The sequence below is a fragment of the Sphingomonas hylomeconis genome, assembly GCF_025370105.1.
GTDB classification, from domain to species: domain Bacteria; phylum Pseudomonadota; class Alphaproteobacteria; order Sphingomonadales; family Sphingomonadaceae; genus Sphingomonas; species Sphingomonas hylomeconis.
In genome coordinates this window covers 171,391-286,733 of record NZ_JANQBK010000005.1, presented here as the reverse complement: position 1 = coordinate 286,733, position 115,343 = coordinate 171,391, and the positions used below count along the sequence as shown (strand labels likewise).

Sequence of the window (115,343 nt, the reverse complement as noted above, 5' to 3'; positions counted from 1 at the left end):
GGTGCAGCGCCAGCCGACCAACTGGACCGCGATCCTGATGTTCGGCGGGTTCGTCGCGATCACGCTGTGGATCACCGGCGCGGCGGCGCGGCGCACGCGCACGGTTTCGGATTTCTATACCGGGGGCGGGATCACCGGGTTCCAGAACGGCCTCGCGATGGCGGGGGATTATTGCTCGGCGGCGTCGTTCCTCGGCATCACCTCGCAGATCTTCAACGATGGCTATGACGGGCTGATCTATGCCATCGGTTTCCTCGTCGGCTGGCCGATCGTGCTGTTTCTGGTCGCCGAAAAGCTCCGCAACCTCGGGCGGTTCACCTTCGCCGATGTCGCCTCCTATCGCTTCCTGCAGGGCCCGGTGCGCAGTTTTTCGGCGATCAGTACGTTGTTCGTCGTGTCCTTCTACCTCATCGCGCAGATGGTCGGCGCGGGGCAGTTGATCCAGCTCCTGTTCGGCCTGCCCTATCTCTATGCGATCATCGCCGTCGGCGGGCTGATGATGGTCTATGTCCTGTTCGGCGGGATGCGCGCGACCTCCTGGGTGCAGATCATCAAGGCGGTGATGCTGCTGTGCGGCGCGACCTTCCTGGTGGTCGGCGTGATGGCGCATGTCGGCTTCTCGTTCGAGGCGCTGTTCGCCAAGGCCGTCGCGGTGAAGACCAAGCTCGCGCTCGAAAGCGGCCTGTCTGCGGGCGATGCCGCGGCGAAGGGCCGCGCGATCATGGGGCCGGGCGGATTCATCAAGGATCCGATCTCGGCCTTGTCGTTCGGCTTCGCGCTGATGCTCGGCACCGCCGGGCTGCCGCACATCCTGATGCGCTTCTTCACCGTGCCGGACGCGCGCGAGGCGCGCAAATCGATCATGTGGGCAACGGTGTGGATCGGCTATTTCTACGCGCTGACCTTCATCCTCGGCTTCGGCGCGATCGTGATGATCTCGTTCAATCCGGAGTATGTCGATGCGGCGGGCGCCCTGCGCGGCGGCAACAACATGGCGGTGATGCACCTCGCGCATGCGATCGGGGGCAACCTGTTCCTCGGCTTCATCTCGGCCGTCGCGTTCGCCACCATCCTCGCAGTGGTCGCCGGGCTGACGCTGTCGGCCGCCTCGGCGATCAGCCACGACATCTATGCCAGCGTGCTGCGCAAAGGAGCCGCCGATCCGACGAAGGAGCTGCGTGTGTCGCGCATCACCACGATCCTGCTTGGCATCTCGGCGATCATCCTCGGCGTGGTGTTCGAGAAGCAGAACGTGGCGTTCATGGTTAGCCTGGCCTTCGCCCTGGCCGCCTCGGGCAATTTCCCGGTGCTGGTCATGTCGCTGCTGTGGAAGGGCTGCACCACCAACGGGGCGGCGTGGGGCGGGGCTATCGGGTTGCTCGCGGCGTTCGGGCTGACCGTGCTGTCGCCGGTGATCTGGGTCGCGGTGTTTGGGTTCAATCAGGCGATCTTCCCGTACAGTTCGCCGGCGCTGTTCTCGGTGCCGGCCGGCTTCCTGGCGATCTGGCTGATCTCGGTGCTCGATCGATCGCCCCGCGCGGCACTCGACAAGGCCGCTTATCCCGCGCAGCGGCTGCGCTCCGAGACCGGGATCGGGGTGCACGAGGCGGCGGCGCACTGAGCCGGCCGTGCAGCGGCCGGCGTGCCTCGGCGCAGCGCCACGCGATTTTGCGGGACTGAGCGCGATTTGGGGCTAAGGGGCTGGCTCGGATCTCCCCTGTGCCCGCGTCTTGAAAGTCTCCGTCCGCCATGCGTCGCCTTGCCCTGCCGTCGATCGCCCTGATCCTGCCCGTGCCCGCCTTCGCGCAGGACATGCCGGCCCCGCCGCAGGAGGACATCATCGTCCTGGGCAGCGGCCTGCCGCTTCCGCCGGGCACGCCGGCCTATGGCGCGGCGATCATCGATCGCGCGCGGCTGGTCGACGAGGCGTCCGACCGCGTCGAAAACGTGCTCAAGGACGTCGCCGGCTTCCAGGAATTCCGCCGCTCGGACAGCCGCTCGGCCAACCCTTCCGCGCAAGGCGTCACGCTGCGCGCGCTGGGCGGCAATGCCTCGAGCCGAGCGTTGGTGCTGCTCGACGGCGTGCCGCTGGCCGATCCCTTTTTCGGCTATATCCCGTTCACCGCCTTGTCCGGCGACCGTCTGTCCGGCGTGCGGATCACGCGCGGCGGCGGGGCGGGGGCATTCGGCGCGGGCGCCGTGGCGGGAACGGTCGATCTGGTCAGCGCGACGCGGTCCGATCTGCCGACGGTGTCCGGCAGCGCCTTCTATGGCAGCAACGATGCGATGAGCGTTTCGGGGGCGGTGTCGCCCGATCTGGGCGGCGGCTATGCCACGATCTCGGGCCGGTTCGAGCGCGGCGACGGCTTCTTCACCACGCCGCGCGAGCAGCGCGTCGCCGCGACGTCGCGCGCGCGCTATCGTGACTGGTCAGCCGGCCTGCGCACGGTCGCGCCGCTCGATGCCCAAACCGAACTGCAATTTCGCGGGCTGCTGTTCGGCGACAATCGCACGTTGCGCTTCCGGGGCGCCGACAGCTCCTCCGAGGGCGCGGACGCCAGCGCGCGGCTGGTGCATCGCGGCGCCTGGAAGATCGACGCGCTGGCCTATGTCCAGGCGCGCAATTTCAGTAATCGCGTGGTCAGCTCGAGCAACTTCCGCCTCACGCTCGATCAGCGCAACACGCCGTCCACCGGCATCGGCGGCAAGATCGAGCTGCGTCCGCCGGTTGGGCCGGACCATGTGCTGCGCATCGGCATCGACGCGCGGCTGGCGGAAGGCGAATTGTTCGAGGACGCCTATAGTACGGCGACCGGCCTGGTGACGGCGCGACGCAACGCCGGGGGCAGGACCAGCACCGCCGGGCTGTTCGTCGAGGATGACTGGACGATCGGCCGGCTGGTGCTGACCAGCGGCGTGCGCGCGGACCGCTGGACCATCAGTGACGGCTTCTACCGCGAGCGCGATGCCAGGAACGTGCTGGCCGCGGGCAGCCGCCGCTATGCCGATCGCGCTGGTACCGAGGCGACCGGCCGGGCTGGCGCCTTGTTCAGGGCGAGCGACGCCATCGCAGTGCGCATGGCCGGCTATACCGGCTTCCGCCTGCCGACCCTTAACGAACTGTACCGGCCGTTCGTCGTGTTCCCGGTCACCACCCAGGCCAATGCCGATCTTGGCCTGGAAAAGCTGCGCGGGGTCGAGGGCGGGGTCGATCTCACCCCGGCGCCAGGCGCCCGGATCGGCGTCACCGTCTTTTACAACCGGCTGGCAGGCGCGATCGCCAATGTCACCATTGCCAGCAACCTGCGCCAGCGTCGCAACGTCGACGCGGTAATTGCCAAGGGGATCGAACTGACCGCCGGATATGCGCACGGCCAAGTCTCGCTCGACGCATCCTACGCCTATAGCGACGCGCATGTCGCGGATGCCGGTGCGCTCCACGGCTTCACCCCGGCGCAAAGCCCGCGTCATGCGGCCAGCGCGACCCTCGGCTGGGCGCCGGCGCCGCGCTGGTCGCTGTCGGGCACGATGCGCTATGTCGGCAGACAGTTCGAGGACGATCTCGAGACGGACGTGCTGCCCGCGGCGCTGACCGTGGATGGTGCGGCGCGCGTGCCGGTATCCCGGCACGTCTTGATCGTCGGTCGCGTCGAAAATGCCTTCGACGCACGCGTCGTGACGCGCAATCAGGCGGGGTCGATCGATCTCGGCACGCCGCAGACATTCTGGCTCGGGATCCGGCTTAACTGAGCGGGCCGATCGCTCCCTTCAATCGAGCAGTTCGCGGACCTTGGCGGCCAGCGACACATAGGTGAACGGTTTGGGCAACAGGTCGAGCCCCGGTTCGAGCCGCCCATCGCGCACGATCGCGTCGCGCGTATAGCCCGATGTGTAGAGGATCCTGAGCGAGGGTTGCAGGATGCGGGCCTGTTCGGCCAGCTCGCTGCCCGACATTTCGGGCATCACCACATCGGTAAGCAGCAGATCGATCGCCGGTTCGCCGGCGACGATCGTGCGCAGCGCGGTCGGCCCGTCCGGCGCCTCGACGACGCGGTAGCCAAGCTCGCGCAGGATTTCGACCGTATAGGTCCGCACATCCTCGTCATCCTCGACCACCAGGATCGTCTCCGAGCGGTTGCCCGGGTCGATCGCCACGCTGCCGTCCGGCGCCGGCTGATCCGCCACCGTCATCGATCGTGGCAGATAGATGCTGATCGTCGTTCCGGCGCCGAGATCGGACTGGATCTCGATATGGCCGCCCGATTGCTTGACGAAGCCATAGACCATCGACAGGCCGAGCCCCGTGCCCTTGCCGACATCCTTGGTGGTGAAGAACGGATCGAACACCTTGGTCGCGGTGTCGGGCGACATGCCGATGCCGGTATCGATTACCACGATCGCGACATAGGCGCCGGGGGCGACATAGGAGGGCAGGCTGGCCGATGGCTCGATCACCAGGTTGCGCGCCTGGATCGTCAGGTCGCCGCCGCGCGGCATCGCGTCGCGCGCATTGACCGCCAGATTGAGGATGGCGTTTTCGAGCTGGTTGGGATCGACCTCGATCGTCCAGAGCCCGGGATCGGTGCGGACGTCGATCGCGATCGCCTCGGTGATCGAGCGGGTCAGCAGATCCGCCATCCCGCCGAGCAGCCGCGCGACATCGGTCGGCTTGGGATCCAGCGGTTGCAGGCGCGAGAAGGCAAGCAGGCGCTGCGTCAACGCCGCGGCGCGCTCGGCGCCCTTCTGGGCATTGTCGAGCGAGCGGCGCACGCGCGGATCCACGGCCGACCCCAGGCGCCGGGTGACGGTATCGATATTGCCGATGATGATCGTCAGCAGATTGTTGAAGTCGTGCGCGATCCCGCCGGTCAGTTGGCCCACCGCTTCCATCTTCTGGGCCTGACGCAGCGCATCCTCTGCCTGGCGGCGTTCGGCGATCTCGGCCCGCACGCGCGCCTCGAGCGTGTCGTTGAGTTCCTGCAACCGCGCCTCGGCCCGCTTGGCCGCGGTGACGTCGTAGAGCACGCCGGTAAATCGATAGCCGGCGGTCGCACTGTCGCGCTGGATTTCGCCGCGCCGCGCGACCCAGCGCTCTGCGCCATCGTCGCTGCGGCGGATGCGGAACTCGCCGTGCAGCGGTTCGATACCACCTACGCCGTGCTGGTCGGCCTCGGGAATGATCGGGGGTTCGCCCGGGCAGATCAGGCTGTTGATCGTGCGCACCGGCAGCGTCCGTGCCGGGTGCAGCCCGAGCAATTTGCAGAATTCGGTCGAAACGGTAGCGGTGGCGAACCCATCGACATATTCGAATGTGCCGACCCCGCCGGCGCTCTGTGCGATGCGCAGCCGTTCCTCGGTGCGCTTGCGCTCGGTCACGTCGATCAGCAGGCCGGTGAAGCGGACCGGCGCGTCCTGCGCATCCAGATGGCCCTGGCCGCGGCCGTGCATCCAGCGCACCGTGCCGTCGCCGGTTTCGACGCGGAATTCCTTCGAGAAGACTTCCGCACCGCCAAGAATGCCGGCGACGGCGATCTTCATCCTGGCGCGATCCTCGGCGTGGATCGCCGCAAAGAAGGTCCCGGTCGGCACGCCCTCGCGGCCGGCCTGCGCCGTCAGCCCGTACAGCTCGGCGAAGCGTTCGTCGAAATACAGCCGCTTGCCGGGCACATCCCAGTCCCACGTGCCGCTGGCGCCGGCGGCGGCCAGCACCGCGCGCAGCCGTTCGTCGGCGTTCTCGCCGTCGACCGGCGTATCAACCATCGGTACCGACGACCCGGACAATGAATTCGTCGAGCAACAGCTTGAGCGCGTTGAGCGAGGGCAGATCCATCAGCATCGCGATATAGCCGCGGATGTCACGTTCGCGGATCGCGAAGTCGATATACAGGAACAGCACCAGACCGTCGGACGGCGATCCCTCCCACACGTCGAACAATTTGGCGCCGTCGCCGCGCAGCACTTCCGGGATGGTCATCGATAGCGAACGCTGCAGCATGTTGGCCATCGTCGCCAGGCAGCTGTTGAGAATCACGTTGCCGGTCTCGGCAAGGGCCTCGCCCTCGATGTCGAGCACTTCCTGGGCGCTGAGCGCGTCGCCGGTAACCGCGCGGACCAGCTCAAGACTGTTCGATTCGGGGAAGATGAGCAGCGCGCGGCCGCAAAACGGGCCGTCGAAATCCTGCCGGACCGCAACGAGCTCGGCGATCTCGCGCTCGCCGATCAGCCGCGCGGCGCGGCGCTGCGTGACCACTTCGATCGCCGGAACGGACAGATGGACCTGCGCACCGACCATCTTGCGCAGGTTGGACGCGGCGCGGCTGACGCCGATATTGACGATCTCGGTCAGCGCATCGGTTTCGAGTTCGCTCAGCGCGACCGCGTCCGGGATCATTGCTTGGTGCGCAATCGCAAGGCGGCTCCGGAGACGAACCCCTTCAGCCCGTCTGCGGTCACCGGCTTGGGCACGAACGCCGCGCCGACCGCGCGTGCGCGCGCGATCACCTCATCCTGCACATTGGCGGTGATGATCGCCAACGGCATGTCGGGATGCAGCGCGCGGAGCTCGGCGGCGAAGACCAGTCCGTCCTTCTCGCTCATGTTGAAATCGATCAGCGCCAGATCGATCTGCTGGGTCGCGAGCAGCGCATGCGCCTGTTCCGCACTATTGGCCTCGACCCGCTGCCATTCGGGCTGCAATTCGTTCAGTGCTTTGGCGGCGACGATCCGGGCCAGCTTGCTATCATCGACGATCATAACGGTGAGAGGCATTGAATACTCCGGTACAGCCGGTCAGACGGACCGGTCGTTTCGTCCATAGAACATTCACGCCGCTACCGGTAGCGGCCTTTCATTCCGGTGACCGCGCCAGCACCGGCACGATGAAATCGCGCAGGAAGGGATCGCCGGGCGGCGCAGCGATCGGGCGACGGGCGGCGAGCAGCACCTGCACGACGGCGAGATGCAGCCGCGTGCACTGCGCCAGATCGATCGCCGCAGCCGGCTGATCGAGGAGCAGCGCCAGCAACGTCTCGGCATCCTCGACGGCACAATCGCCGTCCAGCCGGACCACGCCGGTATCCAGCCGCACCGTCATGCGATGAGCACCGGCAGATCGAGCACCAGCAACACGCTGCCGTCGCCGAGCAGGGTGGTGCCGGCCACGCCAGGAATATGGGCCAGCAACCCCGCTTTGGGGCGGACCAGACCATCGATCCGTGCGCCGAAGCCATCGACGATGATGCCGACCGGCTCGACCTCGGTCTGCGTGACGAGCAATTTGGTAACGGACACCGGTTCGGGCGGCGTCGTAGGCTCCTTGCCGCCGAGCAGGGCGGCAAGGCTGAGCACCGCCACGGTGCGATCGCGCAGCACGCAGGCGCGGCCCGACCCGACCGGCACGATCCGCGCGCTGGGCACGCTGGCGGTCTCCAGGATGCTATCAAGCGGTATGCCGTAGCGTTCCTCCCCGCAGCGCACGATCAGCAGCCGGGTCAGGATCGCATCGAGCGGCAGGCGCAGCCGGATCGCGCTGCCCTGGCCGACGATGCTGCTGATATCGACCCGGCCGCCGAGCCGTTCCACCACCGTGAGCACTGCGTCCATGCCGACGCCGCGGCCGGAGATGGCGGTGACCGCGCTGGCAGTGGAGAAGCCCGGCGCGAAGATCAGCCGCAACGCCTGCGCGTCGTCGAGCGCGTCGGCGGCCTCGCGGGCCAGCACGCCGCGCGCCACCGCCACCGCGCGCAGCCGGGCCGAATCGATCCCGGCGCCGTCATCGGCGATCTCGATCACCACCGCATCGCCCTCGCGCCGCGCGGCAACGGTAAGCCGGCCATGGTCTGGCTTGCCGGCCTGGCGCCGCGTTTCGGGAGGTTCGATCCCGTGATCGAGCGCATTGCGCACGATGTGCAGCAGCGGCTCGAACAAGTCGTCGGCGATGGATTTGTCGATCTCGGTCTGCTCGCCGGCAATCTCCAGCGTCACGCTCTTGCCGAGCGCGTCGGCGATCTCGCGCACGAGCCGCGGCAGCCGTCTGAGGCTCGGTCCGATCGCGACCATGCGCACGTCGCTCACCGCGCGGCCGAGATCGCCGACGGCGCGCGCGAGCGTGGCGTGCGCCGCGCGGATCCGCGCTGCAACCCGCGGCTCGGTGCGCGCGATCTCGTCGGCCAGATGGGCCAGGGCATTGTTGGCGACGATCAGTTCGCCGACCCCGTCGGCTAGGGCGTCGATCCGCGCGCCATCGACCCGGAGCGGCGCGGCGCGCGGCGGCGCCGGGGCCGCGGGCGCGGTGCTCAGCGGAGGCCGGGCCGGGGCGGGCGGCGCGACGGCGACGATCTCGACCTGATCGATGACGAAGCGCAAGGCGCGGCGCAGCTCGGCCAGCGGCGCCCCGCTGATGCCGGTAAGCGTGACCATACAATCGAACGGCGTGAGCGCGTCCAGCGCCGGCCAGTCCGTGGCCGGCATGATCTCCAGCACGCGGAGATCGGCAATCGCGGCGACGATCGCCAGCGGATCGTCCCCGCGGAAAAAGCAATCGCCGTCGGGCCGGTAGCGGAACGCGACCAGTGCGCCGTCCCCCAGCGCGTGCGCATGCGCCGCGAGCAGCGCCTCAAGCCACGGCGCGGGCGCCGTGGGATCGATCGCCGCCGGCGCGTCGCTGCCGCCCGCCATCCCCGCCATCCCCGCGATCAGCGCGTCGGCCGCCGCGTCGGCGCTGTCGGGCAGCGCGCCATGCTGCGCCATCGCGTCGATCCAGGTGTCGGTCTGGTCGATCAGCGCGACCAACGTCGCGAGGTCAGCCGCGGTCAGCGTCTTGGTGCCCGCGCGCATGCGCTCGAGCAGATCTTCCGCCGCGTGCAGCGCCCGCCCGGCGGCGGCCATATCGAAGATCGCGACCGAGCCCTTCAGCGTGTGGATCGCACGGAACGCGCTGTCCATCGCCGCGCCGTCGCCGCCGTCCCGCGCCAGGGCGGTAAGATCGTCCTCGGCCTGCGCGATCAGCTCGCGCGCCTCGACCAGGAAATGGGGCAGCAGATCGTCCATCACGGCTTGCGATAGACGATCGCGTCGTCCAGCCGCACCAGCGTGAAGCGATCGCTGATCCGCGCCATGGATTCGCTGTGGCCGAGGCAGAGATAGCCGCCGGGATTGAGGCAGTCGTAGAGGTTCGCCGCGGCCGCCGCGCGCGATGCATCGTCGAAATAGATCAGCAGGTTGCGGCACAGGACGACATCGAACTTGCCCTGCGCGGCGACGCTGGCGGGATCGACGAGGTTGGCGGCGGTGAAGTGCACGGATTCGCGCAGATCATCGATGATCTTGCGGCTATGGCGCTGCTCGGGTTCGAAATAGGCCTCGCGCACCGCATCGGGCAGGCGCGCCAGCGAGCGGGCGTTGAAGCGCCCGGCCGCGGCCCTGGCGACGGCCGCCGTGTCGATGTCCGAACCGACGATCTCGATGTTGTACGCATCGACCAGCGGCCAGTTCTCCAGCAGCCAGAGCGCGATCGAATAGGGTTCCTCGCCGGTCGAGCAGGGCATCGACCAGATGCGCACGAGATCGCCGGGGCGGCGCTGCCGGACGATCTCGGGCAGGATCGCGTTGCTGAGCGCCGCAAGCTGGTGCTCCTCGCGGTAGAAATAGGTTTCGTTGACGGTGAAGGCGTTGACGATCTGCTCGGCCTCCGCCCCGGTATCGGCGAGCGCGAGATAGGCGCGGACGTCGCGCGCGCCGGTCCGCGCGATGCGATCGGCGATGCGGCGTTCGATATAATAGCGCTTGCTCTCGCCGAACGTCATGCCGGTGTGGCGATAGATCAGCCGCGAGACGCGCTCGAGGTCGTCGGCCGAGAGAATGGCGGGCGCACGCGCGGCCGGCGCGGTGTCGGTCATCGTCGGACCAGCTGGGCGACGAGCGCGGGCGCGATGCGATCTAGCGGGACGATCGTGGTGGCGCCGCCGCTGCGCACCAAGGCGCCAGGCATGCCCCAGACGATCGCGCTCTCCTCCGCTTCGGCGATGACATGACTGCCGCGCGTCTTCAGCTTGGTCATCTCGTCCGCTCCGTCGGCCCCCATTCCGGTCATCAACACGCCGACGACCCGATCGGGCCCGTACAGCGTTGCGGCGCTGGCGACGAGCCGATCGACGCTGGGATGCCAGTGGAAATCGGGGCTGCTCGGCGCGGCCATCGCGACGATGCCGGTGGCGCGGCGGGCGAGGATGAGATCGGCGTCCCCGCGGCCGATATAGGCACGGCCGGGCGCGATCGGCGTCGCGCGGGCGACCTCGCTGACGTTCAGCGCGCACAGCCGGTCGAGCCGCCGGGCGAGCGGGCCGGTAAACGACGCTGGCATGTGCTGCGCGACGACGATCGGCCAGGGGAAGTCGCCCGGCAGCGCGGCGAGCAGTGTTTCGAGCGCGGGTGGCCCGCCGGTCGAGCAGCCGACCAGGACGACGCCGTCGGCGGCCGAGGCGGTCGACGGCAGCGCTGCGGCGGGGCTCTCGCGGCGCGCATGCTGCAGCCGGATCCGCTCCGCCAGCCGCCGCGCGCGCGGCAGCCGCGCACCCGCTGCCGCGCGCACCTTGTCGATCAGCAGCGGCGCGAGCTGGTCGATCACCAGCGACATCGCGCCGGCCGGCTTGGCGATGAAATCGACCGCGCCCAGCGCCATCGCTTCGAGCGTCTCGTCGGCGCCCTGCGCGGTCAGCGCGGAGACCATTACCACCGGGGTCGGACGCTCGAGCATGATCCGGTCGAGGCAGGCGAGTCCGTCCATGCCGGGCATATGGATGTCGAGCGTGATCACCTGCGGCTGGAAAGCGTGTACCTGCGCGATCGCCTCCTCGCCGCTGCGCGCCACCGCCACCGTGAAGCCCGCGGCGGCGAACAGATCGCCGAGCAGCCGGCGCATCAGCGCGGAATCGTCGACGACCAACAGCCGGATCATGCCGTCGCCCGCCCGCCCATCGCCGCAATCAGGTCGCGTTCGGCGCGATCGAGCAGTTCGCCGGGCGACACGATCAGGATCATCGCCGCGCCGTCGTCCGGCGTGGCGATGCGATCGAACACGCGCGTCTCGTCCGCGCCGAGCTCGGGCGCGGGCTGGATCGCGGCGCGCGGCAGGCGCACGACATCCGACACCGTATCGACGACGAAGCCGGCAAGCGTCCCGTCGAGCGCAACCACCACCACGCGGCGGCGTGGGCCGCTGGCGGCGACGCCGAGGAAGCGGCGATGCTGATCGATCACCGGCACGATCTGCCCGCGCAGGTTCATCACGCCTTCGACGAAGGCCGGCGCGCGCGGCAATGCGGTGAGCGTGGCGGGCAGGGCGGTGACTTCGCTGACCACGCCGATCGGCAGGCCGAACTGCTGCCCGCCAAGCTGGAAAAGCAGGAATTGTTCGCTGTCGTCGCGATCGTCACCGGTCATGATGGTCTCCTCGGCAGGCTGCGGCGCCAGGGGCAGATCGGCGTGCAGCAACTGGTCGGCAGCGAGCACCGAAACCAGCCGCTGCCCGTCATCGAGCCGGCAGATCGCCTGCACGCGTGCCTCGCCGCCGTCGCCGCGCGCGAGCGCCGCCGGGAGCGCGTCGATCGCCGCCGGATCGACGCGCAGGATCGCGCGCACCCCGTCTACCATGAGCCCGATCTGCCGCGTGCCGATCCGCACCACGACGACCCGCTGTCTGCCGGCGCTCGCCGTGCCGCGCGGCAGGCCGAGCAGGCGATCGAGCGCGAGCAACGGCAGCAGCTGGCCGTGCAGCGCGATCGTGCCCACCACGACCGCGTCGGCATCGGGCAGCAAGGTGATGGCGTCGGGCAGGCGCATGACGCGGTCGATCCGGTCGAGCGGCAGGGCGAATTCCTGCCCGGCGGCGAGAAAACCGAGCAGCACGACCCGCGCCGCTTCGGCGGTCGGTGCGCGCTCGATCACCGTGCCGATGCCGAGCGTGCGGTCGATCGCGCGCGGCGCGCCGAAGATGGGCTCGAGCAGCGCATCGGGGTCGAGGAGCGCGGCCGCGTCGTCGCCCGTGCCGGGGGCAGCGACCATATCGACCAGCAGGCCGAGCGGATCGGCGCGATCGAGCACGATCACCCAGCTGGCGGCGCTCGCCGCCTCGTCGATCAGCGTCGCGAGCGAAACGATCGGCAGCACCGTGCCGCGCAGATTGGCAAGCCCGGCCAGGCTGTCGGGTGCCAGCGGGACGCGCGTCAGCACCGGTCGACGTGCCACTTCGCGGACGCGCTCGAGCGGGAGCGCGAAGCGCTGCGTGCCGACACGGAAGCTCAGCCGTCGCCCGATCGCCGTCACCGGATCAGGCCGACTTGTCGAGCAATGCACCCGCCAGCGAGGCGATGTCCTCGATCGCCACGGCGAGCGCCTCGGCGGCCTGCGCCTGCTGCCGCGCCGCGCTGCCCGCCTCGCGCGCGGCCGCGGCGGCTTGCTCGGCGGTGGTGGCGATCTGCAGCGTGCCGCCCTGCACCTCGCGCACCGCACGGAACATCGCTTCGGCACCGTGCAGCGTCGCTTCGCTCGCGTCGCGCGCCGCTTCGAGATCGCCGACGATCTGCCCGAACCGCTCGACCACCGCGCGATTGCGCACCTCCTCGTTCTCCGACGCGCCGACCGTCTGATCCAGATCGCGCCGGACGATGGCGATGCCATCCTGAATCGCCCGCACCACATCCTTGGCGCGCTCGGCATTGCTGCCCGCGTCGCGCGCAAGATTGCGGATATCGCCGGCGACGGTGGCGAAACCGCGCCCCGCGTCGCCGGCGCGCGTCGCCTCGACCGCACCGCTCACCGCCAGCATGTTGGTCTGCACGGCAACCAGCGCGAGCGCATCGGTGATCTTCTCGATCCGCCGGGCCGTTTCGGCCAGGCCGCCAACCAACGTCAGCAGGTCGCGCGTTTCGGCAAGCGACATTTCCACGCCGGTGGCGAGCGCGCCGATCGTGTCGCTGCCGCGCCGCACCGAATCGGTAATTGCGGCGATCCGCGCCAGCGCGGCGGTCGAGCGTTCCTGCGCCGCCAGCGCGGAGCGCTCGATCTGCGTCATCGCGCTGCTTGCCTGTTGCGTGGCCGCGGCCTGGATCTGCGCACCGCGGCCGATCTGCTCGACCGCGACGAGGATCTGGCTGGATGCGCCGGACAGTTCCTGCACCGTGGCGGAGAGTTGCTCGGCGGCGGCGGCAAGCTCCTCCGCGGCGGCGGCGCTCTGCCCCTCGTCGTGCAGCCGATCGGTCTGTTGCGACAGCGCTTCGGCAGTCTGCTGGCTCTGATCGAGCGATTCGCTCTGCTGCTGCACGGCCTGCTGCGCTTCGGCCGCGGCGGCGGATTGTTCCTCGGCCGCGCTGGCAACCTGTTCCGCGCCGCGCTGCGCCTCGCGCGCCGCGCGGTCGGCCTCGATCGAGGTCAGCAGGATGGCTTGCGCGCCCTCCACCACCAAAGCGAGATCGCCGCGCGCCGCATCCAGCGCAGTGACCACGGTACGGCCCGAACCGGCCTGATCGACGGCCAGCGCCGCAGCGCTACGCACGCGATCGGCGACGGTACGAACTTCGTCCGACACGTTCAGCGCCAGCGACTGGATCTCGCCCGCGCTGGTTTCCGACGATTCGGCCAGTGCGCGGACTTCGTCGGCGACGACCGCGAACCCGCGCCCGTCGTCGCCGGCGCGCGCGGCCTCGATCGTCGCGTTGAGTGCAAGCAGGCTCGTCTGGTCCGAGATATCGGCGACGGTCTGGCCGATCTCGCCAATATCGCGCGCCGCCTGTTCGAGCGCGGCGATAATCGTCACCGAGCCGGTCTGGCGTGCCGCGCCGAGCTCGATCGCTGCCACCGCGCCATCAATCTGGACGTTGATCTCGACGAACGCGGCCTGGACCAATTCGGCCTGGCGTCGCGACAGTTCGGCGCGGTCGCGCGCATCGCCGAACCCGCTGGCCAGCGCACCGATCAGTTCGAGCGACTCCTGCGCGGCACCGGCGGCCTCCTCGGCGCCGCTGGAAATCTGGTCCATCGAGCGTTGCAGCTCGGCCGCCGCGGCAGCGGATTCGGCGAGGCCGCTGGCAAGTTCCTGCGTTGCGGCATCGATCCGTTCGGCGGCGCTGGCGGGGCGGCGCGCATCGCGCCGTTTGGCGCGCGGCGCAGGGGCGGGTGCCGGCGCGGCGACGTCCGTCGCTGCTGGCATGTCGCGTGAGGGTCGGGCAGCGATCTTCGACGTCTTCACCAGGGCCATGGACAGATCTCTATTGAGGAACGAGCAGCGGCTCTACCTGAGCGCGGTACGCCGCGCCAGCCGCGCCAGCCGCTGAGCGGCTGCCGCGACTGTCCTACGACACGGCGGTGCCTGTAGCATTCGCCGCACTCCAGCCTCGTGCCGCGCTGTAGTGCCTGCACCCGGAGGCGGTGGGCATGGTCGTCGACCGGTCTCCGCCGGTGCGCTCGATCCTAGCGTGATCGACGCCTGCCAGGCAGCCGCGCGACGCTGTCCTCGGCAGCGAGCTTGCGCCAGCGGTCGAACCGCTCCGGCGTCAACGCGCCGGTCGCCAGGCCGGCCTGGACCGCGCAGCCCGGCTCCACGCCGTGCGAACAGTCGGAGAAGCGGCAATCTTCCGCGGCCAGCGTGAAATCGTCGAAGATTTCGGCGATGCCGCTGGCTGCGTCGGGCAGTTGCAGTTCGCGCATGCCGGGCAGGTCCAGCAGCCAGCCGCGCTGTTCCAGGCGATGCATGCGCCGCACGGTGGTGGTATGCCGCCCCGTATCGTCTTTCGCGCGGACCGCCTGCGTGGCGATGCTGTCCGAGGCGCGCAACGTATTGACCAACGTCGATTTGCCCACGCCCGACGAGCCGAGAAAGGCAACGGTCCTGCCTGGGCCGCACCAGGCGGCGAGGCGGGCGACCTGCGCGGGATCGCGGCCATCGACGGCTTCGACGTGCAGGCCCGGCTCGATCGCGCGCGTCGCGGCGACGAAGGCTTCTGGCGTGTCGGTCAGATCGGTCTTGGTCAGCACCACGACCGCATGGACCCCGACCTCGCGCGCGAGCACGACATAGCGTTCGAGCCGCGCGACGTTGAAATCCTGGTTGCACGAAGCGACGATGAACACGCTGTCGACGTTCGCGGCGATCATTTGCTCCTTGTGCGGATCGCCCGGTGCGCGCCGCTTGAACAGGTTCATCCGGTCGAGGACGCGGATCGGCTGCAGCGTCTCGCGATCGATCAGCAGCCAGTCGCCGATCGTCGGATGCGCGTCGGTCGGCTCAGCCCCGGGAATATAGGGTTCGATCAGGTGGTGCGCGCCGGCACCGGACACTTCGATCTTGCCCCGGTGCACCGCCATGACGCGTACGGGTTCGGCGCCGGGCATGTCCGCGGGGCCGAGCTGGTCGCTGAAATGTGCCCTCCAGCCGAGCTCGATAAGCGTCGTTTCGGTTACTGTCATAAGCGGATTGAGCATCGTCCCGCCGCCTACACCAATTTTCGGTCACCCGATATGGGCGTGTCAGGCAGCAAATGGGATAGCAACCGAACCGTCAATCGCCCATCGTGGCGATACGCGGACCTCACGAGCAAATCGCTGCCGCGGCCGGCATGGGGGCGGATGTGCCGGCCTGTTCGACTACGCCGCCCCCTGCCGCGCGTATGGCTACAGGCGGCCGCGGATGCCGAAGAAGAACGAGCGGCCGGAATATTCGTAGAAGTTCGGCACGTTGCCATAGGTGTTGAAGCGCTTGATCGCCGAGCCGAGCAGGTTCGAGCCCTGGCCGTAGATCGAGATATTGTCGGTCAGGTCATAGGACAGGCTGGCGGACATTTCGTGATAGCCGTCTTCCTTGACCGGCAGATAGCCGAGATTGCCGGACTGGGCATATGTGTAGCGCGACTGATAGCTGTACGAGACCTGCGCACCGATGCCGTTCTTTTCGTAGAACAGCTTCGTGTTGGCCGAAAACGGGATCGCGCCGGGCAGGCCGGTGGTCACGTCGCCCGAGGTGGCGCGCGAATGGTTGTAGGTCAGGTTGGCCTGCACGCCCAAACCGTTGTCGAGGAAATATTGCCCACCGACCTCGAGGCCATAGACCTTGGCGCTGTCGCCGTTGATCACCTGATATTCGACGAAGTCGAACGCCTGTTGCTGATTGGCGGGCTGCGCGCTCGGCGTAATCGTGACGTCAACCGGCACTGTCGAGACGAAATTGGTGATGTGCTTGTAGAAGGCGGCTGCCGTCAGCGCGAGGCGGTTGGTCGGGTAATATTCGAACGATACGTCGAACTGATCGGCGCTGGTCGGCTTGAGATTGGGGTTGCCGGCATCGTAGATAATAAACGTCCCCGACTGAGCCGAGGTCGCGTCCTTGGCCGGCGAGAGTTCGCCAAAGCTCGGTCGCGAGATCGCCTGCGATGCGGCGAGGCGCACCCGGAAGCCGTCGGCCAAGTCGTAGGAAAAGTTGGCCGCCGGGAGCAGGCGCAGATAATCGCCGCCGCCGTTGATCGCTTCGACCGGATTGAAGTTCACGTCGTTATCCTGCGTGCCGACGCGCGGGATGATGCTGGCGATCGTCGCGCCATAACCGGTCGACGAGACCTTGGTGGCGACCAGTCGGGCGCCGATCTCACCACGCCAGCGCGGCCCGGCAAGGTTGAACTGGACGTAGCCGGCCCAGGTCCGCTCGTTGATACGATAGGAAGCAGGCAGATCGGGCTGCACGATCTGCGTGGAATAGCCGGCGGGGTAGGGCGACAGGGCACAGCCGGGGATCGGCGTGCCGGTGGCGTCGAGGCAACTGTTGGGATCGAGGATCGCCGGGTTGTTGTCGGCCCGCGACAGCGCCGCAAGATAGGTATCGATGTTGAAGGACGGGAAGTTGCGCGGGAAATTGCCCGGTAGCTTGTCCAGGATGCCGCCGGTGCTCGCCTGCACCACCGACGCCCCCAATTGGCCGAAGGTGAAGGGGTAGCCGCAATAGTTGCACGACGTGGTGTACTGATTGTCGATCGTGTCGACGGTCTTGCGACGATCGGTCCACGCGCCGCCGAAGGTGATCGACTTGAACGTGTCATTGTCGACCTCATAGGTCAGGTCGAGTTTCGCGCCCTGCGTGCGATCCTGGATGTCCTGGCCCTGGATGCCGATATAGTGGGCGCGGAAATCGTCGTTGGTTGCCGCGGACAGGGGGCGGCCACCGGGGATCGAGATGTCGAGATCCGGAATGCTGCCGTCTCGCGTCGCGAAGGTAGCGGAGGCGCCGGTGATGCCGGCGACGACGAAGCGGTTCTGCCCGCCGCTATTGTCGCGTGCCTTGCCGTAATAGCCGTCGATGGCGACCTTCAGCCGATCCGCCGGCTGCCAGTCGATATGACCGCCGAACTGGTAGGTCTCGCTGTTACGCGGCTCGTCGGTGGTCAACACCTCGGCGACGAGATCGTTGACCTTGAAGCCGGTGACGACGTTGTTGGCGTCGACCGTGATCGATGCGGGATCCCAGCGCAGCGAGCCGTCGTCACCCAGTGGGTTGAGATAGTTGGACGAGCGGTAATTGTGCTGCGTGACGTTGAACTGGCTGTAGATGCCGTCGATCGTCACTTCGAACGTGCTGGACGGCTTCCACTGGAACGCGCCCGCTGCGCCGATCCGCTCGCGCTCGCCCTGCACGGTGCCGACGCTGTAATAATCCGGCCAGATATAGGCCGGGCCGTCTTTGTTGGGATCGACTTTGCCGTCGCGGTTAAAGTCGACACCGTACGCCGCCTCGGTGCCGTCGGTGATCGAATATTCGCCGAGATTGTCGGTGCGGAACTTGTACTTGTTGTAGCTGGCGCCGACCATCACGCCCATCGTGTCGTTGGCGAAGGTCGTGCTGATCACGCCGGTGACCTTGTAGCCGCCCTTGTCGACCAGGTCGTTATACTGACCCTCGACCGAGCCCGACGCGTGCGTGCCAGTCCGATCGAGCGGACGCGCCGTACGCAAGTTGATATTGCCGCCGATGCTGCCCTCCAGTTCGGACGATCGCACCGCCTTGGACACTTCTGCGCCAGAGATGATTTCCGAGGGGAGGACGTCGAAGGCGAACGAACGATCGGCGCCATCGGTCGGCAAGATGCGGCCGTTGAGCGTGGTGATCGCGAAATTCTCGCCAAGGCCGCGCACGGTAACCGAACGGCCTTCGCCGCGTCCGTCACGCCCGACGGTCACGCCGGGAATGTTCGCCAGCGCTTCGGCGACATTGCGGTTGGGGAACTTGCCGAGTTCCTCGGCCGAAATTGCATCGATGATCGTCTCGGCATTGCGCTTGGCCTGGATCGACCGCAACAGGCTGCCGCGAACGCCGCGCACGACGATATCGTCGCCGGCGTCGGCGCCGTCGGTAGCGTCGGTTTGCTGGCCCGGGTCAGTCAGCACAGTGGCGGGGTCGAGCTCCGCAGTGGTCGGGTTGGCTGGAACGGTCTGGCCGAGCGCGGCGGGGGCGGTCAACAATGCGGCCGCACTCACGCCTGTGAGCACCATCGTCCGCCACGTCAGTCGCTGCGTCATCGCCAATTCCCCTTGAGCATGCACGTGACCGTCTTCGAACCGATCCATGCGATTTATTGCGTTTGGGTATCGCGAACGTAGCGAAACTGTCAAATAGAAAAGAAACGAAACTTACCGCTTTGTTGTGCGCGCGAATGTTGGCTGATATGCGTCAGCCCAAAGGAGGATACCCCATGTCCGTCACTCGGGACACTAGCGGCCGGCGACAACAGATCAGCGCGTTGGTACGCGAACGGGGGAGCGTGCAGGTTGTGCCGCTCGCCGCCCGCTTCGGCGTGTCGATGCAGACGATCCGCAAGGATCTGCATTATCTTGCCAAACGCGGCGTAGCCGAGCGTTCCTATGGCGGCGCGATTTCGACCGACGCGGTCAATGTGGTGGCCGAACCGCCGGTCGAAGCCAAGCGTGCGATCAACGTCGACGAAAAGTCGCGGATCGGCGCGCTGGCGGCGGCAATGGTCATGCCAGGCGATTCGGTGGTGCTCGATTCGGGCACGACCGCGCTGCAGATTGCGCTGCACCTGGCAGACATCGACGACGTCACCGTGCTGACCAACGATCTCGACATTCTCTGTGCGCTCGCAGGCAAGGAGCGGATCAACGTGGTGATGCTGGGCGGCACGTTGCGCCGCCGCAACCGTGCCTTCTACGGCGCGCAGACCGAGAGCGCGCTGGACGAGTTGCACGTCGACAAACTGTTTCTGGGAGTCGATGGGTTCGATATCGAGCGCGGCATCACCACGCACTACGAGCCGGAGGCCGCGCTCAATCGCAAGATGGTCAAGGCCGCGGGGCAGGTGATCGCGGTCACCGACCGATCCAAATTCGGGCGGGTCTGCCTGCACCGGATCATCAACGTGGGCGAAATCGACGATCTGGTGACCGATGGCGCCGACGATGCGATGCAGGCCGCTGCCGACCGACTGGGCTTCCGCCTGCACGTCGCCTGAAGCAGCGCTTCCATCGGCCGGAGCGGGGTCGGTCGTGACAATGCCGCCGTGCGCTTACCCTTTGAGCTTGAAGAACCGTCGCGCATTCTTCCAATAGATTTTGTCGATCACCTCACGCGGCAGATCCAGGCCCTTAGCGTCAGCCTTGATCGCCTCGACACGCTGGCCAAGCGGCGTCGCCAGATAGCGCCAGTCCGCGCGCCACACCTGATCCGCTTCCTTTGCAAAATCGCCGGTGGTCGGCGGGTTCTGCGCGCGTGCCGCGGGGTCGGGCGGGCTGTCGGTAAGATCGGTGCCGTAGAGGATGCGATCCTGATATCTGACGAAGAAAGCACGTACTTTCGCGATATCGGCGTTGGATTGAACCTGCAGATTGGACATCCGCGCAGCCAGATCGACCACGGTGTTGGGATAAGCATCGAAGAAGCGTGCCAGCTCGTCGACGCTCCATTCCAGGCTCGCCATATGGGCGCCATCGAACGCTAGCCGGGGATGCCGCGCCACGAAGCGGTCCCGCGCCGCCATCAGCGCCTCGTAGCTTGGTTCCTCGGGGTGAAGGTACATGTAATATTCGGGATGCGCCTTGAAATAGGACCGGTCATTCTCCGTCGTCATCTGATCAAGTGGCAGCCAGCAATTCTTCGGCTCGGCCTGGTGCGCGATCAACGGAATGCCGCGCTTTTCGAGATGCGCCATCACCCCGTCGAAGCGCGGATCATCGAGGAACACCCGCTTGCCGGCGGCATCGGTCGCGACCATCCCGATATTCTTCCACACTTTTACCGCCACCGCACCACGCGCGAACGCGGCGTCCAGCGCGGCATTGGTGCGCGCGGTCCAGCCCGGCGTTCCGAAGCCTTGCATCGATAAAGTGGTGGCAAAATGGAAGTGCGCAGCGTCTTGCGTGCGCATCTGCCGGGCGATCGTCGCCTGAAGAGCGAGCGGCGGGAAATCAGGATAATCGACGTTGATCGATAGCAGTTCGACACCGTCACGCTTCGCCACGGCAAGAAAGCGCGGATCGATGATATTGGCATGGACGTGTGCGTCGAACTTGCGCACCCGCGCAAAGTCCGCCTCGGTATAGCCCGGCGTTGGTACGGTAGCGCCGACGAGCAAGGCCGAGCCCGCCAATAGAAGTATCGCCTTCAACGATCGCATCCTCGATCTCCCAACAATCCAAACGAAACGAAACAAAACGATATATTAAATTGCGAATAGGGTTTGCGCCGCCCCCGGCGATCGTGCAACATCTTTCTCCACGGTCGCGCATACGCTCGAACGGCCGGTCCCAGGGGAGCCCATCCTATGCTGTCGAACCTCGTCGATCGTCGTGCCCTGATCGGCCGGATGATGGCCAGCGCCGCGCTGGTGTCCGGGCCCACGCTGACCGCCCGTGCTTGGGCTGCGGCGCCGGCCGGCGTGAAGGTCGGCGACGGCACGCTAACGATAGAATTCGACACCGCGATGCGATCGTGCCTGTCCTACGCCGGTAAGGCGATCACTCCACTGGCGTCCGGCGAGGCGCTGTTGCTTGCCGACAATCGTCCGCTCGATCGCTTCCTGTTGCTCGATCATGATGAGGCGAAGGTGTCCGGCCGACATGGCCCCGGGCGTCGCCACCGGCTGCGTGCCACCGCGGGCGGCGCCGTCGAGCAGCACCTCGATATCACCTTTCTGGATCGCTATCCCGGGCTGGCACTGTACGAGACGCGCTATCGCAACACCGGCACCGTGCCGCTGGCCATCGCCGGCTGGCGCGTTGCGACGCACGATCTGCACAGCGATGCTGCCGGCGCCTACAGCTTTGCCGGCGCTTCCTATCCCGATCGCCGCGACTGGATCCAGAAGGTCGCGCCCGGCTTCGAGCAGCGCAATTTCATGGGTATGAACGGCTCGGATTATGGCGGCGGCACACCGGTCGCGGTGGTGTGGCGCCGCGATGCCGGGCTGGCGGTCGGCCATGTCGAGACGGTGCCGCGGCTGGTGTCGCTGCCGGTGGCCGCGCAGCCGGGCGGGACACGGCTTGGCTTGTCCGGCGACGAGCCGACCCTGCTTGCGCCCGGCGCGACGCTGACCCTGCCGACAGCGTTCGTGATGGCGCATGACGGCGACCATTTCCGCCCGCTCGATGCCTATCGCCGGCTGATGGCGGAACGCGGCATTGCCGCCCCGGCAATCCCCGAATCGAGCTACGGCCCGATCTGGTGCGCCTGGGGCTATGAGCGCAATTTCACTCCCGAGCAGGTGTACGGAACCTTGCCCAAGGCCCGGGAACTCGGCTTCGAATGGGCAGTGATGGACGATGGCTGGCAGACGTCGGAAGGCGACTGGAAGCTCGACCGTAAGAAATTCCCGCGCGGCGATGCCGACATGAAGGCGTTCGTGAAGCGGATCAAAGCGGATGGCATGCGCCCGCGGTTGTGGCTCGCGCCGCTGGCGGTCGACCCCGGCACCGATATGCTGCGTGATCATCCCGAAATGCTGATCCTGGATCGCGACGGCGCGGCGCAGAATGTCAGCTGGTGGAATTCCTTCACGATGTGTCCGGCCTATCCACCGGTAGTCGATTTCTTCCGCGCGCAGGTGCGCCGGATCATCGGCGACTGGGGTTATGAAGGGCTGAAGCTCGACGGCCAGCATCTGAACGGTGTCGCGCCTTGCTACAATCCCGCGCACAACCATGCCCGGCCCGAGGAGTCGTTCGAGAAATTGCAGGATTTCTGGAAGGCACTCTACGACGAGGCGATGGCGATCAATCCGCAGGCAATCATGGAGATTTGTCCATGCGGCGACAGCTTCGCCTTCCATAACCTGCCGGCGACCAACAACACGCCCGCATCAGACCCCACGTCGTCATGGCAGGTGCGACTGAAAGGCAAGACGTTCAAGGCCCTGATGGGCCCTTCCGCGCCTTATTCCGGCGACCATGTCGAACTCAGCGACGGGCGCAACGATTTCGCTTCGACCTACGGCATCGGCGCCATCCCCTCGACCAAGTTCACCTGGCCGAAGGACGTGCCCAACCCGACCGATCCGTTACCGCCGGGTGGTTATGTGCTGACCCCGGAGAAGGAGGCGTTGTGGCGCAAGTGGATCGATCTGTACCGCGCCAACATGCTGTCCAGGGGCCGCTATCTCGGCGGGCTCTACGATATCGGCTTCGACAAGCCGGAGGCGCACGCGATCGAGCGCGACGGCGCGCTGCATTATGCCTTCTATGCCGACAAGTGGGACGGCGCCCTGACGCTGCGTGGGTTGGGAGCGGGGCGTTACACGCTGACCGACAGCTTTACCGGCAAGCCGCTCGGCACGGCCAGCGCGGCGCGCAATCGCATCCCGGCCAAGTTCGAGCATTTCCTGCTGGTCAGCGCCACGCCCGAAGGTAACAACGCATGACCGCTGCCGTCGCACCGTCGAGCCGCGCCTGGCTTATCAACGCGCTCGTCACGGTCGTGTTGTGGGGCGTTTGGGGCGCCTTTTCCGGTCTGTCGCCGCAGCACGGTTTTCCGGAGACGTTGGTCTATTGCGTCTGGGCGCTGACGATGATCCCGCCGGCGCTCGTCGTGCTGGCGCAGGCCGGCTGGCGGCTCGATACCTCGCCACGCGCGATCGGTTATGGCCTGGCGATCGGGCTGTTGGGCGCAGGCGGGCAGATGGTGCTGTTCTATGCGGTCGCGCGGGGCCCCGCCTATCTGATCTTTCCGATCATCTCGCTGTCGCCGATCATCACCATCGCCATGTCGTTCGTGCTGATGCGCGAACGCACCGGGCGCCTGGGTGCGCTGGGCATCCTGCTCGCGTTGCTGGCGCTGCCGACGTTCGATTTCGCGCCCGGCAGCGGGGGCGGGGCCTCGGCCACGTGGCTGATCCCGGCAATGGTCGTGATGGCGTGCTGGGGCGTGCAGGCCTATTTCATGAAGGCCGCCAACCATGTCATGCCGGGCGAAAGCATCTTCGTTTACATGATGCTCTCGGGGCTCGTGCTGATCCCGGTCGCCTGGGCGATGACCGACTTCGGTCGGCCGATCAACTGGGGCCTCGATGGCCCATGGCTTGCCGCGCTGATCCAGGTGCTCAACGCGATTGGCGCGCTAACGCTGGTCTTTGCGTTTCGCTACGGCAAGGCGATCATCGTCGCCCCGCTCGCCAATGCCGGAGCGCCGCTCGCCACCGCCTTACTGTCGCTCGTGATCCTCGGGGTGGTGCCGGGCCCGCTCAAGACGGTCGGCATCGTTCTCGCGTTGGTCGCCTCGTTGCTCCTGGCGATCGAGCCCGATGCCAAAGACCCAAATTCGGAAGGCGAAACAGCTTAGTTTCGTTATATTTCGATTTGTTGTTTTCGTACGGCTATTGAGATACAGGCGATTCCTGAAGGAGCCGGTGTGCAAGCAATTCTAGACATGGTGCTGCGGCACAAGGCGGGCGAGCGGGTCGGCGTGACCTCGGTATGCTCGGCCCACCCGCTGGTGATCGAAGCGACACTGCGCCACGCGCTTGTGACCGAGCAGCCGATCGTGCTGATCGAGGCGACCTCTAATCAGGTCAATCAGGATGGCGGTTATACCGGCATGGTACCGGCCGATTACCGCGACTTCGTGCAAGCAATCGCCCAGCGGGTTGGCTTTCCGCTAGACCGGCTGGTGCTCGGGGGCGATCATCTCGGGCCCAATGCCTGGACCGCTGCGCCGGCAGCGGAGGCGCTCGCCAAGGCTGAGGTGATGATCGCGGATTATGTCCGCGCGGGGTTCCGCAAAATCCATCTCGATTGCTCGATGAGTTGCGCCGACGATCCCGTGCCGCTGCCCGAACAGACGATCGCGGAGCGCGCGGCGCGCCTGTGCCGTGTGGCGGAGGATGCCTTCGCGGGCGAGCCGCTTGACGCGCCCGTCTATGTCATCGGCACCGAAGTGCCGGTGCCGGGCGGCGCTGCCGAGGATCTCGAGGAACTGGCGGTGACCACGCCCGAGGCGGCGATCGCGACGATCGACATGCACCGCGACCTGTTCCGCGCCGCCGGCCTCGACAGCGCGTGGGACCGGGTGATCGCCACCGTCGTACAGCCCGGGGTCGAGTTCGATCACGACAAGGTGGTCGACTACCGGCCGGATCGCGCGACCGCGCTGAGCCGTGCGATCGAGCCAGTCGAGCATCTCGTATTCGAGGCGCATTCGACCGATTATCAGACGCCGCAAGCGCTCGCCGCTTTGGTGCGCGATCATTATGCGATCCTGAAGGTCGGGCCTGGCGTTACCTTCGCGCTGCGCGAGGCCCTGTGGGCGCTGGATGCGATCGAGGCGGAAACCGTGCCCGTAGCGGATCGTGCCGACTTGCGTACGGTGACGCTCGCGCAAATGCACGCCGAGCCGGCGAATTGGCGCAAATATTACCATGCCACCGGCGCCGCGCTCGATTTCCAGCTGCAATACAGCCTGTCCGATCGCATCCGTTATTATTGGCCGGATGCCGCGATCGCTGCCGCACAGGAAAAGCTCTTCGCCAATTTGCGCCAGGTGCCGCCGCCGCTGGCGCTGGTCAGCCAATATCTGCCGCTCGGCTACGCCGCGCTGCGCGCCGGCCAAGCGACACGCGATCCTGCCGATCTCGTCATGGCGCATATCGCCGCCACGCTGGACGCCTATCATGGAGCCTGCTTCCCCGATGCCTGAGACCCTGTTCGCCGCCAACACGGACGACACGTCCTGGACCCGCCGCGAAATCGAGCAGCAGCCCGAAACGCTGCGTGCGACGCAAGCATTGCTACGTACGCATCAGACCGAGATCGAGGCGTTCGTCGCACCGTTGCTGGCCCGGCCCGAACTGCGCATCGTGCTGACCGGGGCTGGTACGTCGGCGTTCATCGGCGAATGCCTGGCGCCGTGGCTGTCCAAGATCCTGCACCGCCCGGTCGAGGCGATTGCCACTACCGACATCGTCAGCGCACCGTCGCTCTATCTCCGCGCCGACGCACCGACCTTGCTCGTCTCGTTCGGCCGATCGGGGAGCAGCCCGGAAAGCGTCGCTGCGGTCGATCTGCTCGATGCGCAGGTTACGGAGGCGCATCACCTGGTGATCACCTGCAATGCCGAGGGGGAGCTAGCCACCCGTCGCAGCGGCAATACGCATGTCGTCGTGCTGCCCGAGGCGACGCATGATCGCAGTTTCGCGATGACCTCGAGCTTCAGCGCGATGATGCTCGCGTGCCTGTCGATCCTTGGCGGCATCGATGCGCTGGACGCACGCGTGCCGGCGATCGCCGCTGGCGTGGAAGGCGTGCTGGCGCAGTGCGAACCGCTGGTCGCCGATCTTGCCACCCGAGGGCTGACCCGCGTCGTCTATCTTGGCAGCGGCATCTTCAAGGGGCTTGCGCGCGAGGCGGCGCTGAAGCTGATGGAGCTGAGCGACGGCGCAGTCGTCACGGCGTTCGATACCGCGATGGGCTTCCGCCACGGCCCCAAGACGATCATCAATGCGCAGACGTTGGCGGTGGTGTTCGTATCGAACGATCCGCTGACGCGCCGCTACGATCTCGATATCGTGGCCGAGCTGCGCAGTGACGGGCATTGCGGCGCGCTGGTGGTGATTTCCGCCCAGCGTGACGACGGCGCGGATATCACGATCCCCGGGATGGAAGGAGCGGCAGATGCCGACCTGCTGTTTCCGTTCATCGTGCCGGCGCAATTGTTCGGGCTGCACGTATCGCTCGCCTTGGGCCTCACCCCCGATCGCCCCAATGCCAGCGGCACCGTCAATCGCGTCGTGCAGGGCGTGCGCATCTACCCCGCGGCATGATCGTCCGTCCTTACTTCCTGGGTGTCGACGGCGGCGGCACCAAAACCGAGTTCGTCTGCATCGACGCCGTCGGCAGCGTCGTCGCACGGGCGGTGACGGGCACGACATATCATCTCGAAGTCGGGCTCGACGAGGCCGTGATCCGGCTCGAGCAGGGGATCGCCGCGATCTGCGCTGAGCTTGGCATCACGCCGGCTGGGTTCGGCTACGTCTTTTTTGGCTTGCCCGCTTATGGCGAGGACAGCGCGATCGACCCGCAGCTGAATGCGGCGTGCGGGCGGCTGCTCGGTCATGATCGCTATGTCTCGGGCAACGACATGGTGTGCGGTTGGGCCGGATCGCTCGGAGCCGAAGACGGGATCAACATCGTCGCCGGCACCGGCTCGATCGGCTATGGTGAATATCAGGGCCGCGGTGCACGGATTGGCGGCTGGGGCGAGATATTTGGCGACGAGGGGTCAGCCTATTGGATCGCGATCCAAGGCCTCGCCTTGTTTTCGCGGATGAGCGATGGCCGCGCGCCGAAAAGCCTGCTGCATGGCATCATCATCGATGCGCTCGCGTTGCGCGAGGATCTCGACCTGTGCCAGCGGATCATGGGGCCGACGGCAATGGGCAGGGGGCAGATTGCCGCGCTTGCCGGTCTGGTGTCGCGCGCGGCCGCCGAGGGCGATGACGCAGCGCATGACATTCTGAGGTCAGCGGCGCGCGAACTCGCCGCGCTGGCAATCGGGCTGCGTGCCGTCCTCCGGTTTCCTGATGGGGTGCGCGTGCCGCTGTCCTGGTCGGGTGGCGTGTTGTCGAAGGAACCGTTGGTGCGCGACGCCTTTGCCGCGCAGATCGAGGGTACCGGCATTTTCGAGCTGATCGAGCCGCGCCATGCGCCGGGCTATGGTGCGGCGCTCTATGCCCGCAAGCTGGCCTCCATCCGCAACAATACCGGCCGGTCGTAGCGCACGGGCGGCCGATAGGCGGTTTGCGAATTGTCCAGCCGCCCGATCAGACATTACCGATGACGTTCGCTTTACGCGCGAAAATCGCGGACTGGCGTGACGGCCGTTACGCCGCTGCTTATGGCTAGTGGACCTGGAAGCTGAGGTGCCCGCCGCGTCGATCCACCTTGGCACAGCAGCCCATGCCCCGCTGGACAGCGGCGCAGGATCGCTTACCCAGCGGAACACTGTCTCCTGCGCCGGCGCCGGGGCGATAAGGATCGTCTGTTGATTGACTTCAATCCGCTCTATTCGTCGGCAGGCCTCGGCGTGGGCCTTCTGGTCGGCCTGACCGGCGTCGGTGGCGGATCGCTGATGACGCCCTTGCTGGTGCTCGCATTCGGCTTCCACCCCGCGACGGCCGTCGGCACCGATCTCCTCTACGCCTCGATGACCAAGGCAGTGGGCACCGCGGTGCATGGGGCCGGCGGCACGGTCGACTGGCGTATCGTGCGACGCTTGGCCGCAGGCAGCGTTCCCGCGGCAGTGCTCACCTTGGCATGGCTGCGCTATCTGGGGTCGCAGGGAGGGACGACCGACTGGCTGACGCCCCTGTTGGGCGTGGCGCTGCTGGCCACCGCCGTCGCAATGGTGTTTCGCCACCGCATCGTCGGCCGCTATGCAGCGCAGTTCGCGGAGATCGCGCCGCAGCGGATCGGCTGGCTGACGACGGCGCTCGGCGTCATGCTCGGCATCATGGTGTCGCTGACCTCGGTCGGCGCGGGCGCGCTGGGCATGACCGCGCTGCTGCTGCTATATCCAACGCAGCCCGCCAGCAGGTTGGTCGGCTCCGACATCGCCCATGCCGTGCCGCTGACGCTGATCGCCGGCATCGGCCACTGGGCGCTCGGTTCGGTCGACGTCTCGCTGCTCCTGTCGCTATTGGCTGGCTCGATTCCCGGTATCGTCATCGGCAGCCTGGCCTCGCGGCGTCTGTCGGATCGAGCGCTGACGCCGCTCCTCGCCGTGACGCTGGCGCTGGTCGGAATCAAATTGGTCTTGTAATCGATCGCTGACCGCGCGCGCCGCCCGCGGGAGCGCCGCGGGCGGCGAGGGGCTCAGGCCTTTTCGACCGCGATCTTGCGGCTTTGCTTCACCGCGCCCTTGTCCTTGGCCAGTGTCACGGTCAGCACCCCGTCCTTGACCTTGGCGGTGATCGCGCCGGGGTCGACATCGGGCGGTAATTTCATTTGGCGTGCGAAAGCGCCGTAACGTCGTTCGCTCAACATGAATCCCCCGTCGCGGCGATCTGCCTCTTCCTTCTTCTCGCCCGACACAAACAGGATGCCATCCTCGACGGTGACCTCGACGTCCTGTTCGGAAAGGCCGGGCAGTTCGGCGGTGAGCCGATAGTCATGCTCGCCCTCGACCATGTCGAGCGCCGGCATCGGCAGCAACGAGCGCATCCCGAAATCGAACGCGCTGCGCGCCGGACGGCCGAAATCGTCAAACAGCCGGTCGATCTCCGTGCGCAACCAGCCGATCGGGGCGCCGAAGGGGCTCAGCGCATCGCGGGGGATGGGTTGGGGTTTTGCAGGCGTGTCCACTACGTCGTTCATCGTCTGGTCTCCAATCAGGCCCCGCGGGGCGGCGTCAAAGAGGCGATATCCGTATGGCGGCGGCGCCCGCGGCTCCATTCGTAGATTCACGGAGCGCTGCGCCGCGCCGGATTACGGGTAAACCACAATAGCGACACCGGCCCGCCAACCGGCAACATCGCGGCGGATCTTACGGGGAGACACGATATGCACGGCCGGTCCCGACAGGTGATGGTGCTGGGTGGCGTCAGCGCGGCCGCGGCGCTGGTGTTCGCCGCCAACGGGCAGCGCGCGGGCAGGACGCCGGCCGACTATTGGATGACCGCCGAAACGACATCGGGGATCGGTGGCATGATAAGCGGGCGATCGACGCGCGACATGATGTCGGCAATGCTTGGCCGGGGGGGCGGAGGCGCACGCTTCGCGCATACGCTGCGCCTGCAACTGGGATCGCAGCAGCGCCCATCGAGCGAGCCCGCTGCCGAACATCTGCCGCCCGGAGCGCTGGCGGTCGGGCCGAGCCTGCCGCTCGTCTCGCCCCGCCGCGACCAGGCATCCGAGCGGCCCGAACCGGGATCGCCCGGTCACTATGAACGACCGCGCGGACGCATCCTCATCTTTTGGGGATGCGGCGAGCATGCCCGCAGCGGCCAGCCGGCGATCATCGATTTCGCCACGCTGACTGCCGGCAAGGCGGCACCGCTGTTCCGCGGCGTATCGCTGCATCAGGCGACCGCGCCGTCGCCGGCGCGCTTTGCCTCATATGGTGAATGGCCCAACGCGCGGCTTGCTCGCGACGTGCCGCCGACCGGCTCGCTGGTCGGCGAACATGTCGTGCGCGGCAATTATTCACCGGAGCTCCGCTTCACGATCGGGCCGGCACAGGATTTCCTCGGCCCGGTCCGCTTGGGTGCCAGCGCGACGGCGGCATCGGGGGCGACATCGGGGGCGGCATCGGGGGCGTCGCCAATTACCTGGCAGCCGATCGGCACCGCACAGGGCTGGTTCGTCAGCACGATCGGCGGCTCCGCCAGCGGCGACATGGTGATGTGGAATTCCAGCGAGGTGCAGACCGCGGACCTGTCGGCCGATTTCATCGCCGGCGCCGATGCCGCACGGCTGGTGCAGCAACGCGTGTTGCTGCCGCGCAGCGCGGATCGCTGCACGGTGCCAGCCGAAGTGATCGCGGCGGCACCCCAGGCGATGCTCAGCATCACCGCTTATGGCAGCGAGGCCAATTGGAGCTATCCGCCGCGCCCGCCGCGCGCACCGGCCGGCTGGCAGCCGGACTGGACCGCCAAGCTGCGCACCAAATCGACCTATCGCGGCATGCTGGGGATGGCGATGCCGGAGATGGACGTGGAAGGCGCGGCAGCTGGCGACCGGGACCGGCCGGCGGCAAAGAAGCGCAAGCGGTCGATCTTCGACAAATTGGACAATCTGGTTCCGCGCTGACGGTGCGTCACATCCCACCGCCTGCTGCCGTGCGGCGGCACGCCCGATCCGGAAAGACCCTGCGATGCTGATCGATAGACGGCAGATCCTGATCGGCGGCGGCGCGGCGGTTGCGCTCGGCGCCGGCGGCACCGGGCTTGCGCTGAACGGCATGGGAGCGATGGCCGACTATGATGCCGCAGCGGCGGCGGCACGTGCGGCGCTGATGATCGATCCCTCGCTCCACGCGCTGGTCCGTTTCGCGACGCTGGCCGCCAACGGCCACAATAGCCAGCCGTGGCGGTTTCGCATCGGCACGGAACGTATCGACCTGCTGCCTGACTTCACGCGCCGCACGTCGGTGGTCGATCCGGACGACCATCATCTGTTCGTCAGCCTGGGCTGTGCGACAGAGAATTTGCGGCTCGCCGCCGCCGCCGCTGGCCGGCGTAGCGAGATTGCGCCGCGATCGGGCACCGAATACGCAATCGGCTTCAGCTTTCACCCCATGAGGCCGACGCAAGATGTGTTGTTTGCGGCGATCCCGCACCGTCAATCGACGCGCGGCGCGTTTGACGGCCAACCCTGCACGACTGCCGAACTACGGCTGCTGATGGCCGCGGCCGCCCTGCCGGGGGTCGAAATCACGCTGCTCACCGAACGCCGCGCGATCAACCGGGTGCGCGATCTGGTCATCGCGGGCAATACGGCGCAATTGAACGACCCCGCCTTCCGCGGCGAACTCAAGCGGTGGCTGCGGTACAATCCGCGGGAGGCGATCCGCCATGGCGACGGATTGTTCAGCGGGGCAAGCGGCAACCCGTCGCTGCCGTCCTGGGCCGGGCCGATCGCATTCGACCGGCTGATGACCGCACAAGATGAGAACAAGCGGCTCGACAACCAACTCGCAACCTCCGCTGGGCTGGCGATCTTTGCAGGGGCAGGCGCGGATCGCGATCACTGGATCGAGGTGGGGCGGGCGTGCCAGCGTTTTGCGCTGCAGGCGACCGCGCTGGGGCTGAAATGCGCGTTCGTGAACCAACCCGTCGAGGTCGTCCCATTGCGGCCCGCACTGGCATCGTTGCTGGGGATGGCCGGGCGGCGGCCCGATATCGTCATGCGGTTCGGCCGTGGTGCAGCGCGCCCGTTTTCGCTGCGACGACCGGTTTCGGCGGTGCTCGATCCGCAGATGGCCTGAGCCGTGCCTAGGCGTCTGCCTTGCCAAGCCCGGCGGCGAACGCGACGCGCAACGCATCGGACAGGCTGCGCGCCTGCAGCTTGGTCATGATATTGGCGCGGTGAACCTCGACGGTACGCGGTGAAATGCCGAAATCATAGGCGATCGTCTTGTTGGGCAACCCCTGCGCCAACCCATCGAGTACCTCGCGCTCGCGCAGCGTCAGCCCGGCAATGGCGATCGCGGCGCCGGCGGCACGCATCGCTTCGGACTCAGCGCGATCGAGCCGCTCGAACGCTGCCGCGATCGCGGTGAGCAACACCGCTTTCTCGAACGGTTTTTCGATGAAATCCACCGCGCCCGCCTTCATCGCGCGGACCGCGATCGAAATGTCGCCGTGCCCGGTCAGGATGATCACGGGCATCGCAATGCCACGCTCGTTCATCGTTTGCTGCACCTGCAACCCGTCCATCTCGGGCATGCGCACGTCGAGCAACACGCACCCGTGCTGCGCGTGCCGCGCCTCCCTGAGGAAGGCGACGCCCGACGGCCAGGTTTCGACCAGAAAGCCGGATGTCTTGAGCATGAAACTGGCCGACCGTCGGATCGCGTCTTCATCGTCGATGATATGGATCAACCGTTGTTCAGTCATGCGCCATCTCTGCTTCTGCCTGCAACAGGGTAAAATGAAATGCCGCGCCGCCCAACGAGCTCGGCTCGGTCCAGATATGCCCGCCATTGGCCTCGACGATCGTGCGGCAGATCGACAGGCCGAGCCCCATGCCGTCGCTTTTCGAACTGTTGAAGGCGCGGAACAGCGTGTCGGCAATAGCGGGCGTAATGCCGGGGCCGGAATCGCATACGCTGACACGGACCAAATCCGCTCCCTGTCGCTGGCTGGTGATCAACAGCCGGCGACATTCGGATGTCGCCATCGCCTCGATCGCGTTGCGCATCAGGTTGATCAGCACCTGCTGTATCTGGATCTTGTCGACATACACCGTGCGGGCCGCGGGATCGAGGTCGATTGCAACCTCGACGCCGCGTTCGCGCGCCCCGATCAGGCCGAGCTTGCCGGCCTGAGCGACCAGTTCGTGCAGATCGGTCACCGCGCGCTCCAGGTCGCCGCGGGCGACGAATTCGCGCAACCGGCGGACGATATTGCCGGCCCGGATCGCTTCCGTCGTCGCCTCGTCAAGCGCCTCGCGGATCGCGGGCAGATCGGCGGGCTGTGGATCGTCGAGCAGATCGCGCACCCCTTGGGTATAATTGGCGATCGCGGTGATCGGCTGGTTAAGCTCGTGCGCCAGCGTCGAGGCCATCGTGCCCATCGCACTGACGCGTGCGACGTGGATCAGATCGGAGCGCAGCGCCTCGATCCGCTCTTCGGCGGCCTGTTGCCCGGTGAGGTCGCGGATGAACCCCGTGAACACGCGTTGCCCGTCGGCATTCGCCTCGCCGACCGACAATTCCATCGGAAACGTCGTGCCATCCCGTTTGCGCCCGGTGACCGTACGCCCCTTGCCGATGACCTTGCGTTCGCCGGTGCGCAGATAATGGAGCAGATAGCGGTCATGCGCCTCGCGATCGGGCGATGGCATCAGGCAGGCGATGTTCTGCCCGAGCATTTCGTGTTCGGAAAAGCCGAACAGGGTTTCCGCGGCGCGGCTGAACGACAAGGTGCGGCCGCGCTCGTCGATGACGATCATCGCATCGGGCACGGTGGCGAGGATCGAGGCGAGATGCGCGGCATTGGCCTTCAGTGCATGTTCGGCGGCGCGCTGGCTGGTGATGTCGCGGATCACCTTGCCGAAGCCGCGCAACCGGCCGGCCTCGTCGCGCAGCGCCGTGATCGATACATGGGCGAGGAATTCCGAACCATCCTTGCGCTGCCGCCAAGCATCTTCCTCGAACCGGCCGACCCGCTCGGCGATCTCGAGATCGGCGGTCGGCTTGCCGGAGTGCAAATCGGCCGGCGGGTAGAAGAGGCTGGTATGCGCGCCGATCGCCTCGCTCTCGCCCCAGCCCTTGAGCCGCTCCGCGCCCTTGTTCCAGAACGTGACCCGCCCATCGGTATCGAGCATGTAGATGGCATAGCCGATCGCGCCGTCGATCAGCAGATTCAGTTCGTCGGTCGAGACAGGATCGGGCGCGCGACCAAGGGCGGGCGCAACGGTGCTGCGGCGCAGCCTGTTCAGCAACGTCATCCACCATGCAGGCCGAGCGCTTGGCTCCCCGGCAAAAGGCGTTCGCGAGGCCATCTTGCGCAACCGTAACGGATTCTGCCGCTGGTACGACAACCTAAGTTAAGCCATCGGCTTGACCGCTCATTCGTCCTCGCGCGGCGCGGCGGGAACGGGCGGGCGGCGCCCGATCGAATCCGGGATGATCAGCACGGTCGCGCCGGGCGCGAGAATGGCGCGCAGGATCGGCTGGAATGCTGCCGGCGGCGTGATATCGGCTGCGCTCAGCGCTGGCATGGGCGCCGTGCTCCCGATCGGCAGCGCGACCCGGCTCCAATGGTCGCCGGACGGGCCGGTGGAGTCGAACAGGAACAACAGCGGCTGCGCGATGTCTGCAGCTATCCGTACGTCCGCGGTGCCGATCTCGCGGCCGTTGCGCAGCACGACGAGCATCCGATCCGCCACGCTCACGACGATCGACACCGGCCCGGTCGGCGCGCGCTCCGGATACCAAACATAACTCCCTGTTGCTTCGGTATCGCCCGCCGCTGTCGGCAGCGGCGCGGTCGTCGGCGCGAGCGCAGGCAGGGCATCCTGTGCGACGACCATCACGGTCATGCCGAGGCGGGTCTCGGCGTACAGCAGGCGCGCGAATTTCTTCGGCAGCCTGATGCAGCCATGCGAGGCCGGGTAGCCGGGCAGCACGCCACCATGCAACGCCACCCCGTCCCAGGTCAGCCGTTGCATGTAGGGCATGGGGGCGTTTTCGTAGAGGCTGGAATAATGCTCAACCTGCCTTTGCAGCACGGTGAAAACACCGGTTGGCGTGCGATGACCGTCGCGTCCGGTGGACACGGTGGTGATCCCGATCGGCAGCCCGTTGCGATAGAGGATGCCGCGCTGCGTGGTGACGTTGACGATCAGCAGGATCGGCCCGGCCGGTGCTACCTGCGGCGCCCAGAGATACTCGCCGGGCTTGAGACGCTCGACCGCGGACTGGACGGTGACCCGGTCGAGCGGGGCCGGCGGAGGCGTTGCTTGCTGCGCTGCGAGCGGGGCGGACAGCAACAGCAGTAGCGGCATCAGCAAACAGGCGAGGCGCAGCCCGGCGCGGCCGGTCACAGCCGCTCGGTGTGCAGCAGCGCGCGCTGGCGCTGGTGATGACGGTTGCTGAGCAAGTGCGAGCAGGTCCGCCGGGCACGTTCGCGCACGTCGGCAAGGCATTCCGCGACATATTGTTCGGACACGCCCTCGACGATCGCATCGAAATGGACATGCCCGCCTTCTTCCAGCGCGAAGATCGTGGCGAGATAGGTGTCGAGCGCCTGGCGGATCGACACCCATTGGCCATGTTCCTCGAGCCATGGGCGGGTCGAGGCCGAGCTGCTGAAGCTCATGAAGCGCTTGCCGTGCAACAGTCCGTGGGAGCTGCCGGCAACGATGTCGCGCGCCGAGAAGCCGGCGCCGAGCACGCGATCGATATAGCCCTTGATGATCGCCGGGGGCAGCCCGTACCACAAGGGATAGACGAGCGTGATGACCGAGGCGTCGCGCACCAGATCGATCTCGGCGACGACGTCCGCTGCGGGTGCGGTGCCGCGGCGCCCGGGGCGCTCGTCGGCCTTGAGCAACGGATCGAAGTGCATGGCATAGAGATCGCGGACGACCGCCTGCTGGCCGCATTCGATCACCGCATCGCGATAGGCGTTGGCGACGGCATGACTGAAGCTCGCGGCATCCGGATTGCCCAGCACGATGACGTGCGAGATATCGCGCGGGGCTGCGCTGGGACGCGCTGCACGCGTCACAGCAGCACCGCGATCAGCTCAAGCGCGACGATGCAGCCGAGCACCGAGCCGCCCAGCGCGACGCGCGGCTGGCGATGCGCCAGCGCGGCCATCTGGTGCGAGAATATCGTCAATTTGTCTGCCATGTCGGCCTCCGTACGGTGCGGCAACAAGGATGCGGCGGGGCGGCGCGCGCCGACATACGGTTGTATACGGATGGAACGCGCGCCCCATCGGCGCGACATGGCGCTGCCGGCGCGAACCGCGCCGCGCCCGGAGACAGGCCATGACGATCCGCAACCTCGGAACCCTGCTGCACCCGCGCGCCATCGCCGTGATCGGCGGATCGCGCCGCGCCGGCGCGCTGGGGACGCTAGTGCTCGACAATATCGTTGCGGGCGGGTTTGCCGGGCCGATCGTCGCGGTCAATCCGAAGCGGGTGGACTGCGACGGGGTGGCGTGGTGCAGCGATATCGCCGGCCTGCCCGAGACGGTCGACCTGGCGGTGGTGGTGACCCCGGCGGCGACGGTGCCCGGCATCATCGCCGAACTCGGCGCGCGCGGCGTGAAGGCGGCGGTGGTCATATCCGCCGCGCTGCAGGACGAGGCGGCGCGGCAGGCGATGCTCGATGCGGCCAAGCCGCACCTGCTGCGCATCGTCGGGCCGAATTGCCTCGGCATGCTGATGCCGCATGCGCGGCTCAACGCGTCGTTCGCGCCGCGCCGCGCGACGCCCGGCACGCTCGCCTTCCTGTCGCAAAGCGGCGCGCTGGTCACCGCGATGCTCGACTGGGCGGCGGACAAGAATGTCGGTTTTTCGGGCGTGGTCTCGGTCGGCGACATGGTCGATGTCGATCTGGGTGACCTGATCGACGTCTATGCCGCCGATCCCAAGACGGAGGCGATCCTGCTCTATGTTGAGGGCGTGACCGATCCGGCGAAATTCCTGTCGGCGGCGCGCGCCGCATCGCGCATCAAGCCGGTGATCGCGATCAAGGCGGGCCGATCGGCCGCCGCCGGCAAGGCGGCAATGTCGCATACCGGCGCGCTGGCGGGCGCCTACGACGTCTATGCTGCAGCGTTCGAGCGCGCCGGGATCATCCTGGTCGAGACGCTGGAGGGGCTGTTCGATGCCGCGCAGATTCTGTGCCGGTATCGCCCGACCTGCGGCGACCGCCTGGCGATCGTGACGAACGGCGGCGGGGCCGGGGTGCTGGCGACGGATGCCCTGCCGGCCGCGGGCGGATCGCTCGCCCGCCTGTCCGAGGCCACGATCACCGCGCTGGACCGGGATCTTCCCCAGGGCTGGTCACGCGCTAACCCGATCGACGTGGTGGGGGATGCGCGCCCCGACCGGTTCGCGGTGGCGACGCGCGCCGCGCTCGACGATCCGGGGACGGATGCCTTGCTGGTGGTGCATTGCCCGACCGCGGTGGCGACCGGCGTGGAGATCGCCACCGCGGTGCTCGCCGGGCTGCCGCCGCAGCGCCCGAACGGCAAGCCGGTGATCGCGTGCTGGATGGGCGGCCAGAATGCTGCCAGCGTGCGCGACCTGTTCACCGCGGCCGGCATACCGCTGTTCGACTCGCTCGACGACGCACTGGGCGCGTTCCGCCATCTGCGGCGCGCCACGGCGGCGCGGCAGGCGCTGCTGCGCGTGCCCGAGGGGACGACCATCGCGCCGGCCGATCGCGACGGCGCCCGCGCCATCATCGCCGGTGCGCGCAGCGACGGGCGCACCGTGCTGAGCGCGGTCGAGGCCAAGGCGCTGCTGCAGGCCTATGGCATCCGCACCGTGCCGGCGCGCTTTGCGCCAAACGCCGATCGCGTGGCGCGCGCCTGCGACGGACTGGCGCCGCCTTATGCGGTGAAGCTCGTCTCGCCGCAGCTGACCCACAAATCGGACGTCGGCGGCGTCGCACTGGACATCGCTTCGCCCCAAGAAGCGGCAACCGCGGCGGCGCGCATGGCGGTGCGGATCGGACGCGACCATCCCGCGGCGACGATCAGCGGGTTCGAAATCTCGGCGATGGTCGATCGCCGCGACAAGCACGAGCTGCTCATCGGCATTGCCGACGATGCCACGTTCGGGCCGATCCTGGCCATCGGCGCCGGCGGCAAGGCGGTCGAGATCCTGCACGACCGGGCCCTGGGGCTGCCGCCGCTGGATGAGACGCTGGCACGCGAAATGATCGCCGCGACGCGGATCGCCCGGCTGCTGGACGGCTATCGCGACGTTCCCGCCGCCGATCTGACGGCCGTCATTGCCGCGCTGAACGCGGTATCGGCGATCGCGGTCGATCTGCCCGATATCCTCGAACTCGATATCAATCCGTTGCTGGTCGACGCGACGGGCGCGATCGCGCTGGACGCGCGCGTGCGGATCAGCGCCGAGCCGGCGGCGTCGCGGCTGGTGATCCGGCCATATCCTGCGGCGTGGGTCGCGGATCTGGTGACCCGCAGCGGCGTGGCGATGCACGTCCGCCCGGTACGGCCCGACGACGAGGCATTGCTGGCCGACTTCTTCCGGCGCGTTTCGCCGGAGGATCTGCGGTTCCGGTTCCTCACCGGGCTGAACGAGGTCGGGCGCGACCGGCTGATCGCGATGACGCAGATCGATTACCGGCGCACCATGCATTTCCTGGCCCTCGCGCCGGACGGGGCGGTGATCGCCTCGGCGATGCTGGCCAGCGATCCGGATCGCGCGCGCAGCGAGCTGGCGATATCGGTGCGTGCCGATTGCAAGAAGCAGGGCGTGAGCTGGAGCCTGTTGCAGCACGTGTTGCGCTATGCCGCCGCCGAGGGGATCGCATCGGTCGAATCGATCGAGAGCAGCGACAACCATGCCGCGCTCGCGCTGGAGCGCGAGGCCGGCTTCGAGGTGGTACCGGGCGACGATTATCAGGAGCTGACGGTGCGACGCGCGATCAGCGCGGCGTGACGGGCGGGCGCGGCGGGCGCTGCCCGCCGCATGGTTCACATTTTCAGTACGACGCGCCCATCGACCTCGCCGCGGGCCAGCCGATCGAGCACCAGATTGATGTTCTCGAGCGGCTCGGTGGTGGTGCGCGTGTGCACCTTGCCTTCGGCGGCGAAGGCGATCGCCTCGGCCAGATCGTTGCGTGTGCCGACGATCGATCCGCGCAGCGTGATGCGTTTCAGAACGACATCGAAGATCGGGGTGGGGAAGGTGCCGGGCGGCAACCCGACCAGACTGACGGTGCCGCGGCGCCGTGCCATGTCGATCGCCTGGCGGAAGGCGGGCAATGACGGCGCCGTGACGAGCACGCCGTGCGCGCCGCCGCCGGTCGCGCGGCGCACCGTGGCGACCGCATCCTCGTCCCCGGCATTGACCGTCAGATCGGCGCCCAGCGTGCGGGCGAGCGCGAGGCGCGTGTCGGACACGTCGATCGCGGCGACATGCAGCCCCATCGCCTTGGCATATTGGACCGCGACATGGCCGAGGCCGCCGACGCCCGAGATGACGACCCATTGCCCGGGCCGCGCCTCGGTTTCCTTGAGGCCCTTATAGGTGGTGACGCCGGCGCACAGGATCGGCGCCATCGCGACGAAATCGGGATTGTCCGGCAGGCGCCCGACGAACGCCGCCGGGGCGACGACATAATCGGCATAGCCGCCATCGACGCTATAGCCGGTATTGCGCTGCGCCTCGCACAGCGTCTCCCAGCCCGAGCCGCAATGTTCGCAATGCCCGCAGGCGTCGTGCAGCCATGGCACGCCGACCGGATCGCCTTCCTTGAGCATGGTGACGCCGGCACCCAGCGCGGCGACCACGCCGACCGCCTCATGGCCGGGAATGAAGGGCAGGCGGGGCTTTACCGGCCAATCGCCCTGCATCGCGTGCAGATCGGTGTGGCATACCCCGCTCGCCACCACCCGGACCAGCACCTCGCCCGGGCCGGGCGTCGGGATCGGGCGTTCCTCGATGATCAACGGCCCGCCGAAGCTGCGGACGACGGCGGCGCGCATCATGGCCATGCGGACATCCTTTTCGCGCCGATCAGTGGGCGAGGAACAGGGGCAGCGGGCTGCTCTTGAGCAGCGTGCGCGTGGTGCCGCCGAGCAGCGCCTCGACGAAGCGCAGATGCCCGAAGCCGCCCATCACGATATAGCCGGCATGCCCCTGCACGGCATGGCGCACGACGACATCGGCGGTGGTTTCGTCGTCGCCGAGCGGCACGCGCATGATCGTGGCGGTGATGCCCTCGCGCGACAGATAGGCGGCGGCATCCTCCGCGGGCGCGCGGACCGAATCATCCTCCACTTCGAGGATCGACACGCTCTGCGCCAGCAGCAGCAACGGCACGGCGGCGCGCAGCGCGGCGGCGGCGCAGGCCGAGCCGTCCCAGGCGACCAAGGCGCGCGCCAGATCGAACCGCTTGAGCGCGGGCGGCACGGCCAGGATCGGCCGGCGCGCCCTGACGATCAGCTCGCCGGCGGCGGTGCGCATATCGGGCACCGGGAAATCGTCCAGCTGGCGATTGACCACGATCAGATCGGCCAGGCCGGCGGCGTCGATCAGGCACGGCGCGAGATCGCCGGTCGCATCGATCCAGTTCCACGGCACGTCTTCATGCTGCAGCCGTTGCTGCAGCCGCTGGCGATTGTCGTCCTCGCGGTCCACCGCGTCGGACAGCAGCGCGCCGGTCCCGAAGCCGCCGGCGAAGTCGCCGCCGACAAAGGCCGGCAGGATCGTGACATCGAGGCAGGTGATGTGGCCGCGCACGGCGCGGCCGATGTCCATGGCGGCCTGGAACCGCGCTTCCTGCCCGGAATCGTCGTGCGCCAGCAACAGAATGTTCTTCATGACCCTCTCCCATCGAGCGTGCCGCCCTGCCTATGCCGTGCGCGTAGCGCTCGACATCGGTAGTGTTACGGAGTCGCCCCCGGCGCGCCGATCGCGGCGATCAGCGTATGGTGATGCAGCGGCTTTTCGAGCATCGCGGCAAAGCCGCTGGCGGCGGCGCGCTCGGCCAGGCCGGGCGACGGAAAGGCGGTGATCAGCACGGCGCGACCGCGCCATCCCTGCCGCCTGAGCGTGTCGATCAGCGCGATGCCGTTGCCGTCCGGCAGGAGATAATCGGTGACCAGGAATTCGCTGCGCCGGGCGAACTCATTGCCGAGCGCGCGGACGGCGGACCCGAACGCGCATACCTCGAAACCGCGGCCGTGCAGCAACAGCTGCAGCGAGCGGCGCACCGCCTGGTCGTCGTCGATCAGTAACAAACGGGGGCGACGCGCGGGGTCGACGGCGGCAGTCTGGGGCATGATCACCTGAGCATCAAAAGATCGTGTTGTGGGCGTGGGCGCGACGCCGGTCGCTACGTAAAAGTCCGGGGAGCGGCAGCGCATGGCGGCCGCGGGGTCAGCGCGTCGTGCCGATCTCGCTTTCGATGAAGCGGATCCGGCTGACCACGGCGACGAAGAAGGCGGTCGACCAGCCGAGCAGGATGACGCCGTTGGCGCCCTCGATCGCGCCGACGATCCGCCACGGCCGGGCGAGCACGACGTCGCCATAGCCGACCGTCGTATAGGTGGCGGTGGAGAAATACAGCGCGGTCTCGAAATCCGGCACCGCGCCGATCCACGCATACAGCGCGGCATAGGCCCAGATCTCGATCGCATGCAGGACGAACAGGCCGCCGGCGGCCGCGACGATTCCCCCGCTGTCATGCCAGGCACTGCGCTGCGACCCGGCATTGGCGCGATGCCGCCGCAGCAGCGCCAGCAGCAACGCGATGCCGAGCAGATGCACGGCGACGGTGAACCCCACCATCACCGAGGCGACCGTCAGTTCGAGCAGCAGCGTCATGATCAAGCCCGCATGAGAGTAGCCTGGCCGGACGGCGGCCCAGGACCCCCGCCGTTACCCTGCTGGCGGCGCCGGCTGCATCGGGACAAATACGGATACGGAAGGGGCGGCACGACGGGGGGCGGCGGCGGCGCGCGACCCCGTAACATTCCGGATATGTCTTGGCCTACAGAAGCACGACACCGCGGATCGACGGAGGAACGCCCGATGCCGCATCGTATGTCATCACCGGCCGGGCCGCACAGCCAGCGCGACACGATCCACGATCTGCGCAACCTGTTCGGCATCGTCGCGTCGGCCGCGCATCTGCTCGAGACGGGCAGCGATCGGCGTGCCAGCCTGATCGCCGCGATCGAGACGGCGGCGAGCAAGGGAGGCGCGCTGACCAGCCGGCTGCTCGAGGAGCCGCGCCGCGGCCCGGCGCGCACCGTGGATCTCGCCCCCGTGCTGACCGCGCTGGCGCCGCTGCTCGGCACCATCGCCGATGGCGCGCCGCGCGTCTCGACCGCCCCCGGGCCGCCGCAGCTGCCGGTGCAGGTCGATCCGCTCGAGCTCGAATCCGCGCTGCTCGAACTGGCCACCAATGCGCGGTCCGCAGCCGGCCCCGCCGGCCGCGTCGTGGTTCGCGTCCGACGCGTCGGCAGCCGGCTGTGGCTGATCGTGGCCGATACCGGCGCGGGGATGACCGCGGCCGCCCTCACGGCGGCGCTGTGCGAACATCACCCGCAGGCGGGGCGGGGATCGGGGCTCGGCATCGTGCAGCGCTTCGTCCGCGCCGCGCACGGCCGCCTGCTGATCCGCACGCGGCCCGGCCGCGGCACGATGATCGTGATGAACTTGCCGATGGTCCTCGCCATGACCGTCCCGAGCCCCGCCGCGGGGTCGCGGCACCCGTCCAACCCAGAGGAGACGTTCGATGAAAACCGACAGCCAGTTGCAGCATGACGTGCAGGCCGAGCTCGAATGGGAGCCGAGCATCGATCACGCCCATATCGGCGTGGCCGTGACCGCCGGGGTAGTCACCCTGACCGGTCAGGTCAGCAATTATGCGCAGAAGCTCGCCGCGGAAAAGGCCGTGCACCGGGTCGCCGGCGTTCATGCGCTGGCCGAGGAAATCAAGGTGCGCTATCCCGGTGATCCCAAGACCTCCGACACCGAGATCGCCAAGCGCATCCGCGACATCTTCGACTGGGACGTGACGATCCCGGCGGACGAGATCGACGTCAAGGTGGAGCAGGGCTGGGTGACGCTGACCGGCACGGTGCACTGGCACTATCAGAGCGAGGCGGCGCGCAAGGCGGCCGGCAAGATCCACGGCGTGCTCGGCGTGTACAACATGCTCACGTTCCGTCAGGCGCCGACGGCCAGCGACGTGCGCGAGCGGATCGTCGCCGCGTTCAAGCGCAACGCCGATCTCGATGCGGCCGCGATCACCGTCGCAACCGACGGCGGGACGGTGACGCTCGACGGGACGGTGCACAATTGGCGCGAACGCCGGATCGCCGAGCAGGCGGCCTGGGCCGCGCCCGGCGTGGTGCGGATCGACGACAAGCTGGCGATTGCCTGATCGACGCAACGTGGCCGCCGGCAATGGCGGCCACGCCTGCTGCGCGCCCGTGCCGTCAGACCGCCAGGCTGAAGCGCGTGGTGGCGGGGCTGCGATAGCGATCGAACTGCGCGGCGATCAGCCGCCCATAGGGCAGACCGGCGGGCTGCAGCTCGATCCGGTTTCCGTCGATCGCCACCAGGCCGCGGGCGGCATATTCCGCCAAGTGCGGCAACACATCGGTCAGGCGATCGACCGGCATGCCGTGCGCTTTTGCCACGGCACCGAGATCCACCGTATTGTCGCACAGCAGGCGCTCGATCACCGCACCACGCAGGCGATCGTCCGCCGAGCGCGCCACGCCCCGCGCGCCGGCCAGCCCCCCATTGGCGGTGCGCAGGCGATAGCGGCCGACATGCTTCTCGTTCTGTACCAGCAGCCCGTCATACTGGCTGATCGCCGAGGCGCCGAGGCCGATGATCGTGTCGGCAATCTCGTCGGTAAAGCCCTGGAAGTTGCGGCGCAGCCGGCGCTCGGCCGCGGCGATCGCGAGGCTGTCTGCGGGCTTGGCGAAATGATCGAAGCCGATCGCGGCATAGCCGGCGGCGACCAGCAGATCGTGGCCGAGGCGGCTCTGCGCGAAGCGGGCCGCGGCATCGGGCAACAGCGCGCCATCGATCATGCGCTGGCGCGACAGCAGGGCTGGCATGTGTGCATAACCGAACAGCGCGATGCGATCCGGATCGAGCGCCAGCGCGGCGGTGACGGTATCGACCAAGTCGTCGCTGTGCTGGCCGGGGAGGCCGTACATCAGATCGAGATTGATCCGCGCGATCCCTGCGTCACGCAGTTCGCCGACCACCCGCTGGACCAAGGCCAGCGGCTGAAGCCGGTTGATGCGATGCTGGATATGCGGCGAAAAGGTCTGCACGCCGAGGCTGACGCGCGTCACGCCGGCACGCGCGAGCGCCGCGGCATAATCGGCGTCCAGCGTGCGCGGATCGAGTTCCGCGGCAATCTCCAGATCATCGGCGCAGTCGAACTGCGTGCGCAGCCGATCCACCAATCGCACGAAATCTTCAGGCGCGAGCGCGTTCGGGCTGCCGCCGCCGAGATGGATCGCGATCACCCGGCCGCGCATCGCCGCCGCCACGGCATCGATCTCCTGCTCGAGCGTGGCGAGATAGGCGGTCAGCCGGTCGGCGCGGCCGATCGCGCCGGTATTGCAGCCACAATACCAGCAGATCGCATGGCAGAACGGGATGTGGAGATAGAGCGATACGGGGGTGCCCGGATCGATCGCGGCGATCGCCGCGCGCTGCTCCGCCGCGCCGATCCCGTCGTGAAATTCGGCGGCGGTGGGATAGCTGGTGTAGCGCGAGACCGATCGGGTGGCGAGTTCGGGGATGTACGTCTGCATGCCATCCTCGCTGCCAGACCGCCCCGCGCCTGCCTTTGACGCAGGTCAAACCGGGGGACGGCCGAGTTTGCGCGGGATCAAATCGAGCGGTGCGACCGGCCGTTACGCCTCGTTCGTCAACCAACGAGGAGAACAGACATGCAGATCCGCACCATCGCCGGCCCCTTGCTCGGCCTCGCTTCATTGTGCAGCGCCGCGCCCGCGCTGGCGCAGAAGAAGGGTGACGTATTGGTGCGCGTTCGCGCCATCATGGTCGCACCCAACGAGAGCACCAGCGGCGTTCGCCCGAGCTTCCCCGGCGCGCGGATCGGCGTGACCGACAGCTATGCGCCGGAGCTCGATTTTACCTATATGATCTCCGATCATATCGGCGCCGAGCTGATTCTCGCCACCACCAAGCACAATTTGCAGGGCAGGGGCACGCTCTCCGCGCTGGACCGCGTCGCCAGCACCTGGGTGCTGCCGCCGACGCTGACGCTGCAATATCATTTCGCGCCGCAGGCGAAGGTGCGGCCCTATATCGGCGCCGGCGTCAATTACTCGATCTTCTATTCGAGCAAGGCCGACCGCGCGTTGAACAGCGCGATCGGCAATACCGACGTCCATCTCAAGGACAGTTTCGGCTATGCGCTGCAGGCCGGACTGGACGTGGATATCACCGAGAAGGTGTTTGCCAATATCGACGTCAAATATATCGACATGGATACCAAGGCGCGGCTGAAGACGGGCGCACTGGTCAATCGTGTCGACGCCAGCATCGATCCGCTGGTGTTCGGCATCGGCCTCGGCCTGCGGCTGTGACGCCAGGGCAGGTGTCGGTTGGTCAGGCGCCGGCGGGGCAAGCCCCCGTCGGCCGCCGGTCCGGCTGGCACGTGATCGACGAACTGGATCTGGTGCGGCTGGTCAGCGACCATGCCGCGCTCGATCAGCTGTGCGCGCGGATCGAGACCCTGGCCGATCGGCTGCCCGATCGGCCGACGCCGCAGGAAGCCGAGGCACTGTGCGATGCGCTGCGCATCGGCTTCGGCCGGCAGGTCGCTCGCGACGAGCGGATGCTGGCGCGGCTGTTCGCCGCGGAACTGCCGCAGCCGCTATGCCATACGCTGCTCGATCATATCGCGACGCGGCATACCGCCTGCCTGCTGCAGGCCGAGGATATCATCGTCGCCTTGCAGCCCAACCCGGACGCATCGCTGTGCAGCGAGGCGTTCGGATTCATGTTGCGCTGCTTCTTCCAAGCCTGCCGCCAGGCGATGGCGATCGAGGAAATGGCCGTCCTGACGCTTGGCGGGCAGCGCCTGACGCCGGCCGCGCGCGCCCTGCTGGTCGACCGTATCGCGATCAGCTGCGCGCAGTGATCACAGCAGACCGGCGCGCGCGCGCAGCGCCGCGGGGTCACGGATCGTCACGCCCCGCACCCCGGGCAGTGCCAGCACGCCGGCGCCCTTGAGCTTGGTCAGTTGCCGGCTGACGGTTTCGATCGTCAGCCCGAGCACGTCGGCGATCTCGCCCCGGGTCAGCGGGAGATCGAACGTCACCGGCCCGTCCGCGCTGGCGCGACAATCGCTGATCCCGCGCGCACGCTCCGCCATGCTGAGCACGAAGCCGGCGACCTTCTCCGCCGCGGTGTTGCGCGACAGGACCAGCAGCCGGCTGCGCGTCGCGTCGAGCGCGGCAAAGGTCCGCTGCAGCAGCATCCGCTCCATGCCGCGATGCGCGCCCAGCACTTCCTGAAAGCGATCGCGCGGGAAAACGCACAATTCGGCGTCGGTCAGCGCGGAGACCGAGAATTCGACCGTATCGCCATAGGGGCGGCCGATGAATTCGCTCGGGAAATGCAGCCCGACGATCTGTTCGCGGCCATCCGCGGTCGAGGCGCTGAGCTTGAGCACCCCCGACAGCAGGGTGGCACAGGCCACATTCTCGGCGCCCGCCCAGGCCATCGTCTCGCCACGCGCCATCCTGTGGCGCCACCCGAGGCGGTGCAGCGCGGCGAGTTCGCCATCATCGAGGCTGCCGCACAGCGCCTGACGGCGCACGGCGCAATCGGCGCACACCGCAGTCATGCGCGCGCATCGATTTGACGCGAGTCAAAGCGCGCGCGGCGCGGATGACGCAGCCTTCCGGTTCCTCGAGCTGGAGAAATGCGATGGACGGATCCTATTTCCTGTATCTGGTGATTGGCAGCATGACGGCGTTCATGCTGGCGCTGATCGCGGTGACGATCCAGGACGCGATGCGCGACCGCCAGCGCGATCGCTGACGCCGCGCCTCCCTTGCCGGCCTTTGCCGCTGCGAAGCTCCCCGGTTCGCAGCGGCCTTTGTCATTGGCGTCGGGGCGCATCAGAGGTGCGCCACCATATCCTCGTCATCCTCGATCGGCAGGTGGAATTCGTGCCAGATGCCGTTGAGAATGCCGAAGCCGACCGCCAGGCCGAGGCCCAATACCCAGGTGAAATACCACATCGTTCGATCCTTTCGCGGGTCAGTAGAAATCGGGATTGGTGGCGACTTCCTCGGTGGTGACGCGGCCCCACATCACCTTGAATGCCCAGCTGGTATAGGCGAGCACGATCGGCAGGAGGACGGCCGTCACGAACACCATGATGCCCAGCGTCTTGGCCGTGGACGAGGCGTTCCACACCGTCAGGCTGGAATGTGCGTCGATGCTGGAGGGGAGGATGTAGGGGAACATCGACAGGCCGACGGTGGCGATGATGCCGGCAGCGGCGAGCGCCGATCCGCCGAACGAGGTCTTCTCCCAGCCGCGCGTGATGCCGACAAAGGCGAGCACCGATCCGGCGAAACCGAGCACGGGCGCCAGCACCATCCACGGATAGAGCTGGTAATTGCCGAGCCACGCGCCGGCGACCTGCTCGGTCGTGGTACGCAGCGGGTTGGACTGGCCGAGCGGATCGGCGAGCGTGACCATGTGGTAGCCGATATCGCCATACGCGACATAGATGCCGCCGAGCGCGAACAGCACCACGCTGGCGATCGCGGCGATGCAGCCATAGCCGCGCGCGCGATCGTGCACCGGGCCATGCTCGACCTTGAAGGTCAGCCAGGTCGCGCCGTGCAGCACCAGCATCGCCACCGACAGCAGGCCGCAGAGCAGGGCGAAGGGGGTGAACAGGCCGAGCAGGCTGCCGTCGTAGAAGGAGCGCAGATCGCTATCGAGCCGGAACGGCGCGCCGAGCAGCACGTTGCCGACCGCCACGCCGAACACCAGCGCGGGGACGAAGCCGCCGACGAACAGCGCCCAGTCCCAGCGGCTGCGCCACGCGGCGTCGGGACGCTTGGAGCGATATTTGAAACCGACCGGGCGCAGGATCAGGGCCGCGAGCAGCAGGAACATCGCGAGATAGAAGCCCGAGAAGCTTACCGCATAGACGAACGGCCAGGCCGCGAAGATCGCCCCGCCGCCGGTGATGAACCACACCTGGTGGCCTTCCCAGGCCGGCCCGACCGAGTTGATCACCATGCGCCGTTCAACATCGCTGCGCGCGACGAACGGGAGCAAAGCGGCCACGCCCAGATCATAGCCGTCGGTCAGCGCGAAGCCGATCAGCAGCACGCCCATCAGCGCCCACCAGATCAGGCGCAATACTTCATAGTCGAACATGGTCCGTCCTTTCGATCAGGCGGTGATGGGCTGGGCTGGGATCGTGCCGGGCGCAGGCTGCGGATCTTCCGCATGCTCGAACGGCCCCTTGCGGATCGACGCGATCATCAGCCGGACCTCGATCACCGCCAGCGTGCCGTATAGCGCGGTGAAGCCGATGATCGTCGTCCACAATGCCGCGCGGCTGAGCGAGGAGGTGGCCAGGAAGGTCGGCAGCACGCCCTCGATCGCCCAGGGCTGGCGCCCGATCTCGGCCAGCATCCAGCCGAGCTCGATCGCCACCCAGGGCAGCGGGATCGAGACCAGCGCGAGTTTCAGGAACCAGCGCGTGCTGTCATGCCGGCGCAGGCTCGCCAGCAGGAAGGCGACGGCGAACAGGGCGATCATGTAGAAGCCGATGAACGCCATGATGCGGAAGCTCCAGAACATCAGCGGCACGTTCGGCACCACGTCCCAGGCGGTGGCGGCGATCAGCTGCGGGCTGGCCAGGCGCGGATCGGCGACATGCGCTTTCAGCAACAAGGCGTAACCGAGGTCGCGCCTGTGCGTCTCGAAGCGGGCGCGCTCGGCGACGTTCGTGGGATCGACCTTGAGCTTTTCCACCGCGTCATAGGCGACGACGCCCGACGTTATCCGTTCCTGCGCCTTGAGCACGAGCTCGGACATGCCCGTCACTTCGCCGTCCAGGCTGCGCGTGGCGATCAGCCCGAGCACCCAGGGCACCTCGACCGCATAGCGCGTCGTGCGCGTCGCCGTATCGGGCATGCCGAACAATGTGATGCCGGCGGGGGCGGGGGCGGTGTGCCAGGCGGCCTCGATCGCGGCGAGCTTCATCTTCTGGTTGTCGGTCAGCGCATAGCCGCTCTCGTCACCGAGCACGACGACCGACAGCGAGGAGGCGAGGCCGAAGGCGGCGGCGACCGTCATCGAGCGCTTGGCGACGCCGACATATTTGCCGCGCAGCAGATAGAGCGCGGAGATGCCGAGCACGAACACCGAGGCGCAGACATAGCCGGCGCTGACGGTATGGACGAACTTGGCCTGGGCGATCGGATTGAACAGCACCGCGCCGAAATCGGTCACTTCCATCCGCATCGTCTCGGGATTGAACGCCGCCCCGGTCGGGTTCTGCATCCAGCCGTTGGCGATCAGGATCCACAGTGCCGACAGGTTGGTGCCGAGCGCGACCATGAAGGTGACGCCGAGATGCGCGAGCTTCGACATGCGGTTCCAGCCGAAGAACATCAGCCCGACGAACGTCGCTTCGAGGAAGAAGGCCATCAGCCCTTCGATCGCCAGCGGCGCGCCGAAGATGTCGCCGACATAATGCGAGAAATAGGACCAGTTGGTGCCGAACTGGAATTCCATCGTCAGCCCGGTGGCGACGCCGAGCACGAAGTTGATCGCGAACAGCCGGCCCCAGAAGCGCGTGATCACCCGCCAGATCGGCCGGCCGGTCATCACATAGACCGATTCCATGATCACCAGCATGAAGCTGAGGCCCAGCGTCAGTGGCACGAACAGGAAGTGATAGAGCGCGGTCAGCGCGAATTGCAGCCGTGACAGGTCGATGACGCCTGGGTCCATGATTTTTCTCCATCGGTGTCGCAGGTTAGCAGTATTGCCGCAGTGCAGCGGGACGGCCGACATCAAGCGAAATTGCGCCGCGGCAGGTATTGGGGTTTTCCCGTAGAGGCGCTGGGGGGCGGGCGCGCCCGTACGGGAGATTGCGTATTCGCGGGGCGTTCTACGCTTCCTAGGCGATGGGCATGACGATGCTCGCCGCCGCCGCGCCCGATCCGAAACTCGCCGCCCAGCGGCTCAAACGGATCGTGCCGCGCACGGCGCGCGTGCGCGCGTCGACGGCGCTGCTGGTGGCGGACGCGGTCGCCGGGATCGGCTTTGCCGCGGGGCTGGCGGGCGCGGTGGTGGCCGTGCCGGAGGGCTTGGGCGCGATGGTGCCCGGACTGACGCTGCTGATCGGTGCGGGCAGCGCGCGCGGGCTGGTCGCGATGCTCGCCGCGCGGGTCGGGGCGACGGGCGCGCGGACCACCAAGATCGCGCTGCGCCGATCGCTCGTCGCGGTGCTGTTCGAGCGCATGCCGGGCGGCGCGGCGACGACCGGTACGCTGATCGCCACCGCGGTCGACGAAGTCGAGGCGATCGACGGCTATGTCGCGCGGTTCCTGCCCGCGCGCCACGCCGCGGCGATCGCGCCGCTGCTGGTGCTGGCCGCAACGGCGCTGGCCAGCCCGATCGCCGCCGCCATCCTGATCGTGACTTTGGTCCCGTTCGTCGCGGCGATGATCCTTGCCGGCGGCGCTGCAGCGGATGAGTCGCGGCGCCAGTTCGTCGCGCTGTCGCGCCTGTCCGGCCTGTTCGCGGATCGCATCCGCGCGCTGCCGATCCTGCTCGCCTTCGGCGCGGAGCAACGCGAGACCGACCGGCTGGCGCGCGCCGCCGAGGATGTCGCCAGCCGGACGATGCGCGTGCTGCGCGTCGCCTTCCTGTCGTCGGGGTCGCTGGAATTCTTTGCCGCTTTGTCGGTCGCGCTGGTCGCGGTCTATGCCGGCTTCAACCTGCTCGGCCTGCTGCCCGTGGCGGTGCCGGAGAAGCTTGATCTGGCGCGCGCCTTCTTCGTGCTCGCGCTGGCGCCGGAATTCTATCTGCCGATGCGCCGGCTGGCGGCGGCCTATCACGACAAGCAGGCGGCCTATACGGCAGTCGAGCGCCTGCCGGAACGCACGTTCGCGGCGCCGGTGGGCCGGCCGCCCGCCCTGACGCTGGCCGCGGCGCCGCATATCCGCTTCGAGCACGTCACGATCCGCTATGACGACGGCGAGCGGCCGGCCTGCCGCGACGTGACGTTCGATGCCGAACCGGGCAGCGTGGTCGCCCTGGTCGGGCCATCGGGCAGCGGCAAGAGCAGCCTGCTGCATCTGCTGCTCGGCCTGGCGCCGGCATCGGGCGGGCGCGTGCTGATCGACGGCGTCGCGCTCGAAGCCGGGACGACGCTGGCCGGGGCAGCCTCCTGGGTCGGCCAGACGCCGCTGATCGTACCGGGCACGCTGCGCGACAATATCGCGCTGGCCTGGCCGGAGGCGGGGACCGACGACCTTTGCCGCGCAGTCCGAGCGGCCGGGCTTGCGCCGGCGCTGGCGCAGCGCGGGCTCGGCATCGACAGCGTGATCGACGCGCGCGGCGGGGGCCTGTCGGGCGGCGAGATCCGCCGGATCGCGCTGGCCCGGGCATTGCTCAAACCGAGCGCCGTCCTGCTGCTCGACGAGCCGACCGCGCATCTCGACATGGCGGCGGAGATCGCGCTGATCGCCACGATCCGGGCGGCGTGCCGCGGACGCACGACGCTGATCGCGACACACAGCGCGCGGCTGGCGGCGATCGCCGACCAGATCGTCACGCTGGAGCCGCTGGCATGACACCGCTCGCCCGCCTGCTCGCCGAGCAACGCCGCCGCCAGCGCCGCCTGTTGCTGCGTGCCGCCGGCTATGCCGCGTTGGTCGCCGCCGCGTCGGTGATCCTGCTCGGCCTGTCGGGCTGGTTCATCACCGCGGCGGCGATTGCCGGCCTGGCGGGGCCGGTAGCGGCGCAAGGCTTCAACTATATGCTGCCGAGCGCCGGGATCCGGCTGCTCGCGATCCTGCGCACCGGCGCGCGCTATGGCGAGCGGCTGGCCAGCCACGAGGCGGCGTTCGGCGCGCTGGCGCAGATCCGCCCGGCCCTGTTCCAGGCGATCGCCGCCGCGCCGGCCGCCCGCGCGCTATCCTTTTCGACCGGCGAGGCGACCGCGCGGATCGTGCAGGACGTGGGCGTGATCGAGAACCGCTTCGCGATGATGTCGGCGCCCGCGGGCCTGGTCGCCGCAACCGTGGCCGGCACGATTCTGACGCTGCTGGGCGGCTGGGCGCCAGCGCTGGCGACGCTTGGCTGCCTGGCCGCGCTGCTCGTCGTCGCCGATCGGCTGGCATCGCGGCTCGAGGCGCCGGGCCGCGCGGTGCAACGCGCAACCGGCGCGCTGAAGGACGAGGTCGCGCTCCATCTCGGTGCCGCTGCCGAACTACGCTGCTACGGGCTGGAGGATTGGGCCGCCACGCGCATCGGCGAACAGAGCGAACGGCTGGCCGATGCGGCGCGCGCGCAGGCGCAGGTGCTGGGCTGGTTCGAACTGGCGCAGGCGTCGGCGATCGCGCTGGCCGCCGGTGCGGCGGCAGCGCTGGCGCAGGGCCAGGGGGCGGCGATCGTCGCGCTCGCGGCGCTCGCTGCGGCGATGACGATCGACGGCGCCGCGCCGCTGGTTCGCCGGCTCGCGCAACGCGGCATGGTGCGCGAAGCGGAGGCCCGGCTGGACACGCTGCTCGAGACCGGACCGGTGCGGGAGCGCGCCGCGATCGCACTGGATCGGCCGACGATCGAGAGCGACGGCGTGATGCTGGCCCCGGGCGCGCGCATCCTCATCGCCGGCGAGTCCGGCGCGGGCAAGACCACGTTGATCGAAACGCTGATGGGCCTGCGCGATGCCACGCCGGGGGCCATCCGGATCGGCGGACAGGATCTGGCGGACATTCCGCCGCGGCAGCGCCGCACCGTCTTTGACTGGGCGCCGCAGGATGCGGCCTTGCTGTCCGGCACGGTGCGCGACAACCTGCTGCTGGCATCGCCGCAGGCGAGCGAGGCGGATCTGTGGCACGCGCTGCACGATGCCGCGCTCGACGAGCGCGTGCGCCGGCTGCCCGACGGGCTGGACAGCTGGATCGGCGAGAATGGCGAACGGCTGTCGGGCGGCGAGCGGCGGCGCCTGTCGCTGGCGCGCGCCTATCTCGGCACGGCGCCGTGGCTGCTGCTCGACGAACCGTCGGAAGGCCTGGACAGCGCCACCGAGCGAACGATCGCGCTGCGCCTTGCCGTACGGCTATCGGCGCGCGGGCAGGGGCTGCTGCTGATCAGTCATCGGCCGCGCCTGGGCGCGCTGTGCGACACCACATTGCGCCGCCGCCCCTCGGGCGGCTGGACGGAAGCGGCGGCTTTGCCGTCGCGCGGGATCGATCGCCACCGGCTGGAAACGGGGGCCGCCGGCCACGCGTCGGGCGACAGCACGCCAAGTCGAGACGCGCCAGTCCTCGTCTGAGCGGCGGCGCCGAGCCGCCCGACGGCATCAATAAAGTTTCGTCAGCAGCGCCGCCATCATCAGCCCGATCGCGGCCAGCACGGCGAGCGACAGCAGCATGACGACATCGTCAGGAGCCGGTTTCGGGCCAGGGTCTGCGGGTGTCATTGGCGCCTCCTTGCTGGCCCCAGCGTCGCGCGGAAAATATGGCGGGGATATCGGGATGCTTACGTAGGCCCCGCGGGGATCGCGGTGCCGCGGCACGCCGGTCGGGCGACTCCCGTAGAAGTACGCATTTTCATGCCGCGTTGTTCTTGCCAGGGTGGACGCGGGCGAGATGGGAGACGGCTCGATGAACGCGGCCTTGCCACGCGATCATGCCATGCTGACCGGCGCGAACTGGGCATTGGTCCTGCTGCGCGGGGTGGCCGCGATACTGCTCGGCGCCGCATGCCTGTTCTTTCCGATCCCGGCGCTGTTCGCCTTCACCCTGATGTTCGCAGCCTATGTCGCAGTCGACGGTATCCTGTCGGTGATAGCGGGGGTTCGCGGCGCGGCGCGGCATCAGGCCGGATGGGGTACGCTGATCGTGCGCGGCGTGCTGGGCTTGGGGCTGGCCGGCCTGTTCGTGGCGATGCCCGGCGCGCTGACGATGAGCTATGCGTTGCTGGTGCTCGGCAGCCTGTCGTGCTGGGCGATCCTCGCCGGCGTGCTCGAGCTCGCGGCGGCGGCACGGCTCGGCCGCCCCCGCTGGGCCTGGCCGCTGGGCCTGTCCGGTCTGCTGTCGATCCTGCTCGGCATCGCCGTGTTATGGCTGATGCTGCAGGAACCGCTGGTGTCCGTGCTTTGGGTGGCGTGGTTCGTCGGCGGCTATGCGGTCTTGGCGGGCATCGCGCTGATCGCCTTTGCACTGCGCCTGCGGCGCTTCGCGACACAGGGCGCGACGTACTTTGGGGCATGACCGAAGCCCGTGATGATGACCGGCGTACCGCGCGCGCTGCCTGACCGGACAGCAGGGATGCCCGGTCTGCCAGCGGCGTCAGTGCGCCAGCAGCACCGGCAGGCGCGACTCATCGAGGAGGTCGCGGGTCACGCCGCCGAGCAGAATCTCGCGCACGCGCGAATGTGCAAAGGCACCCACGGCCAGCAGATCCGCGCCGCGCCGTTCGGCGAAGGCCTGCAGTTGCGCGGCAGGCGCAGTGCCGTCGTCCAGCCAGTGATGCTCGACCAGCACGTCGTGCCGCACGAGGTGGCGGACCAGGGCGGTTTCGGGATCGCGGCCCAGCGCGTCGGGCTCGGGTTTGTCGCCGATCGTGACCAGATCGATGCGTGCGCCCGGCTGGATCAGGCGCAGCAGCTCGTGCATCGCGCGGACCGCTTCCGGCGAGGGTTTCCACCCCAAGACGGCGTGGCGCAGATGGGGCAGGGTGTGGCCGTCGGGGAGCAGCAGCAGCGGCGTACCGCCATAAAGCAACGTGCTTTCCAGCACCCGGCGCCGGAGCCAGGGGATCTCCCAGCTCGTCTTGCTGCCGACCACGACCAAATCGGCGATCGGGTTGCTGTGGCGCAGATCGTCGGTCAGCCAGGCGACATCGTCGTGCAGCCCCCATACTTCCGCGCGCGTGCCCCAGCGCTCGACGAGTTCGCGCACCCGCGCCATTTCCATCCGGGCTTCCGCGCGCAGCGCGAATTCCGGGATATACAATCCGCCGGCCGGGGCGAATCTGGGCGAGGTGAGCGGCAGCGGCGTGAGCACGGCGATGTCGACATGCGACTCCAGCGTCAGCGCGGTGTTGAGCAGGTCACGCAGGAACGGGGCGCAGGCGCGCCCGTCATCGACGAGCGCGAGGATATCCTTGATCATGACCGGTCTCCGTTGAAGTCGGCGGCATTCAATGCCGCAGCGCCCGCGCGCGCACCTGGGGATTGTACCTATCGCGGCGCGGGCGCTGGCGGCCGAGCTTCTTGAGCGCCGCGAGCGCGCAGAGCAGCACGACGCCCGAGCCCAGCGCGGCGGCCATCGCTCCGGCGTCGATCGCCGCGAAGTGGAGCAGCCGGCGCAGCGGGGGCACGGCGATGATCACGCCGAGCGTGGCGGCGATCCCGACGAGAATGTAGCGCAGCACCCGGTTCTCGCCCCACAGCGCGTGGATCAACGAGGCGTCGAACGCGCGATTGGTGAAGATCAGCGCGACGATCTGCGCGATCAGCGCGTAGAAAGTTGCGGTGCGCACGGCGTCTGGCGGGTAGCCGAGCGCGCGCGCGCCGAACCAGATCGTCGCGACCACGGCAAAGGCCAGCCCGCCCTGGAACACGCTCCAGGCAATCATCCGCCACGTGAACAGCCGCGCGTCGCGCGCGCGCGGGGGGCGCGCCATGATCGTCGCTTCCGCGCGCTCGGCCTCAAACACCAGCGCGCAGACCGGATCGATGATCATCTCGATCAGTGCGATGTGGATCGGGCCCAGCAGCAGCGGCTGGCCGAAGGCGAGCGGCAGCAGCGCCAGCCCGGCGACCGGCACGTGCACGGCGAAGATGAATTCCATCGCCTTGCGGATATTGTCGTAGATCCGCCGCCCGAGCCGGACCGCCGCCACGATCGACGCGAAATCGTCGTCGAGCAGCACGATCGCCGCCGCCTCGCGCGCGACATCGGTGCCGCGCTTGCCCATGGCGATGCCGATATGCGCCGCCTTCAGCGAGGGGGCATCGTTGATGCCGTCGCCGGTCATTGCCACGATATCGCCGCGCGCCTTGAGCGCGGTGACGATGCGCAATTTCTGTTCGGGCTGGACGCGCGCGAAGACCGTGACGCCGGCGAGTCGGGCGCGCAGCTGATCATCGTCCAACGCCTGCAGCTCGGGGCCGGACAATATGCCGCCCGGGGCGATGCCGGCCTGGGTGGCGATCGCCCGCGCGGTGGCGAGATGATCGCCGGTGATCATCACCACCGCGATGCCGGCCGAGCGACATTCGGCGATCGCGGCCGGAACGCTCGGCCGCAGCGGATCGGCCAGGCCGACCAGCCCGAGCAGGGAGAAGGCATAGTCGCGCTGCGTGGCGGCGGGGACGGGATCGTCGGTCGCGGCCAGCGCCACGCCGAGCACGCGGATACCGCGCGCCGCCATGGCGTTCACCGCCGCGGTCATCTGTGCGGCGGCCGGGCCTTCCAGGCGGCACAGCGCGGCGATCGCCTCGGGCGCGCCCTTGGCCGTGACGATCAGGCCGCGCTCCGCATCGCGCCACAGATTGGCCATGGCGAACAGATCGGGGCGCAGGCCATAGGCATGAAGCAGCGCGGGGGTGAGGGGCTCGACCGGCAGGTCCGTCGCGGCGGCATGCAGCGCGATCTCCATCGGATCGACCGGCGTGGTGGCGCTGGCCAGAATCGCGTGCCGCAGCAGACGCTGGAACGGTGCCGGCAGCGCGGCAGTGTCGCGCAGCGTCCTTGCCCCGTCCTCCGGGTGCCACAGTTCGACCAGCGCCATGCGGTTCTCGGTCAGCGTGCCGGTCTTGTCGACGCACAGCGTGGTCGCCGAGCCCAGGGTTTCGATCGCGGCGGCGCGGCGCGTGAGCACGCCGACCTGCCCGATCCGCCACGCGCCCATCGCCAGGAATACCGTCAAAACGACCGGAAATTCCTCGGGCAGCAGCGACATGCCGATCGCGATCCCGGCGAGCAGCGCGGCGATCCAGTCCCCCCGGGTGACGCCGTAGCCGATCACCACGATCGCGGCGATGGCGAGGCCGCCGATCGCGCACAGGCGCACGATCGCGCTGGTTTCACGGCGCAGCCGGGGCGGTTCGGTATCGAGATCCGCCAGCAACCGGCCGATCCCGCCGAGCCGGGTGCGCGCGCCGGTGGCGATGACGCGCGCGACGCCCGAGCCGCGCGCGATCATCGATCCCGAATAGACGAACGGCAGGTCCTCGCCCCCCGGCACCGCCTCCGGCAGGGCCGCCGACGCCGCGACGCTCTTGCGGACCGGTAGCGATTCCCCGGTGAGCAACGATTCGTCCGCCTGCAGATCCTCGGTTTCGAGCAGGACCGCATCGGCGGCGACGCGGTCGCCCTGATCGAGCACGAGCAGGTCGCCGCTGACGACGTCCCGGCCGGCGATCCGCACCCGCATGCCATCCCGGACGACGAGCGCGCGCGGCGCGGACAGATCGCGCAGCCCTTCGAGCACGCGTTCGGTGCGCGCCTCCTGCACGATCGTGACGGCGGTGGAGAAACTGGCGAAGGCGAACAGCACCAGCCCCTCGGTCAGGTCGCCGACGATCAGGTACAGCAGACCGCCGCCCAGCAGCAGCGCCAGCATCGGTTCGCGCAGCACCTCGGCCGCGATGCGGGCCGGCGAGCGGCGCTTGGTGCGGGGAAGCTCGTTCGCGCCATCGGCGGTCAGGCGGGCCTGCGCCTGCGCTGTCGTCAGGCCGGTCATATCGGGCGGATCAGTCGTGATGATCTTTACCCCCGACATGCCCGACCAAAATATCGAACGGCAGCGCCGCCACGACCGAGCGCGCGACGCTGCCATGGAGCAGGAGCGCGATACCGTGGCGGGCATGGGTGCCCAGCACCAGCAGGTCGGGAGCGTGATCGAGCGTGGCGCCGACCAGCACCGACAATATCGGGCCCGGCACCGCGATCGCCGTACAGCGTGCAGCGATCGCGGGATGCTGCGCGACGACCGCGTGCAGCATGGCGGCGAGCCGCGCTTCATGCTCGGCGCGTTCCGCGGCGTCCGCGCCGCCGACGCCCGGCTGATAGGCATGGACCGCGATGATCTCGGCCGCGCTGTCGACCAGGCAGGCAAGATGGAGCACCGCCTCCGCCGTCGGATCGTCGTCGACCGCGACCAAAAGCCGTCGATAGGGGCGCTCGGGGGGCGCCTGGACGATCAGCACGGGGGCGATCGCCGTGCGGACGACCTGGTCGATCGCCGCCGCGGCAAGGCCGGCCGCACCGTTATCGGCGGGGCCCGGCAGGACGATCATATCCGCGCGATAGTCTGCCGCTTCGGCGAGCATGACCGCGGCCTCCTCCCCGGCCGTCGCGCGGGCGGTGAGCGATGCGATGCAGGGTCGGCGGGCCGCCAGCGCTTCGGCCCGATCGTCGAGCGCCGCTGTCGCGGCGGCGCAGTCGGCGGCGGGCGTATCGTGCGGCAGCAGCGCGATCAGGCGCAGATCGGCACAGTCGCGCGCGGCAAGCTGCCCGGCGCGCTCGATGGCGGCGTGCGACGGATCGCACGATGTGGTGACGGCCAACAGGCGTCGCATGACGATCCCTTGTAGTGAGACATGCTGTATGCGCCGCCGACGCGCGGCGGATGAATGCGGGAATACCCGTATAGCAGCGCGGGTGCCGCATGCCGCGAGATGGCGCAGGCATCCGGGAAACTCCCGATGTCGCGACGGGCGCGAAACGGCGATCTATCGGGCATGTCCGATACCAAGCATCTGCTCCCGGCGGTCTGCGGCGAAGTCCTGCTGGCGCTCGGCATCATCCCCTTCACCTCGCTGATATGGCTGATCGTGTTCCGCTGGGGCGACCCGTTCTGGTTCCTGAGCCGCGGGCTGCTCGATCTGCGGCCGCTGCATTGGCTGGGCGCCGCGAGCCTGGTGCTCGGCGCGGTGCTGCTCTGGTTCGGCTGGCGCGGCGTGCGGCGCGCGGATCGCCGCGCCAGACGGGATCGGGGCGCCCCGTCGGCCCCGCAGGACCGCTCATGATCCGGACGCTCGCCGACGACCTGCTGGCCAGCGACGGCAACGGTGGGCGACAGTCCGCAGCGGACTATCTTGCGCGGGTGTTCAGCTTCATCGCGCTGGGGCTTGCCATCGCCACGGCATCTGCCCTGCTCGCCGGCGAGGTGCGGGCGGCTGACCGCGGACCGGCTGGGTTGACCGATGCCGGCTGGGCGCTGGTCCTCGCGCCGTTGCTGGTGCCCATGCTGTTCGAGATCGTCGCGCGCGTCGCGCCGCGATTGCCGGCGGCCGCGATCGTCGCGCTGTTCGTCGTGCAGGCGGCGATCACCGGCGTCGCGCTGGAGACCGCGTTTGCCAGGCTCGGCCTGACGATCGTCGTGATCGCGCTGGCCGCCGCGATGGGCGGCTATGGCTTTCTGGCGCTGGTGCAATTCTCGCTACCCCGCAGCGTTACCCGGACAGGGCTGTTCCTGACGCCGCTGCTCGCCGGATCGGTGCTGGCCGCCGCCCTGACGCTGTGGTTCGGCATGGGGCCGGTCGGCTCCGACCTGGCCGAAGCGATCCTGCTCATCATCGCGCTGATCGTGACGGGCAATTTTCGCCGACTGCTCGCCTTTTACGAACGCTCCCGCCCAACCGAGACGCTGGGCGACGTTGCCGGCGAGGCCGCCGCGACGCTGGCGCTCGATCCGTTGCAGCTGCTGCCCGCGGCCGAAGAACCGGCGCCGCCGGGTCCGTAATATTCCCGATGCCTGGCGTCGCCACGCCGCCCTACGCTGTTCGCCACCCGATTGGAGATCTGATCATGAAGAACGTGCTCGTGCTGATGCATGACGATGACGGGCAGGAAGCCCGCTTCCAGGCCGCGCTGGATCTGACCCGCATGCTCGACGGCCACCTGAGCTGCGTCGATATCTCGATCCTGCCGCTGTTTGTCGGCGATTATGCCGAAGTCGGCGGCGCCGCGCTACTAATGGATCAGGAAGAGAAACGCGAGACGGCGAACCGCACGCATATGGAACAGCGCCTGCGCACCGAGGACGTGCCCTATACCTGGCTGGACAAGACCGGGTTTCTCGGGCCGTCGCTGCGTGACTCGATCGGCATGGCGGACATCGTGGTGCTCAACCGCGAGCTCGACTCCGCCTATCCCGACATGATCAAGCTGGTCGGGGAAGTGGCGGTCAAGACCGAGAAGCCAATCCTCGCGGTGCCGGCCTCGGCCAAGCGCCTCCACGTCACCGGTCCTGCGCTGGTCGCCTGGGACGGATCGCCGGCGTGCGAGGCTGCGCTGCGCGCCGCGGTGCCGCTGCTGGCGCATGCCGGCTCGGTGACGCTGCTCGTGATCGATGACGGCTCGCTCAGGCTGCCGGTTACCGAAGCGGCCGAATATCTTTCGCGCCACGGCATCAAATCCGTCGTGCGGCAGATCGATGCCAATGGCGACCTGCCGAGTTCGATCATCCTCCACACGATCGCCGCGCTCGATGCCGCCTATCTGGTGATGGGCGGGTTCGGCCATCGGCGGTTCCTGGAAGCGGCGTTTGGCGGGGTGACCCAACGGATGCTGGAGGAATGCCCGGTGCCGCTGTTCCTCGCGCACTAGCCGGCGCCGTGCCGGGCCATTGCCGAGCCCGGACGGACGCGCATCAATCGATCCCATGCACGCGGCATTCCCGCGATCCCGACCGGCAAGGAGCCTGACCGTGACCGACCAACACATTGATACCCCCCCGCGTCACATCGTCGTGCTGTGCCATCCGGAGCAGGACAGCTTCAACGCCGCGATCGCCGAAGCCTATTGCGCGACGGTGCGCAGCCACGGCCATGAAGTGCTGCTGCGCGATCTCTATGCGATGGGCTTCCACCCCGTGCTGCGCTCGACCGAACGGCCGGGCGGGGAAACCCGGTTGTTCCAGGACGTCGAGGACGAACTGACGCTGCTGCGCCAGACGGACGTGTTCGTCCTGGTCTATCCGCTCTGGTTCGGCACGCCGCCGGCGATGCTCAAGGGCTATCTCGAGCGCGTGCTGGGCCAAGGCGTGAACCCGGAAGCACTGTATCGCCGCGCGGCCGGCGGCGTGCTGGCGGGCAAACGGCTGATCAGCTTCACCACATCGGGCCTGAAGGAAATCTGGCTCGACGAGATGGGGCAGATGCGCTCGCTGGTGCAATGCTTCGATCGGTATATCGAACGCGGTTTCGACATGCAGCCCTCCGCGCATCACCATTTCGGTCATGTCACGCACGATCTCGACGAGGTCGCAGCGCGGCGGCATCTCGAAGACGTGCGCACGCATGCCCGCGCGATCGCCGCGACGCTCGACAAGGAGCGCGCGGCCGTGCGGGCGTCGGAGCCGGCGACACCGGCCTGAGCCGCAGAGTCTATTACCTCAGGCGGTAAGGCTGGCGCTGAGCAGCGCGATCTGTCGATCCTCCTGCGCGGGCAGCACGCGCAGGACGAGGCCAGCGCCGTCGGTGCTGATCCGGCCGCCGCCCGCGCGGTTGCGCGCCGGATCGAGCGTCGCGCCGAGCCAGGCGAGCTCGCCGGCCACGGTCGCGCGCACGCCGGGATCGTGCTCGCCGATGCCGCCGGTAAAGACGATCATATCCACGCCGCCCAGGACATGCGCCATGCCGGCGATCGCCTTGCCGAGCGACCGGCAGAACATGGCGATCGCCAGGGCGGCAGCGGGATTGGCCGGCGCGGCATCGTTGAGCCGGCGCATGTCGCTGTCGAGCCCGGAAATGCCGAACAGGCCGCTCTCGTGATCGACCAGCCGCTCGAGCGCCGCAGCGCCATAGCCGTGTTCGCGCATCAGATGCAGCAGGAGGCCGGGATCGAGATCGCCGCTGCGCCGGCCCATGATGATGCCGCCAGTCGGGGTCAGGCCCATGCTGGTATCGACCGACCGGCCGGCGCGGATGGCGGTCACGCTGGCGCCGTTGCCGAGATGCGCGACGATCAGCCGCTCGGGCAGGTCCGCGCCGAGCTGGCGCACGATCGACTGGCACGACAGGCCGTGAAAACCGTAGCGCCGCAGCCCCTGGTCGCGCAGCGCCGCGGGAAGCGGCAGGGTGCTGGCCACCGCCGGCATCGCCGCATGAAAGGCGGTATCGAAGCACGCCACCTGGCGGCAGTGCGGGAAATGTAGTTGCGTCGCGCGGATCGTCGCCAGCGCCTGGGGAATGTGCAGCGGGGCGAAGCCGCGCGCCCGATCGAGCTGCCGCAGCACCGCCGCGTCGATCCGCACCGGCGCCGACAGCGCTGGCCCGCCATGGACGAGCCGATGCCCGATCACGCTCGGGCGGTGCCCGGACGATCGGTCGAGCAGGTCGACGACGTGGCCGGCCCAGCTGTCCGGTGCCGCATCGCCAAGCATCCGGTCGGCAATCGTGCTGCCCGCGGCGTCGGCCGCATGCAGCCGGACCGATCCCGCGCCCAGCGTCTCGATCTCGCCGGCGAGCAGCACCGTGGCATCGCCCGCGCGGACCTCGAACAGGCCGAACTTCAGCGACGACGAGCCGCCGTTGAAGGTCAGCACCGTCTCGCCCGGCGCGTCGTTCATGCCGACCAGCGCCAGTCGCGCACCTCGGGCATGTCCTCGCCATGCTCGGCGATGTGCAATTTGTGCCGTTCCATCGTCGCCCAGTAGCGGTTTCGGGCCGCCGGCACTTCGTGGGCAAAGCGCGGAATGCGCTCGATCGCGTCGAGCGCGAGCCGATAGCGATCGAGATCGTTGAGCACGACCATGTCGAACGGCGTGGTCGTGGTGCCTTCCTGCTTGTAGCCGCGCACGTGCATGTTGCCATGATTGGTGCGGCGATAGGTGAGCTTGTGGATCATCGCCGGGAAACCGTGAAAGGCGAAGATCACCGGCTTGTCGGTGGTGAACAGCGCATCGAAGCCATGATCGTCGAGCCCGTGCGGATGTTCGCCGCGCGGCTCGAGCACCATCAGATCGACGACGTTGACGAAGCGGATGCGGATATCGGGCACATAGTCGCGCAGCAGCATGACCGCGGCGAGCGCCTCCAGCGTTGGCACGTCGCCGGCGCACGCCATCACCACGTCGGGATCCTCGTCGGCGATGCCGGCCCAGTGCCAGATCCCCGCACCCGCCGTGCAATGCCGCACCGCGGCGTCGATCCCCAGCCACTGCCATTCGGGTTGCTTCCCCGCGACGATCAGATTGACGTAATCGCGGCTGCGCAGGCAGTGATCGGCGACCGACAACAGGCAATTGGCGTCCGGCGGCAGATAGATGCGCGCGATATCGGACGTCTTGTTGGCGACCTGATCGATGAACCCGGGATCCTGGTGCGACAGGCCGTTATGGTCCTGTCGCCAGACGTGCGAGGTGAGCAGATAGTTGAGCGACGCGATCGGCCGCCGCCAGGGAATGTTGCGGCTGACCTTCAGCCATTTGGCATGCTGGTTGAGCATCGAATCGACGATGTGCGCGAACGCCTCGTAGCACGAGAAGAAGCCGTGCCGGCCGGTGAGCAGATAGCCTTCGAGCCAGCCCTGGCAGAGATGCTCGCTGAGCACTTCCATCACCCGGCCGGTGGCGCTCAGATCCTGATCGACCGGCTCGATTTCGGCCATCCAGGCCTTGCCCGCGACGTCGTAGACCGCGTCGAGCCGGTTGGACGCGGTCTCGTCGGGGCCGAACAGGCGGAAATTTTGCCGATCGAGATTGAGCCGCATGACTTCGCGCAGATAGTGGCCGAGCGCGCGCGTGGCCTCGGCCTCGACGCCGCCGGGCGTGGCAACGGCAACGGCGAAGTCGCGAAAGTCGGGGAGCGAGAGCGGCTCGAGCAGCATGCCGCCATTGGCGTGCGGGTTGGAGCTCATCCGGCGGTGCCCGGTCGGCGCTAGCGCGGACAGCGCGTCGCGGATCTTGCCGCCCTCGTCGAACAATTCGGCCGGGCGATAGCTTTGCAGCCACGCCTCCAGTTGCGCGACATGCTCGGGCTTGCTGAAATCGGCGAGCGGCACCTGGTGCGCGCGCCACGTGCCCTCGACCGGCACGCCGTCGACCGTTTTCGGACCGGTCCAGCCCTTGGGCGTCTTGAGCACGATCATCGGCCAGCGCGGGCGCACCGGTGCGCCCGCTGCGGTGCGGGCCGCCGCCTGGATCGTCTTGATGTCCTGCAGCACCATTTCCAGCGTTTCCGCCATCACGCGGTGCACGATGGCGGGATCGTCGCCCTCGACGAAATAGGGCTCGTGGCCGTAGCCGCGCAGCAGCTCGGTCAGTTGCTCGCGCCCGATCCGCGCCAGGATGGTCGGGTTGGCGATCTTGAAGCCGTTGAGATGGAGGATCGGCAGCACCGCGCCGTCGCGCGCCGGATTGACGAACTTGTTGCTGTGCCAGCTCGCCGCGAGCGGCCCGGTCTCGGCCTCGCCGTCGCCGACGATACAGGCGACGATGAGATCCGGATTGTCGAACGCCGCGCCATAGGCATGGGCGAGCGAATAGCCGAGCTCGCCGCCTTCGTGGATCGAGCCCGGCGTTTCGGGCGAGACATGGCTGGGGATGCCGCCGGGCCAGGAAAACTGCCGGAACAGCCGCTCCATCCCGCTATGGCTGCGCTCGATCGCGGGATAATGTTCGGTATAGGAGCCCTCGAGATAGGCGTTGGCGACCAGCCCCGGCCCGCCATGGCCCGGCCCGATCACGTAGATCATGTCGAGATCGTGCTCGACGATCAGCCGGTTGAGATGGGCGTAGACGAAGTTGATGCCCGGCGTGGTGCCCCAATGGCCGAGCAGGCGGGGCTTCACGTCCTGCCGGGTCAGCGGGCGATCGAGCAGCGGGTTGTCGCGCAGATAGATCTGACCGACCGAGAGATAATTGGCGGCGCGCCAATAGGCGTCGAGCGCTGCCAGCTGGCCGTCGGATAGGGTGGGGGTCACATCGATTCTCCTGGGCGGACCACGCGGCTCGGGCGGGGCGGAAACTATTGCGAGATCAGCACGGCAGTGTCGGCGCGTTCGATAAGGTCGCTGGTCACGCCGCCCAGGATGCGGTTGCGCAGGTGGGAATGCGTCGTCCCGCCTACTACCAGCAGGTCGGCGGCGACCCCGCGCGCATAGCGCTCAAGCGTGGTCGCGTCCGGCTGATGATCGCCGATGATCCACTGGCCTTGGGCGACAAAGCCGTGCCGCGCAAGGTGTCGTTCGACCTCGCCATGGGAAACGTCGGCTTCGTCGCCGGTACGCGGGGCGGGGGCGATCGTCACCACGTCGATCGCGGCGCCGGGTTCGGCCAGCCGGATCAGATCGTGCAGCGCGCGAAAGGCGGGGGACGTGGGCGTCCAGCCCAGCACAACATGACGCATCCGCGGCATCGGGAGGCCGGCGGGCAGCAGCAGGATCGGCGTGCCCGACGAGCGCAGCAGCGTTTCGATCACGCGCGTGCGCAGCCCGGCGGTGGGCCAGTCGCCCCGCCCGCCGATCACGATCAGATCGCCGAGTTGCCGCAGCGACGCCGCGCGGGCCAGCGCGCTGCCATCGTCATACAGTCCGACGATCTCGAACGCGCAGCCGGTTTGCGCGAGGCGCGTCCGCACGGCATCGACGTTCGCGGCATCGTCGCCCAGCAGCACGACATCGGGCACGTAGAGCGATTCCAGCGGCGCGATCGCCGGCGAGACCTTCTGCGCCGGCGTCAGCACCACGAGCTTGAGGAATGCCCCGGTCTGCCGGGCAAAGCCGCCGACGGCATCGAGCAGCGCACCGGCCTTCTCGCCGTCTTCGACGATCGCCACGATGTCCCTGATCATTGCCGTCTCCTCCCACCCGTCATGCCGGACGAAAGAGGGCGCGGCGCTCCGTAGTTACCCCTAGCGCGGCGGTCCGTTTGCGGCCGCTCCGGGGTCGGCGGCGCGGGGCTGGTCAGCGGGCAGGCGGCGCGTCGCCCGATGGGGACAATGGCCGGCCCAGCGATCCTTGCAGATGCAGCGCGGCTTGCGGCCCGTAGAAATCGGCGATCCCGCCCCAGGCGCGGTGGTTGAGTTCGAGCAGGAACAGGATCCGGCGGATCACGCGGGCCTGCGTCGCGGGCGGCACGGCGGCGATATGTTCGAACGCGTCGCGCGAAATGCTGTTGTGGTTGAGATCCTCGTTCAGTTCGTCATGATCGCCGGCGAGTTCGCTGAACGCCGGATTGGTGCGCGCGACCGCGGCAAGGCGCAGCGACATCTTGGGCGGCTCGCCGAACACGCCCTCGATCACCATGATCGACGCGCAGGCGGTGACCGGATCGATCTGCGCGACGAGGGTGAGCAGATCGACGAAGGCGAAATGCAGCGGCAGCGGGACCGCCTGATCGAGCGCCGCCTGGGTAATGCCGAGCGTCTCGCAGGTCGTGCTTTCCAGCGCTTCGTGCCCGACTTCCTCGCCATAATAGCGGAACATCATTGCGCGCAGCGGCGCGATCAGGCGGCGGCTGAGGCTTGGCGCGACGATCTCCACGAAGCGGCAGGTGACGTGATATTGTTCGATGAACGGCCCCGCGATCAGCGGCGACCAGCGATCGCCGAGCGCATCGAGCAAGGTCACATAGGGGTTTTCGCCCCATGCCCGCAGCGCACTGCGCGTCAGCACCTCGACGCGGCGCATGAATTCGAGCCCGGGCAGCATCGGGAGATCGGGGATCGGCGGGGTCGCGAAGCGCTGCGCGGTGTCGCCGGTAGAGTCCGCCAGCGCGCGCGCGACGAGCCACAAATGCGCTTCGAGATCCTGCGGATCGTAGAGCGCGAGTGCTTCGAGTACCGCATCCGTCTCGGGCAGGCGTGCGTCGTCGCCCGCGATACGCGCCAGCATCACGCTTGCCGCGATCAGCGTCAGCGGTGCCGAGCGTCGGAAATAGGCGAATTCGGCGACGATCAGCCCGAGGAAGAAGTTGGGCTGACGATCGGCGTCGAATGGATCGCCCAGCGTGCCGAGCGTGTCGCTTCCCAGGACCGTCTCGGCCTCGGCGTGCAACAGCGCGGCATGGCGCGCCAGACGGTCGCGCCGCGCGGCCGGCAGATCGTCGCGGATCGCGGCGATGGTGCCGGCGATGCAGGCGTCGATCGCGGCATGCCGCGCGGCGAGCAGGCGGCGCGCCTCGTCATGGCCCTCGCGGATCAGCGCGCGACTGTCGAGAAACGCGCCGAGCGCGCCCCAGCCGTCGGCGCCGGCCTGGCGCATCAGATCCCATAACGGCGCGCCGCTGTCGCTGAGCGTGGCGAGCTCCGCGGCCATGCGCGCCGCCGCGGCGCGGTCGTCGAGCGCCAGCGTGTAGCGCGCGTCGCCCTGCACCAGCGTGACGGCGGGGGAGTCCGTAGCCAGCTCGATCGCATCGACGCACAGCCGTGGTTCGCGGTAGCGGTGGAAGGTCCAGAGATCCATCAGGCGTCCTCGAAGATGCGCGCGATCGTCGCGCGGGGCTCGGCGTAGAAGTGCAGGATCTGCTCCTCCTGCTGGATCATCGTCTCGATCATCAGCGCGACGTGGCGCTTGACCACGACGGCGGCCTCGCGATCGACGACCCCTTCCAGCGCCATCAGCTCGCGCGAAATGTCGGCATGGTCATAGTCCGCGTTGAGATCGGCATGATCGCGCAGCGGCAGATAGAAAGCGGCGGGCAGGCCCAGCGCGCGGCAACGATCGTCGAACGCGTCGACGAACGCTGCCTGCGCCTCCTCGAACAGGAACAATACCGCCTTGAACGACAACGGATGCTGCCGCGCATAGACGCCGAGCGCCGCGCACAGCGCGAAGGTGGCGGGTAGCGGCTGGTGCGCCTCGAGGTGGTCCGGCGTGATCCCGACCGTTTCCAGCGCGCGCGCCAGAAACGCGTCATGCCCGAGTTCGGATTTCAGGAACGCCTGCAGCACGGTGCGCTCGCGCGCCGTCATCGCCGTCGCCAGCGCGGGGCCGATCAGCCCGGGCGCCGCCTTGACGATATAGTGATATTCGAGCGCATAGCCGATCAGTTGCGTGCGCGTCGCGCGGCCTTCGATCAGGGCGGTGTGGAAGGCGGAGCGGGCGACACGCTGCGTGACGCGCGCGGCGATGCGGCGGATCTCGCGGTACAGCTGCGCCCCGCTGACCAGCCCGTCCCTATGAGGAGTGGAATCGACCAGCAGCCGGATCGCGTCGAACTGCTCGAGCAGCGCCGGGACCTTTTCGGCTATGTCAGGCACGCCGGCGATCATCGCGTCGAGGGCGATGCCGCCGGCCGCGAGCTGGTCGATCAGCCGCGCGACGGCGGGCGCCTCCGCCGGCTCGAACGCAAAGGCGCACCGCGTCGTGCCGTGATGGAGCACGGCCTGGCCCGGCTCGATCGCGGTCGTCACGCCGGGGCGGAACTTGGGCTGGCGCAGCCCGGCGATGGTCGCGTCCATCTATCCTCCTGTCAAAGCTCGGAGACGCGGCGCAGCAGCGGCGCGTCGCTGGTATAATGGCGCCACACGCCGGTGTAGAATGCGTCGTACAGATCGACGAACAACGGCATCTGCGCCTTCAGCCGGCGCACGTCGGACGCGGCGATCGCCGGGATCTGCTGGAAGATCAGCCGGGTGAGATTGCCGTGGCCGGCACCGATATTAATGTTCGCATGGGTGCGCAGCGGGCCGACAAAGGCATCGTCCATGCCAACCCGGGTGCAGGCCTCGATGAAACTGTCTTCCTTCATCCCCTGGCCTTCGAGCAGGCCCAGGGTCGCGAAGAAGAACAGCGGATCGTTGTGCGCCCAATAGGCGAGCGCGTTGCACAGCGCCATCGTCTCGGGCAGCGGGATCGCATCCTGCATGTCGGCATAGCTCAGCCCGACATGCTGCAACGACCGCAGCAGGATCTCGTCATGGCCATATTCTTCGGAGAAGAATTCGTTGAGCAGCAGCCGGACCGCGGTGTTGGGGACATAGGAGAGCACCGGCGCGTCGAAATAGCTTTCGCGGAACAGGAAATGCCAGTTCTCGATCACCATGCCGGTGGCCAGCCGCTGCGGCAGATCGCCCGGCGCGTGGGCGGCGAGACAGGTCTGCCAGAAGGGGTTGCGATAGATCGTCGTCTCGCACCGCGCCTCGACCAGTTCCTCGAGCTCCAGGATTACGTCGGATCCGGTGCGGAAGGCGGGCAGGGCGGTATCGTCGACCAGCCCAAGCCCGTCGAGCGCGGCGATCAGTTCATCGGCGGCGGCCCGCGGCAGCGCGGGCTCGTCGGCGACGATGCGGTCGAGCGCGGTCGTGCCGTCCATGCGCCGCAGCGTGCGTTCGAGCACGGCCTGCGGCACCTCGCGGGAGACCAGCGTGTGGCGGTCGCCGAGCAGCAGCGCGGCCTCGCCGACGCGAAGCTCGGCGTTCAGCCGCGGGCGATCGATGGTAAAGGCGTTGTCGGTGTGCACAGATGTCGTCCCGTCGCGATGGCGACGTCCGTCATGGCCGGCAGTGCGGCGTTCCGGCACGGCCGGCCACAGGCGGACGCGTCAGAGGTGGATGGCAATCAGGGTCGGGCGGCCATCCGCTTTCTCGACGGTGAACAGGAAATGCTTCCCCCCGAGCGTGCCGGTATTGATGTACAGATCGGCCTTCTTGCCGTCGAAAGTATTGTGCGCGAGATTGATCTCCTTGACCTCGTGCACGGTGGGATGCGCGGCAGCAGCAGACATGATGTCCTCCATTATGGGTAACGTCGGCTCGTGCAGTCGACGAGAGGATGCTGTGCCTATTGCGCGATGCGCTCAACGCAGGATTCGTCCGATATGAAGTACATGCCGGACGTAGCGGCGCGAGCGCATCCGATACGGCGCTAATCGTGCGAGGCGGGGCGCGTGCGGACGCCGCCGCTCACAGCGTCCTGGCCAGGAGCTGCAGCACGGCGGCGTAATAGTCGATCGACAGCGTCCCCGGTTGCGGCCGGCCCATCACACGGCCGGCCGCGGCGAGGCCACCGGGCGACAGCGTATATTCGGCAACCTGACCCGAGACGACGTCGATCCAGGCGGGAATCGCGGCGGGGGGGTAGCTTTGCCACCAGGCACGGATCGGCGCGATCAATGCGCCGCGATTGGCGGCGGCGGCATAGAGCGGAATGCGGATCGCGTCGAAGCCGAAACGGGGTGGTTTGCCGGCGGCGGGCGATACCTGGCCGGCGGTCGAGACGTCGATCCAGTCGGTCGGCAACTGGAACTTGCCGAAGCGCGCCGCGGTCAACAAGGCTTCGCCATCGCCGATCACGCGACGCCACGGCCCGGTTGGATCGGCCCGGGCAAAGGCATCCAGCGCGGTCCACAGATAGTAACAGGGATTGATCGTCAGCCGATCGGCAAAGGCGAAGCCGTCCATGCCCGGCAGCAACAAGGTGCGCCCGCCCATCTTGCGCACCAGACGCGTGGCGATTGCGCCGCGGATCGCGGCCGAGCGATCGGTGAAGCGCGGCTCGCGCCACTTCACGCCGGCACGCGCCAGCGCCAGCGCGATCAGCAGATCGCCGTCGGTGGCATTGTTGCGATCAGCGACCGGATCGGGCTGCCGTGGGTCGAAGCGCCAGCAATAGAGCGCGATATCGGGCCGGGCGAGCGTCGCCTCGGTCCAGCGCAACAGCCGATCGAACCCGTCGCGATCGCCCGCCGCGACGGCGAACAGCAGGCCATAGCCCTGACCCTCGCTATGGCTGATGCCGCCATTGCCATTGTCGACGATCCGGCCGCTGGCATCCATGAAGCGCGCCTTGAAGGTCGGCCAATCGACACCCGGCCGCGCCTGGGCACGGCTGCACCCGGCAATGGCGAGACCGCTCATGCCGGCCATGAAGCGCCGCCGATCAACGTCCATGCTTCAACCGAGCCTCCGTATTGCTCCACCACAAGGTTCGCGTGGTGAGCGCCGGGCCGCTGCCGAGGCTGCGCAGCCAACTGTCGTACGCGCCTTCCAGCAAGGGGCCCATCGTGTGTTCCGCCGCCTCGCCCAGAACAGCCGACAGCGACGGGGGGAGGTTCGTATGGGTGATGACGATGCCGTCGTCGGCCATGGCGAACTTGGCCTGGCCGCAGCCATAATCCGCCCAGAGCGTGTTTACCGCCGTGGTAAGTCCGGCGATATCCTGGACGTTGCCGAGCGGATGCAGCGCCGCGATGCGCGAACCGACCGCGCGATAGAAAGCGCGGCGTTGTGCGGCGTTGGCGCCGGCCGCGATTTCCGCGACGATGCCACCGAGCAGCAAATCCGATGCAGCGCTCGCGCTTTCGATCGTCGTCGGCCAGTGCGTCATCGCATTCACTTGCCGGTTCCCAAGGTCTGGCGCAACTCGATGCTCGATCGATACTCGTCGTACGTGCCGAAGGTGTTGACGCTGGCAGAGGCGCCAATCCGCGTGTTGGGGCGGACCTTGTAGAACACCGAACCATCGGCGGAAAAGGCGAAGCCGGTGCTGCTCAGGCTGTCATAATAGGACCGGACGTCGGCGTTCTGTGCCTTCAGCGCGTCGAGCGTGGCCTGCGCGGCGGGGTCGGTCGGGTAGATCGGCGCGCGATCCTGTTCGTAACTCTGATAGCCGGGCGCAGCGCCCAGCTGGCCTTCCCATTTGGACGAGGTGTAATTGTAGCGCAGCGGCAGGCTCATGCTAAGGAAGCTCTGCGGGCTGAAATAGCCGCCATGGCCATAGGTGAAATAGTTCTGGTTGTTGTCGTACGACTGCCAGTTGAGGTTGAGCCCGCCGGTCAGCGTCGAATTGCCGTCGCGGTAGACCGCCAGGTAACCGCCGACATTGGCCTGGTAGCCCGTGTTGTTGCGCACGTTCACGCCGCGATAGCGATAGGCCGAGGCGTCGCCATAGATCCCGGTCCCGTCCTTGTCCCACGACAAGGACGCGCCGCCGCCGCTGCGCAGCACCTGGCCCCAGCGATCGCCGTTGCCGCCGTTGAACCTGCCGGATACCGGATCGCGCGTGCCGGCATAGGAGACGACGCTGTCGGTGACCGCTTCGCGCCGCACCCAGGCCTGGCCCGAGAAATTGGGCGAGAATCTCGGTTTCACGGTGATTCCGCCGACCACTTCGGTATCCTCGAAGCCGAGCGGGGTGGTGCCGATCTCGACGCGGAGCGCGCTGCTGTCGTAGGACGCGCCGACCGCCACGCCGGATGCGTGCTGCGTCTCGGCCTGGGTGAGTACCGATGGCAGCTTCGCGACGATACCCTGCGCTTCCGATGTCGCGTTGCGGCCGAACCGTGCCAGGGCCGAGCCGTCCGGACGGCCGGCATCGATCACCACCGGGCTGGCGGAGAGCGACACGCGCCCGCCGGCAAAGCCGGTCGAGACGCGCGCGGTGCCGGAAAGCTCGCGCAGTTCGCTCAGCCCGGTCTCGCCCGAGCGCGGCCGATAGCCGGTCTTGAGCTCGGCGCGGGGGCCACGATCGGTGGTCAGCGCGGCGATATCTCCGCGTAGCCGCGCCAATACAGGATCGCCGCCGGCCGCGGGGATTGCCTGGTCAGGGATGCCATAGGCCGCGGCGGTGCCGGTGGCCGGCGTACCGGCATAAGCGGGCGCGGTGGAGAAGCGCATCGCCCCGCCGGCGTTCGGCGCAGGAGTGATGGCGGTGCGGCTGCTGCTCAGCGCGAAGGGGTTGAGCATCGGCGCGGGCGCCGGCGCGGTCTGGCGGAACGGATTGGTGGCGGCCATGCCCGAGCCGAACGGATTGGCGCCGTCGATCCTGGTGCCGCCGCCGGAACGCGCATTGTAGGACGCCTCGGCACGGCGCAGATAGCGCAATGCCGCGCCGCGATTGCCGCGCGCCTGCTCCATCTGACCGGCGGCGGCATAGATTTCGTAATCATCGGGATAGGCGACGAGCGCGCGATCGACCGTGGCGACCGCAAGATCGTGATCGCCGGCCGCACCGGCACTGGCGATCAGGCCGGTCAGCGCGCCCTTGTCGCGCGGCTGGGTCGCCAGCACCATCTGGTAGGTCTGCGCGGCCTGCGCATTGAGGCTGCCCGACTGGTACAGGCGGCCCAAAGCGGCGAGAATATCGCTATTGCCGGGCGCACCGGCCCAGGCCTGCTGCAGCAGATCGAAGGCCTGCGCATTCTGACCCGCGCTACGCAACCGATCCGCCTGCGACGCGGCGGCGATGCCCTGCAGGCGGCCGACGACGAGCGTACCGTCGGCCGAGCCGCCGGCAGTGGCGCGGGCGCGGTCGATCGTCGCGTTGAGCGCCGCGTCCTGGCCGGTACGCGCGAGGATGCGGACGATCGGTTCATAGTCGCTGGCGCTGGTCGGCCCGGCACTTAGCGCGCGATCGACCAGCGGCGCGGCGCCCATCGGGTCGCCGAGCTCGTCGAGCGCGCCGGCGATGGTCGCCAAGGAGGCCGCACCAAGGCCGGGCGTGGTGCCGATCTGCCGCAGCGCGCCGGTCGCTTCCGCGGTGCGGCCTTGGGCCGCGATCGCCCGCGCGCGGACGATCGCGGCGTCGACCGCCATCTGCGCTTCGAAGCGGCGGATCGCGGGGGTGCGCTGCGCCTCCGTCAGCCGGCCGAGCAGGGATTGCGCCTGGGGCTGGCGGCCGACCTGATTGTGCAGCATCGCCGCGGCGTAGAGCGCATCGGCGCTGCCGATCGTCTGTAGCGACTGGATCATCGCGTCGGCTTCCGGAGTGCGGCCGCCGGCGATCAGGTAGCGGGCATATTCGTAGCGGATCCAGGGATCGGTTTCGGCGAGCAGCAGCCCGCGCTGGAATTGCTGATCGGCCTGCACGGTATCGCCGCGCGCGGCGGCCTGCAGCGCCTCGTCGCGCACGACGCGGCTCTGCAGCTGTGCCTCGCTGCCGGCGGCCGAACCGGCCTGGCGCGCCAGATCCGCAGCATCGGCATAGCGGCCCTGGCGTTCGTAGACGTCGGCGAGCAGTGCCAGCGCCGGACCACGCTCCTTGACCGGCCCGCGGGCGAGCGTTTCAGCATCGGCCTGCGCACCGGCCACATCGCCGCTGGCCAGCTTTGCGCGCGCCGCGTCGAGCCCGCCATAGAAGCGCGCAGAGGCAAGCGCCTCGGCCCAGCGCGCCGCATTGCCGCGCGTCGAGGCACGGGACAGCAGGTCGGTCGCCTCCTCGAAGCGCGACTGGCGCAACCGCACCAGACCCAGGCCGCCGGTCGCGTCGGCATCGTTGCGATTGCTCGCCAAGGCATTGGTGAACAGGCGATCGGCCTGGACGAGATCGCCGCCATCAAGCGCCCGGAACCCGCCGGCGCGGGCATCGCCGCCGGTTTCGCGCGCCGGCGTCGGCGCGCGTCTGACCGGCGTGGCGGGGGGCGTGGCGCTGCGCCGTGCCGCCGCCGGGGTGGGTCGTACCGTGCGAACGGGCGCGGGGGCGGATGACGGGGCCGCCGCCGCCGGACGCGCGGGTGCCGGCCCCGCCAGCGCGCGGCGCGCCTCCGCATTGGCGGAGTCGATCGCCAGCACGCGGCGATACGCGGCCCGCGCCAGATCGGCGCGGCCACGCGCCTGCCAATACCGGCCCTGTTGCAATAGCGCGTTGACGCCGGCGGTTTGCGCCTGGGCCCGGTCGGGGGCGGCGGTGCTCGCCATGGCGGCGATCAGCAGCGCCGTCGCTGGTCGACGGATCATGCGGGATTTCCTTGACGAAGACGGCGCCGTTGTTGGCGCATCAGCACGAGATAGAGCGGCCCGGCGAGCAGCAGCGCGACGAGCAGGCCACTCAGCGCCATCAACAATGGACGTTCGCTGAACCACCAGGCGACGCGCATCCACACCGGCAGCGAGCCCGACCAATAGGTCTGGCCGACCGCAAAGCTGCGCATGCGATCCCCGGTCAGGACCGAGAGATCGCCCTGGATCTGCGCGTTGATCTTTTCCTCCGCCAGCCCGTCCGCCAGACCGGGCAGGTCGGTGGGATCGGTGCTGAGCATCGCGACGACGGTACGATCCTTGTCGTAAGGCGACTGGAAGCTGGCAAAGCCGGTGAAGCGATTGGCGCTGGCCAGGAACGTGTTGGTCTCGGTGACGTCGCTGTCGCCATAGGGCGAAAACAAGCCGAACACGCGCTCGATCGGATTGCGCTCGGAGACCAGCAGGCGCCCGTTCTGCAGCTGGATCGGGGCGCCGGCGAACAATGTGCCGGCATTGCCGGCCTTGGGCAGGCCGATGACCAGGATGTCGCGATCGGCCAATTGTTCGCCGTCGACGGCTTGGGTAACGGTCAGCGCGGTCGCCGCCGCGCCGGTCGAATCACCGAAACGGCCCATCAGCGTCAGGAATGCCGCGACCGTGTCGGCGTCAGGCGCGGCACCGATCACGACGACGGTTTCGGCCAGATCCGGGCTGATCGTGAAGGGATAGCCGGCATTGGCGAAGCTCGCGAGGCTGGGCATCCGCAGCGCGTGATAGGCATGCGTCAGATCGATCGCGCTGGTCGGATCGATCGCGACGCGCACGTTATCGGGCAGCGTGCCTTCGCACCGTTTCTTGTTGGCGAGCACGAGATTGTAATCGAACACCAGCTCGTTCTGGCCGAACAGAGTGTAGCTCGGCAGTTCGATCGAAACGCGCGACTGGTTCGATGTCGCGCCGTCCTGGCCGCCGACCAGGCGTTTCCACCAGCTGTCGCCGGTCAGCGGCATGGTGCGGAGATATTGGTTGTTGATCGACACGTCGAGCCGCGAGCCGCGGCGATCGAGCCACGATGCCGATGGATAGCGGTAGCGCAGGTCGAGCGCGGCGCCGGTGCGCGGCCAGAAGAACAGATCGGGCGCGGTGCGGAAGCCGGCGGTGAGCGGACCCGGCGGCAGGCCGATGCCCTGCAGCGACGTCGGGGCGAGGATTTCGCCGAACTGCACCGCACGGTCGGAACGCAGCCAGCGCGGCGCGCCGTACCGCGGATAGGTCGGGATGCGCACGCCGTCGAACGCCGCGCTGGCGCCACCGGTGGTGCCGCGGCCGGTGGCCAGCGCGGCCGCCGCAAGCTGCAACTCGCGTTCGTCGCGGCCCATGATGACGAGCAGTTCGCCGAACGCGTCGGAGGGGTTGCGGATCACCATCGAGGACGGGCCGGCGACGGTCGGCGCGAAGCTGCCGATGCGCATGCCGGGGCGCAGGAAGACGATCGCATTGCCGCTAGGGATGCGGCCATAGCTCGGCTTGAAGCTGAAGCCGCGATAGCTGGCGAGGCGCCCGAACCACGACGCGACGCCGGCCGCCGCCTGCAATTCGCCGTTGGTCGGCGCGCTGGCGAAGACAAACGGCAACGTGAGCGGGAGGTTCGACGATCGGTCGAAGAACGGCGCCGGCAGTCGGGCGAGATCGGGGACGATCGGCAGCGTCTGGATCGTCAGGTCGAACGCCGAGCGGGTATTGCTGATGTTCGCCCATAGCGAGCTGTGGAACGGATCCTCGCAATCGCGCGTGTAATGGCCGACGAGACGCAGGTTGAGCTGGTTGTCGCCGGGCAGGAACAGCGCCGGATTGACCGCGATCGCGACGCGCTGCCCGGCGGCGCGATCGGGGGTGAGCCGCAGCGTCTGCACCGCTTCGCCGTTCAGGATGACGACCAGCTGGCTGAGATCGCCGAGCATCGCCGGCGACCAGGCCAGCGTCAGCGTGAGATTGGCATTGGTGACGACCTCATTGCTGCGCAGGCCGAACGGGATCGAGATTTCGCCGCGCGTGCCGCCGAGGCGCACCGCGGAGCGCACGCGCAGATCGCGGAACGTGAGCCGTTCCTGGCGCGAGCCTGCGCCAGAGGGGGTGGCGTCGCTTGCCGTGGTGGCGCCCGAGGTGGGGGCGGCTTGCGCCTGCGCCGCTTGCGGTGCCAGGCCGGTCAGCAGCAGCGCCGCCATCAGGCCGACGACGCCGGCGGCGACCTTTGGCGTGGCGGTGAGACGCGCGCGCTCGCGGCGACGCTCGGCGCGGTTGAGCCGGAGCAGGCGCTTGAGCGTCATCACATCGACGCCCAGGATGTCGCGCAGCGAGCGCAGCGTCGAGACCGGCTGGCGCGGGGCATCGGGCTGCCACGCGTCGTTGCGGCCCATCACCGCGCGGACGAGCTGACGTTGCTGCAGCAAATCGAGTTCCCGGAAACGCATCGTGGCGATCCTGCCGGTCATGCGCAGCGTTTCGACAGGAAGGGTGAGCGTCTCGTCCCCCATCGGCAGTGCGACATGCGTCACCTGGCGATCGGCGAGCGACACGTTGGCGGGGGCGGTGATGCCGAGACCGCCCATCGATATGTCGATCGTCTCGGCCGTGACGACATGGCCGTCGCCGAAATACAGGGTCGCCGGCAGCTGCGCGGGGATGCGAATATGTTCGCGCGTCTGGCGCGTTTCGCGGCCCACCGACACGGCGGCGAGCAGGATCACCAGGCTGAACACAGCCCAAACGGTGTTGAGCAGCAATGTATCGCCCTGAATGTTGAAGAGATGGGGGAAGAACAGGTATTTCACCGCGGCGAACAGGATGCCGAACACCACCAGCCCGATACAGATCAGATGCGGCCGAACGATCGCGAGATCGAACTGCGTCTGATCGAGCAGCTGGCCCTTGTCGGTCACGTTGAACTTGCCGCCATGCGGGCGGAACAGCGTGAACAAGGTCGGCTTGACGAGGTGGAAGGCCAGGATGGTCTCGTACACTTCGCCCCAGAACGGCCGGCGATCGCCACCCTGCAGGCGGCCGCCCGAGATTTGCGAACACACGAGATGCGCCGCGGCGTAGGCGAAGATCATCGGCGCAGAGGCGCGGATGATGTTCTGGCCGAAGATCAGATAGGCGAGCGGGCTGGTCAGGAACACGATCCTGGGCAGCGGAAACTGGAAATGCAGCATGGCGTTGAGGTAGCAGAGCCGCTGCTGCAGCTTGAGGCCACGGCCGAGCAGCGGATTGTCGATGCGCAGGATCTGCGACATGCCGCGCGCCCAGCGAATACGCTGGCCGATATGCACGACCAGGCGCTCGGTCGCGAGGCCGGCGGACAGGCGCATGCCGAGATAGGCGGTCGACCAGCCCATGCGCTGCAGGCGGAGTGCGGTGTGCGCGTCCTCGGTTACCGTCTCGAACGCGAAGCCGTCGGTATCGGCAAGTGCCGCCCGCCGGATGATCGCGCACGAGCCGCAGAAGAAGGCGGCGTCCCACAGATCGTTGCCGCGCTGCACCGCGCCGTAGAACAGATCGCCTTCGCCCGGCAGATCGCGCACCGTGCCCAGATTGCGCTGCACCGGATCGGGTGAATAGAAATGATGCGGGGTCTGGACCAGGGCGAGCTTTTCCTCGCGCTGGAACCAGCCGACCGTCATCTGCAGGAAGCCGCGCGTGGGGACGTGATCGCAATCGAAGATCGCGATCAGCGAGCCTTCGGTGCGCGACATGGCGGCGTTGAGATTGCCGGCCTTGGCGTGGTTGTTGTCCGAGCGGGTGATATAGCCGCAGCCGACCGATCGCGCGAAGGCGCGGAATTCGGGGCGCTTGCCGTCGTCGAGCAGATGGACCTGGAAGCGCTCGTGCGGATAATCCATGTCCTGCGCCGCGAGCACGGTGGTGCGGACGATATCGAGGCCTTCGTTATAGGTCGGGATATAGACGTCGACGGTCGGCCATTGGTGCGGCTCACCCTGGATTTCGACTGCCTCGCGCTCGAGCGGCCACGCAGTCTGCAGCACGCCGAGCGCGAGGATGACCCAGGCATAGAGCTCGGCGAGATACAGGCCGAAGCCAAGCGCCCCACCGAGCGGGTTTTCGAATTCCAACGTCGCGGTGGTGCGCCAGAAGATGTAGCGCGTGGAGACGATCAGCGAAAGAATCGCCAGGACCAAGGTCGTCCGGTGCGACGCCGAGCGGCTGAGCAACAGCGCGGCGGCGATCGTGACGATCGCGAACATCCATTGGGCATTGAGCGCCAGCGGCACCGTGACGACGATCAGCGCGAGCGCAATCGCCAGCGCGATCATTGCCGCGCCGGGGAGCGTGGCGAGCTTCACTGCGGCAACTCGACGGTCGCGCTCAGGCCGCAGCGTGCTTCGACCGCGATCGCCAAAGCGGTGAGTTCGGGTAGCACCACGCTCTGCGGCGCATGTTTGGCGATCGATTTGAACGAGGCGAGCGCCTCGTTGACCGCCTCGTCGCGCCGGATCGTGGCAATCAGATTGTCGCCGAACAATTCGCGCAGGAAGATCTGGCTGTGGCGCGACAGCTTGAGCGTGTCGTCGGCCTGGTTGAGCACGAAAGCGGTGCGATCGAGCTCGATCGCCGGCGTGCCCGGCTGGACCTTGGTCAGCGCGGCGAGCGAGGCCGGGCGCGGCATCAGCGTGCACAAATGCAGCGCGGCATGCGGCAACAGGCTGTTCTTGATCAGCAGATCGGCCGAGGAAATGTCAGCAACGACGATGCGATCGTCGGCGAAGGGGGATTCCCCGGGTCGCGACAGAACGCGCAGGAAATTGGGGTTTTGCGCGACGGACCAGCCGGACAGCAGTTCGACGCCGTCGACGATGACCCCGGCGCCGGGCGCGCCGCCCATTGCCGGCACTTCCTGCGCGGGCGGCAGGCCGAAGAACAGCTTCAGCGCATCGGCATGGCAGAAATCGATCGCGGTGACGTCATGCCCCCGGGCTGCAAGGCCCAGCGCGAGGTGCGCCGCAAGAAAGGTCGTGCCGACCCCGCCGGTCGGCGCGTGACAGATGAGCAGCGGCATCAGCGATCTCCGGCCGGGTCGCCGGACAATTCCGTCAGAAACGCATGCAGGCTGCCGCGCACCGGCTCGTCGCGTGCCGGCCGTGGATCGGCCTCGGCATAGCCGGCCAGGAAGGCGGCATTGCCGGTCGGGATGCTGGGCTCGATCGCCAGCTCGACACGGCCAACGACCCGCTCATCGGCGAGCAAGGCGGCAAAAAGCGGCCAGGGTTCGAGATCGGCGATCGGATCGGCGAACTGCCTGTAGCGGAAATCCCCCCGGCCCAATTTTTCCAGCAATGCTGTAACGTCCCGACGCATTGCCCGAATCCTAAATCAATATCCTAGATTAATCATCGGCCCTAAACGCTAATAGATCGTGAGGCTTGGATAAAAGACGGCGGTCGGAAATAAATATCGTTGCCGTCACAAACCGCTTCAACGACGAAAATTGATCTTGCCATCACCGCGAGATATTTCGGCAGAACGGGGGGCGGCAGGGCGATCGTGTAGAACGCGCTAACCTTGGATTTGGGTCAGGCCCCGTCGGTGTCAGATGCGCGATCGGGTCCAGCCTCCGCGAGGAGTCCTGCAACAGGCGAACGGGGCGACAAATCGGCTTCTTCGAGTGCCGAGGAACGTGAACTCGCCTGGGTTTCAGGAAGCAAAGCCGTTGAACTGGGTGCGGCATCGGACCAGTCGTATACCGTCTTCGGTCATTGCCAGCTTCGGCAGGGCGGCGCGCTCGGTGATCTCGTCGATATAGGCGGCCACCCGTGCGCGTGCCGCACCCATGGCCACGACGGGGCGGCCCGGCGGTTCGATGAAGATCGGGATATAGCCGATGTCGAGCGCGCCATCCGGCCGCCAGCGGATCGACCCGATCATGCCGTTGACCGCCTCCGGATGAAACGGCGCCAGCGTGTAGGCAGGATCGGGGACAAAACCGAACATCCGCTTACGGCGTTCGACCCATGCCGCACGGGCGGGATGATCCTGACCCGGGCTGAGCGCGTTCGTCACGACCACGCCGTTGCCGAGGCCATGATAGATCGGCCGATCGCGGTAGATCTCGATCCCGCGCACGATATGCGCATGATGCCCGACGACCACGTCGGCGCCGGCGTCGATCGCGGCATGGGCCAGCGGCCGCTCATAGGGGGCGAGTTCTGCCGGCCGGTGGGTGATGCCCTTATGCAGCGCGACGATCACCAACGTATCCGGTCCGCGCACTGCAGCGATCGCGGCGGCCATGGCGGCCGCAGACGCCGGATCGATCTCACGCAGATCGGCCTGGGGACGCGTGGGGCCGCCATCCACGGCGCGCACCGACACATAGGCGCTGCCGGCGCGGGTCTCGGTTGCCCAGGAGATTTCGGGGCCGACACAATTGTAGCTCAGCAGCACGACGCGGCGGCCGTCACGCTCGATCCATGCCGGCGCCGTGGCCGCGGCCAGCGTCGCGCCGGCGCCGCTATGGGCGATACCGAGCCGGTCGAGTTCGGCATTGGTGTCGGCGATGCCCTCCGCGCCGCAATCGGCGATATGGTTGCCGGCCATCGATACGGCATCGATCCCGGCGCGGGCCAAAGCCGCGAGATGATCGGGATCGGCGCCGGGGGCGGGAACGTCGCCGACCAGTTCCGTCCCGCGCCGCGTGTGCGGCACTTCGAGGTGGCCGATCGTGACGTCAGCCGCTCGGGTGACGTCGGCAATGCCGGACAGCCAATGATCCGGATCGGGCACATCGAGGATGATGTCGCCGAGCAAAGCGAGATCGAGCGCGCGCATCAGATCGCGCCGGTCGAGCGCAACGCGTCGATCGCCGCAGGATCGTAGCCCAGATCCGCAAGGACCGCATCGGTATCCGCGCCGAGCGTCGGCACGCGGCGCGGTGTTGGCGGCCGATCGACCGCGAAGCCGGTGCCGACGGTGGCCAGCGGCCGATCGAAACCGGGCAGATCGACCTGTTCGATCAGTCCGCGATCGACCATGTGCGGATGTTCGACCGCCTGACCGACATCCCGGATCATCGCCGCCGGCACGCCGGCCGCGGTGAGCCGCAATTCGAGATCGGCAGCGGCCTCCCGCGACAGGCGGTCGATCAACCAGGCCCGCACCGCGTCGTAATGTGCGACCCTGGCGGCGTGGTCGCGAAAGCGCGGATCGTCACGCAAGTCGGCTGCGCCGAGCACGTCGAGCAGCTTGGCGACCTGATGCTGGTGGTTGGCGCCGAGCGCGATCCAGCCATCGCCCGTGGGATAGAATTCCGCCGTCGCCACCATGCGATAGCCGCGGTTGCCGATGCTGGCGGGCGGCTGGCCGGTATAAGACTGCACCGCCACGCTGGGGGCGATCAGCTTGAGCGCGGCATCGAGCATCGCAACGTCGAGATGCTCGCCCTTGCCGGTCGCGTCGCGCGTGCGCAGCGCCGCGAGCAGCGCGATCACCGCGAGATAGCCGCTGAACGAGTCGACGATCGGCATGCCGATCTTGACCGGGCCTAGCGGCGTGGCGTTCATCGCCGCAATGCCGGACATGGCTTGCGCGATATGGTCGTAGGCGCCCCAATCGCGCAACGGCCCGTCCTGACCGAAGCCGCTGATCGACAGGGATATCAGCCGCGGGTTGATCACATCCAGCCGATCGCGTGGGAAGCCCAGGCGTGCGAGCACGCCGGGGCGGAAATTTTCGACCAGAATGTCGGCGCGCTCGATGAGGCGCGACAGGATCGCGCGGCCATCGTCGCTCTTGAGATCGAGCGTCACCGAGCGTTTGCCGGCATTGATCGCGGCGAACGGGATGCTCATCAGCGGCAGACCGGCATGTTCGGTATAATGACGGAAATCGTCCCCCTTGACCGGCGGTTCGATCTTGATGACGTCGGCGCCGAGATGGACCAGCATCTGGGTGCAGGTCGGCCCCGAAATGGCGTGACTGAGATCGACCACGGTGATGCCGGAAAGAGGCGGTATCACCGGCGGTCTCCCGAGAAGGCGCCGTCGCGCTCCAATGCGGCACGATCTTCGGCGTCGAGCCCAAGCTCCGCGAAAATCGCGTCATTGTCGGCGCCGGGCGGTCCGGCCGGGCGGGGCGGGACCGGGGGCGTGGCGCTCAGGCGGAACGGCGTGCCGATCTGGCGCACGGTGCCGCCCGGACCGTCGAGATCGACGGCCATGCCCCGGGCGCGATTGTGTGGATGGTCCAGCGCTTCGGCCGGCGACAGCACGGGCATGGCCTGCGTATCGGCGGCGGCGAGATGTTCGACCCAATCGTCGCGCGTCCGGGAACGGAAAATCGCCTTGAGCTCCTGCTCCATCGCCGGATGCGCCGCGACGTCCATGCGCAACGGTTCGAATTCCGGCCGGCCGATCGCGGCGCAGAAGCGGGCCCAATAGGCTGGCTCCATATCGGTCGTGCAGATCCAGCCGCCGTCGGCGCATTGCCATACGCCGCCCTTGGGCTGCCAGGCCCCGGTCGGCGGGGGCAAAGCGGCGGGGTTGTCCGTGCGTCCGAGCGTGACCATCAGCAGTGGCATCGCCGCGTCGGTCATGGCGACATCGACATGCTGGCCGACGCCGCTGCGCTCGCGCGCCTGTAGCGCCGCCAGCGTCGCGATCGTGGCATGCGTGCCGGCCAGCACGTCGGCGACCTGCAGCCCGGGCATCGCCGGATCGGGCAGGCCGTTCAGCCGCGAGAGCGCGCCGGCCAGCGCCAGCGCCGCAGGATCGTGGCCAGCGCGATCGGCGAGCGGCCCGGTCTGCCCGGCGAAGGACACCGAGCAATAGATCAGCCGGGGGTTGAGCGCGGCCATATCGGCATAGCCATAGCCCATCGCCGCGAGCACGCCGGGGCGGTAATCCTCGATCAGGATATCGGCGTCGGCGATCAGGCGGTGCAATACGTCGCGCGCTGCCGGGCTGCCGGGATTGATCAGCAGGCTGCGCTTGTTGCGGTGATAGGTCGGGCGTGCGCGGGCCTGCGCGGCGGCGGTCGGATCGGCGTTCGCGCCGAACATCTGCGCGTGCTTGGCCAGTTCGCGCGGATGCTCGATGCGGATCACGTCGGCGCCGAGATCGCCTGCAATCCAGCTGACATAGGCGCCGGGCAGAAAGCGTGAGAAGTCGACGATCCTCAGCCCGGCGAGCGCCGTCACGCCGCCGTTCCCCGCCGCCTTGCGGCCAGCAGGCTGGCCGGCCCCTCGATGAAGGCGGTGATGCGATCGTGCAACGCGCCGGCATCGTCTCCGGCAAGCGCGAAATTGTCGACACCCAGTTCGAGCACGGGGATCCCGGCCGCGACCAGGGCGCGCACGACGAACGGATCGGCATCGTCGAGCGCTACCGCGCCATCGACCTGATGCGTCTGCGCCTCGTGCACGTGCCACGGCGCGGCCCAGCTCGGCATGCGCAGTTCGTCGCCCATTGCCAGGAACCGGGCGGCAAGGGCGCGCAGCGGATCGCGGCCGCGATCGAAGTGGCGGATATAGCCATCGGCGGCGAGCCCCAGATACATCGACCAGACAAATACCGCGCCGTGGCTCTCCTCCCAGCGCTGATAGAAGCCCATGTCGCTCCACATGCCGCGCCCGACGAACATCAGCCGCACGCGCTCGTCCGGTACGACCGACGCGCCGTCTGCCACGCGTTGCGCGACCTCTTCGTAGAACGCCTTGGCGGCGTCGCGCGCCCATTCGGTGCCGCGGTGCCATTGCGGCACCATCGTCGCCGGCATCGAATCGACGATGCCGATCGGGGCGGGGATGGTCCGCGCGATGAGATCGCGGGTGCGCCGGTAATAGTCCTCCTGCTCGTTGACGAGATGCATCACGGCCTCGAATCGCGTCGGCTCGAACAGGCGGCCGGTTGCCGCTTCCAATTGCGCGATGACGTCGCGGAGTTCCGCGGTCAGCAAGTCGATCCGCGCGGGCTCCAGCGCCGTGTCCCAGCCGTCGGGCAGATCCTCCCACCAATTGGTCGCGATCGTCCATTGCGGATCCACCGTGCGCTCGTAGAGATAGGCCGCGGCACCGGTCTCCTCCGCCCAGTTCGAAAAGATCCCTGCCGTAGCGTCGCTCGATAGCACCGCATGGACGAAATCGGGCTTTGGCAGGCCGCCCCACGGTGCCTGATCGGGATCATCGTCGAACCATGCTGCCAGCCCCTGGGCGCTATACGGCTCGACATTGGCGGGATAGCCGTGCGTGCGGAGCAGCCCAAGGTAACGACGCGATTGCTGCTTGGCGGCGACGATGGAGGCCCACCACTGATTGACGACGAACGGGATATCAAGGGCGCGAAGGATTTCCTGCGGCGCATTGGCGTTGACGACGGCGAACGGCTCGCCTTGCGCGCTTCGCGCACGGACGTCGGCGAACCATTCACGCTGGTAGGTGCCGAACCCGGCCAGCGAGGTCAGCGACTTGCGGCTGCGCGTCGCATCGGCGGCGCGGGGCGGGCGGGCCGGGGCAGGGCGGGGCGGCTTTGGTGGCGGCGCTGGCAGCGACCTGCCGGCAAGGAAGGCGGCGATATCGTCGAGCGCGGCATCGGTCGTGGCCAGGAACGGCAGCCGGCCGTCGACCGCCCGGCGAATCGCGGCCGCGCTCCAGGGGGCCGCTTCGTCGCTACCGATCGTCAGGTGCAGGATGTGCGTCGCCTCGCAGGCGGCGGCATCGGCCACCACACGGGCGGCGATCTCGCTTGGTGGCGTGACCGCGCTCGGACGGCGGACGGCGGGGTCGGCGGGGTCGCCGCCTTCCAGCGCGCGCCTGCCCCAATCATGGTCCTCGCCGACGATCGTCGCGCCCAGCGCCTCGATCGCGGCATAGAGTCGCGCATCCTCGTGCGGGCTGCCGACGACATAGATACGCGGCCCATCGCGGCTAGGGCGATCCGCCGTATGCGACAGTGCAGCATCGGCCGTCGCCGCATCCACCGCGCAAAGGCCGCCGATCGCCTTCAGCATCATTGTGCCCGACAGTCGCGCAGGAACCGCGCGGCGCTGGGCATCGAGCGGCTGCAGCTTTCCGGTATCGGCATCGGGCAGCGCCGGCCCCGTGCCGAGCGCGCGCAACCAGGTATCGAGCTCGGCGAGCCGGACGCTATTATAGTCGCGCGTCGTCTCGCGCGGCAGATGGCCCAGATCGATCAGCGCGATTGGCGGCGGGCTGACATCGCCGAGGCGCGCGAGATCGCGGATCGTGGCGAATACCTGCACCAGTTCGGCATCGGCGCTGGTGAACAGCACCGGCACCGCGCCTGCTGTCGGATCGAGCAGTGTCTCGAGCACGGCGCGCCCGCGCGGTCCCAAGCCCTTCTGCCCCATGATCGCATCGGCGCGCGGCGTCGCGCCAAGCGTCGGCGCGAGCCGTACCGGCTGATAACCCGCCGCCAACAGCCGTTCGCGGGGTGCATCGGCGCCGATCGTCCGGATGATGCGCCGCCCGGCCGCCAGCGCGGCGCGCGCGATCGCGTCCGGATCGTCATAGGCGGCGAGCAGCGGCGCTAACGGATCGGGCACCATCAGATCGTTCCGGTCCGGTGCAACGCTGCGATGCGCTCCTCGGAATAGCCGAGGATGTCGCGGTAGATCGACGCATTATGCTCACCGATCGCAATCGGCATGATGTCGTCGAAACCGGTATGCGCGGCGGAGAATTTGATCGGCACGCCGACCGAGCGGAGCTTGACTTCCGACGGGTAGGACGGGTGCGCCACCGCCACGGTCTCGCCGCGTGCAACCACGCGGGGATCGACCAGCGCCTCCTCGGGATGGCGCACCGGCGCGACCGGCACGCCTTCCGCTTCGAGCAGGGCGACCACTTCCGCGGTGGGCAGGGTGCGCGACCAGGCGTTGATCGTCGCCTCAAGCATTTCGGCATTGGCAACGCGCGCGTCGCGGGTCGCGAAACGCGGTTCGTCGCCGAGTTCCGGCTGACGCATGGCGCGGAACAGGCCCTGGGCCAGTTTCTCGTGCACCGCGACGATGGCGACATAGCCGTCGGCGCATTGAAACACGCCGAACGGCGACAGGCGCTGCACCGTCAGCCCGGTGCGCGCCTCCATCCCGGCGGAGGCCATCGCCGCCCAATTCTCGATCGCCACGAACGAGGTCAGCGCGCCGAGCATCGAAACGTCGACATGCTGGCCTTCGCCGGTGCGATGCCGCTGCTCGATCGCCGCGAGAATGCCGATCACTGCGAAGACCGGCGCCAGCATGTCGGCGATCGGCACTCCGATGCGGACCGGCGGATGGCCCGGCTCCCCGCTGGTATACATCGCGCCGGACAGGGCCTGGATGATCACGTCCATGGCTTTGCCGCCGTCGGTGGCATCCGCACCGAACCCGCTGAGCGAGCAATAGACGATCCCGGGATTGACCGCGCGGGCAGCGGCGTAACCGACGCCCAGGCGATCCGCGGTGCCGGCGGTGAAATTCTCCATCACGATATCGGCATTGCGCACCAGATCGGCGAACACTTCGCCCGCGCCCGGATCCTTCAGGTTGAGCGTGACGCCATATTTGCCGCGCGCGCGGGTCAGATGCGAGATCGAGATATCGTCGTCATGGCGTTTCTCGACGACCACACCGTCGCGCCCGACATAGGGGCTGTTGTCGCGTGCGAGATCGCCGCCGCGCGGATCCTCCACCTTGATGACCTGCGCGCCCAATCCGGCGAGCAGGAGGGTGCCGTACGGCCCGGCCAATGCGCGGGTCAGATCGATGACGCGCAGCCCTTCGAGCGGCCGGGTGGAATCGGGAGTGGATGACGTCACGAATTGCTCTCCTGTGCGCCGCCGGGGGCGCAGCGGCGCGACGCGCCGCCATTGATCATGGCCTGGGCCGCCGCGAGGACGGGTTCGGCATCGATATCGATGGTCTTGATGCGGCGGGCCTGGCTGGTCGCGTCGCGCGTATACAGTGCGTCGAAGCGCGCCTGTTCGGCGGCGGGCAGCGGATGGAAGCTGATGCCGTTGCTCTGGCCGAACGAGATGCCGGCGATCTCAGCCGCCTGGAGCTGGCGGTTGAGCGCCTCCTCCCATCTCGGTTTGGACCGCAGCAGGAGCGCCTGCATGTCGGGCGGCAGCCGTCGCCACGCGCGATCCGAGATGGCGCGCGCCGGATAGGCGCCACGGCTGAACCGGATCGTCGTGAAATGCTTAGCGACCTCGGAGAAGTGCAGGCTCTTGATCGTGTCGGCCGGCGCCACCACGCCGTCGATGACGTTCTTGGCCAGCGCCGAATAGACTTCTCCCATCGGCATGTTCACCGGATCGGCGCCCAATTGCTTCAGCACGTCGATCGCGTCGCTCTGCGCGCGCAGGCGCAGCCCCTTGAAATCGGCCAGCGTGCGGATCGGCTTGTACCGCGTCAGCACGCCGGGAAAATTGCCGCCCTGGACCGCGAGCACGTGCAAGCCTTCGAGTTCCTTGCCGAAGCCGGGGAAGCGCGCGGCCAGGCAGTCATACACGGCGACCTGTTCGTTGATGTCGCGCACGCCGCCATAGAAGCCGGATTGCACGCGCAGCAGATGCGCGCCGCCGCGGGCATAGATCGGCGTGATCAGGCCGATATCGGCAACGCCGTGGCGTATCTCCTCCATGCTCATGTCGGCCGACAGCAGGGCGCCCGACCAATAGGGCCGGAAGGCGATCTTTCCGCCGCTTTGCGTGCTGACCAGCGTCATCCATTCGATATCGGCACGGCTAAACGGATGGGTCGGCGGATAGGGGCTGGCGAAGGTCAGTACATAGGGCGCCGTAGTGTTGCTCGTCGCGGGCCCGCAGCCGGCGAGGAGCAGTGTCGCAGCGGCGGCGATCAATTTGCGGAACTTCATCTCATACTCCCGCAATGCCCGGCAGCCACAAGGTCAGCGCCGGAACGGCGATGAGCAGGGCCAGATGCAGGAAATCGGCGACCAGGAACGGCACGATGCCGCGGAAGATCGCGCCGAGCGGAATATCCTTGCCGATGCCCTGGATGACATAGACGTTGAGCCCGAGCGGCGGGTGGACGAAGCCGATCTCCATCGTGCGAACGAGGAAGATGCCGAACCAGATGGGGCTGTAGTGCAGCTCGAGCGCGATCGGCAGGAAGATCGGCGTGGCCAGCAGCATCAGCGCCAGTCCGTCGAGGAAACTCCCGAGGACGAGCAGCAGCAGCGCCATCGCGCAGATCGCCAGCACCGGGCTGGCGTGCATCTCGCGCACCGTCGTCGCCATCAGATCGGCGATGCCGGTGACGCTGACGAAGGTCGCGAACAGGATCGCGCCGATGATGATGATATAGATCATCCCGGTGGTGCGCAGCGTGTTGGTCACCGCCTCGCCGATCAGCCGGCGGTTGAAGGCGCCCCGCACCGCGCACAGCCCGAATGCCGCCACGACGCCGACCGAGGCGGCTTCGGTCGGCGTGAACCAGCCGATCATCAACCCGCCGATGACGAACGTGATCAGCACCGCGATGTCGGCGATCTTGCCCAGGCTGCGCAGGCGATCCGCCCAGCCGACCCGGGCGGAGCGCGGGCCCAGTGCGGGGCGGAAGTGGCACAGAATGGTGATCGCGGCCATGTAGAACAGGGCCTGGGTGAGACCGGGAACGATGGCGGCGGCGAACAATTTGCCGATCGACTGCTCGGCGATGATGCCGAACACGATCAGCGCGCCCGACGGCGGAATGAGTGCGCCGAGCGTGCCCCCGGCGGCTAGGGCACCGGCGGCGAAGCCCGGCTGATAGCCGGCACGGCGCATTTCGGGCAATGCCGCCGAGCCGACCGTCGCAACCGTCGCCAGGCTCGATCCGCTGATCGCGCCAAACCCCGCACAGCCGGCGATCGATGCCAGCGCCAGCCCGCCACGGCGATGCCCGACGAAGCGCGCCGCGACGTCGAAGAAATCGCGACTGGCGCCCGCCGCAAAGCACAGATGCGCCATCAGCAGGAAAAGCGGCAAAACGCCCAGCTCGTATTTGGTGACGACTTCGAAGGCGACGACGCCGCCCTTGATCACCGCCGCTTCGGGCGAAATGAGGATGGCGATCCCCGCCAGCCCGACCGCGCCCAGCCCGATGCCGATCGGCACGCCGAGCGTCAGCAGGATGAGCAATGCGGCGATGCCGAGAAAGCCGATCAATTCTGGCGTCATTGCGTGCGCCGCGCAACGGCTTGCCACGCAAAGATGACACTGACGATCAACAAGGTGGCGGCAAAAATCGCCCGCAGCACGCGGAACGGGATATGCAGCAATTCGGAACGCTCGTGCGCGTTCCACAGATCGGACAGCAGCCATAGCGCGCCGATCAGCAGGACGGCGACGATCATCGCCGAGACGGCACTGGCGAGCCGCGCCAGCAACGCGGCACGGCGCGGCGCCAGCCGTTCGGTCAGGATATGTACGGCCGCATGGTTGCGTTCCAGCGTCGCCAGCACGATCGCCGACGACGCGAGCAGCACGATCATGGTCTGCACGATCTCGATCGAGCCCAGCAGCGAGAAGCCGGTATGGCGGCCAAGCACGGCGATCGCATCGGTCGCCATCGCCCCGAGCAGGCCAATGCTCCCCAGCACGACGGCGATCGTCGCCGCCGCAGATCTGGGCGGCGCGCGATCCGCAGCGGGCGTGCTGCCAGTGTCGGCGTTGTTATCCATCACTCTCCCCGGCACGTCGTTGCGGCCGTGATCGCCAGCGCCTTGAGGCATATAGTCTGATTTACAGATAGTTTGTCAATACACCAATCCTGGCTGGCTGATGGTATGGCTGCGGCAGGAATTGGCGACGCCGCCGCATCGTGGCGGTCGTCGCGATACGACCGCTACCGCCCATGTCAGCCGTAGATACGCTCGAGGAGACGCGCGAGGGTCTGCACCTCGCGCGCGGTGAAATGCGCTCTCAACCAAGCTTCATGGCCGTCGATCGCGGCCTTCGCGGCGCGCAATAGCTGCTCGCCGTCCTGCGTCAGGTGGAAGCCGATCCGGCGTGCATCGGCGCCGGCGCGCTCGCGTTCCAGCAGCCCGCGCTTTTCCAGCGCGTGCACGATCGCCATCGTCGTCGCCCGGTCCATCTGCAGCGTGCGCGCGAGATCGGTCTGGGCGATGCCCGGAGCGTCGTGCGCCAGCCACAGGACCGAAACCTGCTTCTGCGTCAGCCCGAGATGGGCGCAATGTTCGGCGAAGTGCCGCTGGACCGCCCCATGGGCCAAGCGGATCCGCAGGCCCAGGATGTCGTCCAGCGGACCGCGGCCGCCGTCACCCATCCACCAGTTCCGCACTCGCCAGGCGCGTGATGATCGCACGCGCCCGCACGCTGCCTTGATCGATCGAATAGCCGCGCAGCTTCATGTCGGGGTTCGCGGTCATCGATTTCTGCTGCGCCTCCAAAACCGCGACGTCCTCGTCGAATACCTGGCCTTGCTGCGCCTTGAACCGCGCGGTGAAGCCGGCATCCTCGATATCGAAGTTACGCGCCATGCCCCAGAAATAATGCGTGGTGCCGTCGGTTTCCGGCGTCATCGCATCGATCACCATGCCGCGGACACCCTGGTCGTGATGATCGGGCGTCGCGCCGGAGCCAACCGGCGCCACGCCGACATCGATCAGCACGTTCGACGGTTCCACGAAATGGCAGATCTGCCAGCGATCGACCAGGCAATCGGTGCGCAGCGCATCGCGCCAGAAGGGCGGGGGTTCGATCCCCGGCATCCAGCGCTGCACGCGGACGGCTACTCCATCGACGATCGTCTCGATCGGCGTCTCATTGATTTCCTGCTGCCCGATCGAGCCCTGATGGACATAGGTTTCGTGGCTGAGGTCCATGAGATTGTCGATCACCAGACGGTAATCGCAGGCGATGTGATTATAGCCGCCGTCGAACGTCCAGCCCGGGGCGCTGCACGGCCAGAAGTCGGGGATCGTCGCCGGGTCTGCCTTTGCCGCCTCGCCGATCCACACCCAGACGAACCGGTGCTTCTCGACCACCGGATACAGCGTGGCGCATACCGCCTTGGGGACCTTTTCGGACTTGATCGGCATTTCCGTGGCGGCGCCGTCCGGTCCGATGAGCAGGCCATGGTAGCGGCAGCGGATCGAATCGCCTTCCTTGAAGCCCATCGACAGCGGCAACAGCCGGTGCGGGCAGGCGTCGCGCATGGCCACCACGGACCGGTCGAGCTTGCGGTACAGCATTACCGGTTCGCCACAGATCGTCCGGGCGATCGGCGTACGGTCGACTTCGCTATCCCATGCCGCGACATACCAGCGATTGGTGATCCAGGTCATCTCTATCTCCCGCATCGTCGGCTTGAATACCGCGTGATTTGTAAGTAGCACGTACAGATAATCGCGAGTCAAGAGGAGAGAATAGAATGGCGTTTCCCCCGTTTCGTGCAGATCATGTCGGCAGTTTCCTGCGCCCCAAGGCGCTGATCGACGCACGTAGCCAATTCCAGGCGGGCGATATCGACGCCGCCGCGCTGCGCCGCGTCGAGGACGAGGCGATCCGGGATATCGTCGCCTTCCAGGAGGGGCTGGGCCTGCGCGGGATTACCGACGGGGAGTTCCGGCGGACCTATTTCCACACCGACTTCCTGTTGCAGCTCGATGGCGTCGAAGAATCCGGCGGCACGCAGGTGCATTTCCATCGCCATGGCGGCGAGGAGCTGTCCTACGCCCCGCCGGTCATGAAGATCACCGGCAAGATCGACCATGCCCGGCCGATCCAGCGTCAGGATTACGAGTTCCTGGCCAGCGTTACCTCGGCCACCCCGAAAGTAACGATCCCGTCGCCGACCATGCTGCATTTCCGTGGTGGTCGCGATGCGATCGACGCGGCGGCCTATCCGGATCTCGATCAATTCTACAGCGATCTGTCCGCCGCCTATCGCGCCGAGATTGCCAGCCTGGCCGATGCCGGCTGCCGCTATCTGCAGCTCGATGACACGAACCTCGCCTATCTGTGCGACGACACGCAGCGCGCCAATGCCCGTCAGCGCGGCATGGATCCGGACGAATTGCCGCGCCTCTATGCGCGCATCATCAACGATGCGATCCGCGATCGCCCCGCCGACATGGTCGTCTGCGTGCATCTGTGCCGCGGCAATTTCCGGTCTTCCTGGGCCGCGGAGGGCGGGTACGAGCCGGTCGCCGAGGTGCTGTTCAACGAACTGGCGATCGACGGTTATTTTCTCGAATATGACGATCCCCGCTCGGGAGATTTCGCGCCCTTGCGTCACGTGCCCAAGGACAAGACGGTGGTGCTCGGCCTGGTCACGACCAAGCTTGGCGAACTGGAAGATGCGGACCTCATCAAGCGGCGCATCGACGAAGCGGCCAAGCATATGCCGCTCGACCAGATGGCCCTGTCGCCGCAGTGCGGCTTCTCGTCCACCGTGCATGGCAACGACATCGCCGTTGAGCAGCAGCGCGCGAAAATGCAGTTGGTGATCGACGTCGCGCGCGACGTTTGGGGCGACGCATAATCGGCCGGTCGGCCTGACGGGGGCGGTGTGCGTGTACCGCTTGCCCGCCCCCTCAGGCCGACACGGCACCATCCCCGTGCCGCCCGCATGGCTGAAACAAATTCGAGAACTTCTGTAACAAAGATAGTTGTCATCTATAACTAAACGTGTTTTACATCATAACAATCCCGGCAGAGACCGGCATGATGTGAGAGGGTTTAGGGCCGATGACAGCGCAGACGTATCATCGCCGGCTCGCCCTGACGGTCGCTGCGGTCGCGCTGTTGGGCAATGCCCTGCCACCGGCCAGCGTCACCGTGCCACCGTTGGCAGCAGAGCGGAGCGATCCCGATCTTGTACGTGAATCGCTCTACGTGCCCGTGCGGGATGGCACGCGACTGGCGGTCAATATCTACCGGCCGGTCAAGGGCAACCGCGTCGTCGATACGCCGCTGCCGATCGTCTTTGCCTTCACCCCCTATCGGGCACGCTATATCGACAAGGACGGCAAGCTCGTCGATCTGTTGGATTCGCCGGTGTTCGGGCTCCGCGCCCTCGTCAAAGCGGGCTTTGTCGTCGCCACGGCCGATGTGCGCGGCAAGGGCGCGTCGTTCGGCGCGCGGCGCGGTTTCCTCGATCAGACCGAGGCGCGTGATGGCCATGCGTTAATCGAATGGCTGGCGAAGAAGCCGTGGTCCAACGGCAAGGTCGGCATGGTCGGCTGCTCCTATCTCGGCGGTTCGGCGATGCTCGTGGCGGGCACGCTGCCGCCGTCGCTACGCGCGGTATTCGCCGCTGCCACCGATCTCGATAAATACAGTTTCGTGCGCAACGGTGGCATCACCGGGCAGTTCAATACCCGCCCGGACGAGCCGTCGGAGGTCGATCTCGCCAGCGTCCCGGTCGATGCCGATCGGGATGGTGCGCTGCTCAGGGCGGCGGTGGCCGAGCATGATGGCAACACGCCGATGGCGGCTTTGTGGTACGGCATGCCCCATCGGGACGACATCTCACCGCTGACCAAGACACGGTTCTGGGAGGAGGTCGGCCCCTATACGCATCTCAAGGCGCTGCAGAGCCCGCAGCTTGCCTGGCTGTTGTGGAGCAATTGGGAGGACGAGCCGACCGAGCAGATGATCCTCGCCGCCGCGAATCTGAAGTCGCGGATCTTCATCGGCCCGGGCAGCCACTGCGCACCGCCAACGGTGTTCGATATCGTCGCCGAACAGAAGCAGTTCTTCGATCATTACCTGAAAGGCATCGACAACGGCTTCGAGCGCGGGCCGCGGGCGTCGTGGTACAGCGAGACGCCCGGCAAGGGCGCGGGCGCCGGCACGATGGTACATTCCGATACCTTGCCGGGCGTGGGCGTTCCGCGGTTCCCGCTCTACCTTGCCGGTTCGCGCGGCATCGCGGCGACGCCTAGTGCCTCGAGCAAAGTGCCGTTCACGGTCGATTACGATGTCGGGCAGGGCGAGTATTTCTCGTTCTGGCCGCCGTCGCAGGAGGGCAGGGGACTGAGCTTCACCAGCCCCCCGCTGGCGCAGGATGCGGCGATGACTGGCTATCCGATCGCGCATATCACCACCGCGCTCGATCGACCGGACGCCAATCTGTTCGCCTATCTCGAGGACGTCGCTCCCTCGGGCAAGGCCTATATGGTCTCGTTCGGGCGACTGGCGGCCTCGCACCGCAAACCGGGCCGTGCGCCTTATGATCGGCTCGATCTGCCGTACCATTCGGGTTTGCGCGCCGACGCTTTGCCGATGGTGCCCGGCAAGGCAGCCGAGCTCGCCTTCGCGATGGTGCCGCGCGCCTTCACCTTCGCGGCCGGCCACCGCCTGCGGATCACGCTGACCGGGGCCGATCCACGCCAACGCAATCTCAGCGCCATCAAGCAGACCCCGCCGCCGGTCTTCACCGTATCGACCGGCGGCACGGCGGCATCGCGCATCGACATTCCATTCACAACGAAACCGACGTTCCGCTGACAGGCGGACGCACAAGGGGAGGTATATCATGATCAACCACAAGGCCCGGATCGCTTCGGGCGTCGCGCTGACGGCACTGCTCTGGGCAGGGGCGGCAACCGCACAGCAAACCACGCCCGCCGAGACGACCGAAGCGCCCGATGCCGGGCCGACGGTCAACCAGGAACCGGCCACGGCCGACATCATCGTCACCGGCAGCCGCGTGCGCGGCGCGGCGCCGGTCGGCTCGACCGTCATTTCACTGGGTCGCGAAGACGTTGTCGCGTCCGGGGCGGTGACCACCGACCGCCTGATCAAGCAGATCCCGCAGGTCTTCGACCTCGGCGTCAGCGAGAATTCGCGCGGCCAGTCCGGCGGCAACGGCAACATCTCCTATGGCAATAGCGTCAACCTGCGCGGCATCGGCCCCTATGCGACGCTGATCCTGGTCGACGGGCATCGCGCGGTAAACAACAGCCGCGCCTTCGATCCGTCGGTCATTCCCACGATGGGCCTGGAACGCGTCGAAGTCGTCGCCGACGGCGCCTCGGCGATCTACGGATCGGATGCGGTGGCGGGCGTGGTCAATCTCATCCCGCGCCGCTCGCTGGACGGCATCGAGGCCACGGCGCGCTACGGCTTTGCGGACGATTTCAACGAATGGCAGGTCGGCGCCGCCTTTGGCCACAAATGGAGCCAGGGCCAGATCATGGTCGCGATGGAGCATGTCTATCGCTCGAACCTGAACGGCAGCGATCGCAGCTACTTCCGCTCGGACCAGCGCGGCTCGGGTGGCGGCGACTATCGCGTCACGCGCTGCAACCCCGGCACGATCACCGCCAACGGCATCAATTATGCAATTCCCGCGGGCGGCGTGACGCAGGCGACCGCCGCATCGCTGGTGCCGGGCACGGCCAACCGCTGCGACGATATCGTCGGCCAGGATCTGTTCCCGGAACAGCAATATGACTCTGCGAACATGACCTTCACGCAGGAATTGGGCGACCGTGTCACCGTGTTCGCCGACGGCTTCTATTCGTACCGCAAGTTCCTGCGCCTGCCGGGCTTTCCCAGCGCATCGCTGAACGTGCCGCAGACCAACGCCTTCTTCGTACGACCGGCGGGGTTCACCGGATCGAGCTATACGCTTGGATACAATTTCCAGAACGATCTGTTCCGCGCCCCCAACCGCGGCAGTGCGGAAAATTACCAGATCTCGCCGGGCGTGCGGGTCAAGCTGTTCGGCGACTGGCAGGCCGAGGGCGTCTACAGCTACGGGCGCGGCGACGACCAATCCGATTCGTTCTACGGCATCAATAATGCCGCTTTGAACGCGGCGCTGGCGAGCAACAATCCCGCCACCGCGTTCGACCCATATGGCCAGGGCCGAACGTCCGCGGCCACGCTGGCGGCGATCTACGATCAGGTCTTCCTGGCGCCGACGCTCAATCGCTTCACCGGGTACGAGGCGCGGCTCAACGGGTCGCTGTTCCACCTCGGCGGGGGCGACGTGAAGCTCGCGGCCGGTTATGAAGGGCAGGAGATCCAGACGATCCTCGGCTCGGCACGTGGCGCGCGCGGCACGTCGATCGCCTATCGTCATTTCGAGCGGCGGGTCGATTCGGCCTATGCCGAATTGCTGGTCCCGCTGTTCAGCGCGGAGAACAGCATTCCCGGTATCCGGCGGCTCGATCTCGACGCGGCCGTGCGATATGACAAATATAGCGACGTCGGCAGCACGACGAACCCCAAGTTTGGCGTGAACTGGTCACCGGTTCGGGGGCTGACGTTCCGCGGCAGCTACGGCACGTCCTTCCGGGCGCCGTTGATCTCGCAGATCTACGGCAATTCGAACAATTTGTTCGTCCAGACCTATCAGAATCCGGCTGGCGCACCGATCACCGGCGTCGCCCTGTCGGGCGCCAATCTCGGCCTGCGTCCGGAAGAGGCGCAGACCTGGTCGGTCGGTGCCGATCTGGAACTCGGTCGGCTGCGCGTGAACGCCACCTATTTCAACGTGGAATATACCAACCAGGTCGATTCCTATCTGTCCGATCTGGCGATCCTGTCGCGCGAAGCGCAGTTCGCCGGCACCGGCATCATCCTGCGCGGAGCGGCCGCCGCGGCGCGCGTCGCGGAACTGCAGGCACAGGGGATCAACGTGGTCGGCGCGCTGCCTGGCGGCAATGCCAGCAACGTCTCGCTGTTCGTGGATGGGCGGAATAACAATCTCGGCCGGTCGAACACCGAAGGCATCGATCTGGTGGTTAATTACACCGAGCCCACCGCCGCGCTGGGGACGTTCGGGATCAACCTGAGCGGCACGTTCCTGACCCGCTACGAAGTGTCGATCACCGAGGCGGCACCTGCGGTCGATCGCCGCAACACGATCTTCTTCCCGCTGAAGTTCAAGGCACGCGGCAGCCTGACCTGGGATCTCGATCCGTTCCGCGCGCAGCTGACCGCCACCCATGTCGGCGGTTACCGCAACAATGCCGTAACGCCGTTCGAAAGCGTGAAGAGCTATACGCCGATCGATTTCAGCATCGCCTGGACGATCGGCAACCAGGGCGGCAACAGCGTGCTGGACAATACGACGCTGGGCGCCGAGGTGCGCAACGTGTTCGATATCGACCCGCCCTATGTCAATCTGGCGCCGTCGGGCAATGGCAGCGGCGGATACGATGCCACTGCCGCCAGCCCGATCGGCCGCCTGATCTCGGTCTCGTTGCGGACGAAATTCTGATCCATGCGGCGCGTGGTCCGGCCGGATCACGCGCCGCCGCGGCGCCGACCCGCATCGTGCCGATCAGTTGATAAGTATAACCGTTTGTTTTAATACCATTTTCGGGACGCGAAGTCGTTCCGGTGGGAGAGGTGGTCGTGATCGAGCGACGGAGTGGATGGCGTCCCGCGGCAACGGGCGCCGTAACCCTATTATCGCTGCTGCCCATGGGCGTGGTGGCGCAGCGGACTGACCCGGATCCGCTGGTTTCCCGGCAATCCTTCTACCTGCCGATGCGCGATGGCGTGCGCCTGGCGGTCAATGTCTATCGGCCCGCGGCAGGGGGAAAACCCGTGGCGGGCAAGGCGCCCGTCGTGTTTGCCTTCACGCCCTATCGTGCGCGCTATTACGACAAAGGCCAGCTCGTCGAGTTGCTCGACTCGCCGCAGTTCGGCCTGCGGAAGCTGGTGCATAGCGGCTATGTCGTCGCCACTGCCGATATCCGGGGGAAGGGCGCGTCGTTCGGGGCGCGGCGCGGCTTTCTCGACCGGACCGAGGCGCAGGACGGGGCGGAAATCGTCCAATGGCTGGCGCGCCAATCCTATGCCAGCGGCAAGGTCGGGCTGATCGGCTGTTCCTATCTCGGCGGCACCGCGATGCTCGTTGCGGGCGCACGGCCGCCGGCGGTCCGGGCCGTATTCTCGGCGGCGACCGATTGGGACAAATACGAATTCGTGCGCCGCGGCGGGATCACCGGGCAGTTCAACACGCGGCCGGAAGACCCGATCGCGCCCGATCTGGCCAGCGTGCCGGTCGATGCCGATCAGGGCGGCATGCTGCTAAAGCAGGCGGTCGCTCAACACGTCGGCAACACGCCGATGGCGCCGCTCTGGTACGGCATACCCTATCGCGACAGCGTATCGCCGCTGACGGGGACGCGCTTCTGGGACGAGGTCGGCCCCTATACGCACAAGAAGGCGCTGACCGCGCCGGGCGTCGCCTGGTACCTGTGGGGCAATTGGAACGACGAGCCGACCGAGCAGGTCATCCGATCCGCGGCGAACCTGCCGGCCAAGCTGATCGTCGGGCCGGGCAGCCATTGCGAGGTGCCGACCCAGTTCGACATCAACGCCGTTCAGAAAACCTTCTTCGACCGCTATCTCAAGGGTATCCGCAACGGTATCAAGGCGGAACCCAGATATAGCTGGTGGCGCCAGGACGGGGAGGGCGGGCGGCTGATCCGCTCGAATACTCTGCCCGGCGTCGGGATCACGCGCACGTCGCTGTTTCTCGGCATGGCGGCCGGCAGGAGCGATGGCACCTTGTCGGCCGCGCCGCCGGGACCCGGCCGCTTCGACTATCGCATCAAGTACGACATCCCGACCGACGGCTACTTCCCGTTCTGGCCGGCGTCACCCGATGGCCATGCCGCGCTCTTCACCACGCCACCACTGGCCGCCCCGGCCACGATCGAAGGCTATACGATCGTATCGATCCGCGCCGCTGCCGATGCGCCGGCGGCCAATATCTTCGCCTATCTTGAGGATGTCGATCCCGGCGGCACGGCGGTGGTGCTGGCCCAGGGGCGGTTGGCGGGCAGTCACCGCGCACTGGGCAAGGCGCCTTATGCCAATCTGGGCCTTCCATACCATCCGGCGATGAAGCGCGACGATCGGCCGTTGGTGCCGGGCGCTCCGGTCGACCTGATCTTCGAACTGTCGCCCAGATCCTATGTCGTCCAGCCGGGGCACCGGTTGCGGATCGCGCTGGCGGGGGCTGACTCGCGGCAACGCAATCTTGCCGCGATCCGCGACGGCCTGGCGCGGCGCTGGACATTGTACGGTGGGGCAGGTGGCTCGCGCGTCGACATTCCCTTCACCAGCCCGGTCCGCTTCGTAACCTCGATCGATCGGGCGGGTCGGTAACAATCCGCATTGGGAGAGAATGACGGCTGATGTCATCAAGCGCCGCCGCTTCCGCGGCCTGCGGGCCGGCCAATGCGGGCAAGCTGACGCTGGCGCTGGACGCATCGAACGCGTTCGATGTTGCTCCGCCGTGTGCCAATATCCCGCAAAGCCCGAATGGCGGCGGGGGGCGGCGCTTCGCCCGTCGCCTCAGATGCGGAAACAGGAATCGTAGACGCGGTCGAGCAAGCCGCTGAGGATCTGCAGATCGTGCGGCCCCAGCACGTTCAACACATCCTTCTCGACCGCTTCCAGCCGGCTGAACAGCTTCTTGAGCGCCGCTTCGCCGGCCTTGGTCGTATGGAGCGCGTGCCGGCGCCGGTCCTCCGTCGACCGGCGGCGTTCGGCAAGCCCGAGCCGCTCGAGATCGTCGATGACCGCGACCGCCGCCGATTTGTCGAGCCCGACTTCGCGCGCCAGCGTGCCCTGCGACAGGCCGGGGTTGGCCGAGATGATCGCGAGCGCCGAAAACTCGCCCGGCCGCAGCCCGAGCGCGACGCTCTGCGCGGTAAAGGCGTTCGACAATTGGTTCTGGATCCGCCGCAGGCGGAAGCCGATAAAGTCGCCGAGACGGCCAAGCGCGAGGTGCTCGTCGTTGCCGGGGTTTTCAGATGGAATAGGGACAGCCATGTACCGGCTGTAGTCAATCGGCGGGCGCAAACAAAGCCACATCGTTTCGATCGCGACCGATCGCCCCGTGCGCGTCGACGCGGGAAATGCCGTAGCTGTTTCCCGCGTCGCCGGTCGTCAGTCGATCCGCTTCTTGCGGATCGTCCAGCTCGGATCCGTGCACAGGCGGCAATCGGCACCGCGGAACCAGCGCCCGGCCGCGCTGTCGTGACGGAGCTGCCACGCCAGCCAGGCAATGTCGACCTGGGCCACTCGGCCGCCATTGGCATCGCGGAACGTGCCGCCATGGCCTACATCCAGGCTGACGATGGCCGCGGGCACGCGATCGATCCGGTCGAAATCGTCATTCCCGTTCGGCCAGGCGACGTCGCCGGGGCCGCCCATCACGTACAGAATCGGGGTGTGCAGCTTCTGCAGGGCGGTTTTCGCGATGGTGAGGCCGCGGATCGGATTGCTGCCATCCTTGAACACGCCGCTATTGTGGATGATCACCGCGCGGACCCGCGCATCTGCCGCGAGCTCGATTGCCTGCAGCCCCCCGCAGCTATGCCCGGACACCGCCACCATCTTGGGGTCGATCCGCCGATACAGGGGGCTGCCGCGCCGCTTGTTCTCCGCCAGCGCCCAATCGAGGCCGGCCGATACCTGGGCCGACGTCGTCTCGATGCCGAGCGGGCCCGGAGGGGGCGGATTGGCCGGTTGCGGCGGCGCGCCGGGCCCGGAAAGCGCCCGTCCAGGCGCGATCACGACATAACCGTGCGACGCCAGTTCGCTGAGATGAAAGCGCGCGCTCGCCGCATCGTCGCTGCAGCCGCCATTGCCCCAGACCATCACGCCGAGCTTTCGCGCGCCGAGCGCGTCGAGATCCGCCGGGCGATAGATCAGGTGTTCGGGCAGTCCCGGATCGGTCAGCTTGATGGCGGGATAGGCGCCTGTTCCCCGTGTGTCGGGCAGGGCGCTATAGGCGGCATTGGCGGCCTGCATCGCCTTGCGCGCCTCGGGCGTCATATCCGCCTGGCCCTGCGCGGCGCCCGTTGCGCCGCATGCGAGCATCGCGGCGCACAGTATCGCGATCTTCATCAGCCTCTCCTTGGTTATATCATTCTATGCTTCGACATCACTGCGAGACCGGATGACCGGGCGACCCGACGGCCACGCCTAGAGCGGCAGGCCGACATAATTTTCCGCGATGGCCGTCTGCATGGCGGTCGATCCTGCCAGATAGTCGAGCTCGGCGATCTGCATGCGGCGTTCGAATGCCCCGTCCTCGGGGAACCGGTGCATCAGCTTGGTCAATGACCAGCTGAACCGTTCGGCCTTCCAGATCCGTGCCAGGGCGCGCTTTTCATAGGCGAGCAGCGCGTGTTCGTCGGCCGAGGCAAAATGCGCGATCAGCGCTTCGGAAAGATACAGCACGTCCGATGCCGCAAGGTTCAACCCCTTGGCGCCGGTTGGCGGGACGATATGCGCGGCGTCGCCGGCAAGAAACAGCCGACCGTGACGCATCGTTTCGAAGACGTAGGAGCGCAGCGGGGCGATCGACATTTCCAGGGCCGGGCCGCGGACCACCTTGTGCTGCGAGATCGGATCGAAGCGCAGCGCGAGTTCGTCCCACAGCCGTTCCTCCGGCCAGTCCTCGATACGCTCGGTCAGCGGCACCTGGATGTAATAACGGCTGCGCGTGCTGGAGCGCATCGAGGCGAGCGCGAAGCCGCGATCGCTGTTAGAATAGATCAATTCGCTGTGACAGGGCGGCACGTCGGCCAGGATACCAAGCCAACCGAACGGATAGACGCGTTCGAACTCGCGCACCTTGGCGGCGGGGATGCTCTTGCGCGAGGCGCCGTGGAAACCGTCGCAGCCGGCGATGAATTCGGCGTGCAGGCGATGCTCAACGCCGTCCTTCAGGTACGTCACCGAAGGCGCATCGCTCTCCAGATCGTGCAGCGCGACGTCCTTGGCCTCGCACACGATCTCCAGCCCGCGCGCCGGCGCCGCTTCCATCAGGTCGCGCGTCACTTCGGTCTGGCCATAGACCGTTACGTGCTTGCCGGTAAGCTTGCGGATGTCGATGCGGATCAGCTGTTCGCCGTCGGCGAGGTTGAAGCCGTCCTCGATCAGCCCTTCGGCGTTCATGCGCTGGTCGATGCCGAGCTGCCGCAGCAGATCGGTGGTGACGGTTTCCAGCACCCCGGCGCGGATCCGGCCGAGCACATAGTCCGGCGCCTGACGCTCGATGATGACGCATTCGATGCCGGCCGCGCGCAACAGGTGGCCAAGCAGCAGGCCGGAAGGGCCCGATCCGATGATCGCGACCCCCGTCTTGCCCGGCGCCGTCATGCCTGAAGCTGCTTCTCGAGCGCGTCGAGCACGCGGTAGCAGGGGAGGACTTGCGCGACCGAGCTGTTCGGCTCGCGGCCCTCGCGGATCGCGCTGATGAATTCGCGGTCCTGCAGCTCGATCCCGTTCATCGATACCGCGACGTTGCTGACGTCGATCTGCTCGTCCTTGCCGGTAAAGAGATCGTCGTAGCGCGCGAGATAGGTCGCGCTGTTGCCGATATAGCGGAAGAAGGTGCCGAGCGGGCCATCGTTGTTGAACGACAGGCTGAGCGTGCAGATCGCGCCGCTTTCCGCCTTGAGCTGGATCGACATGTCCATGGCGATGCCGAGTTCGGGATGGATCGGGCCTTCGATCGCGTTGGCCTTGACGATCGGTCCGGCCTGATAGGCGAACAGATCGACGGTGTGCGCGGCGTGATGCCACAGCAGGTGATCCGTCCAGGAGCGCGCCTCGCCCTTGGCATTCATGTTCTTGCGGCGGAAGAAATAGGTCTGCACGTCCATCTGCTGGATGTCGAACTCGCCGCGTTTGATGCGGTCGTGGATATATTGATGGCTGGGATTGAAGCGCCGGGTGTGGCCGACCATGCAGGTGAGCCCGGTTTCCTGGCTCCTGGCGAGCACCGCTTCGGCATCGGCCAAGCTGTCGGCGAGCGGAATCTCGACCTGCACGTGTTTTCCGGCGTCCATGCACTGGATCGCCTGGGCGGCGTGCATCTGTGTGGGCGTGCACAGGATCACGGCATCGACGTCGTCGCGCGCCAGCGTCTCGGCGAGATCGGTGGTGGCATGGCCGATACCGTATTTGGCGGCAATCGCCTGGGTCGGCTCGAGCCGGCGGCCGACCAGACTGGTCACCTCGACTCCGTCGATCAGCTTGAGGCCGTCGAGATGCTTTTCTCCGAACGCGCCGGCGCCGGCGAGGGCGATCTTCATTGGGGATTTCCTTTCTAACTCCCTCTCCGTTTCGGGGAGAGGGTAGGGGAGAGCGGCAGTCGGGAGAGGTCGCGCTTGGAACTGCCCGCCTCCCGGACCCTCTCCCCGGAGGGGAGAGGGGGTTAAGAAACCGGTTCGAGCACGATATGGCCGACCGCGGTGTTGCTGGCGGGAACGTGGTAATGGCGATGCAGTTCGCGCGTCGCCTTGCCCATCGCGCCACGCATGATCAGCCACATCACCATCTCGATCCCCTCGGAGCCGGTTTCGCGGAGATATTCGATATGCGGGATGTGGCGCAGCGCATCGCTGTCGCCGACCAGCCCGTCGAGGAACATGGTGTCCCATTCCTTGTTGATCAGCCCGGCGCGCGGGCCCTGCAGCTGGTGGCTCATGCCGCCGGTGCCCCACACCTGGACGTTGAGATCCTCGTCGAAGCTCTCGACCGCGCGCGCGATTGCCTCGCCCAGCGCCCAGCAACGGTTGCCCGAGGGGGGCGGATAGGTGACGACGTTGACGGCGATCGGGATCACCTTGCACGGCCAGGCCGCGGGTTGCCCGAACATCATCGACAGCGGCACGGTGAGCCCGTGATCGACATCCATCTCGTTGATGATGGTCATGTCGAATTCGTCGAGGATAAGGCTTTGCGCGATATGCCAGGCGAGATCGGGATGGCCCATCACCGTCGGCACCTTGCGCGGGCCCCAGCCTTCGTCGGCGGGCTGATATTCCTCGCCGCAGCCGATCGCGAAGGTCGGAATGATCTTCATGTCGAACGCCGAGGCGTGATCGTTATAGACCAGGACGATCACGTCCGGCTTCTCGCGCTTTTCCCATTCCTTGGTCCAGTCGAACCCGGCAAAGGCCGGCTGCCAATAGGCCTCCGCGGTCTTGTCGAGATCGACCGCGACGCCAAGTGCGGGAATGTGGCTGCAGCCGATGCCGGCCGTGATACGCGCCATTATTGCTTCTCCGTTTCGCCGTTCGCGGCATTGGCCTTGATTGAGCGCACGCCTTCGGGCGAGCGGCCGCCGGCAATCATCATCGCCGAATAGTCTTCGACGCTCATGCCGCTCATCGTGCTCACCGCCTGAAGGAACGACAGGCCGTCGGTGCTGAACACCTTCGCCAGGAAATAGATGTTGCCGCCGAGATCGAGCAGCCGGTTATAGTCGCGGTCGAGCACGGCCTGCTTCTGCTCGGGCGTGATCTTCCATTCGTCGAGATAGGCCGCTTCGTCCGCCTTCCAGCGTTCGCGATTTTCCGGCTTCATGAGGCTCATTGCGAACTGATTGAGCTGATAGCCCTGGCGCGCCCGCTTGGCGGTATAGACGCGCGTACCGGGAATATCGTCGAACTCGGCGAGATAGGCATGGATATCGCGTGGACTGGTCATGCGGAGTCTCCCCAATAGAGGCGCGTCGGATTGTCGATCAGCAGCTTGCGCTGCAGCTCGGGCGTGGGTGCGATGCGCGGGATGATGTTCACCAGGGCGCCGTCGTCGGGCATGTGGCCGACCATGTTGAGGTTCGGGTGCGGCCAATCGGTGCCCCACAGCACGCGATCGGGATAGGTTTCGACAACCTTGCGCGCAAAGGGCACGAAATCGTCATAGGTCGGCGGGCCGGACTTGGAGAGGCGCTCGGGACAGGTGACCTTCGACCAGACATTGTCGCGGTCCATGAATTCCAGGAAGCGCGCGAATTCGGGGCCGTCGGCCGATGTGGTCACGTCGGGACGGCCCATATGGTCGACCACCACCGTCGTCGGGAGCGAGGTGAAGAAGTCCCACTTCTCCTCGAGATCGGCGGCCTCGAAATAGACCACGATGTGCCAGCCGAACGCGGCGATCTTCTCGATGATGCCGCGATAATAAGCGTCGGGCTTGGGATCGACGAGCCGCTTGACGTAATTGAAACGCACCCCGCGAACCCCGGCCTCGTGCATCTCGGCGATTTCTTCCGCCGCAATGTCGGCCTTTACCGTAGCGACGCCGCGCGCTTTGCCATCCGCATTGACGAGCGCATCGATCATCGCGCGATTATCGGTGCCGTGGCAGGTCGCCTGCACCACCACGTTACGCGAGAAACCGAGAAAGTCGCGCAATGCGTACAGCTTGTCCTTGCCGGCGTCGCACGGCGTGTATTTCCGCTCCGGCGCGTAAGGGAATGCGTCGCCGGGCCCGAACACATGGCAATGCGCATCGACCGCGCCGGGGGGCGGGGTGAAGGTGGGCTTCGACGGAGCAGGGTCGAAGCACAGCCAGTCAGCGTCCATCTGGAAGGCGGTCACAGGCCCGTCCCCCATCCGTCACCCCGGACTTGTTCCGGGGTCCACCGCGCCGCAAACCCAACGGTCTCGGAGGCTGTGGCACCGTAGACCCCGGAACAAGTCCGGGGTGACGGGGTGGCCTGACGGCCGCTCACAGCCCGCGCGCCTTCAGCTTGGCGTCGAGCCGCGGAAACACTTTGCGCGTGTTGCCCGAAAAGATCGCCGCACGCTCTGCGTCGGAGATGTCCAGCGCATCCACATAGCGTTTGGTGTCGTCGAAATAATGACCCGTGCGCGGATCGATCCCGCGAACCGCGCCGACCATCTCCGAGCCGAACAGGATATTCTTGTTCTCGATCACTTCGGCCAGCAGGTTGATCCCGGGCTGGTGGTAGACGCAGGTGTCGAAGAAGACGTTGTTCATCAGATAGTCGTCGACCGACGGCTTCTTGAGCATATCGGCCAGCCCGCGATAGCGCCCCCAATGATAGGGCACGGCGCCGCCGCCGTGCGGGATGATGAAGCGCAGGCTGGGGAAATCGGCGAACAAGTCGCCCTCGAGCAATTGCATGAACGCGATCGTATCGGCGGCGATGTAATAGGCGCCGGTGGCGTGCATCGCCGGGTTGCAGCTGCCCGAGACGTGGATCATCGCCGGCACGTCGAGCTCGACCATCTTCTCGTAGAACGGATACCAGTAGCGGTCGGTCAGCGGCGGGCTGTTGAAATGCCCGCCCGAAGGGTCGGGGTTGAGGTTGCAGCCGATAAAGCCATGCTCGACGACGCAGCGCTCGAGCTCGGCGATCGAGCTCGTGAGATCGGTGCCCGGCGACTGCGGCAGCATGCACACGCCGGCAAACGTCTCGGGATACATCGCGACGACGCGCGCGATCAGGTCGTTGCAGCGCCGCGCCCATTCCACCGCCATCGCCGCATCACCGACATGCGGCGCCATCGCGCTCGCCCGCGGCGAGAAGATCGTCATGTCCGCGCCGCGTTCCTTCACCAGCCGCAGCTGGTTGGCCTCGATCGTCTCGCGGATCTCGGCGTCCGAAATGTCGGGATAGGCAGGGCAGGGCGTGCCGGCCTTGAACGCCGCCTTCTGCTGCTCGCGCCACGCATCGTGCGCCGCGGGGAGGACGGTGTAGTGGCCGTGACAGTCGATGATCATGCGGGGTCCGCCTGTTTTAGAATCGTGAGCTTGGCGGCAAGCGTATCGGGTGCCGCCAGCGCGCGCGCGCCGATCGCGCGCTGGCGCAGCACGGTGCCGCGGGTCATCGCCGCACCGGTGCCGAGCGCGTCGAGCGTCTTGACGACCTCTTCCATCTCGGCCGCGCGGCGCAGGCCGTGTTCGATCATGCGTTCGAGATTGTAATCGGCGCGCACCGCCCAGCCGGCCGGCGCCGGGCTCGCATCGAGCGACGCCAGCACTTCGTCGAGCACGCCCGCGGCATCGGCGGCGAACACGCACTCCGCGCTCAGCGCCTCGATCCCTTTGACCATCACCGAGCGGATCATCTTGATCGACGAGGCCCGCCCGACCTCGCCGCCGACCACGCGGACCGCCTTGAAGCCGATCGCCTTCAGGAAGTCGGCCCCCGCCGCGGCATGCGGGCCGGAGAGGAGCAGGGGCACGGCGGTGCGCGCGGGAAGGACCGGCGCCATCACCGCGACGTCGACATAGCGGCCACCCGCTTCGTCGATCGCGTGTGCCGCGGCACGCTTCGTGGCGGGCGCGACGCTGTTCATGTCGAAGAACATCATATCGGCCGGGAGGTGGCGCGCGGCCGACTGAGCGGCAGCCAGGGCCTGATCGGCCGTGACCAGCGACAAAGCAGCCCGCGCACCCGCCAGCGCCGCGGCATCCGATACCGTGCCGGATCGCTCCGGCAAAAGATCGAAATGCGCGATCGTCGCGGTCAGGTCCGGCACGAACGCGCGCGCCGCCTCGCCGTAACCGATCAATGCGAGTCTCTTCTCCACCGCATCGGGGTAAGCGTTGCGCGGCGGCCGCCGCTAATCGGAATGCGGCATAACCTATTCGAAATCCTGATTCGTCATACTGGTCGCATGATCCCGCAGCACGCTGAGGAAGCGCGCCTGGACGCGGGTCGGTCGCCAGCCGGCGCGCGTCGTGACGCCGATCACCCGCCCGCTGGAGGCGAGCTCGGGCCCGACCGTGGCGAGCATCCCGCTGGCGATCTCCAGTGCCACTTGGTCGGGCGACAGCATGGTCAAAAAATCGCCCTCGCGCAGCACGCCGCGGATCACCATCACCGAGCCGCATTCGATCGGCGCGTGCGGCGGTTCGCCGGCAAACAGATTTTCCCATAGCGCGCGTAGCGGCGCGCCGCTGCGCCCGACGATCCACGGATAGGCGGCGAGCGCCGCCCGGCTGGGCATCGCCGGCCCCGCCAGCGGATGGCCGATGCGCCCGACGATCACCAGCCGGTCGTCCAGGAGCGGGTCCTGTTCGAGATCCGGCGCGGGATCGCGCAGCGCGCCGATCATCAGGTCGATCGCGCCATCGCGCAGCTGCTCGACCAATTCGCGCCAGGAACCCTCGACGATGTCGAAGCGCGCATTGGGCATCTCCTGCGCGATCCGCGCCACTGCGTGCGGCAGCAGCAGCGCGCGCGACAGCGGCATGGCCCCGATCGCGATCCGGCCGCCGCGCAGATCGGGCGCGGCTTCGACGATCCCGGCGGCGATCTCTGCCGAGGCCAGCCGCACGCCGCGCGTCAGCCGTCGGCCGGCATCGCTCAGCGCGATCCCGCGGCCGCGGCGCTCGACCAGCAGCACGCCGCATACCTGTTCCAGATCGCGTACCGCGCGATGGATTGCGGGCTGCGACAGGTTGGTTGCGGTTCCCGCGCCGACGAAGCTGCCGGCATCGGCGAGCGCCAGAAACGCGCGCAATTGCGTCGCCGTCATCAGCTGTTCGGGCCGGGCAAAGCCGCGTCCGCCGCCGGGCGCGGCGCCGCGCAGCCGCGCGAATGCCGCTTCCGCGCGCGCTGCCAGCGCCAGCCCGGCATCGGTCGGCGTCATTCCGTCCGCGCGGCGATCGAACAACGCCGCACCCAGCTGGCGCTCGAGCTTGGCCAGCCCCTGCGTCAGCGCCGGCTGCGACAGGCTAACGATCTCGGCCGCCGCGCTCATGCTGCCGCGCGAGACGATCACGGCGAGCGCGCGCAGATGGCGCAGGTTGAGATCGAACGGGCTCATCGTCGCCACCTATAGCGAAAACTTATCGGCGGCGCACAGTTCCGAATTGCCGGCATCGGCCCTGCGCGCGCAGGCAGCGACGAGAACCGCGAAAGGGAGCCTCATGGCCAAAGTCGTCACCACCATCCAGCGCGCCGATCCGTCGGTGATCGACGGGCTCGCTGCCGCCGGCGTCGCCACGGTGCATGAGGCACAGGGGCGCATCGGGCTGCTCGCCAGCCGGCTGCGTCCGATCTATCCCGGCGCACGGATCGCCGGCTCGGCGGTCACGATCTCCGCGCCACCGGGCGACAATTGGATGATCCACGTCGCGGTCGAGCAACTTCGCGCCGGCGATATCCTGGTGCTCGCCCCGACCTCGCCGTGCGAGGACGGCTATTTCGGTGACCTGCTCGCCACCTCGGCACAGGCGCGCGGTTGCCGGGGGCTGGTCATCGATGCCGGCGTGCGCGACGTGCGCGATCTCACGCAGATGGGCTTCCCGGTCTGGTCGAAGGCGGTCCATGCGCAGGGCACCGTCAAGGCGGTGCTCGGCTCAGTCAATGTGCCGATCGTCTGCGCAGGCGCGGCGATCGAGGCGGGCGACGTGATCGTCGCCGACGATGACGGCGTCTGCGTGGTCAAGCGCGCCGCTGCCGCGGACGTGCTGGCCAAGGCGCAGGCGCGCGAAGCGGCCGAGGAATCGAAGCGCGTGCGGCTGGCGGCGGGCGAACTCGGGCTCGACATCTACGACATGCGCGGGAAACTGGCCGAGATGGGGCTGACATATGAATGAAGCGCCGGTGATGTGGATGCGCGGCGGCACGTCCAAGGGGGCCGTGTTCCTCGCCTCGGATCTTCCCGCCGATCCGGCGACGCGCGACGCGTTCCTGCTGCGCGTGATGGGTTCGCCCGATCCACGTCAGATCGACGGCATGGGCGGTGCCGATCCGCTCACCTCCAAGGTCGCGGTGGTCAGCAAATCGGACCGCGACGGGGTCGATATCGACTATCTGTTCCTGCAGGTGTTCGTCGATCAGGCGCTCGTGTCCGACAGCCAGAATTGCGGCAACATGCTGGCGGCCGTCGGACCGTTTGCGCTGGAGCGCGGGCTCGTGCCGCCAACCGGCGACGAGACCCCCGTGGCGATCTTCATGGTCAATACCGGGCAGATCGCGGTCGCCACCTGCCAGACCCCGGGCGGCACCCCGACCTATGCCGGACCGGCGGCGATCGACGGGGTCCCCGGCACCGCCGCGCCGATCCCGCTCGAATTCCGCGATACCGCAGGATCGTCGTGCGGCGCCCTGCTGCCGACCGGCAATGCAAGCGACGTGATCGATGGCGTCGCCTGCACGCTGATCGACAATGGCATGCCCTGCGTGGTGTTCGCGGCCGAGGATGTCGGCGCGACCGGCTATGAAGATCGCGAAACGCTCGACGCCGATCTTGCGCTCAAGGCCCGTATCGAGGCGATCCGGCTGCAGGCCGGCCCGCTGATGAACCTGGGGGACGTGACCGAGAAGTCCGTGCCCAAGATGATGCTGGTCGCCCCGCCGCAGCATGGCGGGGCGGTCACGGTGCGCAGCTTCATCCCGCACCGCGCGCATGCCACGATTGGCGTGCTGGGCGCGGTCAGCGTGGCCACCGCCTGCCTGATACCCGGCTCGCCGGCGGCGGCGGTCGCGTCGGTACCGGCTGGTGCACGCAAGATGCTGTCGGTCGAGCATCCCACCGGGGAAATGAGCTGCGTGCTCGCGCTCGATGCTGATGGACAGGTGGCGAGTGCGGCGCTGCTGCGCACCGCGCGCAAGCTGATGGACGGCATCGTCTTCGGCTAGGCACGCGGCTCGGTTGACGCCGCCGATCAAACGTGGCTTCCCCCGTAGCCGATATGTCACGAAAACCGCTTGCCATCGGCACCCTCTCGCACCTGATCGGCTATCACCTGCGCCGCGCGTCCGGTGCCTTCGCGCTCGATTTCCACGAGGCGATGGCCGGCACGGGGATGCGCCAGGTCCTGCTCGGCATCCTTGCCATCGTAGAGGCCAATCCCGGCGTCAATCAGGGCGCCGTCGGCACCGCGCTCGGCATCAAGCGCGCCAACATGGTCGCGCTGATCAACGAATTGGTCGATGCCGGGCTGCTCGCCCGTGCGGTCGCGCCCGACGACCGCCGTGCCTTTTCGCTGACGCTGACCAGCGTCGGTCGCGAACGGCTTACCGAATGCACCGCGCGCATCGAGGCGCACGAGGCGCGGATGCTCGACCAATTCACCAATGCGGAACGGCAGACGCTGATCGCGCTGCTGGCGCGCATCGAGGCGCGCAAACCCTGACGTCGGCTCAGCCGTCCGCCAGGATCAACGCGTCCAATGCCACCGCGCCCTGGCCCTCGGGGTAGATCAGTACCGGGTTGAGATCGATCTCGCGGATCGCCGGGGTGCCGGCGAGCACGCAGCCGAGCGTGACGACGATGTCGGCCACCGCCTCGATATCCAGCGCCGGTGCGCCACGGAACCCGTCAAGGATCGCCGCGCTCTTCAGGCTGCGCAGCGCGGCGATGATCGCGGCGCGGCTCAGATCGTGCGGCAGCAGCCGGACATCCTGGAGCAGTTCCGCCTGCACGCCGCCGAAGCCGACCAGGATCACGGGGCCCCACTCGGGATCGTTTTTCGCGCCGATGATCAATTCCGTGCCGCGTGCACCCATGCTTTCGATCAGCGCGCCGTCGAGCGCCAGGCCGGGGGCATAAGCCTCGACATTCGCATAGAGCTTGGTCCAGGCGTCCGCGAGCGCGGCATCATCGGCGATGTTGAGCAGCACGCCGCCGGCATCGCTCTTGTGGCTGAGCGCTGAAGCCTGCGCCTTCAGCACCACCGGATAGCCGATCCGCGCGGCGACCGCCTTGGCCTCCTCGGCGGTGGCGGCGAAACCACCGGCAGGGAAGGGGATGCCGACCGGCCCCAGCAACTGCTTGGCGCGATATTCCGGCACCACCCCGCTCGGCAGGCCGTCGAGTGCAATCGGTGCGACGTCGGCGCTATCGAACTCTCGCTCGGCGAGCCGCGAAAGGTGGCGCAGCGCGCGAAACGCGCGATCGGCGGAGGGAAAATACGGCACGCCGATGGCGCGCAGCCCGGCGATATAGTCGGGGCTGAACACCGCGCCATCGTCGAGCCCGGCAAACAGCACCGGCTTGTCCGGCGCAATCTGCCGTACCGCGTCGATGATATAGGGGAATTTGCGCGCGGCGGTCGCCTCGTCGGTCTGGATGATACCCAGTACGACGGCGGCGAAGCTGCGATCGGCGAGGATCGGCTGCAGCGTGCGGCGATAGAGGTCGGGATCGACCAGCGCCTGCGCGGTGAGATCCATCGGGTTCGACACGGGAATGAAATCGGGCATCGCGACACGCAGCTCGGCCTCGGTATCCGCGCCGACCGGCGGCAGATCGAGCCCGATCGTCTCGGCCAGATCGAGCGTCAACGCCTTGAACGCGCCGGATTCGGTCAGCACCGCGGTGCCGCCCTTGCCGACCGGCCTGGCGCGGAGCGCGATGTCGATCACGTCGCCCAGTTCCTCGAGGCTGTCGACCAGCACCACGCCGGCGCGCTCGACCTTGGTCTTCATCAACTGCCAGTCGCCGGCCATAGCGCCGGTATGCGTCGCAGCGGATTCGCGTGCGGCGGCGGACTTGCCGGGATGCAGCAGCACGATCGTCTTGCCCGCCGCGCGCATCCGCCGCGCGACCGCGAGGAAGCGCTCGGGCTGACGGAACTGCTCGACGATCATGCCGATCACCTGCGTGTGGGGCGTATCCACGAGGTACTCGACATAATCCTCGACGCCGCTGGCCGCTTCGTTGCCGGTCGACACCGAGATCGAGATGCCGAGATCCTTGGCCATCAACGTCGTGCCCAGTACGACCGCCATCGCGCCCGATTGCGAGACGATGCCGACACCGGGCCGGTCGCCGAGCCGCAATGCGGGCGTCTCGACAAAGGTCAGCGCCACGCCGTCGATATAGTTGACCAGGCCGAGGCAGTTCGGCCCTTCGATCACCATATCGTGGGCGGCAGCGATCCGCGCCACTTCGGCCTGCGCGGCCAGCCCCTCGTCGCCGCCCTCCGCGAAGCCGGCGGAGAAGATCACCACGGCCCCGACGCCGCGCGCCGCCAGTTCGCGCACCGCGCCCAGCACGGCCGGGCCCGGGATCGCCAGCACCGCGGCATCGACGCCCTCGGGCAGTTCGGCGATCGATTTCAGGCACGGGCGGCCCTCGATCGTGTCGCGCTTGGGATTGATCAAATGGATCGCCCCGCTGAAGCCGTGACGTTCGAGATTGCGCAGCACCGAATTGCCGAGCGCGCCCGGCGTGGGCGACGCACCGACGATGGCGACCGAGCGCGGGCTGAGCAGGCGAGTTAGGTCGGGCATGGAAGTCCCTTTAAGCGGTCGGTCTCATGGTCGCCCTCACCCTCCCGCGGCTGCACCGCTCCCTCCCTCTCCCATCGGGAGAGGGAAGGGGCCCGCCCGGCGCAGCCGGGTGGGCAGGGTGTGGGCGAGCGGTCTGAACGGGCGGCTCAGCCCTTCACCTTGTCCTTGTCGTACGCGCCGAGGCCGGGCTTGTAGCTCTTCTCGTCGATGAACTGCCGGATGCCTTCCTTGCGCCCTTCGTTATCGTACGAATTGGCCGCTTCCTGCGCACGGATCAGATAATCCTCGGCTTCGTCATATGTCATCACGCCGACGCGGCGCACCGCATCCTTGGTCGCCTTGAGCGCGACCGGGTTCTTGGCGAGCAGCACCTTGGCGACCTCGGTGACGCGGTCCTTGAGCTGCGCCAGCGGCAGCGCCTCGTTGACCAGACCCCAGTCGGCGGCGGTCTTGCCGTCGATATTCTCGCCGGTCATCGCGTGGTACATCGCCTTGCGGAACGGCAGCAGTTCGGTCGCCACCTTGGTCGCGCCGCCGCCGGGCAGGATACCCCAGTTGATCTCGGACAGGCCGAACTTGGCCTCTTCCGCCGCGAACGCGAGGTCGCAGGCGAACAGCGGGCCATAGCCGCCGCCGAAGCACCAGCCATTGACCATCGCGATGGTCGGCTTCTGATACCAGCGCAGTCGGCGCCACCAGCCATAGCTTTCGCGCTGCGCCTTGCGCGTGCCGCGCAGTCCATCGACTTCCGTCTCGCGGAAATATTCCTTGAGATCCATGCCCGCGGTCCAGGCCGGGCCTTCACCGCCGAGCACGAGCACGCCGACATTGTCGTCATGTTCGAGCAGATCGAGCACTTCCATCATGTCGCGGTTCAGCGTCGGGCTCATCGCGTTGCGCTTGTCGGGACGGTTGAAGCGCACCCAGGCGATGCCGTTCTCGATGTCATAGGCGACGACGCCGTTGCTGCTGGTGTTGGTCATCGGTAGTCCTCTTGCTTCCCTGCCATGGTGTCGGCCGGGGCTGGGGTGGGGCGCCCGCTGGCAACGGGCGCTATCGTCAAAAAGGGGGGCGCGCGGCATTCCGGCCGCGCGCGCGGCAGTTCAGATCGGATAATGTCCCGGTTGGGTTTCGATCGTGATCCAGCGCAGTTCGGTGAAGCTGTCGATCCCCGCCTTACCGCCGAACCGGCCATAGCCTGATGCCTTGGTGCCGCCGAACGGCATCTGCGCTTCGTCGTGCACGGTCGGCCCGTTGATGTGGCAGATGCCGGACTGGATCTGCTTGGCGACACGCAGGCCCCGCGCCGTATCCTTTGTGAAGACCGCCGCCGACAGGCCGTAGGCCGTGTCGTTGGCGAGTTCGATGGCATGTGCCTCGTCGCGCGCGCGGATGATGCCGACGACGGGGCCGAAGCTTTCGTCGCGGAACAGCCGCATGTCGGTGGTAACCTTATCGATCACGGTAGCGGACATCAGCACGCTATCGCTGGCACTGCCGGCGATGCGCACCGCGCCTTTGGCCAGCGCATCGTCGACCAACTCGGTAACCGTGTCGACGGTCTTCTGGTCGACCACGGCGCCCAATTGCGTCTTGCCTTCGGCCGGGTTGCCCACCGCGAGCGTCTTGGCCTTGGCGGCGAACTTCTCGGCAAAACGATCGGCGACACTGTCGACGACGATGATCCGCTCGGTCGACATGCAGATCTGTCCTGAATTCATGAAAGCGCCGAACGCGGCGGCCTTGACCGCCTCGTCGAGATCGGCGTCGTCGAGCACCAGAAACGGCGCCTTGCCGCCCAGTTCCAACAGGACCGGCTTGAGATGCTCGGCCGCACGCTTGGCGATGATCTTGCCGACATGCGTCGATCCGGTGAAGTTGATACGGCGGACATGCGGGTTGTCGATCAGCGCGCCGACGATCTCGCCGGCATCCTCGGGCGCGTTGCTGATCAGATGGACCGTGCCTTCGGGCAGCACTTCGTTGAATGCCTCGACGATCAGCGCATGCGTGCGCGGGCACGCTTCGGACGCCTTGAGGATCACCGTATTGCCGCAGGCGAGCGGCATGGCGATCGCACGGA

General features: G+C 67.7%; 96 protein-coding genes (2 of these 96 only partly in view). 30 read left to right on the top strand and 66 right to left on the bottom strand.

Annotated elements, in window-relative coordinates:
* On the top strand, nt 1-1,621 hold the 3' portion of the coding sequence (locus NV401_RS10215) for a cation acetate symporter (RefSeq protein WP_261294311.1). The gene continues 83 nt to the left of window position 1, outside the view; the window shows 1,621 of its 1,704 coding nt (coding positions 84-1,704); its start codon lies beyond the left edge, outside the window; the stop codon is at nt 1,619-1,621.
* A 128-nt stretch (nt 1,622-1,749) separates the two neighbouring features.
* On the top strand, nt 1,750-3,750 hold the full coding sequence (locus NV401_RS10210) for a TonB-dependent receptor (protein WP_261294310.1): 2,001 nt from the start codon (nt 1,750-1,752) through the stop codon (nt 3,748-3,750).
* Nucleotides 3,751-3,768: 18 nt separating this feature from the next.
* Here the strand turns inward: NV401_RS10210 and NV401_RS10205 are convergent, their stop codons facing one another.
* From NV401_RS10205 to NV401_RS10155, 11 genes are all read right to left on the bottom strand, one after another.
* On the bottom strand, nt 3,769-5,760 hold the full coding sequence (locus NV401_RS10205) for a hybrid sensor histidine kinase/response regulator (protein WP_261294309.1): 1,992 nt from the start codon (nt 5,758-5,760) through the stop codon (nt 3,769-3,771).
* Nucleotides 5,753-6,391, bottom strand: a complete 639-nt coding sequence (locus NV401_RS10200; RefSeq protein ID WP_261294308.1) for a chemotaxis protein CheC — start codon at nt 6,389-6,391, stop codon at nt 5,753-5,755. The genes NV401_RS10205 and NV401_RS10200 overlap by 8 nt, the downstream gene beginning before the upstream one ends.
* Nucleotides 6,388-6,768 carry a response regulator gene (locus tag NV401_RS10195; protein ID WP_261294307.1) on the bottom strand — a complete coding sequence of 127 codons (381 nt, stop codon included), beginning with the start codon at nt 6,766-6,768 and terminating at the stop codon, nt 6,388-6,390. The genes NV401_RS10200 and NV401_RS10195 overlap by 4 nt, the downstream gene beginning before the upstream one ends.
* Before the next feature lie 79 nt (nt 6,769-6,847).
* Nucleotides 6,848-7,093, bottom strand: coding sequence for a hypothetical protein (locus NV401_RS10190; protein ID WP_261294306.1), 246 nt, complete (start codon nt 7,091-7,093; stop codon nt 6,848-6,850).
* Nucleotides 7,090-9,048 carry a chemotaxis protein CheA gene (locus NV401_RS10185; protein ID WP_261294305.1) on the bottom strand — a complete coding sequence of 653 codons (1,959 nt, stop codon included), beginning with the start codon at nt 9,046-9,048 and terminating at the stop codon, nt 7,090-7,092. Before NV401_RS10185 ends, NV401_RS10190 begins: the two co-directional genes overlap by 4 nt.
* Nucleotides 9,048-9,896: a CheR family methyltransferase gene (locus NV401_RS10180; protein ID WP_261294304.1), complete on the bottom strand. Its 849-nt coding sequence runs from the start codon at nt 9,894-9,896 to the stop codon at nt 9,048-9,050. Before NV401_RS10180 ends, NV401_RS10185 begins: the two co-directional genes overlap by 1 nt.
* A complete protein-coding gene (gene cheB / locus NV401_RS10175) occupies nt 9,893-10,954 on the bottom strand; it encodes a chemotaxis-specific protein-glutamate methyltransferase CheB (RefSeq protein WP_261294303.1) in 1,062 nt (353 codons plus the stop codon). The genes NV401_RS10180 and cheB overlap by 4 nt, the downstream gene beginning before the upstream one ends.
* Nucleotides 10,951-12,321, bottom strand: coding sequence for a chemotaxis protein CheW (locus NV401_RS10170; protein WP_261294302.1), 1,371 nt, complete (start codon nt 12,319-12,321; stop codon nt 10,951-10,953). The genes cheB and NV401_RS10170 overlap by 4 nt, the downstream gene beginning before the upstream one ends.
* A gap of 4 nt (nt 12,322-12,325) precedes the next feature.
* Nucleotides 12,326-14,203 carry a methyl-accepting chemotaxis protein gene (locus NV401_RS10165; RefSeq protein ID WP_261294301.1) on the bottom strand — a complete coding sequence of 626 codons (1,878 nt, stop codon included), beginning with the start codon at nt 14,201-14,203 and terminating at the stop codon, nt 12,326-12,328.
* A gap of 260 nt (nt 14,204-14,463) precedes the next feature.
* Nucleotides 14,464-15,459, bottom strand: coding sequence for a ribosome small subunit-dependent GTPase A (gene rsgA, locus NV401_RS10160; protein ID WP_261294300.1), 996 nt, complete (start codon nt 15,457-15,459; stop codon nt 14,464-14,466).
* 204 nt (nt 15,460-15,663) lie between these two features.
* Nucleotides 15,664-18,552 carry a TonB-dependent receptor gene (locus tag NV401_RS10155; protein ID WP_261294299.1) on the bottom strand — a complete coding sequence of 963 codons (2,889 nt, stop codon included), beginning with the start codon at nt 18,550-18,552 and terminating at the stop codon, nt 15,664-15,666.
* Nucleotides 18,553-18,725: 173 nt separating this feature from the next.
* Here NV401_RS10155 and agaR point away from each other — a divergent pair, with 173 nt between their 5' ends.
* The gene (gene agaR, locus NV401_RS10150; protein ID WP_261294298.1) at nt 18,726-19,502 is read left to right on the top strand and encodes a transcriptional repressor AgaR; all 777 of its coding nucleotides are present in this window, start codon (nt 18,726-18,728) and stop codon (nt 19,500-19,502) included.
* A gap of 54 nt (nt 19,503-19,556) precedes the next feature.
* Here the strand turns inward: agaR and NV401_RS10145 are convergent, their stop codons facing one another.
* A complete protein-coding gene (locus NV401_RS10145) occupies nt 19,557-20,663 on the bottom strand; it encodes an amidohydrolase family protein (RefSeq protein ID WP_261294297.1) in 1,107 nt (368 codons plus the stop codon).
* A 147-nt stretch (nt 20,664-20,810) separates the two neighbouring features.
* Here NV401_RS10145 and NV401_RS10140 point away from each other — a divergent pair, with 147 nt between their 5' ends.
* The 6 genes from NV401_RS10140 to NV401_RS10115 all read left to right on the top strand — a co-directional run bounded on the left by NV401_RS10140 (nt 20,811) and on the right by NV401_RS10115 (nt 28,291).
* Nucleotides 20,811-22,901 carry a glycoside hydrolase family 36 protein gene (locus NV401_RS10140; protein ID WP_261294296.1) on the top strand — a complete coding sequence of 697 codons (2,091 nt, stop codon included), beginning with the start codon at nt 20,811-20,813 and terminating at the stop codon, nt 22,899-22,901.
* Nucleotides 22,898-23,818, top strand: coding sequence for a DMT family transporter (locus tag NV401_RS10135; protein WP_261294295.1), 921 nt, complete (start codon nt 22,898-22,900; stop codon nt 23,816-23,818). The genes NV401_RS10140 and NV401_RS10135 overlap by 4 nt, the downstream gene beginning before the upstream one ends.
* A 69-nt stretch (nt 23,819-23,887) precedes the next feature.
* Nucleotides 23,888-25,171, top strand: a complete 1,284-nt coding sequence (locus tag NV401_RS10130; protein ID WP_261294294.1) for a D-tagatose-bisphosphate aldolase, class II, non-catalytic subunit — start codon at nt 23,888-23,890, stop codon at nt 25,169-25,171.
* Entirely contained in the window at nt 25,164-26,294 is a 1,131-nt protein-coding gene (locus NV401_RS10125; protein ID WP_261294293.1) for an SIS domain-containing protein, read from the top strand. Before NV401_RS10130 ends, NV401_RS10125 begins: the two co-directional genes overlap by 8 nt.
* On the top strand, nt 26,291-27,247 hold the full coding sequence (locus NV401_RS10120; protein ID WP_261294292.1) for an N-acetylglucosamine kinase: 957 nt from the start codon (nt 26,291-26,293) through the stop codon (nt 27,245-27,247). The genes NV401_RS10125 and NV401_RS10120 overlap by 4 nt, the downstream gene beginning before the upstream one ends.
* Nucleotides 27,248-27,517: 270 nt before the next feature.
* Entirely contained in the window at nt 27,518-28,291 is a 774-nt protein-coding gene (locus tag NV401_RS10115) for a sulfite exporter TauE/SafE family protein (RefSeq protein ID WP_261294334.1), read from the top strand.
* 53 nt (nt 28,292-28,344) lie between these two features.
* Here the strand turns inward: NV401_RS10115 and NV401_RS10110 are convergent, their stop codons facing one another.
* Nucleotides 28,345-28,923, bottom strand: coding sequence for an Hsp20/alpha crystallin family protein (locus NV401_RS10110; protein WP_261294291.1), 579 nt, complete (start codon nt 28,921-28,923; stop codon nt 28,345-28,347).
* 108 nt (nt 28,924-29,031) lie between these two features.
* Here NV401_RS10110 and NV401_RS10105 point away from each other — a divergent pair, with 108 nt between their 5' ends.
* Together NV401_RS10105 and NV401_RS10100 are read left to right on the top strand one after the other, a co-directional pair.
* A complete protein-coding gene (locus NV401_RS10105) occupies nt 29,032-30,279 on the top strand; it encodes a hypothetical protein (RefSeq protein ID WP_261294290.1) in 1,248 nt (415 codons plus the stop codon).
* Between the two features lie 205 nt (nt 30,280-30,484).
* A complete protein-coding gene (locus tag NV401_RS10100) occupies nt 30,485-31,456 on the top strand; it encodes an Acg family FMN-binding oxidoreductase (RefSeq protein ID WP_261294289.1) in 972 nt (323 codons plus the stop codon).
* Nucleotides 31,457-31,463: 7 nt separating this feature from the next.
* On the opposite strand, the gene NV401_RS10095 is transcribed toward NV401_RS10100, so the two are convergent.
* The 5 genes from NV401_RS10095 to NV401_RS10075 all read right to left on the bottom strand — a co-directional run bounded on the left by NV401_RS10095 (nt 31,464) and on the right by NV401_RS10075 (nt 35,551).
* Nucleotides 31,464-32,087 carry a response regulator transcription factor gene (locus NV401_RS10095; RefSeq protein ID WP_261294288.1) on the bottom strand — a complete coding sequence of 208 codons (624 nt, stop codon included), beginning with the start codon at nt 32,085-32,087 and terminating at the stop codon, nt 31,464-31,466.
* The gene (locus NV401_RS10090) at nt 32,080-33,642 is read right to left on the bottom strand and encodes a PAS domain-containing sensor histidine kinase (RefSeq protein ID WP_261294287.1); all 1,563 of its coding nucleotides are present in this window, start codon (nt 33,640-33,642) and stop codon (nt 32,080-32,082) included. Before NV401_RS10090 ends, NV401_RS10095 begins: the two co-directional genes overlap by 8 nt.
* Before the next feature lie 120 nt (nt 33,643-33,762).
* Nucleotides 33,763-34,740: a L,D-transpeptidase family protein gene (locus NV401_RS10085; RefSeq protein ID WP_261294286.1), complete on the bottom strand. Its 978-nt coding sequence runs from the start codon at nt 34,738-34,740 to the stop codon at nt 33,763-33,765.
* Nucleotides 34,737-35,426 carry an NAD(P)H-dependent oxidoreductase gene (locus NV401_RS10080; RefSeq protein ID WP_261294285.1) on the bottom strand — a complete coding sequence of 230 codons (690 nt, stop codon included), beginning with the start codon at nt 35,424-35,426 and terminating at the stop codon, nt 34,737-34,739. The genes NV401_RS10085 and NV401_RS10080 overlap by 4 nt, the downstream gene beginning before the upstream one ends.
* Nucleotides 35,423-35,551, bottom strand: a complete 129-nt coding sequence (locus tag NV401_RS10075) for a hypothetical protein (RefSeq protein ID WP_261294284.1) — start codon at nt 35,549-35,551, stop codon at nt 35,423-35,425. Before NV401_RS10075 ends, NV401_RS10080 begins: the two co-directional genes overlap by 4 nt.
* A 140-nt stretch (nt 35,552-35,691) precedes the next feature.
* Here NV401_RS10075 and NV401_RS10070 point away from each other — a divergent pair, with 140 nt between their 5' ends.
* Nucleotides 35,692-38,346, top strand: coding sequence for a bifunctional acetate--CoA ligase family protein/GNAT family N-acetyltransferase (locus NV401_RS10070; protein ID WP_261294283.1), 2,655 nt, complete (start codon nt 35,692-35,694; stop codon nt 38,344-38,346).
* Between the two features lie 35 nt (nt 38,347-38,381).
* On the opposite strand, the gene NV401_RS10065 is transcribed toward NV401_RS10070, so the two are convergent.
* The 4 genes from NV401_RS10065 to NV401_RS10050 all read right to left on the bottom strand — a co-directional run bounded on the left by NV401_RS10065 (nt 38,382) and on the right by NV401_RS10050 (nt 41,238).
* Nucleotides 38,382-39,404 carry a zinc-dependent alcohol dehydrogenase gene (locus NV401_RS10065; RefSeq protein ID WP_261294282.1) on the bottom strand — a complete coding sequence of 341 codons (1,023 nt, stop codon included), beginning with the start codon at nt 39,402-39,404 and terminating at the stop codon, nt 38,382-38,384.
* A gap of 22 nt (nt 39,405-39,426) precedes the next feature.
* Nucleotides 39,427-40,233 carry a universal stress protein gene (locus NV401_RS10060; RefSeq protein ID WP_261294281.1) on the bottom strand — a complete coding sequence of 269 codons (807 nt, stop codon included), beginning with the start codon at nt 40,231-40,233 and terminating at the stop codon, nt 39,427-39,429.
* A gap of 65 nt (nt 40,234-40,298) precedes the next feature.
* Nucleotides 40,299-40,694, bottom strand: a complete 396-nt coding sequence (locus tag NV401_RS10055) for a response regulator (protein ID WP_261294280.1) — start codon at nt 40,692-40,694, stop codon at nt 40,299-40,301.
* A gap of 97 nt (nt 40,695-40,791) precedes the next feature.
* Entirely contained in the window at nt 40,792-41,238 is a 447-nt protein-coding gene (locus tag NV401_RS10050; RefSeq protein ID WP_261294279.1) for a potassium channel family protein, read from the bottom strand.
* A gap of 207 nt (nt 41,239-41,445) precedes the next feature.
* On the opposite strand from NV401_RS10050, the gene NV401_RS10045 reads away from it, so the two are divergent.
* Together NV401_RS10045 and NV401_RS10040 are read left to right on the top strand one after the other, a co-directional pair.
* Nucleotides 41,446-42,183, top strand: a complete 738-nt coding sequence (locus NV401_RS10045; protein WP_261294278.1) for a sensor histidine kinase — start codon at nt 41,446-41,448, stop codon at nt 42,181-42,183.
* Complete coding sequence (locus NV401_RS10040; RefSeq protein ID WP_261294277.1) at nt 42,155-42,805, top strand: BON domain-containing protein; 651 nt, start codon at nt 42,155-42,157, stop codon at nt 42,803-42,805. Before NV401_RS10045 ends, NV401_RS10040 begins: the two co-directional genes overlap by 29 nt.
* A gap of 55 nt (nt 42,806-42,860) precedes the next feature.
* On the opposite strand, the gene hemN is transcribed toward NV401_RS10040, so the two are convergent.
* A complete protein-coding gene (gene hemN / locus NV401_RS10035; protein WP_261294276.1) occupies nt 42,861-44,204 on the bottom strand; it encodes an oxygen-independent coproporphyrinogen III oxidase in 1,344 nt (447 codons plus the stop codon).
* A gap of 138 nt (nt 44,205-44,342) precedes the next feature.
* Here hemN and NV401_RS10030 point away from each other — a divergent pair, with 138 nt between their 5' ends.
* Together NV401_RS10030 and NV401_RS10025 are read left to right on the top strand one after the other, a co-directional pair.
* Nucleotides 44,343-45,005, top strand: coding sequence for an OmpW/AlkL family protein (locus NV401_RS10030; RefSeq protein WP_261294275.1), 663 nt, complete (start codon nt 44,343-44,345; stop codon nt 45,003-45,005).
* Between the two features lie 71 nt (nt 45,006-45,076).
* Nucleotides 45,077-45,562 (top strand): hypothetical protein, encoded by a 486-nt coding sequence (locus tag NV401_RS10025; RefSeq protein WP_261294274.1) that lies wholly within the window; start codon nt 45,077-45,079, stop codon nt 45,560-45,562.
* Here NV401_RS10025 and NV401_RS10020 read toward each other — a convergent pair whose 3' ends face one another.
* From NV401_RS10020 to NV401_RS10005, 4 genes are all read right to left on the bottom strand, one after another.
* A complete protein-coding gene (locus tag NV401_RS10020) occupies nt 45,563-46,270 on the bottom strand; it encodes a Crp/Fnr family transcriptional regulator (RefSeq protein WP_261294273.1) in 708 nt (235 codons plus the stop codon).
* Between the two features lie 277 nt (nt 46,271-46,547).
* The gene (gene cydX, locus NV401_RS10015; protein WP_261294272.1) at nt 46,548-46,670 is read right to left on the bottom strand and encodes a cytochrome bd-I oxidase subunit CydX; all 123 of its coding nucleotides are present in this window, start codon (nt 46,668-46,670) and stop codon (nt 46,548-46,550) included.
* Between the two features lie 19 nt (nt 46,671-46,689).
* Nucleotides 46,690-47,829: a cytochrome d ubiquinol oxidase subunit II gene (gene cydB / locus NV401_RS10010; RefSeq protein ID WP_261294271.1), complete on the bottom strand. Its 1,140-nt coding sequence runs from the start codon at nt 47,827-47,829 to the stop codon at nt 46,690-46,692.
* A gap of 15 nt (nt 47,830-47,844) precedes the next feature.
* Nucleotides 47,845-49,416 (bottom strand): cytochrome ubiquinol oxidase subunit I, encoded by a 1,572-nt coding sequence (locus NV401_RS10005; protein WP_261294270.1) that lies wholly within the window; start codon nt 49,414-49,416, stop codon nt 47,845-47,847.
* Nucleotides 49,417-49,598: 182 nt separating this feature from the next.
* On the opposite strand from NV401_RS10005, the gene cydD reads away from it, so the two are divergent.
* The 3 genes from cydD (at nt 49,599) to NV401_RS09990 (ending at nt 53,912) form a co-directional block, all read left to right on the top strand.
* Nucleotides 49,599-51,266, top strand: coding sequence for a thiol reductant ABC exporter subunit CydD (gene cydD / locus NV401_RS10000; protein WP_261294269.1), 1,668 nt, complete (start codon nt 49,599-49,601; stop codon nt 51,264-51,266).
* A complete protein-coding gene (locus tag NV401_RS09995; protein WP_261294268.1) occupies nt 51,263-52,972 on the top strand; it encodes an amino acid ABC transporter ATP-binding/permease protein in 1,710 nt (569 codons plus the stop codon). Before cydD ends, NV401_RS09995 begins: the two co-directional genes overlap by 4 nt.
* A gap of 331 nt (nt 52,973-53,303) precedes the next feature.
* On the top strand, nt 53,304-53,912 hold the full coding sequence (locus NV401_RS09990; protein ID WP_261294267.1) for an HdeD family acid-resistance protein: 609 nt from the start codon (nt 53,304-53,306) through the stop codon (nt 53,910-53,912).
* A gap of 78 nt (nt 53,913-53,990) precedes the next feature.
* Here NV401_RS09990 and NV401_RS09985 read toward each other — a convergent pair whose 3' ends face one another.
* From NV401_RS09985 to NV401_RS09975, 3 genes are read right to left on the bottom strand one after another with little or no spacing between them, the layout of a single operon-like run.
* Nucleotides 53,991-54,815, bottom strand: a complete 825-nt coding sequence (locus NV401_RS09985) for a universal stress protein (protein WP_261294266.1) — start codon at nt 54,813-54,815, stop codon at nt 53,991-53,993.
* 28 nt (nt 54,816-54,843) lie between these two features.
* Nucleotides 54,844-57,393 (bottom strand): cation-translocating P-type ATPase, encoded by a 2,550-nt coding sequence (locus NV401_RS09980; protein ID WP_261294265.1) that lies wholly within the window; start codon nt 57,391-57,393, stop codon nt 54,844-54,846.
* A 10-nt stretch (nt 57,394-57,403) separates the two neighbouring features.
* Entirely contained in the window at nt 57,404-58,231 is an 828-nt protein-coding gene (locus NV401_RS09975; protein WP_261294264.1) for a universal stress protein, read from the bottom strand.
* A 162-nt stretch (nt 58,232-58,393) separates the two neighbouring features.
* On the opposite strand from NV401_RS09975, the gene NV401_RS09970 reads away from it, so the two are divergent.
* The 4 genes from NV401_RS09970 to NV401_RS09955 all read left to right on the top strand — a co-directional run bounded on the left by NV401_RS09970 (nt 58,394) and on the right by NV401_RS09955 (nt 61,032).
* Nucleotides 58,394-58,681 carry a hypothetical protein gene (locus tag NV401_RS09970; protein WP_261294263.1) on the top strand — a complete coding sequence of 96 codons (288 nt, stop codon included), beginning with the start codon at nt 58,394-58,396 and terminating at the stop codon, nt 58,679-58,681.
* A complete protein-coding gene (locus NV401_RS09965) occupies nt 58,678-59,397 on the top strand; it encodes a Bax inhibitor-1 family protein (RefSeq protein WP_261294262.1) in 720 nt (239 codons plus the stop codon). The genes NV401_RS09970 and NV401_RS09965 overlap by 4 nt, the downstream gene beginning before the upstream one ends.
* 65 nt (nt 59,398-59,462) lie before the next feature.
* A complete protein-coding gene (locus tag NV401_RS09960) occupies nt 59,463-60,263 on the top strand; it encodes a universal stress protein (RefSeq protein WP_261294261.1) in 801 nt (266 codons plus the stop codon).
* Between the two features lie 100 nt (nt 60,264-60,363).
* Nucleotides 60,364-61,032: an NAD(P)H-dependent oxidoreductase gene (locus NV401_RS09955; RefSeq protein WP_261294260.1), complete on the top strand. Its 669-nt coding sequence runs from the start codon at nt 60,364-60,366 to the stop codon at nt 61,030-61,032.
* Between the two features lie 18 nt (nt 61,033-61,050).
* On the opposite strand, the gene NV401_RS09950 is transcribed toward NV401_RS09955, so the two are convergent.
* From NV401_RS09950 to NV401_RS09840, 23 genes are all read right to left on the bottom strand, one after another.
* Nucleotides 61,051-62,226 carry an acetate/propionate family kinase gene (locus tag NV401_RS09950; RefSeq protein ID WP_261294259.1) on the bottom strand — a complete coding sequence of 392 codons (1,176 nt, stop codon included), beginning with the start codon at nt 62,224-62,226 and terminating at the stop codon, nt 61,051-61,053.
* Nucleotides 62,223-64,580: a phosphoketolase family protein gene (locus NV401_RS09945; protein ID WP_261294258.1), complete on the bottom strand. Its 2,358-nt coding sequence runs from the start codon at nt 64,578-64,580 to the stop codon at nt 62,223-62,225. Before NV401_RS09945 ends, NV401_RS09950 begins: the two co-directional genes overlap by 4 nt.
* 44 nt (nt 64,581-64,624) lie before the next feature.
* Complete coding sequence (locus NV401_RS09940) at nt 64,625-65,449, bottom strand: universal stress protein (RefSeq protein ID WP_261294257.1); 825 nt, start codon at nt 65,447-65,449, stop codon at nt 64,625-64,627.
* Between the two features lie 112 nt (nt 65,450-65,561).
* Complete coding sequence (locus NV401_RS09935) at nt 65,562-67,061, bottom strand: hypothetical protein (protein WP_261294256.1); 1,500 nt, start codon at nt 67,059-67,061, stop codon at nt 65,562-65,564.
* Nucleotides 67,061-68,059 (bottom strand): thiaminase II/PqqC family protein, encoded by a 999-nt coding sequence (locus tag NV401_RS09930; protein WP_261294255.1) that lies wholly within the window; start codon nt 68,057-68,059, stop codon nt 67,061-67,063. The genes NV401_RS09935 and NV401_RS09930 overlap by 1 nt, the downstream gene beginning before the upstream one ends.
* A gap of 11 nt (nt 68,060-68,070) precedes the next feature.
* Nucleotides 68,071-69,060 carry an iron-containing redox enzyme family protein gene (locus NV401_RS09925; RefSeq protein WP_261294254.1) on the bottom strand — a complete coding sequence of 330 codons (990 nt, stop codon included), beginning with the start codon at nt 69,058-69,060 and terminating at the stop codon, nt 68,071-68,073.
* An 81-nt stretch (nt 69,061-69,141) separates the two neighbouring features.
* Entirely contained in the window at nt 69,142-69,324 is a 183-nt protein-coding gene (locus NV401_RS09920; RefSeq protein ID WP_261294253.1) for a hypothetical protein, read from the bottom strand.
* A gap of 178 nt (nt 69,325-69,502) precedes the next feature.
* Nucleotides 69,503-70,489, bottom strand: coding sequence for a glycosyl hydrolase family 8 (locus NV401_RS09915; protein ID WP_261294252.1), 987 nt, complete (start codon nt 70,487-70,489; stop codon nt 69,503-69,505).
* Nucleotides 70,479-70,925, bottom strand: coding sequence for a cellulose biosynthesis protein BcsD (gene bcsD, locus NV401_RS09910; RefSeq protein ID WP_261294333.1), 447 nt, complete (start codon nt 70,923-70,925; stop codon nt 70,479-70,481). Before bcsD ends, NV401_RS09915 begins: the two co-directional genes overlap by 11 nt.
* Before the next feature lie 5 nt (nt 70,926-70,930).
* Nucleotides 70,931-74,272, bottom strand: coding sequence for a cellulose biosynthesis protein BcsC (locus tag NV401_RS09905; protein ID WP_261294251.1), 3,342 nt, complete (start codon nt 74,270-74,272; stop codon nt 70,931-70,933).
* Nucleotides 74,269-78,606, bottom strand: a complete 4,338-nt coding sequence (bcsA, locus tag NV401_RS09900; RefSeq protein WP_261294332.1) for a UDP-forming cellulose synthase catalytic subunit — start codon at nt 78,604-78,606, stop codon at nt 74,269-74,271. Before bcsA ends, NV401_RS09905 begins: the two co-directional genes overlap by 4 nt.
* Nucleotides 78,607-78,632: 26 nt before the next feature.
* Complete coding sequence (locus NV401_RS09895) at nt 78,633-79,349, bottom strand: cellulose synthase operon protein YhjQ/BcsQ (RefSeq protein WP_261294250.1); 717 nt, start codon at nt 79,347-79,349, stop codon at nt 78,633-78,635.
* Entirely contained in the window at nt 79,349-79,648 is a 300-nt protein-coding gene (locus tag NV401_RS09890; RefSeq protein WP_261294249.1) for a hypothetical protein, read from the bottom strand. The genes NV401_RS09895 and NV401_RS09890 overlap by 1 nt, the downstream gene beginning before the upstream one ends.
* Nucleotides 79,649-79,984: 336 nt before the next feature.
* Nucleotides 79,985-81,118, bottom strand: coding sequence for a CapA family protein (locus NV401_RS09885; RefSeq protein WP_261294248.1), 1,134 nt, complete (start codon nt 81,116-81,118; stop codon nt 79,985-79,987).
* A complete protein-coding gene (locus NV401_RS09880; RefSeq protein ID WP_261294247.1) occupies nt 81,118-82,305 on the bottom strand; it encodes a CaiB/BaiF CoA transferase family protein in 1,188 nt (395 codons plus the stop codon). Before NV401_RS09880 ends, NV401_RS09885 begins: the two co-directional genes overlap by 1 nt.
* Nucleotides 82,302-83,483, bottom strand: coding sequence for a CaiB/BaiF CoA transferase family protein (locus NV401_RS09875; protein WP_261294246.1), 1,182 nt, complete (start codon nt 83,481-83,483; stop codon nt 82,302-82,304). Before NV401_RS09875 ends, NV401_RS09880 begins: the two co-directional genes overlap by 4 nt.
* Nucleotides 83,480-85,846, bottom strand: a complete 2,367-nt coding sequence (locus NV401_RS09870) for a 2-hydroxyacyl-CoA dehydratase family protein (protein ID WP_261294245.1) — start codon at nt 85,844-85,846, stop codon at nt 83,480-83,482. The genes NV401_RS09875 and NV401_RS09870 overlap by 4 nt, the downstream gene beginning before the upstream one ends.
* Before the next feature lie 2 nt (nt 85,847-85,848).
* Nucleotides 85,849-87,102, bottom strand: a complete 1,254-nt coding sequence (locus NV401_RS09865) for a CaiB/BaiF CoA transferase family protein (RefSeq protein ID WP_261294244.1) — start codon at nt 87,100-87,102, stop codon at nt 85,849-85,851.
* Complete coding sequence (gene dctP / locus NV401_RS09860) at nt 87,099-88,163, bottom strand: TRAP transporter substrate-binding protein DctP (protein ID WP_261294243.1); 1,065 nt, start codon at nt 88,161-88,163, stop codon at nt 87,099-87,101. The genes NV401_RS09865 and dctP overlap by 4 nt, the downstream gene beginning before the upstream one ends.
* A 1-nt stretch (nt 88,164) precedes the next feature.
* On the bottom strand, nt 88,165-89,469 hold the full coding sequence (locus NV401_RS09855) for a TRAP transporter large permease (RefSeq protein ID WP_261294242.1): 1,305 nt from the start codon (nt 89,467-89,469) through the stop codon (nt 88,165-88,167).
* Nucleotides 89,466-90,023: a TRAP transporter small permease subunit gene (locus NV401_RS09850; protein ID WP_261294241.1), complete on the bottom strand. Its 558-nt coding sequence runs from the start codon at nt 90,021-90,023 to the stop codon at nt 89,466-89,468. The genes NV401_RS09855 and NV401_RS09850 overlap by 4 nt, the downstream gene beginning before the upstream one ends.
* A 125-nt stretch (nt 90,024-90,148) precedes the next feature.
* Nucleotides 90,149-90,577 (bottom strand): MarR family winged helix-turn-helix transcriptional regulator, encoded by a 429-nt coding sequence (locus NV401_RS09845; protein ID WP_261294240.1) that lies wholly within the window; start codon nt 90,575-90,577, stop codon nt 90,149-90,151.
* On the bottom strand, nt 90,570-91,598 hold the full coding sequence (locus tag NV401_RS09840) for an aromatic ring-hydroxylating dioxygenase subunit alpha (RefSeq protein ID WP_261294239.1): 1,029 nt from the start codon (nt 91,596-91,598) through the stop codon (nt 90,570-90,572). Before NV401_RS09840 ends, NV401_RS09845 begins: the two co-directional genes overlap by 8 nt.
* An 86-nt stretch (nt 91,599-91,684) precedes the next feature.
* On the opposite strand from NV401_RS09840, the gene NV401_RS09835 reads away from it, so the two are divergent.
* The 4 genes from NV401_RS09835 (at nt 91,685) to NV401_RS09820 (ending at nt 99,396) form a co-directional block, all read left to right on the top strand.
* On the top strand, nt 91,685-92,797 hold the full coding sequence (locus tag NV401_RS09835; protein WP_261294238.1) for a 5-methyltetrahydropteroyltriglutamate--homocysteine S-methyltransferase: 1,113 nt from the start codon (nt 91,685-91,687) through the stop codon (nt 92,795-92,797).
* Nucleotides 92,798-93,003: 206 nt separating this feature from the next.
* Complete coding sequence (locus NV401_RS09830) at nt 93,004-94,767, top strand: CocE/NonD family hydrolase (protein WP_261294237.1); 1,764 nt, start codon at nt 93,004-93,006, stop codon at nt 94,765-94,767.
* A gap of 28 nt (nt 94,768-94,795) precedes the next feature.
* Nucleotides 94,796-97,492 carry a TonB-dependent receptor domain-containing protein gene (locus NV401_RS09825; protein ID WP_261294236.1) on the top strand — a complete coding sequence of 899 codons (2,697 nt, stop codon included), beginning with the start codon at nt 94,796-94,798 and terminating at the stop codon, nt 97,490-97,492.
* A 206-nt stretch (nt 97,493-97,698) separates the two neighbouring features.
* Nucleotides 97,699-99,396 carry a CocE/NonD family hydrolase gene (locus NV401_RS09820; protein WP_261294235.1) on the top strand — a complete coding sequence of 566 codons (1,698 nt, stop codon included), beginning with the start codon at nt 97,699-97,701 and terminating at the stop codon, nt 99,394-99,396.
* Between the two features lie 189 nt (nt 99,397-99,585).
* Here the strand turns inward: NV401_RS09820 and NV401_RS09815 are convergent, their stop codons facing one another.
* The 10 genes from NV401_RS09815 to NV401_RS09770 form a co-directional block, all read right to left on the bottom strand.
* Entirely contained in the window at nt 99,586-100,065 is a 480-nt protein-coding gene (locus NV401_RS09815; protein ID WP_261294234.1) for a MarR family winged helix-turn-helix transcriptional regulator, read from the bottom strand.
* A gap of 117 nt (nt 100,066-100,182) precedes the next feature.
* The gene (locus tag NV401_RS09810) at nt 100,183-101,145 is read right to left on the bottom strand and encodes an alpha/beta hydrolase (RefSeq protein ID WP_261294233.1); all 963 of its coding nucleotides are present in this window, start codon (nt 101,143-101,145) and stop codon (nt 100,183-100,185) included.
* A gap of 78 nt (nt 101,146-101,223) precedes the next feature.
* Complete coding sequence (gene pobA, locus NV401_RS09805; RefSeq protein ID WP_261294232.1) at nt 101,224-102,405, bottom strand: 4-hydroxybenzoate 3-monooxygenase; 1,182 nt, start codon at nt 102,403-102,405, stop codon at nt 101,224-101,226.
* Nucleotides 102,402-103,343, bottom strand: a complete 942-nt coding sequence (locus tag NV401_RS09800; RefSeq protein ID WP_261294231.1) for a Gfo/Idh/MocA family oxidoreductase — start codon at nt 103,341-103,343, stop codon at nt 102,402-102,404. Before NV401_RS09800 ends, pobA begins: the two co-directional genes overlap by 4 nt.
* A 122-nt stretch (nt 103,344-103,465) precedes the next feature.
* Nucleotides 103,466-104,308, bottom strand: coding sequence for a class III extradiol dioxygenase subunit beta (locus NV401_RS09795; protein WP_261294230.1), 843 nt, complete (start codon nt 104,306-104,308; stop codon nt 103,466-103,468).
* Nucleotides 104,308-104,742, bottom strand: coding sequence for a protocatechuate 4,5-dioxygenase subunit alpha (gene ligA, locus NV401_RS09790; protein WP_261294229.1), 435 nt, complete (start codon nt 104,740-104,742; stop codon nt 104,308-104,310). The genes NV401_RS09795 and ligA overlap by 1 nt, the downstream gene beginning before the upstream one ends.
* Entirely contained in the window at nt 104,739-105,623 is an 885-nt protein-coding gene (locus NV401_RS09785) for an amidohydrolase family protein (RefSeq protein ID WP_261294331.1), read from the bottom strand. Before NV401_RS09785 ends, ligA begins: the two co-directional genes overlap by 4 nt.
* Nucleotides 105,624-105,768: 145 nt before the next feature.
* Nucleotides 105,769-106,788 carry an amidohydrolase family protein gene (locus NV401_RS09780; protein ID WP_261294228.1) on the bottom strand — a complete coding sequence of 340 codons (1,020 nt, stop codon included), beginning with the start codon at nt 106,786-106,788 and terminating at the stop codon, nt 105,769-105,771.
* On the bottom strand, nt 106,785-107,600 hold the full coding sequence (locus tag NV401_RS09775; protein ID WP_261294227.1) for an NAD(P)-dependent oxidoreductase: 816 nt from the start codon (nt 107,598-107,600) through the stop codon (nt 106,785-106,787). Before NV401_RS09775 ends, NV401_RS09780 begins: the two co-directional genes overlap by 4 nt.
* 54 nt (nt 107,601-107,654) lie before the next feature.
* Nucleotides 107,655-108,842: a LysR family transcriptional regulator gene (locus tag NV401_RS09770; RefSeq protein WP_261294226.1), complete on the bottom strand. Its 1,188-nt coding sequence runs from the start codon at nt 108,840-108,842 to the stop codon at nt 107,655-107,657.
* Nucleotides 108,843-108,945: 103 nt separating this feature from the next.
* Between NV401_RS09770 and NV401_RS09765 the strand changes: the two genes are divergently transcribed.
* The 3 genes from NV401_RS09765 to NV401_RS09755 are packed head-to-tail and all read left to right on the top strand — an operon-like array spanning nt 108,946 to nt 111,159.
* The gene (locus tag NV401_RS09765; RefSeq protein WP_261294225.1) at nt 108,946-109,617 is read left to right on the top strand and encodes a 4-carboxy-4-hydroxy-2-oxoadipate aldolase/oxaloacetate decarboxylase; all 672 of its coding nucleotides are present in this window, start codon (nt 108,946-108,948) and stop codon (nt 109,615-109,617) included.
* Nucleotides 109,610-110,662, top strand: a complete 1,053-nt coding sequence (locus NV401_RS09760; RefSeq protein ID WP_261294224.1) for a 4-oxalomesaconate tautomerase — start codon at nt 109,610-109,612, stop codon at nt 110,660-110,662. Before NV401_RS09765 ends, NV401_RS09760 begins: the two co-directional genes overlap by 8 nt.
* Before the next feature lie 53 nt (nt 110,663-110,715).
* Nucleotides 110,716-111,159 carry a MarR family winged helix-turn-helix transcriptional regulator gene (locus NV401_RS09755; protein ID WP_261294223.1) on the top strand — a complete coding sequence of 148 codons (444 nt, stop codon included), beginning with the start codon at nt 110,716-110,718 and terminating at the stop codon, nt 111,157-111,159.
* A gap of 7 nt (nt 111,160-111,166) precedes the next feature.
* On the opposite strand, the gene NV401_RS09750 is transcribed toward NV401_RS09755, so the two are convergent.
* The 3 genes from NV401_RS09750 to NV401_RS09740 all read right to left on the bottom strand — a co-directional run.
* Nucleotides 111,167-113,260 (bottom strand): acetate--CoA ligase family protein, encoded by a 2,094-nt coding sequence (locus NV401_RS09750; protein WP_261294222.1) that lies wholly within the window; start codon nt 113,258-113,260, stop codon nt 111,167-111,169.
* A gap of 146 nt (nt 113,261-113,406) precedes the next feature.
* The gene (locus NV401_RS09745; protein ID WP_261294221.1) at nt 113,407-114,243 is read right to left on the bottom strand and encodes a p-hydroxycinnamoyl CoA hydratase/lyase; all 837 of its coding nucleotides are present in this window, start codon (nt 114,241-114,243) and stop codon (nt 113,407-113,409) included.
* A 120-nt stretch (nt 114,244-114,363) separates the two neighbouring features.
* On the bottom strand, nt 114,364-115,343 hold the 3' portion of the coding sequence (locus tag NV401_RS09740) for an aldehyde dehydrogenase (RefSeq protein ID WP_261294220.1). 445 nt of this gene lie beyond the right edge of the window; 980 of the gene's 1,425 nt are visible here — the last part of the coding sequence; the start codon falls outside the window, past its right edge; the stop codon is at nt 114,364-114,366.

Bases quoted from the DNA above. Each gene is read 5' to 3' on its own strand.
- NV401_RS10210 (WP_261294310.1), top strand. From the start codon at position 1,750: ATGCGTCGCCTTGCCCTGCCGTCGATCGCCCTGATCCTGCCCGTGCCC.
- NV401_RS10205 (WP_261294309.1), bottom strand. From the start codon at position 5,760: ATGGTTGATACGCCGGTCGACGGCGAGAACGCCGACGAACGGCTGCGC.
- NV401_RS10200 (WP_261294308.1), bottom strand. From the start codon at position 6,391: ATGATCCCGGACGCGGTCGCGCTGAGCGAACTCGAAACCGATGCGCTG.
- NV401_RS10195 (WP_261294307.1), bottom strand. From the start codon at position 6,768: ATGCCTCTCACCGTTATGATCGTCGATGATAGCAAGCTGGCCCGGATC.
- NV401_RS10190 (WP_261294306.1), bottom strand. From the start codon at position 7,093: ATGACGGTGCGGCTGGATACCGGCGTGGTCCGGCTGGACGGCGATTGT.
- NV401_RS10185 (WP_261294305.1), bottom strand. From the start codon at position 9,048: ATGGACGATCTGCTGCCCCATTTCCTGGTCGAGGCGCGCGAGCTGATC.
- NV401_RS10180 (WP_261294304.1), bottom strand. From the start codon at position 9,896: ATGACCGACACCGCGCCGGCCGCGCGTGCGCCCGCCATTCTCTCGGCC.
- cheB (WP_261294303.1), bottom strand. From the start codon at position 10,954: ATGATCCGGCTGTTGGTCGTCGACGATTCCGCGCTGATGCGCCGGCTG.
- NV401_RS10165 (WP_261294301.1), bottom strand. From the start codon at position 14,203: ATGCCAGCAGCGACGGACGTCGCCGCGCCGGCACCCGCCCCTGCGCCG.
- rsgA (WP_261294300.1), bottom strand. From the start codon at position 15,459: ATGACAGTAACCGAAACGACGCTTATCGAGCTCGGCTGGAGGGCACAT.
- NV401_RS10155 (WP_261294299.1), bottom strand. From the start codon at position 18,552: ATGACGCAGCGACTGACGTGGCGGACGATGGTGCTCACAGGCGTGAGT.
- agaR (WP_261294298.1), top strand. From the start codon at position 18,726: ATGTCCGTCACTCGGGACACTAGCGGCCGGCGACAACAGATCAGCGCG.
- NV401_RS10145 (WP_261294297.1), bottom strand. From the start codon at position 20,663: ATGCGATCGTTGAAGGCGATACTTCTATTGGCGGGCTCGGCCTTGCTC.
- NV401_RS10140 (WP_261294296.1), top strand. From the start codon at position 20,811: ATGCTGTCGAACCTCGTCGATCGTCGTGCCCTGATCGGCCGGATGATG.
- NV401_RS10135 (WP_261294295.1), top strand. From the start codon at position 22,898: ATGACCGCTGCCGTCGCACCGTCGAGCCGCGCCTGGCTTATCAACGCG.
- NV401_RS10125 (WP_261294293.1), top strand. From the start codon at position 25,164: ATGCCTGAGACCCTGTTCGCCGCCAACACGGACGACACGTCCTGGACC.
- NV401_RS10120 (WP_261294292.1), top strand. From the start codon at position 26,291: ATGATCGTCCGTCCTTACTTCCTGGGTGTCGACGGCGGCGGCACCAAA.
- NV401_RS10110 (WP_261294291.1), bottom strand. From the start codon at position 28,923: ATGGAGCCGCGGGCGCCGCCGCCATACGGATATCGCCTCTTTGACGCC.
- NV401_RS10105 (WP_261294290.1), top strand. From the start codon at position 29,032: ATGCACGGCCGGTCCCGACAGGTGATGGTGCTGGGTGGCGTCAGCGCG.
- NV401_RS10100 (WP_261294289.1), top strand. From the start codon at position 30,485: ATGATCGATCCCTCGCTCCACGCGCTGGTCCGTTTCGCGACGCTGGCC.
- NV401_RS10095 (WP_261294288.1), bottom strand. From the start codon at position 32,087: ATGACTGAACAACGGTTGATCCATATCATCGACGATGAAGACGCGATC.
- NV401_RS10090 (WP_261294287.1), bottom strand. From the start codon at position 33,642: ATGACGTTGCTGAACAGGCTGCGCCGCAGCACCGTTGCGCCCGCCCTT.
- NV401_RS10075 (WP_261294284.1), bottom strand. From the start codon at position 35,551: ATGGCAGACAAATTGACGATATTCTCGCACCAGATGGCCGCGCTGGCG.
- NV401_RS10070 (WP_261294283.1), top strand. From the start codon at position 35,692: ATGACGATCCGCAACCTCGGAACCCTGCTGCACCCGCGCGCCATCGCC.
- NV401_RS10065 (WP_261294282.1), bottom strand. From the start codon at position 39,404: ATGGCCATGATGCGCGCCGCCGTCGTCCGCAGCTTCGGCGGGCCGTTG.
- NV401_RS10060 (WP_261294281.1), bottom strand. From the start codon at position 40,233: ATGAAGAACATTCTGTTGCTGGCGCACGACGATTCCGGGCAGGAAGCG.
- NV401_RS10055 (WP_261294280.1), bottom strand. From the start codon at position 40,694: ATGCCCCAGACTGCCGCCGTCGACCCCGCGCGTCGCCCCCGTTTGTTA.
- NV401_RS10050 (WP_261294279.1), bottom strand. From the start codon at position 41,238: ATGACGCTGCTGCTCGAACTGACGGTCGCCTCGGTGATGGTGGGGTTC.
- NV401_RS10045 (WP_261294278.1), top strand. From the start codon at position 41,446: ATGCCGCATCGTATGTCATCACCGGCCGGGCCGCACAGCCAGCGCGAC.
- NV401_RS10040 (WP_261294277.1), top strand. From the start codon at position 42,155: ATGAAAACCGACAGCCAGTTGCAGCATGACGTGCAGGCCGAGCTCGAA.
- hemN (WP_261294276.1), bottom strand. From the start codon at position 44,204: ATGCAGACGTACATCCCCGAACTCGCCACCCGATCGGTCTCGCGCTAC.
- NV401_RS10030 (WP_261294275.1), top strand. From the start codon at position 44,343: ATGCAGATCCGCACCATCGCCGGCCCCTTGCTCGGCCTCGCTTCATTG.
- NV401_RS10020 (WP_261294273.1), bottom strand. From the start codon at position 46,270: ATGACTGCGGTGTGCGCCGATTGCGCCGTGCGCCGTCAGGCGCTGTGC.
- cydX (WP_261294272.1), bottom strand. From the start codon at position 46,670: ATGTGGTATTTCACCTGGGTATTGGGCCTCGGCCTGGCGGTCGGCTTC.
- cydB (WP_261294271.1), bottom strand. From the start codon at position 47,829: ATGTTCGACTATGAAGTATTGCGCCTGATCTGGTGGGCGCTGATGGGC.
- NV401_RS10005 (WP_261294270.1), bottom strand. From the start codon at position 49,416: ATGGACCCAGGCGTCATCGACCTGTCACGGCTGCAATTCGCGCTGACC.
- cydD (WP_261294269.1), top strand. From the start codon at position 49,599: ATGACGATGCTCGCCGCCGCCGCGCCCGATCCGAAACTCGCCGCCCAG.
- NV401_RS09995 (WP_261294268.1), top strand. From the start codon at position 51,263: ATGACACCGCTCGCCCGCCTGCTCGCCGAGCAACGCCGCCGCCAGCGC.
- NV401_RS09990 (WP_261294267.1), top strand. From the start codon at position 53,304: ATGAACGCGGCCTTGCCACGCGATCATGCCATGCTGACCGGCGCGAAC.
- NV401_RS09985 (WP_261294266.1), bottom strand. From the start codon at position 54,815: ATGATCAAGGATATCCTCGCGCTCGTCGATGACGGGCGCGCCTGCGCC.
- NV401_RS09980 (WP_261294265.1), bottom strand. From the start codon at position 57,393: ATGACCGGCCTGACGACAGCGCAGGCGCAGGCCCGCCTGACCGCCGAT.
- NV401_RS09975 (WP_261294264.1), bottom strand. From the start codon at position 58,231: ATGCGACGCCTGTTGGCCGTCACCACATCGTGCGATCCGTCGCACGCC.
- NV401_RS09970 (WP_261294263.1), top strand. From the start codon at position 58,394: ATGTCCGATACCAAGCATCTGCTCCCGGCGGTCTGCGGCGAAGTCCTG.
- NV401_RS09965 (WP_261294262.1), top strand. From the start codon at position 58,678: ATGATCCGGACGCTCGCCGACGACCTGCTGGCCAGCGACGGCAACGGT.
- NV401_RS09960 (WP_261294261.1), top strand. From the start codon at position 59,463: ATGAAGAACGTGCTCGTGCTGATGCATGACGATGACGGGCAGGAAGCC.
- NV401_RS09950 (WP_261294259.1), bottom strand. From the start codon at position 62,226: ATGAACGACGCGCCGGGCGAGACGGTGCTGACCTTCAACGGCGGCTCG.
- NV401_RS09940 (WP_261294257.1), bottom strand. From the start codon at position 65,449: ATGATCAGGGACATCGTGGCGATCGTCGAAGACGGCGAGAAGGCCGGT.
- NV401_RS09935 (WP_261294256.1), bottom strand. From the start codon at position 67,061: ATGGATCTCTGGACCTTCCACCGCTACCGCGAACCACGGCTGTGCGTC.
- NV401_RS09930 (WP_261294255.1), bottom strand. From the start codon at position 68,059: ATGGACGCGACCATCGCCGGGCTGCGCCAGCCCAAGTTCCGCCCCGGC.
- NV401_RS09920 (WP_261294253.1), bottom strand. From the start codon at position 69,324: ATGTCTGCTGCTGCCGCGCATCCCACCGTGCACGAGGTCAAGGAGATC.
- NV401_RS09915 (WP_261294252.1), bottom strand. From the start codon at position 70,489: ATGGACGTTGATCGGCGGCGCTTCATGGCCGGCATGAGCGGTCTCGCC.
- bcsD (WP_261294333.1), bottom strand. From the start codon at position 70,925: ATGACGCACTGGCCGACGACGATCGAAAGCGCGAGCGCTGCATCGGAT.
- NV401_RS09905 (WP_261294251.1), bottom strand. From the start codon at position 74,272: ATGATCCGTCGACCAGCGACGGCGCTGCTGATCGCCGCCATGGCGAGC.
- bcsA (WP_261294332.1), bottom strand. From the start codon at position 78,606: ATGATCGCGCTGGCGATTGCGCTCGCGCTGATCGTCGTCACGGTGCCG.
- NV401_RS09895 (WP_261294250.1), bottom strand. From the start codon at position 79,349: ATGCCGCTGCTCATCTGTCACGCGCCGACCGGCGGGGTCGGCACGACC.
- NV401_RS09890 (WP_261294249.1), bottom strand. From the start codon at position 79,648: ATGCGTCGGGACGTTACAGCATTGCTGGAAAAATTGGGCCGGGGGGAT.
- NV401_RS09885 (WP_261294248.1), bottom strand. From the start codon at position 81,118: ATGCGCGCGCTCGATCTCGCTTTGCTCGGCGACATCATCCTCGATGTG.
- dctP (WP_261294243.1), bottom strand. From the start codon at position 88,163: ATGAAGTTCCGCAAATTGATCGCCGCCGCTGCGACACTGCTCCTCGCC.
- NV401_RS09855 (WP_261294242.1), bottom strand. From the start codon at position 89,469: ATGACGCCAGAATTGATCGGCTTTCTCGGCATCGCCGCATTGCTCATC.
- NV401_RS09850 (WP_261294241.1), bottom strand. From the start codon at position 90,023: ATGCCTCAAGGCGCTGGCGATCACGGCCGCAACGACGTGCCGGGGAGA.
- NV401_RS09845 (WP_261294240.1), bottom strand. From the start codon at position 90,577: ATGGGTGACGGCGGCCGCGGTCCGCTGGACGACATCCTGGGCCTGCGG.
- NV401_RS09840 (WP_261294239.1), bottom strand. From the start codon at position 91,598: ATGACCTGGATCACCAATCGCTGGTATGTCGCGGCATGGGATAGCGAA.
- NV401_RS09835 (WP_261294238.1), top strand. From the start codon at position 91,685: ATGGCGTTTCCCCCGTTTCGTGCAGATCATGTCGGCAGTTTCCTGCGC.
- NV401_RS09830 (WP_261294237.1), top strand. From the start codon at position 93,004: ATGACAGCGCAGACGTATCATCGCCGGCTCGCCCTGACGGTCGCTGCG.
- NV401_RS09825 (WP_261294236.1), top strand. From the start codon at position 94,796: ATGATCAACCACAAGGCCCGGATCGCTTCGGGCGTCGCGCTGACGGCA.
- NV401_RS09820 (WP_261294235.1), top strand. From the start codon at position 97,699: ATGGGCGTGGTGGCGCAGCGGACTGACCCGGATCCGCTGGTTTCCCGG.
- NV401_RS09815 (WP_261294234.1), bottom strand. From the start codon at position 100,065: ATGGCTGTCCCTATTCCATCTGAAAACCCCGGCAACGACGAGCACCTC.
- NV401_RS09810 (WP_261294233.1), bottom strand. From the start codon at position 101,145: ATGAAGATCGCGATACTGTGCGCCGCGATGCTCGCATGCGGCGCAACG.
- pobA (WP_261294232.1), bottom strand. From the start codon at position 102,405: ATGACGGCGCCGGGCAAGACGGGGGTCGCGATCATCGGATCGGGCCCT.
- NV401_RS09800 (WP_261294231.1), bottom strand. From the start codon at position 103,343: ATGAAGATCGCCCTCGCCGGCGCCGGCGCGTTCGGAGAAAAGCATCTC.
- NV401_RS09795 (WP_261294230.1), bottom strand. From the start codon at position 104,308: ATGGCGCGTATCACGGCCGGCATCGGCTGCAGCCACATTCCCGCACTT.
- ligA (WP_261294229.1), bottom strand. From the start codon at position 104,742: ATGACCAGTCCACGCGATATCCATGCCTATCTCGCCGAGTTCGACGAT.
- NV401_RS09785 (WP_261294331.1), bottom strand. From the start codon at position 105,623: ATGGACGCTGACTGGCTGTGCTTCGACCCTGCTCCGTCGAAGCCCACC.
- NV401_RS09780 (WP_261294228.1), bottom strand. From the start codon at position 106,788: ATGATCATCGACTGTCACGGCCACTACACCGTCCTCCCCGCGGCGCAC.
- NV401_RS09770 (WP_261294226.1), bottom strand. From the start codon at position 108,842: ATGAGCCCGTTCGATCTCAACCTGCGCCATCTGCGCGCGCTCGCCGTG.
- NV401_RS09765 (WP_261294225.1), top strand. From the start codon at position 108,946: ATGGCCAAAGTCGTCACCACCATCCAGCGCGCCGATCCGTCGGTGATC.
- NV401_RS09760 (WP_261294224.1), top strand. From the start codon at position 109,610: ATGAATGAAGCGCCGGTGATGTGGATGCGCGGCGGCACGTCCAAGGGG.
- NV401_RS09755 (WP_261294223.1), top strand. From the start codon at position 110,716: ATGTCACGAAAACCGCTTGCCATCGGCACCCTCTCGCACCTGATCGGC.
- NV401_RS09750 (WP_261294222.1), bottom strand. From the start codon at position 113,260: ATGCCCGACCTAACTCGCCTGCTCAGCCCGCGCTCGGTCGCCATCGTC.
- NV401_RS09745 (WP_261294221.1), bottom strand. From the start codon at position 114,243: ATGACCAACACCAGCAGCAACGGCGTCGTCGCCTATGACATCGAGAAC.